Below are 111,428 nucleotides of genomic sequence, written 5' to 3'. Positions count from 1 at the left end.
CGTCCTGCAGACCCTGGGTGCGCAGCAGTTGCTCGGCCAGCCAGGCGGCACTGCCCACCAGGTCACCGCGCAGCAGCGCCTGGTAGCGGTTGAGCAGGTCGCCGGCCTGAACCTGCGCCAGGTCGGCAGTCGGGCGGGTTGCGTTCATCACGGTCATGGCCGTTGTCCTCTTGGCTGCCCCTTGCAGTCGATATGCAAGGGAATGGGCGCTGCGCTGCAAAGTTCCACAGCCCCGCCAAGCGGATGAAAAAGTCGTGCGGGCTTACCGTTCGTCTCATGCACGCAAAGATTTTAAAACTTTGCCCCGTGGCCTATCTCCACACCTATGTGAGGTCCACAAGGCTTCGCATCCCAATGACATGAGGATCAGCATCATGGACAAGAAAGAAAACTCGGGAAACTTTGCCAACGACAAGAACAAGGCGTCGGAAGCCGGCAAAAAAGGTGGGCAGGCCTCCGGAGGCGGCGCTGGCAGCCAGGGCAACAAGAAGCCTGACGCCACCAAGTCTGACACCCGCAAACCAAGTGGTGGTGGTCGTAGCTGACGCTCGAGCGACCGGCGCACCGAGGGTGCGTCGGTCTTGAGGACTCTTGATCTTGAGGACTCTTGATGAAGCAGTACGTCATCCACTTTCACTGCCCGATCGATCAGGGCACCACCGAGCGCTTTCGCGACCGTTGCCTGCAGGCGATCGACGAAGGGGCCAGCGCCCTGCTGCTCAACCTGTCGACCATCGGCGGCAGCACCCACCTGGGGTTCTCGATCTACAGCTTCCTCAAGTCGCTGCCGGTGCCGGTCAGCGCGGTGAATGCGGGCAACATCGAATCCATGGGCATCGTGATGTACCTGGCCGCCAGCGAACGCCTGGCCGTGCCCCACTCGCGGTTTCTGATCCACCCCATGACCTGGCACTTCAGCCAGAGCGCGGTGGACCACTCGCGCCTGCGTGAATACCTGTCGAGCCTGAACAACGACCTGGAGCGCTATGCGCGGATCTTCGAACTGGAGACCGCCCATGCCGAGCGCAAACTGGACATCATCCACTGCCTGTCGGCCGAGGAACGGGTGATCCCTGCCTACGATTCGCTGGCCTGCGGCATGGCCCACCGGCTGGAACAGGTAGTGTTCGACACCGATGCTCGCCACCTCACCGTCAGCGCCGAACACTGATGTCGAACAATCAGACTGAATTATTTGGTGGCTGGAAGGTACTTAGTTAGGCGGTATGAGTGAACACGCATCGGTCACCACGTTGAAAGGATTTTCAGGGAACCATGAACAACGCAAAACTCTTCGTCATCGACTATCAATTGCACGGCAAACAGAAGTCCTTCGTGATTCGTGCCGAGGCGATGGACAACGCCGAAGCCTGGCACTGGGCCAGCTGTGACGCCGGGGTGGGGCATATTCCGCGCTATGGGCGCGAGAAGGTAAAGAAGGTCAGCAAGCCACTGGCCGAGCGGTACGGAATCACCGAGGTGACGTGGCGCCAGAGCCACTGAGACGGCGCTGCGTCCAGCGCGGGCCAGGCCCGCGCTGAACGCAGCACAACCCGGTCAACCCGGAATCAGCAAGCCACGCTGCACCGCCGGCCGCGCCAGAAACGCCTCCAGCACGCGTCGAACCTCGACGAACTCTTCGATCCGCACCAGATCCCCCGCTTCGTAGAAACCGATCAGGTTGCGCACCCACGGCAGCGTGGCGATGTCCGCGATGCCGTACTCGCCCATGATCCAGTCGCGCCCGTGCAGGCGCCGGTCCAGCACGCCCAGCAGGCGCCGCGCCTCGTCCACGTAGCGCTGCAGCGGGCGCTTGTCTTCATAGGCCTTGCCGGCGAACTTGTTGAAGAAGCCCACCTGGCCGAACATCGGGCCGATGCCGCCCATCTGGAACATCAGCCACTGGATCGTCTCGTAGCGCGCAGCCGGGTCTTCAGGCAGCAGCTGGCCGGTCTTCTCGGCCAGGTACAGCAGGATCGCCCCCGACTCGAACAGCCCCAGCGGCTTGCCCCCCGGCCCGTGCGGGTCGAGGATCGCGGGGATCTTGTTGTTGGCACTGAGCGAGATGAACTCGGCGCTCAGTTGATCCTCGGTGGCAAAGTCCACCTTGTGCGCCTCGTAGGCCAGGCCCGTCTCTTCGAGCATGATCGACACCTTCACCCCGTTGGGCGTGGGCAGCGAATACAGTTGCAGGCGCTCGGGGTGGCGGGCAGGCCATTTGCGGGTGATGGGGTAGGCAGAAAGATCAGTCATCGGCAGCCTCTGGTTCGGCAGTGGCGCAGGCGCGCACCATCACCCAGTCACGGTGACGTTCCGGCCCGCAGACAAAAATGGCCTCGCCCACCAGGCGGAAGCCATTGCGTTGGTAAAAGCGGATCGCCCGGCTGTTGTGTTCGTTGACCGTCAGGCGGATCGCCCCACCCACCTGGGCCAGGGTGTCCTCAAGCAGGCGCTGGGCCGCGCCCTGGCCATGGTGCTCGGGCAGCACGTAGCAGCGGCTCAGTTCCGGCAGGCCGTCGGCCGCCTCGATACCCAGCGCCTGCGCCGCCTTGTCGATCAGGGTGTAGCCCACCACCACGCCGTCATGCTCCAGTACGCGCAATTGCTTGGCGCGGCTGATCAGGTGCAGGCAGAAGTGTTCGGGCTGAAGATGGCCTCGGATATAGGCGGCAAGCGCCTTGGCCGACGAATCGGCGGGGCTTGCCAGGGCGAAGGTCTGGCTGGCGATGTCGCTGAGGGCTTCAGCATCGGCCGGCCGGGCAGTACGGGTACTGAAAAGCATGCTGCAACATCCTGTCCAACGGGCGAACCTGCATGGTAGCCCGTTCCATCACCGGCGCGACAGCACCCTACGCACTCAACGTCGCCGAAACAGCGGCCTGGGCTCGATCACCGAACGCCCGTAGAGCACGCTCATGCCCTGCAGGCCCTTGAGCGCGTCGGCTGCCGACTTGTCCTCGCGCACGGCAAAACTGTCGAAACCGCACTGGCGCATGTGGCTCAGCTGGTCGCGCAGCACATCGCCGACAGCACGCAATTCGCCCTGCCAGCCCAGCCGCGTGCGCAGCAGGTAGGCCTGGCTGTAGCCACGGCCATCGCGAAACGAGGGGAAGTCGATGGCGATCAGCGGCAGCACGCCCAGCCACAGCTGCAGCGACTCGACATCGTCATCCGGCCCCAGCCACAGCCCGTGATAACCACTGGGCTGCGCCAGCCAGCGGTGCAGCGGCAAAATCAGCGCGCCCGTCGGCAGCGGCGCCTCCTGCTCGCGCAGCAACTGCCAGCTGTCGCCCTCCACAAGCTGCGCCTGCCCTTGGCGTATCGCGATCACATTGCGCATGTGGACACCTCCGGCTGCCTGGCATAGACGCGCTCCTTGAACGGCTCCAGCCCCACCCGCGCCACGGTGTCGACGAAGGGCTCGTCGAGTTCGCGGTAGGCGCAGTAGGTGGCCACGATCTGCTCGATCACGCGGGGGATCTCGGCGGCGCTGAACGACGGGCCGATCACCTTGCCCAGTGCGCTTGCCTTGCCCTGCGCCCCGCCCAGGGTCACCTGGTACCACTCGCTGCCGTTCTTGTCGACGCCCAGGATGCCGATGTTGCCGATGTGGTGGTGGCCACAGGCGTTGATGCAGCCCGAGATGTTCAGGCTCAGCTCGCCCAGGTCGTGCAGGTAGTCGAGGTCGTCGAAGCGGCTCTGGATGGCCTGGGCGATGGGGATCGACTTGGCGTTGGCCAGCGCGCAGAAGTCGCCGCCCGGGCAGGCGATGATATCGGTCAGCAGGCCGATGTTGGCGGTGCCCAGGCCCTGCTCGCAGGCCAGACGCCACAGCGGGTACAGGTCGGCCTTGCGGACATCGGGCAGGATCAGGTTCTGCTCGTGGGCGATGCGGATTTCACCGAAACCGAAGTGCTCCGACCAGTCGGCCACGTTATCCATCTGCTCGGCGGTGAGGTCGCCCGGGGGCGCCGCCGGGCCGGGCTTGGTCGACAGCACCACGCTGGCATAGCCGGCCACCTTGTGCGGCTGCACGTTGCGCGAGACCCAGCGGGCGAAGGAGCGGTCCATGGCCAGGTGGGTGCCGTAGTCCAGGTCGCCGTCGGGCTGCGCGGCGTAGCGTGGCGGCGCGAAGCCTTCGGCCACCCGCTGGAACTCGGCTTCGGTGAGCTGCGCCGGGCCGTCCTTGATGTGTTGCCATTCCTGTTCGACTTCACGGGCAAAGGCCTCGATGCCCAGTGCCTTGACCAGGATCTTGATGCGCGCCTTGTACTTGTTGTCGCGCCGGCCATGGCGGTTGTACACCCGCAGGATGGCCTCGACGTACGACAGCAGGTGCTCCCACGGCAGGCCCTCGCGGATCTGCAGGCCCAGGATCGGCGTGCGCCCCAGGCCGCCGCCGACCATCACCCGCAGGCGCATCTGCTGGCGCCCGTCGCGGTAAAGGTACAGGCCGATGTCGTGCATCATGATCGCTGCGCGGTCCTGGCGGGCCGAGCAGATGGCGATCTTGAACTTGCGCGGCAGGAACAGGAACTCGGGGTTGATGGTCGACCACTGGCGCAGGATCTCGGCCAGCGGGCGCGGGTCGATGATCTCGTCGGCGGCGACGCCGGCGAAGGCCTCGGTGGTGATGTTGCGCACGCAGTTGCCGGAGGTCTGGATCGCATGCATGTCGACCTCGGCCAGGCGCTGCAGGATATCCGGCACCTGGGCCAGTTCGACCCAGTTGAACTGGATGTTCTGGCGCGTGGTGAAGTGGCCGTAGCCGCGGTCGTAGTCGCGCGCGATGCTGGCCAGGGTGCGCATCTGGCGGGCGCCGAGGGTGCCGTAGGGGATGGCCACGCGCAGCATGTAGGCATGCTTTTGCAGGTACAGGCCATTTTGCAGGCGCAGTGGCAGGAATTCTTCTTCGCTCAGTTCACCGGCAGTGAAGCGCTGCACCTGGTCGCGGAACTGGGCTACGCGCTCGAACACCAGTGCACGATCGTATTCGTCGTAGTGATACATGGTCGGACCTCATCAGGGAGGCCGCTACTATGGCTTCGAGGTGTACTGGGTTACAGATTCAGGTTGGGGGGATTAATGCGGATCAGTTGACCCGGTGGCGCCTGTATCGCGGGTCAAGCCCGCTCCCACAGAACGTTCACAGCCCCTCAAGTCGGTGCACAACCTGTGGACCCGCGAAGGGCCCTTACAGGCCGACAGTATCGCTACGCTTGAGCTCGCCGATCTTCTCCAGCCGCGCCCGCACGATGTTGCGGCTGATGTTGAGCAGGCGCCCGGTCTGCAGCTGGTTGCCGTGGCAGTAGCGGTACGCGGTGCGAAACACCGTCTCTTCGATATGCTCGTACAAATCCTCGACGTTCTGCTCGAACAGCGCCGTCAGCGCCGCCTCCAGGCTCGGCGCCTCGGGCGTCTGCAGGCGCAGCGGCTGGGCGCTCTCCTCCTGGCGGATACCCACCGAACGCATGTCCACCAGGTGCAGGTCGGCCGGCTGCACCACCTGCTGGCGGCACACCAGCAAGGCATGGTGAATGGCATTCTCCAGCTCGCGGATGTTGCCTGGCCAGCTGTGCCCCAGCAGCTTGCGCTCGCTCTCCAGGCTCAGGCTGGCGCGGCTGTAGCCCAGGCGCTGGCAATGCTCCTCGAGAAAGAATTCGGCCAACGGCAGGATGTCGCCGGGGCGCTCGCGCAGCGGCGGCAGGCGGATGGTCGCCACGTGCAGGCGGTAGAACAGGTCTTCGCGAAAGTGCCCCGCCACCACCGCATCGGCCAGGTTGACGTTGGTGGCCGCCACCAGGCGCACGTTGATCGGGATCGGCGTGCGCGACCCCAGCCGCACCACTTCGCGTTCCTGCAGCACACGCAGCAGCTTGACCTGCATGTTCAACGGCAGGTCGCCGATCTCGTCGAGAAACAGCGTGCCGCCATTGGCCGCCTCGAACCAGCCCGCCTTGCTGTTGGTGGCCCCGGTGAATGCGCCCTTCTCATGGCCGAACAACTCGCTCTCCACCAGGGTTTCGGCAAAGGCGCCGCAGTTCACCGCCACGAACGGTTCGCGACCGCGCCGGCTCAACTGGTGAATATGCCGCGCCACCAGTTCCTTGCCGGTGCCGGTCTCGCCGATGATCAGGGTGTTGGCCTCGCTCGGCGCCAGGCGCTCGATACGGGCCAGCAGTTCCTGGGAGCGAGGGTCCTTGAACACCAGCACGGTGGCACGAACGGATTTGGTCAGTTCCCGGGCATGGGGATGGGTAATCAGCGACATGGTGCATTCCTGGCATTGATAGCGCCGGCCCATAGTGCACGAAACAAATTAGAACAAATAATTATTAATTCATCTTTGTATATTCCAATTTCACCTATCAGAAACCACCTGCTGAGGCGCTGCTGCCACAGCAGCAATCCGGCCCAGGGGGTTGCTTGCAAATCAGCAGCGCGGTGCTGGGCAGCGTCTGTATGAAACTAGGAAAACCCTTCTGATTCAGCAGGTTGCGTGAATATTTCAGCATCTGGCACGGCTTTCGCTCTGCACCCGGCATCGTTGTTTCGCCTAAGGAAGCCCCTGATGAAATTCCCGCACTCCGTGGCCTTCGGCCTGAGCCTGCTCGCCCTCTCCTGCGCCGCCATGGCCGCCGACACCTACGCCCCCACGCCCGACCCGCTGCAGGGCGACGGGCGCGTTTCGGCGTTCTACCACTGGGAACAGGCGATCCCGGCCACCCCCGGCAGGTTGCTGCGCAGCGAGCCGCTGGAGCAGACCCTCAGCCTGCCCGGCGCGGCCAGCCAGTTGCGCATTCTCTACAGCTCCACCGACGGCATCGACGGCAAGACCCCGATCGCGGTCTCCGGCGCGCTGTTCATTCCCCAGGGCAAGGCCCCGGCCGGCGGCTGGCCGGTGGTCACCTGGGGGCATGGCACCGTCGGCGTGGCCGACATCTGCGCGCCGTCCTGGTCGGGCCGCTCGTACCGCGACGTGCAGTACCTGGCGCGCTGGCTGAACGAGGGCTATGCCATCGTCGCCACCGACTACCAGGGCCTGGGCGTGCCCGGCGGCCACCCGCTGCTGAACAACCGCATGGCCGCCTACGGCATCCTCGACGCGGCCCGCGCCGTGGTCAGCGGGGTGCCGGGCCTGGCCAACAAGGTGCTGGTGGTGGGCCAGTCCCAGGGCGGCGCCGGGGCCTTCGCCTCTGCTGCCTATGCCCCCACCTACGCTCCAGACCTGGGCCTGAAGGGCAGCGTCGGTACCGGGGTGATCTACACCGTGGGCGCCAGCAACGTGGGTGAGCAGGACCCGAACAAGGTCGACGCGTCACTGGCCTACGGTTTCTACACCCTGCTGGCCGCGCAGCAATACGACCCGAGCATCGACCCGCGCGACTTCTACACCGACAAGGCCCTGCCACTGTTCGAACAGGCTCGCACCACCTGCCTGGCGTCGCTCACCGCCGATGTGATCGGCACCGGGCTGACCCCGGCCAACACGCGCAAGGCCAACGACGGCGCACAACTCAAGCCGTGGCTGGCGCAGGTCTCCTACCCGACGCTCAAGCTTGCGCAGCCGATCTTCATCGGCACCGGCGCCGAGGACAAGACCCCCGCTGCCGTCACCCAGGTCAGCCTGATGAAGGACGCCTGCGCTGCCGGCTCGGTGGTCGAGGGCCACCTGTACAAGGGCCTGGGCCACAGCGAGACGGTCAATGCCTCGCTCAAGGACTCGCTGCCCTTCGCGCGCAAGGTGTTCAGCGACCAGCCCGTCACCCCTATCTGCAACCCCAGCGTGCAATAAGCCAGGAGCCTGCCCATGAGCATCGAATTCTTTACCCGCCTGCCGCTGCACGGTGAAACCCAGTTCCTGCCCGGCGACCCGCGCAACCGCGGCGACTGGCATGCCGGCGGCGCCAGCACCGGCGCGGTGTCGGGGTTTGCGGTCGGTGACCACTTCACCTACATCGACTACCTGGGGCAGATTGCCCGGGCCGCCGAAATCAACGGCTTCGGCGGTGCGCTGATGGTCAATGCGCCGTCCGGCGAAGAGCCCTGGACGGTGTGCTCGCTGCTGGCCCGCGAAACCCGCACGCTGAAGTTCGTCACCGCGTTCCAGCCCTACCACTACACCCCGTGGGTGGCGGTGCAGCAGGCCGCCACCTACCAGCGCGCCAGCGGCAACCGGCTGGTGTGGAACATCATCAACGGCGGCTCGGACGCCCTCCAGCGCCAGGTCGGCGACCTGGCCGAGCACGACGAGCGCTACGCCCGCGCCACCGAGTTCATGGATGTGGTCAAGGGCTACTGGCACTCGGAGCACTTCCACTACGACGGGCGCTTCTACAAGGCCGAAGGCGGCGGCCTGCGCGGGCCGCAGAAAAAGGCCGAGCTGCCGCTGATCTGCACGGCCGGCTCGTCGATTGCCGCCCGCGAGTTCGCTGCAAAGCATGCCGACTTCTACCTGATGCGCGCCGAGCACCCCGACGAGATCGCCGCGCTGATCGCCGACATCCGCCAGCGTGCGCTCACGTTCGGCCGCAGCGACATCCGCTTCGGCCTGTCGATTGACGTGATCGCCCGCGAGACCGAGGCACTGGCGCTGGCCGAAGCCAAGCGCTTTTTCGACGAGGGCGTGGCCAGGGGGGCCGCCAAGGCCAAGGCGGCCCACGAAGGGCTGCGTACCGCGCGCAAGCTCAGCTACGAGGAGGACTACCGGCCCGAGCACGACGAGCGTGGCTTCGACGATTTCTTCATCTACCCCAACGTGTGGTCGGGTTTCAGCCACATCGGCATCCCGCCGGGCCTGGCGCTGGTGGGCAGCTACGCCAACGTGGTGGCGCGCATTCGCGAGTACAACGCGCTGGGCATCGACCTGTTCTTCCTGGCCGGCTACCCGCACCTGGAAGAAGCCTACCGCCTGGGCGAGCACGTCCTGCCGCACTTTCGCGGTGAACGGCAGGCGCTGAGCCGGCCCGTGCAGGCCACCGCGCAGTTGCGCGCGGCAGGAGCCTGAGCCATGAACCCCAACCACTACAGCCGGCGCCAGTTCATCGGCCAGGGCCTGGCCATGGGCGGCGGCCTGCTGCTGGGCACCAGCCTGCTCAGCGGCTGCGGCCCGGATGACGCCCCCGCCCCCGCCGCCGGGGTTGCCCAGCCGCGGCACGGCGGGCGCCTGCGCCTGGGCATCCTGGACGGCGGCCAGACCGGCAACCTCGACGCCCACAAGCCCATCGGCAGCGGCATCGTGCGCGGCTTTGCGCTGTACAGCAAACTGTGGGAATGGGACGAGCAGATGCAGCCGCGCCTGGCCCTGGCCGAGTTCGCCGAGGCCAGCAGCGACGCGCGCAGCTGGACCCTGCGCCTGCGCCAGGGCCTGGAATTCCACAACGCCAAGACCATCGATGCCGACGACCTGATCTTCTCGATCCGCCGCCTCACCGACCCGCAGTTGGCTTCGCCCTACGCCGCCTTGCTGCACTGGGTGGACCGCGACAACCTGGTCAAGCTCGACAACCGCACGGTGCGCCTGAGTTTCAAGGACGGCCGCAGCTTCCTGCCACTGCCGGAAACCTGGGTGAATTTCGGCGGCATCGTGCCGGTGGACTATCACCCGGTCACCAACCCGGTCGGCGCCGGGCCCTACCGGTTCAAGAGTTTCACCCCCGGCCAGCGCTCGGTGTTCAGCCGCTTCGAGAACTACTACAAGGCCGGCAGGCCGTATGCCGATGAACTGGAGATCATCGACTTCAAGGACCAGGTCTCGCGCCTGGCCGCGCTGCGTGCCGGGCAGATCGACATGGCCAACGGCATGCCCAGCGAGCAATTGCAGGTGCTCGAGCGCGACCCGCGGCTGAACCTGGTGACGTCGATCAGCGGCAACTGGCTGTCGTTCGAAATGAACACCAGCAAGCCGCCGTTCAACGACCCGCGGGTGCGCGAGGCACTGCGCCTGCTGGCCGACCGCGACGAGCTGGTGCGCCGCGCCCTCAACGGCCAGGGCCGCGTGGCCAACGACCTGTACGCCCCGTTCGACCCTACCTTTAACCACGCCCTGCCCCCGCGTGCCCATGACCCGCAGCGCGCCGCGCAACTGCTGCGCGAGGCTGGCCAGGAACACCTGCGGGTGGAACTGGTGACCACCGCCGGGCCGGCGCTGGCCTCGGCGCTGGTGCTGGCCGAGCAGGCCAGGCGCATCGGCGTGACCCTCGATGTGCGCCAGGTCGACAGCGCCACCTTCAACGGCCCGCAGCAGGACCAGTGGCTGCTGAGCACCGGCGGTACCATCGGCGCGCCGTTCCTGGCCAGCGCCATGCACACCGACGCGCCGTTCGCGGTGGCCAACAAGACCCACTTCGACGACCCGCAGTTCACCCAGCTGTTTCTGCAGGCCATGGCCCAGCCGGACCTGGCCAGGCGCACCGAACTGGTCCACCAGGCGCAGCAGGTCCAGTACGACAAGGGCGGCCTGCTGATCTGGGGCTATGCCAACCTGCTCGATGCGTTTTCACGCAAGGTCGGCGGCGCGGCGCCGGAGCAGACGTTGTTCAGCACCTGGCGTTTTGAAAACCTGTGGTTGAACAACGCCGCCTGAGCGCTCTGAAAAGTACAAGCGCACCCCTGTAAAAGGCATTTTTCCGTTACACCGCTGCCGCCATCATGGCGGCAGCGGCGCTTGCCGCGCCTAACAACAAAAACGGAAAAATGCCATGTCAGCGCACGCCCGCCTGCCGTTGGCGGTACTCGCCCGGCGTCACCTGCGCATAGCGCAGGAAAAACCGGCTGAAGTACGCCGGGTCCTTGAAGCCCAGGCTGTAACAGATCTCGTTGGCCGAACTGCCGGTGAACAGCAGCAGGCGCTTGGCTTCCTGCATCAGGCGCTCCAGGATCAGGCGCTTGGACGGCAGGTCGGCGATACGCCGGCACACGTCATTGAGCCGCGCCTCGGTCACCCCCACCCCCAGCGCATAGCGCGACAGCGGCCAGTGCTCCAGGTAATGCGCCTCGATCAGCTCGTTGAAGCGGTGGAACACCTGCAGGTCCTCATGCCGGGTCTGGCGCGCCGGCAGCGAGCGCGCGCACAGGCGCAGCAGGCTGAGCATGATCAGCCGGGTCAGGCTGTCCAGCGCCGGGCCACGGCCCACCTGCGCGGCATTGATCTCGCGGTGCAGCTCGTCGAACAGCAGCACCAGGCGCCGCGCCTCGTCGGCAAACCGTCCCTCCAGCCCGCTCAGCGCCACGCACGCCGGCGCCACCTGCGGCCCAGGCGCCAGCGCAGGGTCGGCTTCGAGCAGTTGCCATACCAGTTGCTGGCGCACGGTCAGCACGTGGCCATCGGCGTCGGGCTCGGTGACGAACGAGTGCGGGATGGTCGGCGGGGTAAGGAAGAACATCGGCCCCGACTCCACGTACTGCTGGTCGTCCAGGTACACCCGCACCGTGCCGCTCTTGACGTAATGCACCTGAAAGTAGCGGTCGTGGCGGTGCACCGGCATGTTGCGGCCGAAAAAGCCGGCCAGGTTGCCGAGCTTGTCGTAATGCACCTCGGCATCGCTGTACCGCTGGTCGTAGACCTGCCCGATGTTGATGTTGGGAATCGGCGTGCGTTCGTTCATGACAGGGTTTCCTGCTGTGTTCTTGTTCTGCCGGCAGCTTAACGCCTGACACGCGCCGCTTGCCTTTCGTTAACATCTTAATTATAACGTTAACACATTAACGATTTGTCCCGCAGGGTGCTTGCCGCCCTGCCCTTGCCAGGAGAAGAGCATGAGCCGTGCCCTGCACGACGTTGCCACCGGCACCCTGTTCGGCGTTGCGCTGAACTACCAGGGGTTGCTGAACCAGCGTCTCGCCGAATTCGAACAGGCGCCGTACCAGAAGCCCCCGGTCAAGCCGGTGCTGTTCATCAAGACCCCCAACACGCGCAACCGCCATGGCGCCCCGGTGGTGTACCCGCAAGGTGTCGAACGCCTGCAGCCGGGCCCGGCGCTGGGCGTGGTGATCGGCAAGCGCGCCAGCCGCGTGAGCGTCGAACAGGCCCTGGAGCACGTGGCCGGCTACACCATCGTCAACGAGTTCAGCCTGCCCGAAGACAGCTACTACCGCCCGGCGGTCAAGGCCAAGTGCCGCGATGGTTTCTGCGTACTCGGCCCTGAGCTGGTGCCGACCGCGCAGGTGGCCGACCCGCATCAGCTGGCCATCGAGCTGTTCGTCAATGGCGAACTGCGCCAGCACAACAGCACCGCCAACCTGGTGCGCAACATCCCGCAGCTGATCGCCGAGATCAGCGAGTTCATGACCCTGCACGCAGGCGACGTGCTGATTACCGGCACCCCCGAAGGTCGCGTGGACGTGCTGCCAGGCGATCAGGTCGAGGTCCGGATCAGCGGCCTGGGCCGCCTGGCCAACCCGATCGTGGCCGAACAGGAGCAACGCTGATGAAACACGCCCGTATCCGTTACCAGGGCCAGGACCACGCCGTGACCGTGGAAGATGGCAACAACGTGCGCCTGGCCGATGGCCGCCTGCTCGCCGAGCACGAGGTGCAGTGGTTGCCGCCGGCCACCGGCAGCATGTTCGCGCTGGGCCTGAACTACGCCGACCACGCCGCCGAACTGGCCTTTGCCGCACCCACCGAGCCGCTGGCCTTCGTCAAGTCGCCCGGTACCTACACCGGCCACAACCAGGTCACCTGGCGCCCGGACAACGTCAAGTACATGCACTACGAGTGCGAGCTGGTGGCGGTGATCGGCAAGCCGGCGCGCAACGTCAGGCGCGAGGACGCGCTGCAGTACCTGGCCGGCTACACGGTGTGCAACGACTACGCGATCCGCGACTACCTGGAGAACTACTACCGCCCCAACCTGCGGGTGAAGAACCGCGACGCCACCACCCCGGTGGGCCCGTGGATGGTCGATGTGGCCGATGTGCCGGATGCGTCCAACCTCACCCTGCGCACCTGGATCAACGGTGAGCTCAAGCAGCAGGGCAGCACCCGCGACATGATCTTCGACATCCCCTACCTGATCGAATACCTGTCCAGCTTCATGACCCTGCAACCGGGCGACATGATCGCCACCGGCACCCCTGAAGGCCTGGCCGACGTGGTGCCGGGTGATGAAGTGGTGGTGGAAGTGGAAGGTGTCGGCCGCCTGGTCAACCGCATTGTCAGCGAAGCCGAGTTCTTCGCCCTGAACCCGCAAGAGGCATGAACCCGATGATCAAGCACTGGATCAATGGCCGTGAGGTCGAAAGCAAGGACGTCTTCGTCAACTACAACCCGGCCACCGGCGAGGCCATCGGCGAAGTCGCCAGCGGCGGTGCCGAAGAAGTCGCCCATGCAGTTGCAGCAGCCCGGGAGGCGTTCCCCAAATGGGCCGGCACCCCGGCCAGGGAGCGTGCGCGGCTGATGCGCAGGCTGGGCGAGCTGATCGAGCAGAACGTGCCCCGGCTGGCCGAGCTGGAAACCCTGGATACCGGCCTGCCGATTCACCAGACCAAGAACGTGCTGATCCCGCGGGCCTCGCACAACTTCGACTTCTTCGCCGAAGTGTGCACGCGCATGGACGGCCACACCTACCCGGTCGACGACCAGATGCTCAACTACACCCTGTACCAGCCGGTCGGCGTGTGTGCGCTGGTGTCGCCGTGGAACGTGCCGTTCATGACCGCCACCTGGAAGACCGCGCCCTGCCTGGCCCTGGGCAACACGGCGGTGCTGAAGATGAGCGAACTGTCGCCGCTGACCGCCAACGAACTGGGCCGCCTGGCGGTCGAGGCCGGCATCCCCAACGGCGTGCTCAACGTGATCCAGGGCTACGGCGCCACCGCAGGCGATGCCCTGGTGCGTCACCCGGACGTACGCGCCATCTCGTTCACCGGCGGCACCGCCACCGGCAAGAAGATCATGCAGACTGCGGGCCTGAAGAAGTACTCGATGGAACTGGGCGGCAAGTCGCCGGTGCTGATCTTCGAGGACGCCGACCTCGAGCGCGCGCTGGACGCGGCGCTGTTCACCATCTTCTCGCTCAACGGCGAGCGCTGCACCGCCGGCAGCCGCATCTTCATTCAAGAGAGCGTGTACCCGCAGTTCGTGGCCGAGTTCGCGGCCCGGGCCAGGCGCCTGATCGTGGGCGACCCGCAAGACCCCAAGACCCAGGTCGGCTCGATGATCACCCAGGCCCACTACGACAAGGTGACCGGCTATATCCGCATCGGCATCGAGGAAGGCGCCACCCTGCTGGCCGGTGGCCTGGAGCGCCCGGCCAACCTGCCGGCGCACCTGGCGCGCGGGCAGTTCATCCAGCCCACGGTGTTTGCCGACGTGAGCAACAGCATGCGCATCGCCCAGGAGGAGATCTTCGGCCCGGTGGTGTGCCTGATCCCGTTCAAGGACGAGGCCGAGGCACTGAAGCTGGCCAACGACACCGAGTACGGGCTGGCCTCGTACATCTGGACCCAGGACATCGGCAAGGCGCATCGCCTGGCCCATGGCATCGAGGCCGGCATGGTGTTCATCAACAGCCAGAACGTGCGTGACCTGCGCCAGCCGTTCGGCGGGGTGAAGGGTTCCGGTACCGGCCGCGAAGGTGGCCAGTACAGCTTCGAGGTGTTTGCCGAGATCAAGAACGTGTGCGTGTCGATGGGCAGCCACGCCATTCCGCGCTGGGGCCTCTGAGGGCTTCGCCGGCAAGGCCGGCTCCTACAGACGGCACAACCCCTGTAGGAGCCGGCCTTGCCGGCGAAAGCACCCGCCCTGACCCACCACAAGAACAACAGATCCAGGAGTACCCCACCATGGGCGAAGTCGTCCTCGCAGCCAAAGTCTGCCACGTCCCCTCGATGTACCTGTCCGAACTGCCCGGCAAGCACCACGGTTGCCGCGAGGCCGCCATCGCCGGCCACAAGGAGATCGGCCGCCGCGCACGCGAACTGGGCGCCGACACCGCCGTGGTGTTCGATGTGCACTGGCTGGTCAACAGCGGCTACCACATCAACTGCGGCGAGCACTTCAAGGGCACCTACACCAGCAACGAACTGCCGCACTTCATCAAGAACATGGACTTCGAGTACCCCGGCCTGCCGGCACTGGGCGAGTTGATCGCACAGGAGGCCAATGCCGCCGACGTGCGCACCCTGGCCCACAACATCCCGAGCCTGGAGCTGGAATACGGCACCCTGGTACCGATGCGCTACATGCACATGGACGTGCCCGCCGCCGACAGACTCAAGGTGGTGTCCATCGCCGCCTGGTGCGCCTGGCACCGCCTGGAAGACAGCTTCACGTTCGGCGCCGCCGTGCGCCGGGCCATCGAGAAGAGCGACCGCAAGGTGCTGGTGCTGGCCTCCGGCTCGCTCTCGCACCGCTTCTCGGACGACCGCAACGCCGAGGCCAACATCCACAACTGGACCCGCGAATTCGACAAGCAGATGGACCTGCGCGTGGTGGAACTGTGGAAGCAGGGCCGCTTCAGGGAGTTCTGCGCGATGCTGCCCGACTACGCCAGCCACTGCTACGGCGAAGGTGGCATGCACGACACCGCGATGCTGCTGGGCCTGCTTGGCGGCGCCGACTACGACAGGCCGGTGGAGGTGCTGACCGAGCCGTTCGGCAGCTCCGGCACCGGCCAGATCAACGCCATCTTCCCCGTCTGACCGCGCCAAGGAGCCCAGGATGCCCCACTTCATCGCCGAGTACACCGACAACCTCCAAGCCCAGGCCGACCTGCCCGGCCTGTTCGAAAAGGTTCACCACTGCCTGGGCGCCACGGGCGTGTTCCCGCTGGGCGGCATCCGCAGCCGGGCGGTGCGCCTGGACACCTGGCGCATGGCCGACGGGCAGCACGACTACGCCTTCGTGCACATGACCCTCAAGGTCGGCCACGGGCGCGACCTGGCCACCCGCGAACAGGTGGCCAAGGCCCTGTTCGCGGTGATCACCGAGCACTTTGCCGACCTGCAGAGCCAGCGCCTGCTGGCCCTGTCGTTCGAAATGATCGAGCTGCACCCGCAACTGAACTTCAAGCAGAACAACGTGCACGCGTTTCTGAACCAGCAGCAGCCGGGCTGAACCCGGCCCTGCGCTCCCCCATCGGCCCTCTGACCAAAAAGAACAAGATCATGAGCACAGCCAATACCGCCGCATCGGCCAGCCTTGCCCAGCACGACTCCACCCACGGCACCGTCACCTGGCGGCTGATGCCGCTGCTGCTGGTCTGCTACCTGTTTGCCCACCTGGACCGCATCAACATCGGCTTCGCCAAGATGCAGATGAGCAGCGACCTGCACTTCAGCGACACGGTGTACGGCTTCGGTGCCGGCCTGTTCTTCATCGCCTACGCGCTGTTCGGCGTACCCAGCAACATGGCCCTGGACCGGGTCGGCCCGCGGCGCTGGATCGCCACCCTGATGATCGTGTGGGGCGCGCTGTCCACCGGCATGCTGTGGGTCGAGTCGGCCTCGGGCTTCTACGTGCTGCGCTTTCTGCTGGGCGTGGCCGAGGCCGGGTTCTTCCCCGGCATCCTGGTGTACCTCAACCGCTGGTACCCGGCCCGGCGCCGTGGCCAGATCACCGCGCTGTTCGCGATTGCCGTGCCGATGGCCGGGGTGATCGGCGGGCCGCTGTCGGGCGGCATCCTGGAACTGTTTCACGACGCCGCCGGCCTGCGCGGCTGGCAGTGGATGTTCCTGATCGAAGGGGCCCCGGTGATGCTGCTGGGCCTGGTGGTGCTCAAACGCCTGCCCGACAGCTTCGAGCACGTCAGCTGGCTGGACGCCGGCCAGAAGCAGCACCTGCGCGAGCAGTTGGCCAGCGAAGAGCAACGCAAGTCGATCACCTCGTTCGGCGGCATCCTGCGCAACCGTCAGGTATGGCTGCTGGTGGCGGTGTACTTCGCGGTGATGCTGGCGGTCAACACCCTGGCCTTCTGGATGCCGACCCTGATCCACGGCGCCGGTATCGGCAGCGACGGCCGCGTGGGCCTGCTCAGCGCCATCCCCTACCTGGCCGGCTGCCTGTTCATGATCGCCTGCGGGCGCTCGTCCGACCGCCAGCGCGAGCGGCGCTGGCACCTGTGCGTGCCGCTGCTGATGTCGGCACTCGGCATCGCCGTGGCCGGGGTGGCCCCGGGCAACCCGCTGATGGTGCTGGGCGGCCTGATCGTCGCCGGCATGGGCGCCAGCGCCGCCCTGCCGATGTTCTGGCAGCTGCCGCCTGCGTTTCTGTCCAACACCACGCAGGCGGCCGGTATCGCGCTGATCAGCTCGTTCGGCAGCATCGCCTCGTTCCTTGCGCCCTACCTGATCGGCTGGATGCGCGACACCACCCACAGCGCCAGCCTTGCGCTATACGTGCTGGCCCTGTTCATCGCCCTGGGTGGCCTGCTGGTGCTGCGCACCCGGGCTGCCATCGTCAACCCCCAGTAAGAGATGCCGAACATGCTCGACCCTAGCCAGATCCTTCAAGCCGCCGCCCAGCTCGACCGCGCCGAGCGCAGCCGCGAGCAGGTGCGCCAGTTTTCCCTCGACCACCCGGCCATCGGCATCGAGGACGCCTACGCCATCCAGCGCGCCTGGGTGGCGCAGAAGATCAAGGACGGGCGCAAGCTGGTCGGGCACAAGATCGGCCTGACCTCGCGCGCCATGCAGGTGTCGTCCAACATCACCGAGCCGGACTTCGGCGCGCTGCTCGACGACATGTTTTTCGACGAAGGCAGCGACATCCCCTTCGAACGCTTCATCGTGCCGCGGGTGGAGGTGGAGCTGGCGTTCATCCTCGGCAAACCCCTCAAGGGGCCCAATGTGACCCTGTTCGATGTACTGGATGCCACCGAATGGGTGATCCCGGCGCTGGAGATCATCGATGCGCGCATCCAACAGGTGGACCCGCACAGTGGCGCCACGCGCAAGGTGTTCGACACCATCTCCGACAACGCCGCCAATGCCGGGGTGGTGATGGGTGGGCGCGCGGTGCGCCCGGGCGACATCGACCTGCGCAAGGTGCCGGCGGTGCTGTACCGCAACGGCGTGATCGAGGAATCCGGGGTGTCGGCGGCGGTGCTCAACCACCCGGCCAAGGGCGTGGCGTGGCTGGCCAACAAGCTGGCGCCGTATGACGTGGCGCTGGAGGCCGGCCAGGTGATCCTGGGCGGTTCGTTCACCCGGCCGGTGGCCGCCAACCCCGGCGATACCTTCCATGTCGACTACGACATGCTCGGTTCCATCGCCTGCCGTTTTGTCTGACCTTCGGAGACTGCCATGCACCTGCCTGTGAACCGTTTCAAACAACGCCTGGCCAGTGGCAAGCCGCAGATCGGCCTGTGGCTGGGGCTGGCCAGCGCATATTGCGCGGAGCTGGCGGCCAATGCCGGCTTCGACTGGCTGCTGATCGATGGCGAGCATGCGCCCAACGACCTGCGCGGCATGCTCGCGCAGCTGCAGGCGGTGGCGCCCTACCCTGGCGAGGCGATCATCCGCCCGGTGATCGGCGACACCGCGCTGATCAAGCAGGTGCTGGACATCGGCGTGCAGACGCTGCTGGTGCCGATGGTGGAAAGCGCGGCCCAGGCCGGCGAGCTGGTGCGCGCCATGCGCTACCCGCCGCTGGGCGTGCGCGGGGTGGGCAGTGCACTGGCGCGGGCGTCGCGCTGGAACAGCATCCCCGGCTACCTGGACCAGGCCGATGCGCAGATGTGCCTGCTGGTGCAGATCGAGAGCGCCGAGGGGCTGGCGCAGCTGGACCGGATTGCGGCCGTGGAGGGGGTGGACGGGGTGTTCATCGGCCCGGCCGACCTGAGTGCGTCGATGGGGCACCGGGGCAATCCGGGGCACCCTGACGTGCAGGCGGCAATCGAAGACGCGATCGTGCGGATTCAGCGTGCGGGCAAGGCGGCCGGGATTCTCAGCGCCGATGAAGCGCTGGCGCGCCGCTACATCGAACTGGGCGCGGCGTTTGTGGCGGTGGGGGTGGATACCACGGTGCTGATGCGCGGGTTGCAGGGGTTGGTGGGCAAGTTCAAGGGTGAGGCGGCACCTGTCGACCAGGCTGGCGGGGTGTATTGATCTGACGGGCCTCTTCGCCGGCAAGGCCGGCTCCTACACAGGCTGCGGTGTCTGCAGGAGCCGGCCTTGCCGGCGAATGAGTTAGCGCCGTACTTGCTTCAGTTCTTCCAGCAACCCCAGCAACTGCTGCAGCTTCTGTTCACCGAACTGGTCCTGCAGCTGCTGGTAGTTGGCCTCCATGCTCTGGCTCATGGAGTCGAAACACGCCACGCCCTTGTCCGCCAGCTTGACCAGCACCCGCCGCTGGTCCTGCTCGGCCTTGCGCCGGCACACCAGCCCCGCCGCCTCCATGCGCACCAGCACACCGGTCATGCTCGGCTTGAGGATGCACGCCTGTTCGGCCAGCCGGTAGATCTCCAGCTCGCCCTGCTGGCTGAGGATACGAATGACCCGCCACTGCTGCTCGGTCAGGCCATGCTGGTTGAGCGAGGGGCGGAAGAAGCTCATTGCCGCCTCGCGGGCTTGCAACAAGGTCAGGGTCAGCGAAACACGAGGTTTGGACATGGAAGGCTACGGTCATCAGGTTATTTGTTAACACTTTAACAAAGAAGCCGGCGGCCACCTACCCGCCTGCGCAGCGCTGGCACCCGCGGTCAAGGCATGCGGCACGCAGGGTCAAGACACGCCACCCCGCCAAGCCCCCTAATAGGCCTCGAAAGCTCCTCCACTTTTCAGGCTGCGCCATGATCACGATCGAAACGCCGACCTACTACACGGCAACCAAGAAATACAACCTGAGCTTCCCGACCCTGGAACACGATGAAGACGCGGACGTGGTCATCATCGGCGGCGGGTTTTCCGGCATCAACACGGCGCTGGAGCTGGCCGAAAAGGGCATCACCAACATCGTCGTGCTCGAGGCCCGCTACCTGGGCTTTGGCGGCACCGGGCGCAACGGCGGGCAGATCATGGCCGGCATCGGCCACGATCTTGAAAAGATCAAATCAGCCGTGGGCGAAGATGGCCTGCGCCAGATCTTCGAGATCAGCGACCTGGGCGCCGACATCATCAAGCAGCGCATCGCCCGGTACGCCATCGATGCCGACTTCCGCCACGGCTATGGCTACATGGGCTTCAATGCCCGCCAGGAGAAAACCCTGCGCGCCTGGGAGAAAGACTTCAAGTCGGTGAATTCCCAGCACGAGATCCGCTTTCTGGGCGGCAGCGAGGTCAGCCAGATCATCGGCTCCAACGCCTACGGCAGCGCCCTGCTGCACATGGGCGGCGGGCATGTACACTCGCTCAACCTGCTGCTGGGCGAGGCCAAGGCCGTGGCCGGGCATGGCGTGCGCATCTTCGAGAACAGCCCGGCGCTGCAGGTGCAGTACGGCGAGCGCATCACCGTGCGCACCGGCCGCGGCTCGGTACGCGCCAGCAAGCTGCTGTGGGCCTGCGACAGCTTTCTCAACAGGCTTGAACCCGAACTGCACCGCTCCACCATAAACACCTACGCCTTCCAGATGATGACCGAGCCGCTGCCCGAGGAGCTGATCCGGCGCATCAGCCCGATTCGCGGCGCCTACAGCGACATTCGCCCGGTGATCGACTACTACCGCGTGACCAACGAGAACCGTCTGCTGTTCGGCGCCGCGACGCCGCTGGTGGAGCATATCCCCCGCGACCTCAAGGCCTGGAACCGGGCTTTGATGTTGAAGATCTTCCCGTACCTGAAGGACGTGAAGATCGACCTGGCCTGGGGTGGCCCGATGGCCTGCAGCCCCAACCTGTTCCCGCAGGTCGGCACCCTGCCCGGGCGCAGCAATGCGTTCTACGTGCAGGGCTACTCCGGGTTCGGCGTGACGCCCAGCCACATCATCTGCAAGGTGCTGGCCGAAGGCATGAGCGAAGGCTCGGCCCGCTATGACCTGGTCAGTTCGATCCCGCGCCCGACGATTGTCGGCAAGGACCATATCCGCCCGCTGCTGCTCACGGCCGGCAAATCCTGGCACCAGCTGTCGGGGTACTGGAATGGCCGGCGCTGACACCCCCTTTTTTTCCACTGTTCAAGGAACACTGCCATGACCCTGACTGCACTCAAGCACAACATCCAGCTCGGCGAACTCGACGCCTGGGGCACCGTTGCCGACCTGGGCTCGGAGATTCTCGAAGGCGAGGTGCGTGCCTTCGGCAAGATGACCTTCGGCGCGCCGACCGACGCGCTCAGCAGCGCCTACTTCGGTACCACCCAGGGCAGGTTCCGCATGGTCTACCCGTTCAACGAGCAGGCCACTGTGATGACGGGCGAAGTGCGCCTGACCGATGAAAGCACCGGGCAGAGCACGCTGTACAAGGTGGGCGACAGCTGGTTCGTGACCAAGGGCACACCGGTGCTGTGGGAGGTGCTGAGCGAGAGCTTCGTGAAGCATTACCTGGCGGTGGCCTGACGGGCCTCATCGCGGGTCAAGCCCGCTCCCACAGGTTGTTGTGATCCTGTGGGAGCGGGCTTGACCCGCGATGAGGGCACCACGATTTATCCGGCTGCGTTCAAAGCATCCCCGAACACCACCCACATCGCCCGCAACCGCCGCGCGTACGCCTGCGGCCCGGCATAGATCAGCTCTACATTCAGGCTGTCCACCACCCCCAGGTACGCGTCCACATACACCCCCCGCCGCGCCACCGGCACCTGCGGCAGGCACGTGCCCAGCGCCTGCTCGAACACCTCGCCCAGCCGCGCCAGGTACCCCTCGAAGCCTGCCGAGATGATCGGCCGCAGCGCCGCCGGCGGAAAGAACGCGGTACGCAGCAGAAACCGCAGGTGCGCCGACTGCTGATAGCGCTCACCCAGGCAGTGGGCATAGCCGGCCCCCGGCAACGCGTCGTCGCACTGCGCAAAGCACTGCTCCACATACAGCCGCTCGGCCTCCACCGCACGCTCGAACACTGCCTCGAACAGGTCGTCCTTGCTGCTGAAGTGCGCATACAGCGACGGCTTGCGCATGCCGGCCGCCGCCGCGATGTCGTTGAGCGAGGCGGCATCGTAGCCATGCTCGGCAAACTGCTCGACCGCGATCGCGCAGACCTTCTGCGCCGAAGGCGTGAGGGTTCTCATGCAGGGTTCTCCCGTATCAATGCCCGGCCAGGCTGCTCGCCTCGACCGGCGCGTGCCGGGTGCAGGCGCGCACCAGCAGCGCCACGACAACACCCGAAATCACCAGCAACGACGCCCAGTGCGCCGCGCCCAAAGGCGCCATGATGCCCGACAACGGCGTGGCGAACGACGAAATGATCAACTGGAAGGCGCCCAGCAAGGCCGCCGTGGAGCCCAGCGCGCGGCTTTGCGAAGACATCACCAGCGACATCAGCGTGGCCTCGAGAATGCCCAGGCCGAACATCGCCAGCGCCATGCCGGCAACGATGCCGGCCAGCCCCGCCGCGCTCAGGGCCCCTGCCAGCACCACCAGGGAACCGATCAGCAGGCACCCCGCACCGGCCTTGGCCAGGCGCAGCAGGCCCTTGCGCGCCACCAGCCGACCCGCCGCGATGGCGCCGAGCAGAATTGCCACCCCGGTGGCGCCGAACAGCGTGCCGAAGGCTTGCACCGACAGGCCGAAGTGGGTCTGGTAGACGAACGCCGCACCGCCGATGTAGGCAAACAGAAAGAAGAACACCGCCGCCAGCGCCAGCGCCGGGCGCAGGAACTGGCCATCGCTTCCGATGCGCAGGTAGGTGCGCAGGATGTCCCGCGGCTGCCAGGGCTGGCGCTTGTCGGCGGCCAGGGTTTCCTTGAGCACCCAGGCCGAGTTCAACAGCACCAGCACGCCGAGCCCGGCCAGGGTGAGCATGATCGCGCGCCAGCCAAGGTGCGCCCCCACAAAACCGCCCACCGCCGGTGCGAGCACCGGCGCCAGGCCCTCGACGGTCATCAGCAGGGCGAAGATCTGCGCGGCGCGCGCCCCTTCGGCCACATCGCGGACCATGCTCATGATCACCACCAGGGTCAGCGCACTGCCCAGACCCTGGACAAAGCGCGCCGCCAGCAGGGTTTCGAGGCTGGGCGCCTGGGCCGCGGCCAGCGAACTGAGCACGAACACCAGCAGCCCGGCCAGCAGCGGCCGGCGCCGGCCCAGGGTGTCGACCAGCGGGCCGAACAGCAATTGACCGGCGCCCATGGCCAGCAGAAACACCGTCAGCGTCAGTTGCACCCCGGCATAGGTCGCGCCGTACTCGGCGGCGATGCTCGGCATGCTGGCCAGGTACATGTCGATGGCCGACGGCCCCAGGGCGCCGATTAGCGCCAGGGACACGGCAAATTTCACGTGAGGGGACTGCGGGGTGTGCATAGCTCGAATCCACAAAAAGGTCACAGGTCTGGCTGCCGAATGCCTAACCTACCGACCGGTAGGTAGCCAGAGCGTGCGAGCCTATACACTGTGCCCCGGAGGGTCAAGCCAGTGGTTTATCAGGCCGGTCCGGCCAGGCTATGGGAGCGGTAGTCCTTGGGCGAGCGTTCGAACTGTTTCTTGAACGAGCGGCTGAAGTGCGCCGAATCGGTGAAGCCCCATTTGTAGGCGATGGTGGTGATCGACTCGGTCTTGAGGATCGGGTTGGCCAGGTCGTCGGCGCTGCGTTGCAGGCGCGTGCGCTGGATGTAGCGACACACGCTGTCGCCCTGCTCTTCGAACAGGCGGTAGAGGTGGCGCACCGAAATGTTCAGGCGGTTGGCCAGGTTCACCGGCGACAGGCCAGGCTGGCCCAGGGACTCGTCGATCACCTTCTGCACATAGCTGCGCAGGTTGGCGCCGTGCAGCGCCGCGCCCGGCTGCACCTGGTCATCGCCGCCCTCCAGGGCCGACCCCAGCAGCGACAGAAATGCACTGTGCAGGGCCTGGCCCTCGGCCAGTTCGCCCTCCCCCGGTGCGCTTTCCTTGCACAGCTGATCCATCAGCACATGCAGCATGCGCCCGCAGGCCTTGGTCTGGGAGATCTTGCCGAAGGTACGCGCATCGCCCCCCAGCTGCCGGCACACCGCCTCGCGCGAGAGCGACAGCGAGGCGTGTTCGATCAGGCCGAACGGCATGATTTCACAGGCCCCGACCGCGTCCATCAGCAGCATCTCGCCCGGTGCCAGCTGCACACTCACGCCGTTCTGGGTGACCTGGGAGAAACCGGTGCGCTGGCTGACCAGAAAGCAGTGCTGGTCGTTGTCGCGGTCGGGCTTGATGCCGTCGCGGCGGATCAGCCCGGCGTTGGTGCGCAGGTTGGCCAAGGCCAGGCCACCGCGTGACCAGGTGGAAATCTCGCCGATGAACAGCGAGCGATTGAACGCAAGTTCGGTCTCGAAATGCCCGCAAATGTGCTGCATGTCGGCATTCCAGCGGTCCAGCGCAGTGCCGGCGAGCTGATGAGTACTCATGGGTACCTCCACGATGGCATCTTGTTTTTGTTGGGCAATAGTTAACATGTTAGCTATATGCACGCAACACGTTCGTCGTCGCCAGGGTGGAAGCAGTTTTGGTGCCAGCCTGCGGGTTCAGAGGCCTTCGACAAGCCGCGCCAGACCTTTCAATGCGGCCAGCAGCAGGTCACGCTGCGCGGGGTTCAGGCTGATGTAGCGACGAAACGCCGGCATGCGGTTGACCACCTCGCTGCCGCCCATGTGCTCCAGGGTCAGGGTCCAGCAGCCGCCTGCCAGGTCCAGGTGCAGGCGCTTGAAATCCAGCGGCATCAGCGCCTGTTGCAGGGCCGGGTCGTGGGCCAGGGCCTGTTCCAGCCGCGCCTGCCAGGACTGCTCGCCACGCAGCCGGCGCCAGCGCAGGCCGCTGCGCCGCAGTGCACCGGTATGCTGCAACGCCAGCCGCGCCGTGCCCTGTTGCGGGCAGGGCACCTGCAGGCGGAACTCGCACAGCACCAGGTGCATCAGCAACTGCGACTCGGTACGCTCGCGCACCTCGAACACCAGGCTGCCATCGGCCAGGGCGTAGCGTGCACTGCCCGGCCCCAGCACCTCGCAACCGGCCAGGCCGAGGTTGCGCTGCAGGTGCGCCAGCGTCACCCCGGGGCGGTAGCCCGAGGGCGCGCGGTCAAACAGCCTTTGCCACAGTGTGGGCAGGGTATGCGCCATGCTCGACTCCCGGTTGGTGGGCAAATTCGCGCGCCAGCACCTCTTCGACCGAGGCCGGCTTGAACGGGTTGACCTTCTGCACCACCAGGGTCCAGAACAGCGCGTACACCGCCGTGGCGCCGAGCATCCAGGCGAATGGCACGTACACCTGGGCCGGGTTCATGCCCGGCGGGGTGATGAACCACATGCCCAGGCCGATGCCGACGCTCGACAGCAATTGCGGCAGCGGGAACAGCGGCGAGCGGTAGGCCCGTGGCAGGTCGGGCCGGCGAATGCGCAGGATCACCACCGACAGCGTCACCAGCAGGTAGGCGGTGCTCCAGGCACACACCGCCGCCAGTACCAGGTGCAGGATGGTGTCGGTGTTGCCGCCCAGCCACCAGGCGTGCAGGCACGGGATCAGCATCGCCACCAGAATGCACACGATGGGGGTCTTGAAGCGTGGGTGCAGGTAGGTAAACACCCGGGGCAACGCGCCATCCACCGCCATGCCATAGAGGATGCGCGGCACCCCGGCCATCAGGGTGTTGATGGTGGCGGCGCCGGCGAACAGAAAGCCGATGCCCAGCCACAACGGGCCGATATCGCCCATCACCTGTTGGGCAAAATGCGGAATGGCCATGGGCGTGTCCAGCAGGTGCGTGCCGCTGGCGGCGTCGAGCAGCACGTTGTCGACCTGGCGCTTCATCGCCGCGCCATAGATGAACATGCACGAGGCCACGCCCAACAGCCCCAGCGCCATGGCCCTGGGCAGGGTGCGCGCCGACTGGCGCAGGTCGGGTGCCAGCGGGGTTACGAACTCGCAGCCGACGAACATGAACATCGCCATGCCCACCAGCGACAGCACGGTGATCAGGTCGGTGCCCACCAGCGACGCGCCGAACCAGCCGTCCAGTTGCACCGCCGGGGCGGCGATCAGGCCGAGCACGCCGAACACCATCAGCGTGGTCCACATGCCGAAGGTGAGGATGATCTCGGCCTTGCTGAACACACTGATGCCGAACGCATTGAGGATGCCGAACACCACCACGAAGCCCACCCCCAGCAGCCACGAGCCACCGGCGGATTCGGCCAGGGTGTTGAGGTGTTCGAAGTTCACCAGCGCCATCACCCCGGCCAGGATGGTTTCGGCGGTGCCGGCGAACACGTGCACGATCAGGTAGGCCGACAGCGTGCCGGTGATGGCGAAGAAGCGCCCCATGCCGCAGTTGATGTAGTCGTACACCGAGCCGGTGGTGGGCAGGATGGCGGCGGCTTCGGCGAAGGTGGTCGACTGGGCGAGCATCATCAGCATGGCGATCAGCATGGCCACGGCGAACGCACCGCCGCCGATGCCGAAACCGGTGGTGGCGGTGAGGATCACCGGGCTGGCCATGATCAGGCCGATGGTGCTGGCCAGCGCGGTGGGGAACCCGACCGTGCCACGGTTCAGGTGCACGCTGAGGGTGTGGTTGAGCGACATGATGAGCGACCTCGAATGCCGTTGTTGTGGTTATGCGCCACTGTGCGCTGGCGGTTGACTGGCGTCTTGCCCGTGGCTGCCTGGGGTTTTGTTGCAGGCTGCCAGCGCACTTCTGGCCGTAGCCGGTTTGCCTGGCGGACCGTGCACTCAGGTTTTACGACCGCTTCGCGCTCGATCGTCGGCCAAGCCAACTCCCACGCCCTGCGGGCAGAAGCCAACCTCACAGCCCCAAACAACCTGCTTCTGGCCGCAAGGCCGTGGGAGCGGGCTTGCCCCGCGATCTGGCGCAAAGCGGCAGCAAAACCTGCGCGCACGGTTTGCCTGACACACCCTGCACTCAGGTTTTACGACCGCTTCGCGCTCGATCGTCGGCCAAGCCAACTCCCACGCCCTGCGGGCAGAAGCCGACCTCAGAGCCCCAAACAACCTGCTTCTGGCCGCAAGGCCGTGGGAGCGGGCTTGCCCCGCGATCTGGCGCGTAGCGGCAGCAAAACCAGCGCGCACGGTTTGCCTGACACACCCTGCGGGCAGAAGCCGACCTCACAGCCCCAAACACCTGCTTCTGGCCGCAAGGCCGTGGGAGCGGGCTTGCCCCGCGATCTGGCGCAAAGCGGCAGCAAAACCTGCGCACCCGGTTTGCATGACACACCCTGCGGGCAGAAGCCGACCTCACAGCCCCAAGCAACCTGCTTCTGGCAAGCACCCCGGCACCTACCCGCCTGGCGCACACAATCAATCCATGTGGCAGCCAGATCAAAGACAGCCCCCACCGTCCCCGCCCTAAATGGCCACCACTCACGCCAACCCGGGGACCCCACCACCATGAACCTGCACCCTCACCTGCTTGCCGCCCTCAGCCTGGCTGCGCTGCTGGCCCAGCCATCAGCCCAGGCCATCGAGCTCTACGCCGATGACGAGTCCCACCTGAATGCCGACATCCTGGCGGTGTACGGCCTGTTCAACAGCCGCAAGAACTACGACGCCACGCCCGGCGGCTCGACCTGGCGCGAGGGCTTCATCAAGTATGGAATCAGCGGCGACCAGCGCCTGGCCGGCAACGGCAGTGCCTACGGCGCACTCAGCTGGGTCAGTTCCGCCACCTGGGGCGATGGCGACGCAGCCGGCAACACCGACGGCACCGAGCGCACCACCAAGCTGGAGGACGCCTACCTCGGCTGGCGCTCCGGCGAGCTGTTCCCGTTGCTGGGCAAGGATGGCGTGGATGCCTCGTTCGGCCGTCAGGTGGTCAAGCTGGGCCGCGGCTTTCTGATCAACGACGATGGCCCCAACCTCGGCAAGGGCCCCGCCGACGGCGCGCTGGACCGTGGCGGCGCCTATTACCTGGCGGCGCGCCACGCGTTCGACCGCACCGCCGTGCTGCGCCTGGGCGGCGAGCGTGGCGTGCACGCCAGCGCGCTGTGGCTCAAGTCCGACAACCGCGCCCAGGCCGAGACCGAACTGGCCGCCGGCACCCTGGACTACACCACCGCGGCCGGCACCCTGGGGCTGACCTGGATTCACGGCCTGGGCGTGACCGAGCAATGGGCCAGCGAATTCCAGCGCCAACGCAACGGCATGGACACCTACAGCCTGCGCGGCGAAGGCAACGCCGGTATCGACAACACCAGCTTCGCCTTCGAATACGCCTGGCAGGACAAGCAGGCCGGCCCGGAAAAGGCCTGGTACGCCGAGGCCGGCTACACCTTCGCCGAGCTGCCCTGGGCACCCAGCCTGACCTACCGCTACACCCGCTATTCCGAAGGCTGGGATGCCTTGTTCACCGGGCTGAGCACCGGCTACGGCACCTGGTTCCAGGGTGAGGTGGCGGCCAACTACGCGGGGCCGTTCAACAGCAATACCGGGGTGCATCACCTGGGCCTGGTGGCCAAGCCACTGGAGAACCTGACCCTGGGCGCGCTGTATTTCGACTTCGATACCCTGCACACACGCAACGCGCTGAACCTCGGTGCCCGCGAGCTGGACCTGTACGTGGAATGGGCAGTCAGCCCGCACCTGATCGTCAGCCCGCTGGTGGGGCTGTACCAGCCTAAAAAGGACGAGAACACGGGGGGCAATCAGGTGGGCGGCAATGGCACCAACCTGTACAGCCAGGTGACGCTGGCGATGCCGTTCTGAGTTGGCTGGGGCGACGGCCAGGGACATGTCCAAGGCCATCGCCCCCGGGGTTACACGGTCGCGTGGGCCTGTTGCTTGAGGCGTTCGGTGTCGACGCGCACGAACACCGAGTCGGCCGTCACGGTGAGCACGTCGCCGGCCCAGACTTCGCAGATGACCCGGCTCTTGCGCCCCACCTCACCCTCGACCCACGCCTTGAGCACCAGCTCCACGCCCATCGGGGTGGGCTTGAGGTAGGTCAGCGAAAGCTTGCCGGTGACGCAGTCAATGCGCGGCAGGCTGCCCGGCTCGCGGCCTTCGGCGCGGTAGTGCCAGGCCATGGCGGTCCAGTTCGAATGGCAGTCCACCAGCATCGCCAGCAACCCGCCGTACACCAGCCCCGGCCAACCGGTGAAGGTGGCATCGGGTTCGTGCCGGCACAGCACGTGGCTGCCGTCCTCGGCCCAGTGGCTTTTCAGGTGCAGGCCGCTGGGGTGCGAGGTACCGCAGCCGTAGCACACGCCCTCTGGCGCGGCGAGGTCTTGCAGGGGTAAGGCTTGGGCGTTCATAGGCTTCCTGATTGTTTTTATGGAAAGTCAGACCGTCGATGGTAACGCTGCCAGGCCCGCGCGCGAAAGCGCCAGGGGCCGCCGCAGAGGCTCAGGCCTCCACCGGCAGCCCTGCCGCCTGCCAGTCCGGCAGGCCGCTGTCGAGCCGGCGCACCTTGAAGCCGTGCTCGCGCAAGGCCGCGGTGGCGGTACTCGACAGCACGCACCAGGGGCCACGGCAGTAGGCAACGATCTCCTGGTCCTGCGGCAGTTCGGCCAGGCGCTGCTGCAGCTCGTCCAGTGGCATGCTGATCGCCCCCGGCAAGTGCCCCAGGGCGTATTCCTCGTGGGAGCGCACGTCCAGCAGGGTGATGCTCTGCTCGTGCAGGCGCTGCACCAGTTCGTCGCGCGACATCGCCTCCAGGCGCTCCTGCGCACTCATGCTGTCGGCCAGCAGCTCGCGCACCGCCAGGCGGTTGTGCTCGGCGAACTGCCCCAGTGCCGCCAGCACCTCCAGGATTGGCCCACCACCCAGGCGGTACAGCACGCGCTTGCCGTCGCGGCGGGTCTGTACCACGCCCGCGCGACGCAGGTGCTGCAGGTGCTGGGAGGTGTTGGCCACGGACAACCCGCACAGTTCGGCCAGGCGCTCGACCGCACGCTCGCCCTGGGCGATGTGTTCGAGCAGGTGCAGCCGATGCGCATGGCCCAGGGTGCGGGCCAGCTCGGCGATATCGATGAAGTGTTGCTGAGGAAGGTCGGTCATTGACAGGAAGCTATCATTCGCCAATCATTCAATCAATTCATTGAATGTTTTATTCAGGAGCAACGTCATGTCCTCTCTGCTTCGCTTCATCGCCAGTGCCAGCCTGATCGGGCTGCTGGGCACGGCGCTGGCCGACCTGTGGGCCGAAACACAGAAGCGGCTGCTGAAGGTGCCCACGCCCAGCTGGCCGATGGTCGGGCGCTGGGTGGCGCACCTGCGCCATGGTCAGTTCATTCATGACAGCATCGCCAAGGCGCCGCCCGTACCGGGCGAAGCCCTGCTGGGCTGGGCGACGCACTATGTGATCGGGGTGCTGTACGCCGGGCTGCTGCTGGCGATCTTCGGCATCGGCTGGGCCCACAGCCCTACCCTGCTGCCGGCGCTGGCGATCGGTATCGGCACACTGGTGGCGCCGTTCTTCATTCTGCAGCCGGGCATGGGCGCAGGCGTACTGGCCCGTCGCACCCCCAACCCCAAGGTGGCACGCCTGCGTAGCCTGGCAGCGCACACGGCGTTCGGGGTCAGCCTGTTCGTCGCGGCGCTGCTGCTCAATGGCCTGGGCCTGATGCCCCGGGGCTGAGCTCAGGCCTCACGCTGGCACCAGGCGTCGATCAATACGTCCAGCAATGCCTGCGCATCCGTGGTGTTGGCGTCGACCAGGGCAATGGCCCAGCCACAGCCGGCCAGCTCGAAGTGTTCGCGCCAGTTGGGCCACGCCACAAGCCCTGCCAGGTCGAAGGAAAACATGCCGCCCCGCTCGCCATGGCCGCCGTGAATCGACTCGCCCAGGCCGAATGGCTGCGGGTCGAAGGGCTTGAGGCTCACGTAGTACACGTGGTGGGTGTCGTGCTCCGGGGTGGGCGCGCGGTTGCACTGGGAGAAGTCCACCGACTGCCAGCCCAGCTCGCGCTCGTTCATCGGCTGTGCCTGCGCGAGCAGGTAGTCGAGCCCCAGCGTACGCCCACCCGGCCAACCGAGCTGGGTGGCACTGAAGGTTCGCTGGCGCGCCTTGCGTGGGTTGGCAAGCTCGCTCCAGCCCAGCTCGCGGGTCAGCACCAGGCCCTTGAGCAAGCGGTGCTCGCCATTGTTCAGCTCCAGCACGAACTGGCCGTAATCGGTGGGTATCACCCGCACCAGGTGCGTCGGTGCCCCGTGGTCCTGCCCCATGTCGTCTTCCCCTGATGTTACAAAGAATTTCGGCAACCCCGCAGGGTCTACCCAGTAGATCCCCACACAAGAGTCTGCCATGAAATTCGAACGCTTCGCCCAGGGCCTGGCCAAACAGGCCGGTCGCTCGCGCACCTTCCTCATCGCACTGGTACTGATCGTGGTCTGGGCCGTCACCGGGCCTTGGTTCGACTACAACGACACCTGGCAGCTGATCATCAACACCTCGACCACCATCGTCACCTTCCTGATGGTGTTCGTCATCCAGAACACCCAGAACCGCGACAACGACGTGCTGCACATCAAGCTCGACGAACTGCTGCGCTCGACCAAGGCGGCGCACAACGCGCTGATGAACCTCGACCAGCTGGACAACAGCCAGCTCAAGCAATTGCTCAAGGAGTACCGGGAGATCGGCGAAGACCGCGCCACCGACCTGCCCGCCGATGAAACCGGGGGCAGGCGCGGCGACGCGCAGTGAGGCGGGCTACTGGTTGGCGCCGGTGAGGGTGTTGTAGCTGGTGATCAGGTTGCGGTAGTCGGGGATGTGGTTGGAGAACAGCGCGCCCAACCCCTCGACATCGTTGCGCCAGTCGCGGTGCAGTTCGCAGGCTGCGCCGAACCAGGTCATCAGTTGCGCACCGGCCGACGACATGCGGTCCCAGGCCGCGTCGCGGGTGATCGGGTTGAAGGTGCCGGAGGCGTCGGTGATCACGAACACCTCGAAGCCTTCGGCAATCGCCGACAGCGCCGGGAACGCCACGCACACCTCGGTAACCACACCGGCGATGATCAGCTGCTTCTTGCCGGTGGCCTTGACCGCCTTGACGAAGTCCTCGTTGTCCCAGGCGTTGATCTGGCCGGGGCGCGCGATGTACGGCGCGTCAGGGAACTGCGCCTTGAGCTCGGGCACCAGCGGGCCGTTGGGGCCGCTTTCAAAGCTGGTGGTGAGGATGGTGGGCAACTTGAAGTACTCGGCCAGGTCGGCCAGCGCCAGCACGTTGTTCTTGAATTTGTCCGGCTCGATGTCACGCACCAGCGAGAGCAGCCCGGCCTGATGGTCGACCAGCAGCACGGCGGCGTTGTTCTTGTCCAGACGGGTGTAGGGAACACTCATGGTCATACTCCTTGCAGGGGTGGTCCGGCGCCGTGGCGCCGGAGTTGGGACAAACGTGAGTTGCATACAGACCCTAGTCGGCGCGTGTGACAGTGCCGCCGCCATTGGTCATCTGGCCGAAGCGCCCGGCGCGAAAATCGGCGAACGCCGCCTCGATCTCGGCATCGCTGTTCATCACGAACGGGCCGTAGCCGACGATGGGTTCATCCAGCGGCTCGCCGCTGAGCCACAGCACCGCCGCCTCGCTGTCGGCCTGCAGCAGCACTTCGTCGCCGGCACGCTCCAGCAGCACCAGTTGTGCCGGGCCCACCGAACGCTCGCCATTGACCGTGACCTGGCCGCGCAGCACCACCAGGGCGCTGCTGTGACCGGCCTGGGCAGGCAACCGCACGGGCTTGCCGGGCTTGAGCTGCATGTCCCACACCTGCATCGGCGTGAAGGTGCGCGCCGGGCCGCAATGGCCGTGGTAGTCACCGGCAATCACCCGCAGGCTGCCGGCACCGCCGGGCAGCACCACGCTGGGGATGTCGGCGGCCAGCAGGGTCTGGTAGCCGGCAGGGGCAGACTTGTGCCGGGCCGGCAGGTTGACCCACAACTGCACCATCTCCAGGGTGCCGCCACTGCGGGCGAACGACGGCGCATGGAACTCTTCATGCAGGATGCCGCCCGCGGCCGTCATCCACTGCACATCGCCCGGGCCGATCAGGCCGCCGGCACCGGTGGAGTCGCGGTGCTCCAGCTCGCCCTGGTAGACGATGGTCACCGTTTCGAAACCGCGGTGCGGGTGCTGGCCGACGCCGCGACGAGCGCTGGTGGGGGTGAAGGCATGGGGCCCGGCGTAGTCGAGCAGCAGGAACGGGCTGATGTGCTGGGCCAGGTTGTCGTAGGTGAACAGGCTGCGTACCGGGAAGCCGTCACCCACCCAATGCGGGTGCGGGCTGCTGTAGACGCCTTGGATCTTTTTCATGAGCTACCTCCTCTCGTGCATGAAGCCAACGATAAGGGCGCAACGCTGAAGGCGGTAGATAGCGTAAAGTGCCCTCAGCGTTCCATTTGGAGAACAGTGGTGGAAGACCTCAACGACCTGTACTACTTCGCCCAGGTGGTCGAGCACGGTGGCTTTGCCGCCGCCGGCCGTGCCCTGGACATGCCCAAGTCCAAACTCAGCCGGCGGGTGGCCGGGCTCGAGGAGCGCCTCGGGGTGCGCCTGATCCAGCGTTCCACCCGGCATTTTTCGGTAACCGACATCGGGCAGGCCTACCACCGCCATTGCGTGGCCATGCTGGTGGAGGCCGAGGGTGCGGCCGAGCTGATCGAGCGCCACCGTGCCGAGCCCCAGGGCATCGTGCGCCTGAGCTGCCCCACGGCGCTGTTGGATTTCTGGGTGGGGCCGATGCTGTCGCGCTTCATGGTGCAGTGCCCGCTGGTGCAGCTGCATATCGAGAGCACCAACCGCCATGTGGACCTGATCCAGGAAGGCATCGACATTGCGCTGCGGGTGCGGGTGCCGCCGCTGGAGAGCAGCGACCTGGTGATGAAGGTGCTGGCCAACAGCACGCAGTTGCTGGTGGCCGCGCCCGGCTTGCTGGCGTCGTTGCCCAGGCCCATCGTGCCCGCCGACCTGGCCGCCTTGCCGAGCCTGCACTGGGGCAACCCGCAGCGCGATTATCAATGGCAGCTCAATGGCCCGGACGGCGCCACGGCCAGCTTGCGGCACACGCCGCGGCTGGTGACCGACGACCTGGTGGTATTGCGCCAGGCGGCGCTGGCGGGCGTGGGGGTGGTGCACCTGCCACTGGTGGTGATCCGCGACGAACTGGCCCGTGGCGAGCTGGTGCAGCCCACCCCGCACTGGGCGCCGCAATGCGGGCTGGTGCACGCGGTGTTTGCCTCACGGCGCGGGCTGCTGCCTTCGGTGCGGCACCTGCTGGATTTTCTGGCCCAGGAGTTTGCCCAGAGCGGGATCGATTGATGTGCCAGGGTTTGCTGGCGCTATGCGCCAGATCGCGGGTCAAGCCCGCTCCCACGGGGATTGCGGCACTCTCTGAATAGGCGCTGTACCTGTGGGAGCGGGCTTGCCCCGCGATCGAATGCACAGCATTCGCTGAACCTGCACCCACCGATCATCAGGCATACTGCCCCCCCACCCTCAACCCCAACGCACCGCCATGCAACCGATTGTCCCCCTGGCAGAAAACTACCCCCACGGCGAGCGCATCGCCCCGCACTGCCACAACCGCGCCCAGCTGATCCATGCCCTGAGCGGGGTGATCACGGTCAACTCCAGCCAGGGCTGCTGGGTGGTTCCGCCAGGGCGCGGCGTATGGGTGCCCGCCGCCGTCGAGCACGACCTGAAGATGGCCGGCCAGGTCCGCATGCGCACCCTGTTCGTCGCCTCCGACGCGCGCCCCGACCTGCCGCTGACCTGCCGCGTGGTGGACATCCCGCCGTTGCTGCGTCAACTGATCATCAGCGCCATGCTCATCCCCGCCGACTACCCGCCCGGCGGGCGTGACGAGCGGGTGATGCAGTTGATTCTGGACGAGATCCGCGTGCTGCCGATTCTGGCCCTGCACGTGCCGCTGCCGGTCGACCCGCAACTGGCCGCGCTGTGCCAGGCCCTGCGCGACGACCCGGCCAGCCCCTGGAGCCTGCAGCGCGCCGCCGCCCACAGCGGCCTCAACGCACGCACCCTGACCCGCGCCTTCCAGCGCGAAACCGGCCTGAGCTTCATCCAGTGGCTGCGCCGCCTGCGCCTGCTGGCCAGCCTCGACGCGCTGGCCGCCGGGCACTCGATCCTGAACGTGGCGCTGGACCTGGGCTACGACAGCCCCAGCGCCTTCAGCGCCATGTTCCGCCGCACCCTGGGGGTCTCGCCCAGTGCCTACTTCGGCAAGACCCCGGCCTACGGCCAGCCCGACGCCGACTAGTCAGCGTGCATGCTGGCGCAGCAGCAGCGACGCCAGCGCACACACCGCCAACGCCACGCACGACACATAGAACGCATCCGAATACGCCATCAGGTAGGCCTGCTGATGCACCGTCTGGTCCAGCTGCGCCAGCACCTGCAGGTGCGCCGGGGCCTGTGCATCGAGCACCCCGCCGGGCAGACGCTGCTGCACGGGTGCATCGAACAGCGTCAGGCTCTCATTGATGCGCTGCCCGTGAAACCGTTCGCGCAACGACACCAACTGCGTCAGCAGCGCCGTGCCCACCGCACCGCCCAGGTTGCGCAGCATCGAGATCAGCGCCGAGGCCGAGCCGGCCTGGGCCTTGTCCAGCCCTTTCACCGCCAGCACCGACAGCGCCACCATGATCAGCGGCTGGCCCAGCCCGCGCACCACCGTGGAGGGGATGATCACGTTCTTTGCCGCGTCCGCCGACAGGTGCGCCCCCAGCCAGCAGCCCAGCGCCATGATCGCGAAGCCGCTGGCCACCAGCACCTTGGCGTTGAGCCAGCGCATCAGGCGCGGCAGCAGCGGCGCCAGCAGCAACTGCACCATGCCGTAGGCGATCAGGCTGATGCCGATTTCGCGGGCGTTGTAGCCCTGCACCTGGGACAGGTAGTTGGGCACCAGAAACACCAGCCCGAAGGTCGCCGCCCCGAACACCGCCATGGCCAGGCTGGCCACGCCGAAGTTGTAGCTGGCCAGCAGGCGCAGGTTGATGAAGGGCCGCGCGCCCCACAGCTGGCGCTGCACGAACAGCGCCAGCGCCACCACGGCAATCACGCTGAAGGTGACGATGAACGCCGAATCGAACCAGTCCTCGCGCCCGCCCTCCTCCAGCACGATCTGCAGCGCGCCCAGCCCCAGCGCCATGGCCGCGATGCCCAGCCAGTCGGCGCCGCGCAACTGGGCGCGGTCGCCGGCCTGCGCCGGGATCGACCACGCCACCGCCGCCAGCAGCGCCACCCCGGGCAGCAGTTGCAGCAGGAAGATCCAGCGCCATGAATAGGCGTCGGTCAGCCAGCCGCCGATCGACGGCCCGGCGGCCTGGGCCACGCTGTTGGAGAGGCTGAACAAGGCCATGCCCAGGGCGATCTTGCTCGGCGGCAGCTCGGTGATGATCAATTGCATCGACAGCGGGATCAGCACCGCCCCCGAAGCGCCCTGGATCACGCGGATGGCGATCATCGCCTGCAGGTTCGGCGCCAGCGCGCAACTGACCGAGCTGATCAGGAACACCAGCGAGCCCACCAGCATCACCCGGCGCAGGGAGAACACCTGCACCAGCCAGGCGGTGAGCGGAATCATGGTGATTTCCGCCACCAGGTAGGCGGTGGAGATCCACGAGCCTTCCTCGAACGTCGCCCCCAGCGCGCCTTCGATTTCCGGCAGCGCGGCACTGGTGACGTGCACGTTCATGCCCGCCATGAAGCAGCCGAACAAGCCTCCGATCACCGCCACCCACGCGCGCAGCGATACCTTGTCTTCAGTGCTCATCGCGCACCTGCGCCGTGCGCGTATCGATGGTGGCGATCACCGACATGCCCGGCAGCAGCCGCGGCGTGCCGGGTTCCACCGGGTCGAGGTGAATACGCACGGCAAAGCGCTGCACGATCTTGGTGAAGTTGCCGGTGGCGTTGTCGGGCGGCAACAGCGCGAACACCGCCCCCGAGCCGGGCGAGACGCTGTCGACCGTGCCCTGCCAGTGCCGGCCGAAGGTGTCCACCTCCAGGGTCGCGCGCTGCCCCGGGCGCATGTGTTCGAGCTGGGTTTCCTTGAAGTTGGCCACCACGTAGGCCTGCTCCACCGGTACCACTGCCAGCAGTGGCAGGCCGGGGCTGACGTACTGCTGCACACGCACCTTGCGCTGCCCCACCACGCCGTCGAAGGGCGCCCGTACCTGGGTGTCGGCCAGGGCGTTCTCGGCCAGGGCCAGGGCCGCCTCGGCCTGTTCCAGCTCGGCCTCGCGGCGCACCAGTTCGGCCCGGGCCTCGCGCTGCTGGCTGGCCAGCACCTGGTGCCGGGCCCGCTGCATGGCCCAGCCGGCGTCCGCGCCCTTGAGCGTGGCCTGCGCCTGGGTGCGTGTGGTGCTGGCGCGTTCGGCACGCTGGGCACTCACCGCGTTCATGCCGATCAACTGGCGGTAACGCTGCCAGTCGAGTTCGGCGCGCCGCGCCTCGGCACCGCCCGCCTCGCGCTCGGCGGCGGCACGGGCAATCGCCTGCCCTTGCCCCTCCAGCTGCGCCGCCAGGGTCACCAGCACGGCCTGCTGCGCCTGCACCGAAGCGGTACTGGCGGCCAGCGCCGCACGGGCCTGGCGCACCTGCTGGCGATAGTCGCGGTCGTCCAGCTGCACCAGCAGGTCGCCGGCCTTGACCACGGCATTGTCGGCCACGCTGACCTGGGCCACATAGCCGCCCACCCGCGCACTGATCGGCGCCCAATCGGCGCGCACGTAGGCATCGTCGGTCTGTTCGTTGAAGCGCCCGCTGTGCCACACATACAAGGCAACCCCTAGTACCGCCAGCGTGCCGGCTGCGCCCAGGGCGCGGCGCAGCGTCATCACGCGCACGCGCTCGGTGGCTTGGGTAACCGGTGGTTCGGGGCTGACCGCCTGGTTCATGTTCGTGCTCCCTGTTGTTGTTCAAGGATGCACTCTAAGGGGGTCAGCGGTTGGCGTTCGCTAGCGTACAGGCCAGTATTCGTCGCGAAATGGACAACCTGCCATCAGCCCAGCAGGTAGGTTTGCACCTCGTTCGCACAGGCCTGCGGATCTTCCTGCATGAAGCAGTGCCCGCCGGGCACCTCGCGCAGCTCGACCCTTGGGTTCAGACGCGCCCAGCGCGCCAGCGACACGGGTACGAAGGGATAGGTGGTGATGCCATGCAGCACCCGTGCGGGTGTCTGCACCTGGGCCAGGGCAGCCCACAGCCCGCGAGGGAACGAACTGAACACGTCCACTTCGCGCGCAGGCCGGCACTTGAGCACTACCCCTTCGCCGCAGTCGCCGATGGCGTGGTCCACATAGGCCTGCAGCGCCTCGTCGTGCCAGCCCTTGAAAATGCCGCGCCCGTGCAGCGCGGCGTAGGCCGCCTCGCGGTCGGGCCAGTGGCTGCGCCGGGTGGCGGCCTTGCGTGCCAGGCCGTGGCGACGGTGCATGCCGAACAGCGTGGCCACGCTCATCACCCCCAGCATCGAGCGGCTGAACACCACAGGGTCAAGCAATACCGCCCGCTGAAACAGGCCCGGTTGCAGCGCCAGCATCAAGCCGGTCAGCACCCCGCCGAAACTGTGGCCCATGGCAAAGCACGCCACCTGCCCGTATTCGCCGCGGCCTGCCTGGAAGGCCTCGATCGCCAGCGCGGCGCTGCGGTTCCAGCCCACGAAGGCGCCGCCATGATCGCTGTCGCCATGGCCCTGCACATCGCACAGCCACAGGTCGAAATGCTCGGCCAGGCGCTCCAGCAGCGGCTGGTAGGCCAGGCAGCAGAACCCGGTGCCGTGGATGAAATGCAGCAGCGGCTTGCCGCTGGCAGGTGAGCGCCAGCCGCGCAGGGTGAAGTGTTCGGCGCAGTCATGCGACCAGGGGATCAGTTCCATCGGGACTCGCTGTGGGGGTTACACAAAACCGGATTCTACAAACAGCAGTGGATACAGCGATAGCACCAGCAGCGCGGCCATCAGCCAATTGAACAGCTTGAGCCAGCGTGGGTCCTGCAGCACGGTGCGCAGCGCGCTGCCGAACATCACCCACACGCACACGCTGGGCAGGTTGACCACGGCGAACACCGCGGCGATCACGATCACGTTGGTCAGGTAGCCCTGGCTGGGTGCATAGGTGGTGATGGCGCCCACGGCCATGACCCAGGCCTTGGGGTTGACCCACTGGAAGGCTGCCGCGCCCCAGAAACCCAGGGGCTTGCGCGTGCCGGGCTCGGCGCTGGTCAGCGGGCCGGAATTGGCGATCTTCCAGGCCAGGTACAGCAGGTAGCTGGCGCCCACGTAGCGCAGCACGCCGTAGGCCAGCGGATAGGCCTTGAACACCTCGCCCAGGCCAAGGCCCACCGCCAGTACCAGCACCATGAAGCCGATACTGATGCCCAGCGCGTGGGGAATGGTGCGACGCACACCGAAGTTCACGCCGGAGGCCAGCAACATGGTGTTGTTGGGGCCGGGGGTGATCGAGGAGACGAAGGCGAACAGCACGAAGGCCATCAGCAGGTTGAGCGAGGTGAGCATGGCGGGTGTCCGGCGGTGTGTTGTTGTGAAGTGACACTAACCAAGTCGGTGCGCAGCGCTGCGATACAGTTGGGGGCAATTGTGGCACTACACTTGGCGAGCCCTCACCACCCTCCAGGCTTCCCGTGCCCTCGAGGGGCAATTGCCTTAGGATAACCCTCCTCGATTTCCGGAACAGAAGCCCCGCCATGCCCGTACATATCCGCCCCGCGCGCGTCGAAGACGCCAGCCAGATCCTCACCTTCATCACCGAGCTTGCCGAGTACGAGCGTGCCCGCCACGAGGTGATCGCCACGGTCGCCGATATCGAGCGCACGCTGTTCGGCGAAGGCAGCAGCACCCAGGCGCTGATCTGCGAGCGTGACGGCCAGGCCATCGGCTTTGCGGTGTACTTCTTCAGTTATTCGACCTGGCTCGGCACCCAGGGCATCTACCTCGAAGACCTGTACGTCACGCCCCAGGCCCGCGGCACGGGTGCGGGCAAGGCGTTGCTGCGTCACCTGGCGCAGGAAGCCTGTGCCAAGGGCTGCGGGCGCCTGGAGTGGAGCGTGCTGGACTGGAACGAACCGGCCATCCAGTTCTACAAGTCCATCGGCGCGCAGCCGCAGGACGAGTGGGTGCGTTATCGCATGGAAGGTGAAACGCTGCGCAGCTTCGCCCAGGGTTGAGACCACGCCATGTTCTTTCGATTGGCCGCCGACGGGCTGGTGCTGTTTCATCTGACGTTCATCGTGTTCGTGATGCTGGGCGGGTTGCTGGTGCTCAGGTGGCCGCGGCTGTGCTGGCTGCACCTGCCGGCTGTGACCTGGGGCGTGCTGGTGGAGGTGCTGCACCTGCCCTGCCCGCTGACCGAATGGGAAAACCGCCTGCGTGCAGCGGCGGGTGACACCGGCTACCCCGACAGCTTTGTGGAGCATTACCTGATACCGCTGATCTACCCGGCCAAGCTGACGGCAGGCATCCAGCTGTGGCTGGGGGCGTTGGTGTTCGTGGTGAATGCGGGGGTCTATGCGTGGTTGTGCTACTCGCGCAGGCGCCGTGCCTTGCGGTGAGTGTTCAGGCCGCTTCGCCGGCAAGGCCGGCTCCTACGGGAGCCGGCCTTGCCGGCGAAGTGGTCACCACAGCACCTGAATCAGGCGCTCACCTCCTCCCGCGCCGCGTAGCGCTGCGCCAGCACCGCACACACCATCAGCTGGATCTGGTGGAACAGCATCAGCGGCAAAATCATCGCGCCAATCGCCCCCCCGGCAAACAGCACCTGGGCCATCGGCACACCGGTGGCCATGCTTTTCTTGGAGCCGGCAAACAGGATGGTGATGCGGTCTTCCACGTTGAACCCCAGCCGCTTGCCCAGCAACTGCGTGCACCACAGCACCACCGCCAGCAACACGCAGCACACCAGCGCCAGCCCCAGCAGCCGCACCAGCGGCACCGACTGCCACAACCCGCTGATCACCGCGTCGCTGAACGCGGTATACACCACCAGCAGGATCGAGCCCTGGTCGACGGTCTTCAGCCAGCGTGCATTGCGAGCCACCCAGGCGCCGATCCAGCGCCGCGCCAGTTGCCCGGCCACGAACGGCACCAGCAGTTGCAGCACGATCTTCAACACCGCATCGAGGTTGGACCCGGTATCGCCCTGCACGCCCATCAGCACCATCACCAGCAACGGCGTCAGCACGATGCCCAGCAGGCTGGAGGCCGCCGCGCTGCAGATCGCCGCCGGGATGTTGCCCCGCGCCAGCGAGGTGAAGGCAATCGCCGACTGCACGGTGGCCGGCAACGCGCACAGGTACAGCACGCCCAGGTACAGCTCGTCGCCCACCAGCGGCAGGAACAGCGGCTTGAACAGCATGCCCAGCAGCGGAAACATTACGAAGGTGCAGCCAAAAACCAGCAGGTGCAGGCGCCAGTGCCCAGCCCCGGCCGCCACCGCCTCGCGCGACAGCTTGGCGCCGTGCAGAAAGAACAGCAGCCCGATGGCCAGGTTGGTCAGCCAGCCAAACACCACCGCGCCCTGGCCCTCGCAGGGCAGCAAGGTGGCCAGTGCAATCACGCCGAGCAGGGCCAGGGTGAAATTGTCGAACAGCAACCGCAGGTGTTTCATGTCACGTCCTGTCTTGTTATTGGGATGGCGCAGACGGTAAGGTTTCTTTTCTTTTCCGACTAACGACAGAACCCCAAGAGTGTCGCCCAAAGGACAACCCCACGCCCCGCGCATCCCGCCCCTGAGCGAGCTCAAGGTACTGCCGCGCCCGCTGTACGGGCAGGCGCAGTCGCTGGCCAACATCGCCCTGGGCTTTCGTCACAAGCATGCCTGGGGGCAACTGTCGTACGCGGCCCAGGGCGTGCTGCATGTGCACACCGGCGCCGGACGCTACGTGGTGCCGCCGCAGCGTGCGGTGTGGATCCCGGCGCATACCCCCCATCAGGTCAGCTGCGCCGACGACACCTGCATCCGCAGCCTGTACATCGAGCACAGCGTGTGGCCGGGCACCCAGTGCCGGGTGATCGGCGTGAATGCCTTGCTGCGCGAGCTGATCCGCACCTTCAGCGGCCTGCCGGTGGCCTACGACACCGAGGGCGCAGACGGGCGCCTGGTCGCCGTGCTGCTCGACCAGCTGGCCAGCGCCCCGCAGGAAGACCTGATTCTGCCGCTGCCCCAGGACACCCGCCTGCGTGCACTGTGCCGGCGCCTGCAGGCACACCCCGAGGACAGCACCGGGCTGGCAGCCTGGAGCCTGAAGTACGGCGTTTCGGAAAAGACCCTGAGCCGGTTGTTTCTGCGTGACACCGGCATGACCTTTCGTACCTGGCGCCAGCGCATGCGCCTGCTCAGTGCGCTGCCAGCACTCAGCCGCGGCGAGCGCGTCACCGACGTGGCCCTGGCCTGCGGCTACGAATCGCTGTCGGCCTTTATCGCCGCCTTTGGCAAACAGTTCGGCCTGTCACCGGGCGAATTCCTCCAGACCCACCGGAAACCCATTACGTGAACCTGTTCAAACCGCATCACCTGCTGAGCGCCCTGCTGCTGGCCAGCCCTGCCGCCTGGGCCGCCACCGTGCCTGACAACCTCGACAACCTGGTGGAGGCCGCCAGCCAGGCCGTGATGCAGGAGCACGCGATACCCGGCATGGCCGTGGCCCTGACAGTCAATGGCCAACACCACTACTACGACTTCGGTGTGGCCTCGCGCGACAGCGGCCAGGCCGTCGACCGCGACACCCTGTTCGAACTGGGCTCGATCAGCAAGACCTTCAACGTCACCCTGGCGGCCTATGCACAGGCCACCGGCAAGCTGAAGCTGACCGACAGCCCGGCCAGCTACCTGCCCGAACTGCGCGGCCGTGCCCTGGAAAACACCAGCCTGCTGAACCTGGCGACCCACACCGCCGGCGGCTTCCCGCTGCAGTTGCCAGACAGCGTGCACGACAACGGGCAACTGATGCGCTACTTCAAGCACTGGACCCCGAGCTACCCGGCAGGCACCCGGCGTACCTATGCCAACCCGAGCATCGGCCTGCTCGGGGTGATCAGCGCCCGCCAACTGGACATGAGCTACCGGTCCGCCCTGCAGGACCTGCTGTTTCCGGCGCTGGGCCTGAACAACACCCATCTGCAGGTACCTGCCAACTGGCAGCGGATGTACGCCCAGGGCTATACCCGCGACAACGTGCCCGCCCGGCTGAGCCCTGCGGTGCTGGCCGACGAAGCCTACGGGGTGAAGTCCAGCAGTGACGACATGCTGCGCTTTGTCGAGGCGAACATGGGCCTGGAGAAACTCGATACGCCCCTCAAGCAGGCTATTGCCGCCACCCATACCGGCTACTACCAGGTGGGCCCCATGACCCAGGACCTGATCTGGGAGCAGTACCCCTACCCGGTCGCATTGCAGACCCTGCTCGACGGCAATGCCAGCCGCATGGCCCTTGAAACCCTCGACGTCACGCCGCTGCAACCCCCGCTGGCCCCGCAGCAGGCGGTGTGGATCAACAAGACCGGCTCCACCAATGGCTTTGGCAGCTACGTGGCGTTCGTGCCCTCGCAGCGGATCGGCATCGTGATCCTGGCCAACAAGAACTACCCCAACGAAGCGCGGGTGAAGCTGGCCTACCAGATCCTCGGCGCCTTGAACGAAGGTAGCCACTGACCGTGAGCAAACCGGTACGCGACACCCTCAAGCTGCTGTTGCTGCTGGCCGGGCTGTGGGGCTTCGCGCGCCTGCCGCCGAGCCTCGGCGCGAACCTGATACTGGTCGGCGGGCTGGCGGCCGGCGGCATCTATGCGCTGCTGAACCTGTCGCGCCTCTTCGCCTTTCTCAGCTACTGGCCAGGGTCGTTGCTGTACAGCGTGGTCGTGGTGTACCTGTGCAAGCTGTCTGCGCAACGGATGCTCAATGCGCGCTTTGGCATCGAGGTGGACTACCTGGACAACGCGGCGGTGGTGTATGGGGCGCTCTATTCCATCCCGTTCTCGCTGATGCTGCTGGGGGTCTACCTGCTGTTGCCCCAGTGGCTGCGCAGGGCGGCTGGCAGACTACGCCCCGGCGCCGCCCCGGCCCCGGCGCAGAAAGTGCCGACGTTCGAACCCTTCTTTGCCGCGGCCTTGGTCTGTTGTGCGGGGTTTGCCCTGCAGCAGCTTGACGAGGGCCTGGAGTACGCCCTGATCGTCGATGCCATGCCCGCCTCCAACTGCGGCCCGGTCGACGCGGGCACTGCATGGCTGCGCAAGAACCACAGCCAGTGCTACAGGCTGCAGGGCAACCCGTTCACCGGCACCTTCAGCCTGCAGCAGGTCGACAGCCCGGCGCCCTGATGCTGCGTGCAGTGAACCTCTGCCGCACCCCGCCCCTCGAATGCTCAGGGGCCAGCGTTGGCCCGACCCCATGCGACGGTGCCTTCGATGAGTTTTACCCTGTGGATCGCCGTGTTCGGCGCCGTGTTGCTGATCCTGGCCCTGACCTCGTCGTACCTGCGCTGGATGCCGGTGACCACCTCGGCGGTGTGCCTGCTGCTGGGCATCGGCATCGGCCCGCTGGGGCTGGGCCTGTTGCACCTGGACCTGGACCACGCCGCCGGCTGGCTCAAGCACCTGACCGAAGTCGCGTTGCTGTTCTCGCTGTTCATCAGTGGCCTGAAGCTGCGCCTGCCGCTGCGCAGCCGTGTCTGGCGGGTGGCATTCGGCCTGGCCGGCCCGGTGATGCTGCTGAGCATCGGTGGCTTCAGCGTGGTGCTGCACTACCTGGGTGACATGGCGTGGGCGCCGGCCCTGCTGATCGGCGCCATCCTTGCGCCCACCGACCCGGTGCTGGCAGCGCTGGTGCAGGTCAACGATGCGCAGGACCACGACCCGCTGCGCTTCGGCCTGTCGGGCGAGGCCGGGCTCAACGACGGCGTGGCCTTTCCCTTCGTGCTGCTGGGCTTGCTGCTGGTGCAGGGCCAGGCCGTCGACGGCTCGGCGCTGTTCACCTGGTTGTGGCGCGACCTGCTGTGGGCGATGCCGGTGGGGTTGCTGGTGGGCTACTGGATGGGCAAGTTGCTGGGGCGCCTGACCCTGACCCTGCGCATCAGCCATGCCGACAGCACGCTCACCCCCAACGACTACCTGGCATTGGCGCTGATTGCACTGGCGTATGTGGTGGCCGACACCCTGCACGCCTATGGGTTTCTGGCGGTGTTTGCCGCCGGGCTGGGGCTGCGCCAGGCCGAGGTGAGCTTCACCGGCGGTTCGCAGACCCCGTCCGAGCACCTGGCGCAACCGGTGGCTGGGCACCTGGAAGCCGCGCCGGAGAATGCGGTGCATGGCGACCTGGACAACCTCGAAGACACCCAGGTGGCGGCCGGGGTGATGATGGGCGACATGCTTGCTTTCGGCAGCCTGGTGGAGCGGGTGATGGAAGTGTTTCTGGTGACCGTGCTCGGCGTGGCGCTGGCCAGCCACTGGGACTGGCGCGCACTGGGCTTTGGCCTGGCGTTGTTCTGCGTGGTGCGCCCGTTGAGCGTGTTGCTGATGCCTTGGGGCAGCCTGCTCGACCTGCGCCAGCGGCTGATGGTCGGCTGGTTCGGCATTCGTGGCATCGGCAGCCTGTTCTACCTGTTCTACGCCCTGAGCCACGGCCTTGGCGGCACGCTTTCGGCGCAGTGCCTGAACATCACGCTGTCGGTGGTGGCGTTGAGCATCGTGGTGCATGGCCTGAGCACGCAACCGATGCTGAACTACTACGGGCGGCGCGGCTGACCGCCCCTGCTGGCGAAATACCCTTCGCACAGGCCATGGTGCGTTGCAATCAATGTGGGAGCCGGCCTTGCCGGCGAAGCGCCGCGCGGGCGGCGCTCGATTTCATGGGCGCTGCAACTGTGTTGGCTGGCGCATCGGCCCTCACTGCGATCCCACGCCGGAGCTTTCTTTGGAGCGTTGCAACCGGGTGGTTTGAAATCGCACCAAAACCAAACAGTGCACACTTGAGTTCACCGGCGCCCTCAAGACCGAGCGCCGCTCGCGCGGCGCTTCGCCGGCAAGGCCGGCTCACACATTTTTAAAACCACCCTGGCCCGCAGAATCGCCATGGCACAACCCGATGTACCCACCTGCCCCAACCTGGCCTACCCTTCACCCATGCTCATCGTCGAAAACCTGCACAAGACCTTCACCACCGCCCAAGGCACCCTGCCGGTGCTGCGCGGTGTCGATCTGCACCTGCCCGCCGCCACCAGCCTGGCGCTGATGGGCGAGTCCGGCAGCGGCAAGAGCACGCTGCTGCACCTGATAGCCGGCCTCGAACGCCCCGACAGCGGGCGCATTCTGTTCGACGGCCAACCGCTACACACCCGCACCGAAGCCGGGCTCGCCCACTGGCGCCGACAAGGCATCGGCCTGGTGTTCCAGCAATACAACCTGATCAGCAGCCTGGACGTGGCCGCCAACCTGGCCTTTCAGGCGCGCCTGGCCGGCCGTCATGACCCGGCCTGGGTCACCCACCTTGCCGAGCGCCTGGGCCTGGCGCCGCTGCTGCAACGCTACCCCGAGCAACTCTCCGGCGGGCAGCAGCAACGCCTGGCAATCGGCCGCGCACTGGCCTCGCGCCCCGCGCTGGTGCTGGCCGACGAACCCACCGGCAGCCTCGACGAAGCCAGCAGCGAAAACGTGCTCGACCTGCTGCTGGAGCTGGTCGGGGCAAGCAACAGCAGCCTGCTGATGGTCACCCACAGCGCCCACCTGGCCACCCGCCTGCACCAGCGCCTGACCCTGCACCTGGGCCGGGTACGCGCATGATCGGCCTGTGCCTGCAGGCGCTGCTCAGCCACTGGCGGCGCCACCCCCTGCAATGCGCCAGCATCCTCACCGGGCTGTGGCTGGCCACCACCCTGTGGGCCGGGGTCCAGGCGCTCAACCAGCAGGCCCGCGCCGACTACGCGCGGGCCAACGCGCTGCTGACCGGCGCAGCGCAGGCGCAGGTGAGCCCGCGCCACGGCGAACGCTTCGACCAGCACGCCTACATTCAACTGCGCCGGGCCGGCTGGCCGGTGTCGCCGGTGCTCGAAGGCCGCCTGCGCTTTGCCGGCGCCGAACCGGTCAGCGTGAAGCTGCTGGGCATCGAGCCGCTGAGCCTGCCACCCGGCAGCGCCATCGCCGGCCAGGCCGCCCAACGCATCGACCCCGCAGCCTTCATCGGCCCCCCGGGCCAGGCATGGATCGCACCCGACACCCTGCAGCGCCTTGGCCTGGCGCCCGGTGCCGAACCGCTGAGCGGCGACGGCCAGCGTCTGCCGCCGTTGCAGGTACAGGCGCAGCTGGCCCCGGGGGTAATGGTGGTCGACATCGGCCAGGCCCAATGCCTGCTGCAGGCACCGCAACAGCTCTCGCGATTGCTGATACCCGCCGGCTACACCCCGCCCGCGCTGCCCGAGGGCCTGAACGAGCTACTGGTGGTGCAGGCCGCCAGCGACACCGACGACCTGCAACGGCTGACCGAAAGCTTTCACCTCAACCTCACTGCGCTGGGCCTGCTGGCCTTCCTGGTGGGGCTGTTCATCGTGCATGCGGCCATCGGCCTGGCCCTGGAGCAGCGCCGCAGCCTGTTGCGCACCCTACGTGCCTGCGGCGTGAGTGTGCGTGCGCTGGTGACTGCCCTGGCCATCGAACTGGGGCTGTTCGCGCTGCTGGCCGGGCTGGCCGGGGTGGCCTGCGGTTACCTGCTGGCCAGCCTGCTGCTGGGTGACGTGGCCGCCAGCCTGCGCGGCCTGTATGGCGCCCAGGTGGCCGGGCACCTGAGCCTGCCGCTGCACTGGTGGCTGAGCGGGCTGGCCATCAGCCTGCTCGGGGCAGCACTGGCCGGTGCCGGCAGCCTGCTGCGCGCCGCGCGCCTGCCGCTGCTGGCGCTGGCACAGCCCCAGGCCTGGCGCCAGGCGCAGGTGCGCTGGCTGCGACGCCAGGCACTGCTGGCGCTACTGCTGCTGGCCGTGGCCCTGGGGTGCTGGCGCTGGGGCGCGAGCCTGCCGGCGGCCTTCACCCTGCTGGCCGCCTTGCTGCTGGGCGCCGCGCTGATGCTGCCACTGCTGCTCGATGGCGCCCTGGCGCTGTTGCAGCGGCTGTGCCACCGGCCGCTGGCGCAGTGGTTCGTGGCCGACAGCCGCCAGCAACTGCCGGCCCTGGCACTGGCGCTGATGGCGTTGCTGCTGGCGCTGGCCGCCAGCGTCGGGGTGGGCAGCATGACGTCCGGGTTCCGCCAGACCTTTCTGGTCTGGCTCGATCAACGGCTGTCGGCCGAGCTCTACGTGACCCCGCATGACACCGCCCAGGGCCTGGCCATCGCGGCCTGGCTACCCACCCAGCCAGGGGTGCGCGCCGTGCTCGCGCAGTGGCGCACCGAAGTGCGCGTAGGCGGCGCCCCGGTGCAGGTGCAGGGGGTGATCGACCACCCGGCCTACGCGCAGCACTGGCCGCTGCTCGAACAGCGCAGCGAGGCGTGGCGCCAGTTGGCCAGCGGCGCCGGGGCGATGCTCAGCGAACAGTTGGCACGGCGCCTGGCGCTGGACCTGGGCGATCGCCTGAGCTTGCCCGGCGCTGCGCCCCTTGACGTGGTGGCCGTATACGCCGACTACGGCAACCCGCGCGGGCAGGTGCTGGTGAACGCCGACTGGCTGCGGCGCACCTGGCCCGAGGCCACGCTCAACACCCTCAACCTGCGCGTGGCGAGCGAGCAGGTGGCGACGCTCAAGGCCGCGCTGCAGCAACGCTATGCGCTGGACGGCACCCGGCTCGTGGACCAGCGCACCCTCAGGCGCTGGTCGGTGGAGGTGTTCGAGCGCACCTTCGCCGCCACCGCCGCACTCAACAGCCTGACCCTGGGCGTGGCCGGCGTGGCCCTGTTGATCAGCCTTTTGACCCTGGGCCAGAGCCGGCTCGGCCAGTTGGCGCCGCTATGGGCACTGGGCGTCAGGCGCCAGCACCTGGCCTGGCTGTCGCTGGGGCAGACGCTGCTGCTGGCCAGCCTGACCGTGCTGCTGGCAATTCCCCTGGGCCTGCTGCTGGCCTGGTGCCTGGTGGCGGTGGTCAACGTGCAGGCGTTCGGCTGGCGCCTGCCGTTGCAGGTGTTCCCTGGCCAGCTGCTGCAACTGGCACTGCTGGGCCTGTTCACCGCCCTGCTCGCCGCCGCCGGCCCCCTGTGGCAACTGGCCCGCCGCCAGCCCGCCGAACTGCTGAGGCACTATGCCGATGGAACCTAGACAGTGGGGCGTCCTGCTGCTGTGCCTGCTGCTGGGCGCCTGCGACCCCTCGCCACCGCCACCCGCCGGTTTTGCCGGCCTGGGCCAGGACGCTGCAGCCTTTGCCCCGGTGGTGCGCGGCCAACCGTTGCAGTTCCCGCGTGACCACGGCGCCCATGCGGGGTATCGCATCGAATGGTGGTACGTGACCGCCAACCTGCGCGATGCACAGGGCCGCGACTGGGGTGCGCAATGGACCCTGTTCCGTTCGGCGCTGCGCCCCGGCGCCGAACAGCCGGGCTGGGCCAGCCCCGCCGTATGGCTGGGGCACGCGGCGTTGAGCGGGCCGTTTGGCCATCAGTTCAGTGAAACGCTGGCGCGTGGCGGTGTCGGCCAGGCGGACGTGCAGGCGCAACCGTTCAAGGCCTGGATCGACGACTGGTCGCTGCAGGCGGTGGGCGGCCAAGGCATCGAGCAGTTGCAGATGCGCGCAGGCGGCAACGGCTTCAGCTACGACCTGCAACTGAGCAGCCAGCAGCCCCTGGTGCTGCAGGGCGATCAGGGCTACAGCGAGAAGTCCGGCCAGGGCCAGGCGTCGTATTACTACAGCCAGCCGTTCTATGCCGTGCGCGGTGAAGTACAGCACGAGGGCCGGCGCGTCGAGGTGACCGGCAACGCCTGGCTCGACCGCGAATGGAGCAGCCAGCCGCTGGCCCCCGACCAGCACGGTTGGGACTGGTTTTCGCTGCACCTGGACAACGGCACGCGGCTGATGCTGTTCCAGGTCCGTCAGGCCGATGCACAACCGTACCGGGCAGGCACCTGGATTGCCGCCGACGGCAGCAGCACCGCGCTCAACGGTGCGCAGATCGTACTTGAGCCGCTGGCCCGCACCCAACTGGTCGACGGCCCGCAGGTGCCCACGCGCTGGCGGGTGCAGGTGCCCGACCGGCAGCTGGACATCGAGGTCGACGCCCTGGTGCCGCAGGCCTGGATGGGCACCCGCTTTCCCTACTGGGAAGGCCCGGTGAAGGTACAGGGCAGCACGGCCGGGCGTGGCTACCTGGAAATGACCGGCTATTCGCGCTGAGCGCCACCGACGCAGCGGCTATTCTTGCCTGAACGCCCACCTGCCTGGAGTTGCACCATGCCTGGCCTGTCTACTTCCGCCCCCCGTGGCTGGACGCAGTGGTGCAAACCGCTGGCGTTCCTGCTGGTGGCCGCCATCGGCCTGTACTACGTGAAATGGTCGCCCTACTACGCCAAGTCGTTTGTTGCCGCCGACAGCCACAGCATCGGCGCCTCGATCCTGGACGATCACCAGTACGCACCGCTGACGGCAGCGCTGGCGTATGCCCAGGTGTACTTCCTGGCCATCTGGAAGGCGGCGCTGCTGGCGGTGATCCTCGGCTCGCTGGTTCAGGTGCTGATACCGCGCGACTGGCTGCTGCGCCTGTTCGGCAAGGCCGGGCTGGGCTCGACCCTGCGTGGCGGCCTGTTCGCCCTGCCGGGCATGATGTGCAGTTGCTGCGCGGCACCGGTGGCTGCCGGGCTGCGTCGGCAGAATGTGTCGGTAGGCGCGGCGCTGGCGTTCTGGATCGCCAACCCGGTGCTCAACCCGGCCACGCTGGTGTTCATGGGCTTCGTGCTGGGCTGGGAGTTCAGTGCCCTGCGCCTGGTGGCAGGTGTGGTGCTGGTGGTGGGGGTGTCGCTGTTCGCCCAGCGCATCTCGCGCCCGGACGTACTGCCCGAACCCGCAGTGGACGCGGCCAATGTGGCCAGTACCCCGGTGCCCGGCAGCCTGCTGGCACGCTGGATGAAAACCCTGTGGCAGCTGTTCTGGATCACCATCCCGATCTATGTGCTGGCCGTGCTGGTACTGGGCGCGGCGCGGGTATGGCTGTTTCCGCATGTCGAGGGCGGCATGGGTTCAGGGCTGGTGTGGCTGGTACCGCTGGCGGTGGTCGGCACGCTGTTCGTGATCCCGACGGCGGCGGAAATCCCGATCGTGCAGACGCTGATGGCCCTGGGGCTGGGCACCGCGCCGGCGGTGGCATTGCTGATGACCTTGCCCAGCGTGAGCCTGCCGTCACTGCTGATGCTGCGCACCTCCTTCGATACGCGGGTGCTGGTGTGGGTTGCGCTGCTGACGATGCTGGTGGGGGTGCTCAGCGGGCTGGTTGCGCTGCTGGTGCTCTAGGGCCGGCGTGCACCGCCCCCACAGCACCGGCACAGGTGCCTACAGCCGCCTTTCGCGCAGGTAGGCCAGCACCGCGGCCCGATCGCCGGCGAACTCGATGCGCGCCGCCTTGGCATCGCGCTGGTAGGCGTACATCGGGTCGTAGTACTCGCTCAGCAGGCCCTCGATCCACGCACGGTGCAGCTCCACCGCGCCGCTCGCACGCTGCACCTGCAACGCCGCGTCCATCGCCGCCGCCAGGCGCTGGTAACGCTCGCCACCCAGGCGCCGGACAATGCCCGACAGGCTCTCGCGCAGCCGCCCGGCAAAGTGTTCGAAGCCCTGCTCCGGCCCGTGGGCCAGCACGAACTCGGCGCACAGGTCGATCACATAGTCCTGCAGGATTCGTTGCACGCGGCATTCCAGGCTGTCTTCGAGCCACACCAGCGGCGCCTGCTGCATGCGCCGGTACAGGCCCAGCGGCACCGCGCGGCTGCCGATCATGCGCCCCTCGTCCTCGAGCACGAACTGCTCGATGCCGGCGTTGCGCTTTTTCAGCAGGTCCACCGCCAGGGTATTTTCAAAACCGATCTGCGCCGGCTGCGCAGTGGCATGCCGGCCGAAGCTGGAGCCACGGTGGTTGGCGTGCCACTCCAGGTCCAGCGCATTGTCCAGCTGCGCCAGCGCCTCGGTCTTGCCGGTGCCGGTCATGCCGCCCAGCAGCACGAAATCGCACTGCGCCACGGCCTGGTCGCCAACCTCCAGCAGAAACGTGCGCAAGGCCTTGTAGCCCCCGCCTACGCGCCGGTAGCGGATACCGGCCTCATCGCGCAGCCACTGCTGGGTGATCTGCGAACGCAGGCCACCGCGAAAGCAGTACAGCAGGCCATCGGGGTTGGCCCGGGCGAACTGCGCCCAGGCCTGGATACGGGCCTGGCGCAGCGCCCCGGACACCAGCTGGTGCCCGAGCACCATTGCCGCCTGCTGGCCATGCTGCTTGTAGCAGGTGCCCACCTGCTGGCGCTCGTCGTCGTTCATCAACGGCAGATTGCTGGCGTGGGTGAACGCGCCCTTGTCGAACTCGACCGGTGCGCGCACATCCATCAGGGGCACATCGTCGAGAAAGATCGAACGGTAGTCGGTGCAGTCGTCGTGCATCAACACACCTCGACCGCATGGGTGCCGCGCGCCACCAGCGTGCCGATCGGCGTCAGCGCCAGGCCCTGTGCCTGCGTCAGCTCGAGAAACGCCGCCTGCCCTTCGGGTGCCACCGCCACCAGCAGCCCGCCACTGGTCTGCGGGTCGCACAACAGCAGCTTGTGCGCCTCGCTCAACGGGCCGATGCGCTCGCCATAGCTGTCGAAGTTGCGCAGCGTGCCACCGGGTACGCAACCCTGCTCGATGTAGTGCTCGACACTGGCCAGGCGCGGTACCTGCGCCGCTTCCAGGCGCGCGGTCACACCGCTGCCATCGGCCATTTCCACCAGGTGGCCGAGCAAGCCGAAGCCGGTGACGTCGGTCATGGCCTTGACCCCCTCCAGGCGCGCGATCTGGCTGCCGATACGGTTGAGGGTGCACATCTGGTCACGCGCCAGGCCCACGTCTTCGGCGCGCAGCAGGCCCTTCTTCTCCGCCGTGGTGAGCACGCCGATGCCCAGCGGCTTGGTCAGGTACAGCTGGCAGCCGACGGTGGCGGTGTCGTTGCGCTTGATGTGGCGCTTGTCGACGATGCCGGTGACCGCCAGGCCGAAGATCGGCTCGGGGGCGTCGATCGAATGCCCGCCGGCCAGGGGAATGCCGGCCGCATCGCACACCGCGCGCCCGCCGCGGATCACCTCGCGGGCGATCTCCGGGGCCAGCACGTTGACCGGCCAGCCCAGGATGGCGATGGCCATCAGCGGGTCGCCGCCCATGGCGTAGATGTCGCTGATGGCGTTGGTGGCCGCAATGCGGCCGAAATCGAAGGGGTCGTCGACGATGGGCATGAAGAAGTCGGTGGTCGAGACCACGCCGCGCTCGTCATCGATGGCATACACCGCCGCGTCGTCGCGCGAGGCGTTGCCCACCCACAGGCGCGGGTCGAGGTTCTGCGCGCCGCTGCCGGCGAGGATCACCTCGAGCACCTTGGGTGAAATCTTGCAGCCACAGCCGGCGCCGTGGCTGTACTGGGTAAGGCGTACTGGTTCGTTCATCGGTTGTCCCCCGGGTTCAAGCCCCTGAGTCTAAGGCAGGGGACCCGGGGGCGCTACGTGATGGTGGCTACTGCTAGACCTTGAACTGGGTCACCAGCAGGTTGAGGTCGACCGCAAGGCCTGCCAGCGCCTGGCTGGCGGCATTGCTCTGGCGTGCACCGGCCGCGGTCTGGATCGACAGGTCACGGATGTTGACCAGGTTGCGGTCCACCTCGCGGGCCACCTGGGCCTGCTCCTCACTGGCGCTGGCGATCACCAGGTTGCGCTCGTTGATGCCGGTGATGGCCTGGGTGATCTCGTCCAGGGCGTGACCGCACAGCTGCGCCACTTCCAGGGTGGCGTGGGCGCGCTGGTTGCTGTTGCGCATTGCCGTGACCGCCGTGCCGGTGCCCTGCTCGATGGTCCCGATCATGGTCTCGATCTCCTGGGTGGACTGCTGGGTGCGGTGCGCCAGCGCCCGAACCTCGTCGGCCACCACGGCGAAACCCCGCCCGGCATCCCCGGCCCGGGCCGCCTCGATGGCGGCGTTGAGGGCCAGCAGGTTGGTCTGTTCGGCAATCGCGCGGATCACTTCCAGCACCTGGCCGATGTTGCGTACATCGCCCGCCAGGTGCTCGACCTGCTCGCAGGTGTGGGTCACGTCGTCGGTGAGCTGGCCGATGGAGTCGACGGTGCGCTGCACCTGCTCGCGGCCGTGGTGGGCGGTCTCGTCGGTCTGGCGCGAAGCCTCGGAGGTGCTCACGGCGTTGCGGGCCACCTCCTCCACGGCCGCCGTCATCTCGTTCACCGCCGTGGCCGCCTGCTCCACTTCGTCGTTCTGCTGCTGCAGCGCGCGATTGGAGTCGTCGGTGGCAGCCTGCAGCTCTTCGGCGGCCGAGGCCAGCTGGCTGGAGGAACTGGCGATTTTCTGCAGCGTGCCGCGCAGGCTGCCCTGCATGTCGCGCAGCGCCAGCAGCAGACGCGCAGGCTCATCCTTGCCGCTGATGCTGATCTCGTCGCACAGGTCGCCACCGGCGATGGTCTGGGCAATGCCCACGGCTTCGCCCAGCGGGCGCACGATGCTGCGCGTGAGCAGCACTGCCAGCGCCACGGTCAAAGCCAGCACCACGGCCAGAATCGCCAGCACCAGGCTGATGGCGCCATGGAATACCTCGGTGCTGCGTTGGGCCGCCTGCTCCCCGCCCTTGTCGTTGAGCGCAATGATTTCGAGCAGGTCGGTGAGCATGCCGTCTGCATTGGTCAGGTACGGGCCGGCGTCCACCAGCGCGATGGCGTCGTCCTTGCGCCCCTGCTGCAGTAATTGGACGACCTTGTGCTGATCGGCAAGGTAGCGCGTCTTGGCCTGCTGGTAGCGGGCGAACGCGGCCTGTTCCTGCGCCAGGGTGATCAGCCCGGCATAGGTCGCCTCCTGGGTGTCCAGCTGCGCTTCGAGCTGGTGCAGACGCGTGATCAGGTCCTGCAGGTCGTCGCCGTCGCGCAGTACCAGCAGGCGCAGGGTCAGGGTGCGGATCTGGGTGCTGGTCAGCGCTACGCCGTTGGCCGCGACAATCGAGGGCAGCCAGTTCTGGTCGACCTGGTTGGACTGTTCGTTCATTCGACGCATTTCCAGCAGCGACAGGCCGCCAAGGGCCATCGCCAGCAGGGCAATCAGCGCGAAGCTGAGGCCGGCACGCAGGGAAATGTTGAGGGAGCGCAGAAGCATGGGGTGTTCCTTGTGGCTGCAAAAGTACAACCCGCGCCGGGACAGGCGGCGCGGTCAGGTTCTGCAGGCAAGGCGGTGAAGCGGGAGGGCAGTGTTCTTTATGAGTGCTTGCTCCACTGCCGGCGGGATCACTCGGCGGCAGTGGTGCCATGATATCACATTGACATTAATTGTAACGTTGTCGGTGGTCAGGACTTGAAGCGGCCCACCAGTGCGTTCAATTCGGCCGACAGCGTGGACAGCCGTCCGGAGTCCTCCTGCGCCGAGCTGGCCAGGCTTTCGACCAGGCGCGCTTCGTCGTAGATCTGCTGGATATGCCGGTTGATCTCTTCGGCCACGCTGTGCTGCTCCTCGGCGGCGGCCGAGATCTGCAGGTTCTGGTCGCGGATCTCGTTGACCGACAGCTGGATGCCCTCGAAGCTGTCGCGCGCGCTTTCGATGGAGGTGACACTGGCCCGGGACAGGTCCTGGCAGCTTTGCATCTTCTGCGATACCTCCTGGGTCTTGCTGGCGAGGGTACCGAGCAACTGGTCGATTTCGCCGGTGGAGTCGGCGGTGCGCTTGGCCAGCGCGCGCACCTCGTCCGCCACCACGGCAAAGCCGCGGCCCTGGTCACCGGCGCGGGCGGCCTCGATGGCGGCATTGAGCGCCAGCAGGTTGGTCTGCTCGGCGATGGCGCGAATGGTGCCCAGGATCTGGTTGATGCTGCGGCTGCCCTCCTCCAGCTCGACCATGGCCTGGGACGACTCGCTCAGGCGGTTGCCCAGGCGGTTGACGTTCTCGGTGGTCAGCTCGATCTGCTGCTTGCCTTCGGCCACCCGGCGATGCCCGCTTTCGGCGGAATCGGCGGCGTTGCTGCACGAGCGGGCCACCTCGTTGGCGGTGGCGACCATTTCGTTGAATGCGGTGGAAACCAGCTCCACCGCTTCACGCTGGCGCCCGGCCGCCTGGTTCATGTTGGTGGCCACCTCGCTGTTGACCTGCGAGGCGTCGTGCAGGTTGGTGGAGGCTGCGCCGATGCGCTGGATCAATTGGCGGATGGCCGCCAGAAACCGGTTGAACCAGCCGGCCAGCTCGGCCGTTTCGTCCTTGCCCTGCACAACCAGGTCGCGGCGCAGGTCGCCCTCGCCCTCGGCGATCGACTGCAGGCCCGTGCTGACCTGGCCGATGGGCTTGACGATCACCCGGGCGAACGCGGCGCCGATCAGCGCGAAGAAGATCGCCAGCACCACCACGATGATCCCGGCCAGGTAGGTCATGCGCGTGGCGGCGCCCATCACTTCGCGCTGCTCGATCAGGCCCACGAAGCGCCAGCCAAGGCCTGGGGAGGTCCATACGTTGGCCATGTAGCGAACCCCGTCGATCTCGACGTCGGCAGCCCCCTGTTCGGTGGCCGCGAGCCTGGCGTAGGGCTCGCCCAGGTCCTTGAGCGGCTTGAAGCTGTGCCCGTCGTCGCGCGGGTCGACCAGCACCACACCGTCCTCGATCAGCATCACGTAGCCGCTTTGACCCAGCTTGATGCTCTTGACCAGTTCGGTGAGGTTCTTCAGCGAGACGCTGACCACGAATACGCCGCGGGGCTTGCCGGCGCCGTCGAGCATGGCCCGGGCGGTGCCCACCAGGGCCACGTCGTCCTTGTCGTAGTAGTAGGCCGGGGTGCGCACGGTCTTGCCGGGGCTGGCCATTGCGGCCTTGTACCAGGGGCGCTGGCGCGGGTCGTAGTTGGCCAGTTGCGGGTCATCCGGCCACTTGGCGTAGGTGCCGTCTTCCAGGCCGATGGACAGGATGGCCGCCGCCGGGTGGGTGGCGCCAAAGCGTGCAAAGGCATCGATCACCCCCTGGGCCGGCGCTGGCAGGGGCTGGCTGGCGGCGTCGGCAGCGCGGTAGTCCTTGAGCGTCTGCACAGCGCTGTATACAGGATCGGCAGACATCTGATCGACGTTCTGCTGCATCCCGTCGAAGAACTGGCGCATGTTGCCGTCGATCTGGCGTATTTCCCGGGTGCTGCCATCGATGAACTGTTCAACCGCCTGGGTGCGGATATTCATCACGCTGACCACCGCGACCACCGTCACCGGGATGAAAGCCACCAGTACAAACGCAAGGACCAGCTTGTTTTTTATATTCATCGCGCGCTTCACCCTCCCCGGGCATGAGGCGCCAGTCACCCGTGCAGCGTGAGTTCTGGCAATTTGCTATCACCGCTGTTTCGGCTGGGGAGGTGAAAATCTTTAATACAGTTTCGTGTACAAAAAAATGCAGGATTGTTTCTAGTTGGTCGGCCGCATGGGGCGCGACGCCGGCATGCCAGGCGTGGCGCCCTGCAGCACCAGGCGGGTGATGGTGGCGGCCGCCAGCGCGTAGTCGTCGCCCTGGGGCGCATGCACGCCCGTGAGCTGGGCCATGCGCCAGCCGAAATTGGTGTAGGTGCGGGTGGCCGACCAGATGAACAGCATCAGGTGTTGCGGGTCGACCGGGGCGATCAGGCCGCGTTTGATCCAGCTGTTCAGGCAGTGCACGTTGAGCTGCGCCTCGGCGCGCAGCAGGTCGCGGCACACCCCGGGCAGTTGCTTGGCCCCGTGCAGCAGCTCGCTGCTGAACACATTGGAGGTGTACGGGTGGTCACGCACGATGCGGATGCGCGCCTGGATGTAGGCCGGCAGCGCCACCTGCGGGTCATCGCTGGCGCGCAGCACGGCGGAGGCCGCGAGCAAGGGCTCCAGAAAGGCCATCAGCACCCGGGTGTAGAGGTTTTCCTTGGTCTGGAAGTAGTAGTACAGGTTGGCCTTGGGCACGCCGGCGCGGGCCGCGATGTCGCGGGTCTGGGCGGCGTTGTAGCCCTTGCTGGCGAATTCCTCGCTGGCGGCCTCGAGAATCAGCTGCTGGTTGCGTTGACGAATGCTGGACATGGCGATGGCACTTCGGGGAAAGACCCTCGCAATATACAAAAATACATAGCGATGAGGCTATGCATGCCAGGTTGCGGGCGCGCCTTCGCCGGCAAGGCCGGCGGCTGGAGTGGGTGGGGCGCCTCAGGCCTCGGCCAGCAGGTAGGTGCGCAGGTCCCTGGAGACCTCTTCGGCCAGCAGCCCGACGATCACCTCGACACCGGCCTGGCGCAACAGGCGAACCCCGGCCCCGGCATTGCGCGGGTCCGGGTCGAGCATGCCGACGAACACCCGCTCCACCCCCTTGTCGATCAACGCCAGGGCACACGACGGGGTGCGCCCCTGGAACGAACAGGGCTCCAGGGTCACATACGCTGTCACACCCCGGCCCCCTTCCGGCAATTTCGCCAACGCCATCGCCTCGGCATGGGGCTGCCCCGGCGGTTGGGTGTGGCCCTGGCTGATCACCTGGTGATCGCGGACCATCACGCAGCCCACAGGCGGGTTGGGCCGGCACGCCGGCAAGGCACGGCGCCCCTCGATCAGGGCCAGTTGCATGAAATCGCTGTTGGAAGGGAGTATCGGCATAAGGTCCTTGCCCAGTGGGTTCCAGAATGAGCGAAGGCGACAGGGTACTCCTGCTGCACGGCGAGGGCACGATTTCTCCCGCATCGTGCGCTCATGCCGGTTGCCCGTTGTCGCTGCCGGCGGGCTTCGCTATAGTCACGCCCTGGCGTTCTCCGCGCCTGCCGTCCGCGCAAAGGGCCACGCCCCGGTACAGAACAGCCTCATTCGTCGATACGACTCCCGGCCTGCAAGCGGACAAGGCCCGACCCAGGAGATCGTATGCTCGCCGCCCTGCCCCCGCACATCTGCCATGACGGCAGAATCAACCTCGAACACCAGCGCAAACGCGCCAAGACCCTGCTCAGGCACCTGCTGGCCGGCACTGCGCCGGCGCACTTCAAGCCCCTGCCCCACACCCGCGCCCCACGCCTGGCCGATGCGCAGTGGCTGATCGCGCAGGAGCTGGGCTTTGCCAGCTGGCCAAGGCTCAAGGCGCATGTCGACGCCATCGACTTTGCCGCACGCAACCCCGGCTTCGAAGCCGACGACGAAGCCCGCAGCGTGCATTGGCGGTGCGGCAACGACATCGCCCATACCCTGCGCCTGGCCGGTTTCAAGGGGGCCTTCCATACCTTCATCGACCCGCTGTGCATGGGCCCGGTACCGGCACTGCCGGCGCAACCGTTGCTCGCCCTGCGCAACGACTACATCAGCCGCGTGTTCGGCATGCCAGAAGCCGACGTGGCGCGGCGCAGTGCCGAGGAGTACGCCGCCCTGGCGCAGCTCGACGGGTGCCCGCACGCCGTGCTGTGGTGCGAGGCGGATGCCTATGACCAGCTGTTCCTGATCCGCGTGCTGGCGGGCATCGAGCAGTTGCCCGAGTGCCTGGAACTGATCGAGATCAGCCAGGTGCCGGGGGTGCAGCGTTTCATCGGCATCGGCCAGCTCGCGCCAGACCTGCTGGCCTGGCTGTGGCCCCAGCGTCGGCGCCTGGACGAGGCAGCGCTGGCGCTGGCCCGGCGTGCCTGGGCGGCGTACTGCGCGCCCTCGCCACTGGCCTGGGCGCAGCTGGCCCATGCGCCAAGCCCGGCACTGCCCTTGCTGGCGCCGGCATTGCTGCGCCAGTTGCAGGAACTGCCGGGGCTGGCCGACGGCCTGTCGCTGACCGAGCGCCTGGCCCTGGGCATCGTCGCCGAGGCCGGCAGCCTGGCGTTCGGCCGGGTGTTCGCAGAGCTCATGGGCAGGCGCGAGCCACTGCCGTACCTGGGCGACCAGATGTTCCATGCGCTGATGCGCCCGCTGATCGATGCGCCCACGCCGTTGCTGATCGAAGCGGACGTTCACCTGCCCTGGCCGCAACGCAGCCTGACCCTCACGGCCCTGGGCCAGCAGGTACTGGCAGGCAACGCCTACTGGCTGGACCACGCGGCCCCCGAACGCTGGGTAGGCGGTGTACGCCTGCAGGCCGGGCTGGCGCACTGGGCACTGGATGCCCATGGCCAGCCGGTGTGGCGCCATCAACCGTCCTGATGCCTGCCGAACGACCGCCGACCTAGCCAAAGGTCGGCACCCCAAAACGTAACAATATGTACAAAGCACGCGGTTGATTGTTTATGCTGGCCTGCTCATGCCATGGCGCATAGCCACATCGACCTGTTAATCGACCATGAAAATCTTTCTCGTTCTACTGTTTGTCTTCTCCATCGCCTACGTGCACCTGCGCGGGCGCGTGCGGCACAAGTTCACCCGCCAGCTGGGCGATCACTCCAGCTTCCTGGCCCCGATCAACGTGTTTCTCTACCTGTTCTCCCGGCTGCCGGCCAAGCCTTACCTGCCGGTGGAGGCCTTCCCCGAGCTCAAGCCGCTGCAGGACAACTGGCAGCAAATTCGTGCCGAAGCCCAGCAACTGCTGCACGTGGGCGAAATCAAGAGTTCCCAGAGCCATGACGACGTCGGCTTCAACTCGTTCTTCAAGAGCGGCTGGAAGCGCTTCTACCTGAAGTGGTACGGCGAAAGCCACCCGTCGGCCATGAAGCTGTGCCCACGCACCACCGAACTGCTGCAGGGCATCGGCACGGTCAAGGCGGCGATGTTCGCCACCCTGCCGCCGGGCTCCAAACTTGTGCGCCATCGTGACCCGTATGCCGGCTCCTACCGCTACCACCTGGGGCTGGACACGCCCAACGACGAGGCCTGCTATATCTGCGTCGACGGCGAGAACTACCACTGGCGCGACGGCGAGGCGGTGATGTTCGACGAAACCTACATCCACTACGCGGCCAACCACACCGAGCACAACCGCATCATCCTGTTCTGTGATGTGGAGCGACCGCTGAAGTACCGCTGGGCGACGGCGTTCAACCGCTGGTTCAGCCGCAAGGTGATGGCCGCCGCTGCGGCGCCGAACGATGCGGGCGACAAGACCGGCGGGATCAACCGGCTGTTCACGCGCATCTACAAGATCCGCGAGCGCGGCAAGGCGCTGAAGAAGCGCAACCGGCTGCGCTACTACCTGGAGAAGTGGGCGGTGGTGGCGCTGTTGCTGCTGGTGTTCATCTATATCTGAGGTGGCCCTTTCGCCGGTAAGGCCGGCTCCTGCAGACGGCGCGTGAGCCTGTAGGGGCCGGCCTTGCGGCAAAACGGCCCCTACCAAAGTACGCCCCCACCCCGACCATCGACCAACGGCGCCCCAGTGCCGAAAAAACTAGCTTCACTGTTCATTTTGTCGCAACACAAAAAGGTGAAGACGATGAGCATGATGGACTGGGATGGCTACCGCAAACAGCTGATGGCCGGTATCGGCGACCTCAAGCAACTCTCGCCCGGCACGGTCGACGGCTACATGACCGCCAGCGGCGCCGGGGCCAAGACCAACCACCTGGACGCAAAGACCCGCGAGCTGATCTCCCTGGCCGTGGCGGTGACCACCCGCTGCGACGGCTGCATTGCCGTGCACTCGGCGCAGGCGGTCAAGCAAGGCGCCACCCGTGAGGAAATCGCCGAGGCCCTGGGCGTGGCCGTGGCGATGAACGCCGGCGCCGCCCTGGTGTACTCGGCGCGCGCACTGGATGCGGTGGGCAAGGCCGGGGAGTAACCCGGCCCGGGGCCTGCGCTCAGGGCTGCACAGGCCGCTCCATCAGCACCACCTCGATCGGGTCGCCGCCCACCCCGTGGGAGAAGAAGTCGCGCCCCTTGGCGACAAACCCGTGACGCTGATAGAAGCCCTCGGCATTGAGCGTGGACTCGACCTTGATCACCTCCACGCCCGGCGCCCGGGCCTTGGCCAGGCCCGCCTCCAGCAGGCGGCTGCCCAGTTGCTGGCCGGCCGCCTGCTGCAGCACGAACAGGCGCGTGACTTCGCCAGGTTCAGCGTCGACAAAACCGACCACCGTCTCACCCTGACATGCCACCACCATCGAGCCCTTGGCAATGGAACGCTCGTAATCCTCATGGGTTCGCTGGCCCATCCAGCCGCGCAACTGCTCATCCGAATAGCGCCCACCCGCCAATTGCGTGATCGACTGGTGCGTCACCGCAAACACCGCTGCCCCATCGCCGGCCCGGGCCGCGCGCAAGGTGATCGACTCCATGGGTTCCCTTCCCCTGTGAATGCATGAGCCGCCACTCTAGCCGGCCTGCACGGTGGCCTCAACCACCCGGGTTGGTGAACTGGATGTACAGGCAGAAGCTACCCAGCAGCAGCCAGAAGCCGATGAACAGCCAGGGCGTGCGCATGGAGAACAGCAGCGACTTGCAAAAGCCCTTGTGGCTCGATTCCAGCTCGTTGAACAGCGGCGATTCGTCGTAGGCCAGGCCCATGGCCGGCTTGCTGTGCAGCAGGTTGCTCTGCTTGAAGTGCCAGTGATCGATGATCAGGTAGGCGGCACGTATGCCCGGCCAGGCGTTGAGCGAGCTGACGATGCCAAGCAGCGCCATCAGGCACGGCACCACCAGGGTGAACAGCTTGCCCCATTCGGGGTTGAGGTTGGCCATCGACGAGGCAAAGGCGATCACCAGGAACGACTGCGCCGTGAGGTAGGCGTTGGTCCGGTTGGACAGCAGGCTGGTTTCGTACTGGATCTCGCGCCGGTAGAAGTCCAGGCGCTCCTTGGGCGAGCCGAACAGCAACGGGTCGTCTTCGTCGCTCGATTGCACGGGCAAGGGTTGGGTGATGATTTTCGACATGTCTGGGTATCCGCAACCAGTGGTCGAATTTGGAGCCCACCCCGGCGCCAGCGTTCAGTTGATTGCGCCGGTCGGGGCGCAATCCCTTAGAATGGCGCCCCACCCGCCCCCTTCGCCCGCCAAGGATTCCCATGCTGCAGATCCGCCCGATGACCGCCGCCGATTTCGACCGCTTCTGGCCCACCTTCCAGGCCGTGATCGCAGCGCGGGAGACCTACGCCTACGACCCGAACCTGAGCCTGGAGCAGGCCCGGCACCTGTGGCTTGAGGTGCCGCTGCACACGCTGGTGGTCGAGGACGAGGGCCAGTTGCTGGGCGCGTACTACCTCAAGGCCAATGCCGCAGGCCCCGGCAGCCATGTGAGCAACTGCGGCTACATGGTCGCCGAGGCCGCCCGCGGGCGCGGCGTGGCGCGGCTGATGTGCGAGCACTCCCAGCGCCTGGCACGCAACGAGGGCTTCCTGGCCATGCAGTTCAACTCGGTGGTGGCCAGCAACGAGGTGGCCGTGGCGCTGTGGCACGCGCTGGGCTTCGAGACCGTCGGGCGCCTGCCCAGGGCCTACCAGCATGCCCGCCTGGGCCTGGTCGACTGCCTGGTGATGTACAAGTGGCTGGGTGAAATGACTGCGCCCGAACAGCCAAGGCTGATCGGGCGCAAGAACATCGAGGCGGTGGTGTCGCGCAAGCGCGGGCGCTAGCCCTTAGAACGCAAGGCCGACCTTGATGCCGAACTCGTCACGCTTGAGCTTGATGTTGTCGGCCACTTCCGAGTCTTCGTCCAGCTTGTACTCGGTGCGGGTGTAGTACAGGCCGGCCATCACCGGCATCGAGCCCTTCTGGTTCATCAGCAGGCTGACTTCGGCATAGGGGTTGGTACGGTCCTTGAGGTCGACGGTGTCGTTGCCCACGTCTTCGACATGCAGCTTGGCCTTGCTGTCCAGCGAACGGCGTGCACCGGCTTCCAGGCGCAGGGTCATGTCGTCGAACTGGTGGTTGTAGCCCAGCGCGGCCTTGGCGAAGGGGGTGCGACCGGTCAGCTTCATGTCGTAGCCGTTGGATTCCAGCTCGTAGCGCGACCAGTTGTAGCCGCCGCCCACGATCAGGTCGACCGAGTTGCGCGCATCGATCGCGGCGCGCCAGCCCAGGTCCACGTCGGCCTGCCCTTCCTTGAGCTTGGTGTCGTTGTGGTCGCCGTACTTGAGGTCGACACCGGCCTGGTAGATGAAGCCGGATTCAGCGGTGAGCTTGTTGCCGAAGTTGAAGAACAGGCCGCCTTCACCCATGCGGTCGGTATCGGACTCGCTGCCGCCTTCGAGCTTGAACTTGTTGTAGGCGCCGAGAACACCAAAGGTTGCAATCGGGTCGGTGGGGGCTGCGGCCAGCGCACTCAGGGGGGCGGCCAGTACCGCCAGGGCCGAGGTCTTGAGCAGCAGGTTGCCGAATCGCTTGGACATCACTTTCAGTCTCCATTTATGTGAAAGGCACTCGGGGTCGAATGCGACCTTTCGAACCCCGGGCGTTTCAAAAAGTTCAGACGAAGGCTCTGGGGTGCGGGTTGTGTCACAGAAACCGTGTCGGGCGTTCACAAAACCCTGTGGGAGCTGGCATTGCCAGCGAAGGCAACGCCGCAGATATACAGCCGATTGAATGTTTGCAGCACCGCGCAGTCCGATTCTTCAAGCCCCAGCCATCAGGAGTACCGCATGACTGCACGCAAACTGTTCACCACCCTTGCCCTGCTCGGCAGTGTCGCGCTGGTCCAGCTCCCGGCCCAGGCCGCCGAGCCCAGCGTGGTCGCGCCCGAGTCCCCGACCCGCGAGCTGAAGGTGCACGACAAGGCCCCCGACCTCTACAAGCGCGACGACATGGCCCTGCGCGGCTGGAAGGAAAAGGGCCTGAGCCAGCCCGACGAAGACAGCCAGTGGGTCAAGATCCAGGACAACTACGTGCTGATCGAAATCACCAACGGCACCATCAAGAAGATCGTGCCCGCCAAGGGCTAGCCCAGCACCGGCAGGCTGTAGCGCTCGGCGAAGTACTGGCGCAGGAACTCGACCGCCACGCGTACTTTCGCCGAGCTGGCCAGGGGCGAGGTGTATACCGCCCAGATGTCCGCCGCCTGGTGATAGTCCTCCAGCACCGGCACCAGCCGGCCATCGGCCAGGCTGTCGTGCACATCCCAGTACGAACGCAGCAGTATCCCCCGCCCGTCCAGGCACCATTGGTGCGCCACCTCGCCGTGGTTGGTCGACAGCCCGCCGGTCACCCGCACGCTCTGCTCGCCCTGCGGCCCCTGTAGTTGCCAGACGCCGAACGGGTGGTCACGCTCCTTGATCACCAAACAGTCATGGCTGCTCAGCTCGGCCAGCTGGCGCGGCGTGCCGCGCCGTTGCAGGTAGCCCGGTGCGGCGCACAGCACGCGCCGGTTGGGGGCCAGCGGCTTGGCGATCAGGTGCGGGGCAATCACGTTGCCCACGCGGATATCCAGGTCTACCCCCTCCTCGATCAGGTCCACCAGGCGGTCGTGCACGTCCAGGCGGATATCCAGCTGCGGGTAGCGCTCGGCCAGCTCCGACAGCGCCGGCGCCACGAAGCGCCGGCCCAGGCCCAGGCTGCTGGCGATACGCAACTGGCCCACCGGCACGCGGTGCTGGGTGCTGATGTCGTCGCCCATGCGCTGCACCGTCTCGAAGATCTGCAAGGCCCACTGGTAGACCCGCTCGCCCTCCTCGCTCAGCGACACCCGCCGCGTGGTGCGGTGCAGCAGGCGCACGCCCATCTGCTGCTCGAGCAGGCGCACACGCTTGCTGATGAACGCGGCCGACATGCCCAGTTGCTCGGCCACCGCGGCAAAGCTGGCGCGCTTGGCCACCTGGACAAAAATGTTGAGGTCTTCGAGGTTGGGCAGACTATTCACGATATGTGCACAAAGAATTCATGTTGGGCGAGATTATCTCTGACCCGATGGCTTATAGCATGCGCTCACCTGTTCCCAAACAACAACGAGTGAGCCGCCATGACCAAGACCTTCAAGATTGCCGCCATTCCCGGCGACGGTATCGGAAACGAAGTGCTGCCCGAGGGCATCCGCGTGGTCGAAGCCGCCGCGCGCAAGCACGGCCTGGACATCCAGTTCGAATTCTTCGAGTGGGCCAGCTGCGACTATTACCTGGCCCACGGCAAGATGATGCCCGATGACTGGTTCGAGCAGCTCAAGGGCTTCGATGCGCTGTACTTCGGTGCGGTAGGCTGGCCCGACAAGGTGCCGGACCACATCTCGCTGTGGGGCTCGCTGCTCAAGTTCCGCCGCGACTTCGACCAGTACGTGAACATCCGTCCGGTGCGCCTGTTCCCCGGCGTACCCTGCCCGCTGGCCGGTCGCGAGCCGGGCGACATCGACTTCGTGGTGATCCGCGAGAATACCGAGGGCGAGTACTCCTCGCTGGGCGGTCGCATGTTCGAAGGCACCGAAAACGAGTTCGTGCTGCAGGAGTCGGTGTTCACCCGCCGCGGCGTCGACCGCATTCTCAAGTATGCCTTCGACGTGGCGCAGACCCGTGAGCGCAAGCACGTGACCTCGGCCACCAAGTCCAACGGCATGGCCGTGAGCATGCCGTACTGGGACGAGCGCACCGCCGCGATGGCCGCCAACTACCCCGAGATCAGCTGGGACAAGCAGCACATCGACATCCTCTGCGCACGCTTCGTGCTGCAGCCGGACCGCTTCGACGTGGTGGTGGCTTCCAACCTGTTCGGCGACATCCTCTCCGACCTGGGCCCGGCCTGCGCCGGCACCATCGGCATCGCACCGTCGGCCAACCTCAACCCCGAGCGCAGGTTCCCGTCGCTGTTCGAACCGGTCCACGGCTCGGCGCCGGATATCTTCGGCCAGAACATCGCCAACCCGATCGCGATGATCTGGTCCGGGGCGCTGATGCTGGAGTTCCTCGGCAATGACGGCGCCGACCCGCGCTACCGCGCCGCCCACGACGACATCCTTGGCGCCATCGAGCGCGTGATCGCCGCCGGCGACACCACCCGCGACATGGGCGGGCAGAAGTCCACCCAACAGGTCGGCCAGGCCATCACCGCGCTGATCGAAGAGTGAAACAACGGGCCGGTTGTCTGAATTGCCAGACAATCCGGCCCGTCACCTCTTGCGAGCCCACAAGATTCTAGGCAGAATCTGTTAACCAAAAGATAGTAGTTAACTTATAGTTAACAGAAGGAGGACGCTTTACCGCATTACCCCCCGGATTGCCTGCCGGGTACAGATAAGAACGCCAACGTCCAGGAGACGATGATGTCGCACAAGAATAAAAAACAGATAGATGTGTTCCTGATTACCGTGAGCCTGATTGCCGTGCTGCTCACCGTGATCGGCCTCGCCGTGTTTCCCTCCCAGGCCGAACAGGCCGCCAACCAGTTGTTCGAGATTGCCACCCGTACCTTCGGCACCAGTGTCCAGGTGCTGGTATTCGGCAGTTCGCTGGCCGTGCTGTATCTGGCGTTCAGCAAGTACGGCAACATCCGCTTCGGCAGCGGCAAGCCCGAGTACTCCACCCCCACCTGGGTGTTCATGTTCATCTGTGCCGGCATGGGGTCCTCGACCCTGTACTGGGGCGTGATGGAATGGGCCTACTACTACCAGACCCCTGGTCTGAACATTGCCGCGCAATCGAGCCAGGCGCTGGAATACAGCGTCAGCTACTCGTTCTTCCACTGGGGCATCAGCGCCTGGTCGATCTATGCCCTGGCCTCGCTGGCCATGGCCTATCACTTCCACGTGCGCAAGAAGAGCGGCCTGAACCTGGCCTCGATCGTCGAGGCGGTGACCGGCTTCAAGGCCACCGGCCCGATCGGTCGCACCGTGGACCTGATCTTCCTGCTGACCATGATGGGCGCGCTGACCGTGTCGCTGGCGCTCACCGCCTCGACCCTGACCCGCGGCCTGCATGACCTGGCCGGCACCCCCGACACCTTCACCGTGCAACTGATGGTGATCGGTGCAGTGGCCATCCTGTTCTCGCTCAGTTCCTACATCGGCATCGATGGCGGCCTGCAGCGCCTGAGCAAGATGGTGTGCATCGGCGCGCTGGTGTTCGCCGGCGTGGTGCTGCTGGTGGGCCCGACCCAGTTCACCATCAACAACACCGCCAACTCCATCGGCCTGATGGTGCAGAACTATGTGCGCATGAGCCTGTTCACCGACCCGGCCGGCGACGGCGCGTTCACCCGCAACTGGACGGTGTTCTACTGGCTGTGGTGGGTGTCCTATGCCCCGGGCGTGGCCATGTTCGTGACCCGTGTGTCCCGTGGGCGCCAGCTCAAGGAAGTGGTGTTCGCCCTGCTCGCCGGTGGCAGCGTGGGCTGCTGGTTCTTCTTTGGCGCGCTGGAAAGCTACAGCATGCACCAGTTCATCAACGGCGCCATCGACGTACCGAAGATCCTCAGCGAGCAAGGCGGCGAATCGGCGGTCAGTGCCCTGCTGACAGCACTGCCGATGGGCAAGGTGTTCCTGGGCGTGTACCTGTTCATCATGGCGGTGTTCTGCGCCTCGCACATGGACGCTGCCGCCTATGCCGTGGCGGCCACCAGTACCCGCAACCTGCGCGAAGGCGACGACCCCACCCCCACCCACCGTCTGTTCTGGTGCGTGGTGCTAACCCTGGTACCGCTGGCCATGCTGTTCGCCAAGGCGTCGCTGTCGACCATGAAGACCGCCGTGGTGCTGACCGCGATCCCGTTCATGGTGATCCTGCTGATCAAGATCTACGGCTTCTTCAAGTGGATGCTGCAGGACTACGGCCAGGTGCCGGCCCACCGCATCGAGGAAGAGGCCGCGCGCCTGGCCGGCGAGCAGCCCGAACAGCCTGAACCCGTTGAACAACCCGCAGCGGCCCCGGTAACCGCGACGGCCCGCTGAGTCGCTGACCCCGACCCACCTGCACGGATGCAGGCCTGACGGTCCTTTTTTTTGCCTGTTCTGTTAACCAATAGATACACGTAAACCAATAAGTAAAAGCCAATTGAACAACGGTGCGCCGGCCTGGCTGGACGCCCCCGTGAGGAGATAGCAATGAACGACTTCAAACGCCTGCCCGCCGATTTCTGCGCCAGCGCAGACGAGGCCTTCACCATTCCGGCCAAGTTCTACACCCAGCCTGCGGTGTTCGAGCACGAGAAAGAGAACATCTTCGCGCGCAGCTGGATCTGCGTGGGTCATCGCAGCGAAGTGGCCGAGAACAACGCCTACATCACCCGCGAGATCATCGGCGAGAGCATCATCGTGGTGCGTGGTCGCGACAGCGTGCTGCGCGCCTTCTACAACGTGTGCCCGCACCGTGGCCACCAGTTGCTCAGCGGCAGCGGCAAGGCCAAGAACGTGATCACCTGCCCGTACCACGCCTGGACCTTCAAGCTCGACGGCGAACTGGCCCACGCACGCAACTGCGAGAACGTGGTCAACTTCGACAAGCAGAACTCCACCCTGGTGCAGCTGCGCGTGGAAGAGTACGCAGGCTTCATCTTCATCAACATGGACATGGACGCCGGCAGCGTCGAAGACCAGCTGCCCGGCCTGCAGGCACGCATGCGCCAGGCCTGCGCGGTGATCGACGACCTGCACCTGGCAGCACGTTTCGTCAGCGATACCCCGGCCAACTGGAAGTCCATCGTCGACAACTACCTGGAGTGCTACCACTGCGCCCCGGCGCACCCGGGCTTCTCCGACTCGGTGGACGTCGGCCAGTACAGCCACACCACCTACGGCAACTGGACCCTGCAATATGGCCTGGCCAAGCCGTCGGAGCAGTCGTTCAAGTTCGACGAAAGCGTCAAGGACCCCTCCTTCGCCGGCTTCTGGGCATGGCCGTGCACCATGTTCAACGTGCCGCCAGGCGCGAACTTCATGACCGTGATCTACGAGTTCCCGGTCGACGCCGAAACCACCCTGCAGCACTACGACGTGTACTTCCTGAACAAGGACATCACCGAAGAGCAGCAGAAACTCATCGACTGGTACCGCGAGGTGTTCCGCCCCGAGGACCTGCGCCTGGTCGAGAGCGTGCAGAAGGGCCTCAAGTCCCGCGGCTACCGTGGCCAGGGCCGGATCATGGCCGACCGTGAGCGCAGCGGCATGAGCGAGCACGGCATCGCCCACTTCCACAACCTGATCGCCGTCGCCCACCTCAACGACTGACAACGCCCGCCCCCGGTACGCCGGGGGCGGCATGGAGTGCCTTGCGTGAAACTCAACGATCCCACACTGCTGCGCCAACAGGCGTACATCAACGGCCACTGGTGCGATGCCGACGACGGTCGTCAGGTCGAGGTCTGCGACCCGGCCAACGGCGAGCGCCTGGGCAGCGTGCCGCTGATGGGCGGCGCCGAGACGGTACGCGCCATCGAAGCCGCCGAGGCCGCGCTGCAAGGCTGGCGCGAGCGCACCGCCAAGGACCGCGCGCAGGTGCTGCGCCGCTGGTTCGAACTGCTGCTTCAACACGAAGACGACCTGGCCCGGCTGATGACCTTCGAGCAGGGCAAGCCGCTGCACGAGGCACTGGGCGAGATCCGCTACGCGGCCTCGTTCATCGAATGGTTTGCCGAGGAAGGCAAGCGCGTCTACGGCGATGTCATCCCCAGCCCTTCCAACGACAAGCGCCTGCTGGTGATCAAGCAGGGCATCGGCGTGTGCACCGCCATCACCCCGTGGAACTTCCCGGCGGCGATGATCACGCGCAAGGTGGCCCCGGCCCTGGCCGCCGGCTGCACCATCGTGGTCAAGCCGGCCAACGAAACCCCCTTCTGCGCCCTGGCGCTGGTGGAGCTGGCCGAACGTGCAGGCATCCCGGCCGGGGTGTTCAGCGTGGTCACCGGTGATGCGGTGGCCATTGGCGCCCAGTTCACCGGGCACCCGGCCGTGCGCAAGCTGAGCTTTACCGGCTCCACCCCGATCGGCCGGCTGCTGATGGGCCAGTGTGCCCAGAGCATCAAGAAGGTGTCGCTGGAACTGGGCGGCAACGCGCCGTTCATCGTGTTCGACGATGCCGACATCGACGCCGCCGTCGAAGGCGCGCTGGCAGCCAAGTACCGCAACGCCGGCCAGACCTGCGTATGCGTCAACCGTTTCTACGTGCATGACAGCGTGTATGCGCAGTTCACCGAACGCTTCGTGGAGCGCGTGCGCGCCCTGGGCGTGGGCCACGGCACCAGCGCCGCGAGCCAGGTCGGCCCGCTGATCAGCGACAAGGCCGTGGCCAAGGTGCGCAGCCTGATCGACGACGCCGTGGCCAAGGGCGCCGACCTGCTGCTGGGCGGCGAAGCCCATGCGCTGGGTGGCAACTTCTTCGCACCCACGGTGCTGGCCAACATTGCACCGGGCACCCAGCTGCTGCAGGACGAGATCTTCGGCCCGGTGGCGGCCATCGTGCGCTTTCGCAGCGACGAAGAGGTGATTGCCCAGGCCAACGACACCCTGTACGGCCTGGCGGCGTACTTCTACAGCCGCGACATCGCCCGGGTGTTCAAGGTGGCCGAGGCTCTGGAGTACGGCATGGTCGGTATCAATACCGGGCTGATCTCCAATGAAGTGGCGCCGTTTGGCGGCGTCAAGCAGTCGGGCCTGGGCCGCGAAGGCTCGCGCTACGGCATCGAAGACTATCTGCAAATCAAGTACCTGTGCCTGGCCGTGTGAGCCAGTGGCAGTCGAGGTGAATCATGGCCAACAAATACGAGATGTTCAGTGTGCAGGTAACCGCCGTCGAGCAGGCGACGCCGCTGATCAAGCGCTTCACCCTGGCCCGTGAGGACGGCGCGCCGATGCCGGCATTTACCGGTGGCAGCCACGTGATCGTGCAGATGCAGGGCGCCGACGGGCGCCAGTTCAGCAACGCCTACTCGCTGATGAGCGACCCGCGCGACACCCGCAGCTACCAGATCGGCGTGCGCCTTGAAGAGCAGTCCAAGGGTGGCTCGGCGTTCATGCACCAGCAGGTCGAGGTGGGCAGCGTGCTGACCATCTCCAGCCCCAACAACCTGTTCGCGCTGGACCCGAGCGCGGGCCGGCACGTACTGATCGCCGGCGGCATCGGCATCACGCCGTTTCTGGCGCAGTTGCATGAACTGGAGGCCGGCAGCACCGCCTACGAGCTGCACTATGCCTTTCGCAGCCCCGAGCATGGCGCGTTCCAGGCCGAACTGAGCAGCGGGCCGCATGCGGCCAACACGCAGTTCTACATCGACAGCCTGGAGCGCAAGCTGGACCTGGCCACGCTGTTTGCGGGCCTGGATGACGCGGCGCATGTGTATGTGTGCGGGCCCAAGCCGCTGATCGATGCGGTGATCGCCACCGCAGCATCGCTGGGCATTGCCGAGCAGCGCGTGCACTGGGAGCAGTTTGCCGCGGCGCCGGTGACCGGTGCGGCGTTTACCGTGGTGCTGGCGCGCTCGGGGCAGGAGTTGCAGGTGGAGGAAGGCATGACCATCTTGCAGGCCATCGAGAAATCCAAGGCGGCCAAGGTGGAATGCCTGTGCCGCGAGGGTGTGTGCGGCACCTGCGAGACCATGATTCTGGAGGGTGAGGCCGAGCATTTCGACCAGTACCTGAGCGATGAAGAGAAGGCTTCGCAACAGAGCATGATGCTGTGCGTGTCGCGGGCGCGCACGGCCCGACTGGTGCTGGACCTTTGAATCGATTCGCCGGCAACGCCGGCTCCTACAGCAGATCGCCCAACCTGTAGGAGCCGGCGTTGCCGGCGAAGTCTTTCAAGCCGGGCGCAGCACCAGCACCGCCAGTGGCGGCAGGTTCACCGCCAGCGACAGCGGCTGCCCATGGCTGGGCAAGGCCTCGCTGCTCACCGCCCCGAGGTTGCCGTAGTTGGACCCGGCATACACCTGGGCATCGCTGTTGAGCACCTCCACCCACTGTTCGCCAAACGGCACCCCGATGCGATAACCCTCCCTCGGCACCGGCGTGAAGTTGGCCACCACCAGCAACGGCTCGCCCTCGGCGCTCCAGCGCAGCCACGCATACACGCTGTTGCGCGCATCGTCGCCGATCAGCCACTGGAACCCTTGCGGCACGCAGTCCTGCTGATGCAGCGCCTTCTCGTCGCGGTACAGCCGGTTCAGGTCGGCCACCAGCGACTGCACACCCTTGTGCTCGGGGTACTGCAACAGGTACCAGTCCAGTTCCGCGTCATGGTTCCACTCGCGCCACTGGCCGAATTCGCAGCCCATGAACAGCAGCTTCTTGCCCGGATGGCACCACATGAAGGCCAGGTACGCGCGCAGGTTGGCGAACTTCTGCCAGCGGTCGCCCGGCATCTTGTCGATCAGCGAGTGCTTGCCGTGCACCACCTCGTCATGGGAAATCGGCAGGATGAAATGCTCGGAATACGCGTAGATCAGGCCGAAGCTCATCTCGTTGTGATGATGCGCACGGTGGATCGGGTCGTTCTGGATGTAATGCAGGGTGTCGTGCATCCAGCCCATGTTCCACTTGTAGTTGAAACCCAGGCCGCCCTGCTGGGTCGGCTGGCTGACACCCGGCCAGGCAGTGGATTCCTCGGCGATCACCAGCGCCCCCGGCGCCTCCTGGGCCACCACGTCGTTGAGGTGGCGCAGAAAATCGATGGCCTCCAGGTTCTCGCGCCCGCCGTGGCGGTTGGGCACCCATTCGCCGGCCTTGCGCGAATAGTCGCGGTACAGCATCGAGGCCACCGCATCCACCCGCAGCCCGTCGATGTGAAAATGCTTGAGCCAATGCAATGCCGAAGCCAGCATGAAGCCGTGCACCTCGTTGCGCCCCAGGTTGTAGATCAGCGTGTCCCAGTCCTGGTGGAAGCCCTCCAGCGGGTTGGCGTACTCATACAATGCGGTGCCGTCGAACTGCGCCAGCCCATGTTCGTCGGTGGGAAAATGCGCCGGCACCCAGTCGAGGATCACGCCGATGTGGGCCTGGTGGCAGGCGTCGATGAACGCGGCGAAATCCTCGGCCGTGCCATAGCGCGCGGTGGGCGCGAACATCGACAACGGCTGGTAGCCCCACGAGCCGCCAAACGGATGCTCCATGATCGGCATCAGCTCGATATGGGTGAAGCCCAGCTCCTGGATGTAGGGCACCAGCCGCTCGGCCAGTTCGCGCCAGTTGTAGTAGCGGGCCACTTCACCGCTTTCATCCAGCTCGCATTGCCAGGAACCGGCGTGCAGTTCGTAGATCGACAGCGGCGCGTTGGTGGCCTGGTGCGCTGCACGCACGCGCATCCAGCCCTGGTCCTGCCACACATGGCCCAGCGCGGCGGCCACCTTCGAGGCGGTGCTGGGCGGCAGCTCGGTGGCCAGTGCCAGCGGGTCGGCCTTGAGCGGCAGGATGCCGTCGGGCCCGAGCAGTTCGTACTTGTACGTCTCGCCGGCCTGCAGGCGCGGGATGAACAGCTCCCACACACCGCTGGGCACGCGCTTGCGCATCGGGTGGCGGCGCCCGTCCCAGTTGTTGAAGTGACCGACCACCGACACCCGCCGCGCATTCGGCGCCCACACCGCAAAGCGCACCCCGTCGATGCCGTCCACCTGTGCGGGCTGCGCGCCGAACACCTTGGCCAGGTCGCGATGATTGCCTTCGGCGAACAGGTACAGGTCCATCTCGCCCAGCAGCAACTGGGTAAAGCTGTAGGGGTCTTCGGTGACCTGCTCGCCCCCTGCCCAGTTGATGTGCAGGTCGTACGCCTGCGGTTGCTGCAACCGCCCGCTGAACAGCCCGGGCACACTGCCCTGCTCCAACTCCAGCAGCACCTGCCCGCTGTCGCGGGCCACCGCCCGGGCACTCAGGGCATCGGGCAGGTAGGCGCGTATCCACTGCCCGCCCGCGCCATCCGGGTGCGGCCCGAGCACCGCGAACGGGTCGCCGTGCCTGGCATTGACCAGGTCATCGATATCCCTTGTGCCCAACCCAGCCTGTTCCCGCTTGTGCGCGCTCATTCATTCTCCCCACGTACTGACAAGCCCATGGAGGCCATGCAAGGGCACGGCCAACCAGCTCGGGCGATTCTCGGCTTCATACATAATTTCGTAGGCAGCCTTTTCCAGGCTGAACAGGTCCAGCGCCGCGCGTGCCCCGCCGGGCTGTTCCCAGGCGTGCGGCAGGTCGGCGGTGGCCAGATCGTAGGCCTGAACAAAGGCATGCCGGGCCTGGTGCAGGTAGCGCCGCGCCACGCGCTGACGGGCCTGGCGGGCCGGCGGCGAGACGTCCACCCCCGACGCGCTGCGCAACACCATCGCAGCAGCATAGTCGAACGAACGCAGCACGCCGCTGACGTCCTTGTACAGGCTGTGCTTGCCGCGTCGCTCCTCCAGCGGGCGCGCCGGCTCGCCTTCGAAGTCGATCAGATAGGCATCGCCCTGCACCACCAGCACCTGGCCCAGGTGCAGGTCGCCGTGTACCCGTATCAGCACGCCACCGACCGCCTGCATGGCCAGTTCGCTGACCTGTTCGAGCAGGCCCTTGCGCTGCTTGCCCAGGTCGTCGACCAGCGCCTGGCTGTCGGCATCCAGCTCATCGCGGTGCTGCTCCAGCAGGTCGAACGCCTGGTTGAGCTGGGCGCTGACCTGCTTGCCCCAGGCCTTGCCATCGCGCGCGCTACTCACCCGCGGCTTGAACGCCGGGTCCTGGGTGGGCGCGGCCAGCACCTTGTGCATCTGGCCCAGGCGCTGGCCCAGCTGCGCGGCAAAGGCCTGCAGCTCCTGCAAGGCATCGGCATGGGCCTGCGGGGCCTGGATGCCGGGTTCCATTTCGTCGCGAATCGCGCGTTCCAGGGTGTTCTGGGTCCAGTCCCAGGCGTCGCCCTGGTTGCTCAGGTAGCCCTGGGCGATCATCAGCAGGTGCGGCTGCCCGGTGGCGTCCACCCGGCTCAACCAGCCCAGCAGCGGTGATATGTTCGGGTAGCCGGCGGCAGTGAGGTAGGCGCTCATCTCGAGCTCGGGGTGGATGCCGCCATTGACCCGGCGGATCAGCTTGAGCACCAGGCTGCCCCCTACCACCACCGAGCTGTTGGACTGCTCGGCCGACAGGTAGCGCACCGCCGGCTCGTCGCCCAGCTCCAGGGCGGCCAGCTGCTCGGTGGCCTGGAACTGCAACTCGCCGTCGCTGCAGCTCAGGCGCGTGCCATCGGCAAAGCCGGCCAGCACCGCGCGAATGAAGCTTTCGAGCACGAAACCATCGGTGATCAGGCCCACCTGGCGCCCCCGGCGTACCCGTGACAGGGCCAGTTGCTGGGGCAATGCGCTGGTCAGCTGGTCTTCGCCGATCAGGCCGAACGGCAACTGATAGCGGCTGGTCTGCCCGCCGCTGTCGACCTCGATTTCACTGAGCAGCACGGGGCTGGTGGCCGCACCGAAGCGCACGCCATAGGCGATGCGCACCTTTTCCAGCGCGGCGCCCTTGCCCGCGAACCAGCGGCGCTTGGGCAGGTACTGCGGCAGGATGGCGTCTTGCAGGGTGTCGCGCGACGGCGATTCGAGCAGCTCTTCCATGCGTTTCTTGAGCACCACGGTGGTGAACTCCGGTAGCGGCTGCGCGGGCTGCACATGCCAGCTGGGCATCTGGTCCCTGGGCGCGAGCAGGAACCAGTAGAAGCCATAGGGCGGCAAGGTCAGCAGAAACGGCAGTTGGCCGATCGGCGGGAACGCGCTGCCGCCGAGCATCTCCACCGGCACCTGGTCGACATAGGCCGAGAGGTCCAGCTCTGCCGCCTGGGCGGCGCGGGACACGTTGGCCACGCACAGAATGGTTTCGCCCTTGCCGTCGCTGCCGGTGAACTCGCGGACATACGCCAGGATGCGGCGGTTGCTGGGCGAGAGCATGGTCAGGCTGCCGCGGCCAAAGGCCTTTTGCTGCTTGCGCACCGCCAGCAGGCGACGGTTGAAGTTGAGCAGCGAATGCGGGTCGCTGGCCTGGGCCTCGACGTTCACCGACTGGTAGCCGTACAGCGGGTCCATGATCGGCGGCAGCACCAGGCGTGCCGGGTCGGCGCGGGAGAAGCCGCCGTTGCGGTCGATGGACCATTGCATCGGCGTGCGCACGCCGTCGCGGTCGCCCAGGTAGATGTTGTCGCCCATGCCGATCTCGTCACCGTAATACAGGGTCGGGGTGCCCGGCATCGACAGCAGCAGGCTGGTCAGCAGCTCGACCCGGCGCCGGTCGCGTTGCAGCAACGGTGCCAGGCGCCGGCGGATGCCCAGGTTGATGCGCGCGCGACGATCCTGGGCGTAGTAGTTCCACAGGTAGTCGCGCTCGCGGTCGGTGACCATCTCCAGGGTCAGCTCGTCGTGGTTGCGCAGGAAGATCGCCCATTGGCAGTTGGCCGGGATCTCCGGGGTCTGGCGCAGGATGTCGGTGACCGGAAAGCGGTCTTCCTGGGCCAGCGCCATGTACATGCGCGGCATCAGCGGAAAGTGAAAGGCCATGTGGCACTCGTCGCCCTGCCCTTCGCCGAAGTACAGCTGGGTGTCCTCGGGCCACTGGTTGGCCTCGGCCAGCAGCATGCGGTCGGGGTAGTTGGCGTCGATTTCGGCGCGGATCTTCTTCAGCACCTGGTGGGTTTCGGGCAGGTTCTCGTTGTTGGTGCCATCGCGCTCGATCAGGTACGGGATGGCATCCAGGCGCAGGCCATCCACGCCCAGGTCGAGCCAGTAGCGCATCACCCCGATCACCGCCTTGAGCACCTGCGGGTTGTCGAAGTTGAGGTCGGGCTGGTGCGAATAGAAGCGGTGCCAGAAGTACTGGCCGGCAACCGGGTCCCAGGTCCAGTTGGAGTGCTCGGTGTCGAGGAAGATGATGCGCGTGCCGTCGTACCTGGTATCGGTGTCGGACCACACATAAAAGTCCCGCGCCCTGGAGCCGGGCTTGGCGCGCCGGGCCTTCTGGAACCACGGGTGCTGGTCGGAGGTGTGGTTGATGACAAGCTCGGTGATCACCCGCAGGTTGCGCTTGTGCGCCTCGGCGATGAAGCGTCGCACGTCGGCCAGGGTGCCGTAGTCGCTGTGCACGGCCTTGTAGGCGGCGATGTCGTAGCCGTCGTCGCGCCGTGGCGAGGGGTAGAACGGCAGCAGCCACAGGGTGTTGACCCCAAGCTCGGCGATGTAGTCGAGCTTGGCGATCAGGCCGGGAAAATCACCGATGCCGTCGCCGTTGGAGTCGAAGAACGACTTGACGTGCACCTGGTAGATGATCGCGTCCTTGTACCACAGCGGGTCGTTGATGAACGTGGCTGGGCGGGCTTTCTTCGCCATGTACGACTCCTTCTGGTTGGCGGGGGGCTAGCGGGCCGGGGTGATGCGCCAGATGCCGAACGGCTGGTGCCAGGGTTCGATGCGCATCCACTGGGTCTTGCCGTACCAGCTCCAGCGATGGCCGCTCATCAGGTCTTCGCCGAAGGTTTCGGCGTCGTCCTCCAGGCCCAGCTCCCACAGCGGCAACTCGAAGTGCGCCTCCTGGGCGTTGTGCGGGTCGAGGCTGACGGCCACCAGGATCAGGCTGCCGCTGGCCGGATCGCCCTTGGCGAAGTACAGGATGTTGTCGTTCCAGGCGTTGTAGAAGCGGATGCCCAGGTGGGTCTGCAGGGCCGGGTGCTGGCGGCGGATGCGGTTGAGCTGGGCGATCTCGGCAATGATGTTGCCGGGCTGGGTGTAGTCGCGCGGGCGGATCTCGTACTTCTCCGAGTCCAGGTATTCCTCCTTGCCCGGTATCGCCGCCGCCTCGCACAGCTCGAACCCCGAATACATGCCCCACAGGCCCGAGCCCATGGTGGCCAGCGCTGCGCGAATCAGAAAGCCCGGGCGGCCGGAGTCGTGCAGGAAGAACGGGTTGATGTCCGGCGTGTTGACGAAGAAGTTGGGGCGGTAGCAGTACGACCACGGCGGCTGGTTGAGTTCGCTGAAGTACTGTTGCAGCTCGGCCTTGGTGTTGCGCCAGGTGAAGTAGGTATAGCTCTGCGAATAGCCGACCTTGCCCAGGCGCGCCATCATCGCCGGCTTGGTGAAGGCCTCGGCGAGGAAGATCACCTGGGGGTGCTGGCTGCGCACGTTGGCGATCAGCCACTCCCAGAACGGCAGCGGCTTGGTGTGCGGGTTGTCCACGCGAAACTGGGTCACGCCCTCCTGCACCCAGCCCAGCACCACGTCGCGCAGGGCCAGCCACAGGGCGGGCACCGCGTCGGCGGCATAGAAGTCGACGTTGACGATGTCCTGGTATTTTTTCGGCGGGTTCTCGGCATAGCGGATGGTGCCGTCGGGGCGCCAACTGAACCAGCCCGGGTGCTCGGTGAGCCAGGGGTGGTCCTGGGAGCACTGGATGGCGAAGTCCAGGGCGATTTCCAGACCATGCTCGGCGGCGGCGGCCACCAGCCGGCGGAAGTCTTCGCGGCTGCCCAGCTGCGGGTGGATGGCCTCGTGCCCGCCGTCGGCGCTGCCGATGGCGTAGGGGCTGCCGGGGTCGTCGGGGCCGGCCTGCAAGGCATTGTTGCGGCCCTTGCGGTGCTGGGTGCCGATGGGGTGGATGGGCGGGAAGTACAGCACGTCAAAGCCCATGTCGCGGATCATCGGCAGGCGCTGATGCACGTCGTTGAAGGTGCCGTGGCGGGCCGGGTCGTCGGTGACCGAACGCGGGAACAGCTCGTACCAGCTGGCAAAGCGTGCGCGCTCGCGCTCCACCTCAATAGGGAACTCGGCGCTGCGGCTGAGGTAGGCACGGTGGTCGGCGCGGCCCATCAGGGCGCGGGTGTCGTCGTGCAGCAGCAGCTCGACACCGGCCTGGGCAGGCAGGCTGGCCAGTTGCAGGGCCACCGCCTCCAGTTGCGCACGCAGCGGCTCGCTGCTGCGCTCGGCGCTCTGCATCAGGTGGCGGCGGCCCTCCTCCAGCTCCAGGCCTACGTCGACGCCGGCGGCGAATTTCTTCTCCAGCTCGTAGCAGTAGCTGGCGTACTGGTCGATCCAGGCCTCGATCATGAACAGGTGGCGGCCCACCTCGCTGACCGTGAAGCGCCCCTCCCAGCTGTCGTTGCCCAGCAGCGTCATGGGCACTTCGTGCCAGTTGGGGTGCTGCAGGCGGCGCCAGCTCAGGCGCACGGCCAGCACGTCGTGGCCGTCGGCGAAGACCTTGCTGGTAACGGTGACCTGTTCGCCCACGGTGCCCTTGACCGCGTGCTGGCCGGCGTCGAGCACAGGTTCGGTGTTCTCGATCACTATGCGCGGCAGCAGCAGCGCCCTGGCCAGGGTCAGGGTGTGCTCGCTGGTTTCATCGGTGCTGAAAGGCTCATCGCGGGTCATCGAACATCGCTCCGTTACGCTGTGACGGTAAGGTTCAGAGCAATGGCAGGCGTGGGGGTTCAATAAAAAATGAGCGATGCGGCGCGGCCACGGTCGAAGAATGGGTCAGCCTTTGAACAGCCCTTTATGTGAGGTTCGGCCCATGAATATTCCTATTCCTGCTGAAACGCCTGATCCGAATATCGATGACCCCAATCTGCCACCACCGGCGCCCGAGAAGGAGCCTGAGCCGCCCAAGGAGCAGGAGCCCGTGGGCGACCCGCCCAGTGAAGAGCCGCCGGTGAAGGTGCAAGCGTAGACCGGGATCCGGCAGTTGCACTGCGGTGTGCCCATCGCGGGTCAAGCCCGCTCCCACAGGAGTGCGGTGGTTTACAGAAATGCGCGATACCTGTGGGAGCGGGCTTGACCCGCGATGGCTGAAACGCCGAGCTCAACGGTTGCACAACTCCTCGATGCTGATCTCGCGCATGCGAAACTTCTGGATCTTGCCGGTCACCGTCATCGGAAACTCCTCGACGAAACGAAAATGTCGCGGCGTCTTGAAGTGCGCGATGCGGCTCTTGCACCAGGCCTGCAGCTCCCCATCGGTGGCGCTGTGCCCAGGGTGCAGCTTGATCCACGCCACGATCTCCTCGCCGTAACGCTCATCCGGAATGCCGATCACCTGCACGTCCGCCACCGACGGGTGGGTAAAGAAGAACTCCTCCAGCTCGCGCGGGTAGATGTTCTCGCCACCGCGAATGATCATGTCCTTGTTGCGCCCGGCAATGCACACGTAGCCCTGCTCGTCCATGCTCGCCAGGTCGCCGGTGTGCATCCAGCCCGCCGGGTCGATCGCCTCGCTGGTGGCCGCCGGGTTGCCCCAGTAGCCCAGCATCACGCTGTAGCCGCGGGTGCACAGTTCGCCGATGGTGCCACGCGGCACAATGCAGCCGTGTTCGTCGACGATCTTGCTCTCCAACTGCGGCTGGGTGCGCCCCACCGTGGTCACGCGCAGCTCCAGCTCGTCGTCCGGGCCGGTCTGCAGCGACACCGGGCTGGTCTCGGTCATGCCGTAGGCGATCTGCACCTCGCCCATGTGCAACTGGTCGATCACCCGACGCATCACTTCGATCGGGCAGGTGGCGCCGGCCATGATGCCGGTGCGCAGGCTACTCAGGTCGTAGTCGCCGCGCCGCGGCTGGTCGAGCAGCGCGATGAACATGGTCGGCACCCCGTACAGCACGGTGGCGCGCTCGCGGGCCACGCCTTCGAGGGTCAGCAGCGGGTCGAAGGCGTCGTTGGGGTAGATCATGGTGGTACCGTGGGTGATGCAGCCCAGGTTGCCCATGACCATGCCGAAGCAGTGGTACAGCGGCACCGGGATCACCATGCGGTCATGCTCGGTCAGGCCCAGGCTCTCGCCGACCATGTAGCCGTTGTTGAGGATGTTGTAGTGACTCAGGGTCGCGCCCTTGGGGAAGCCCGTGGTGCCGGAGGTGTACTGGATGTTCACCGGCTGGTCGAACTGCAGGCTCTGCTGGCGCTGCTGGTACTCGGCCGGGGCGACCTGCTCGGCCATGCCGGCCAGCGCCGCCCACGGCAGGAAGCCGCCCGGCGGCGCGTCGTCGAGGCTGATCAGCCCGCGCAGGTCGGGCAGGCGCTCGCCATTGAGCTGGCCTGGCGCCTGGTGCGCCAGCTCCGGCAGCAGTTCGCCGAGCATGGCATGGTAGTCGGAGGTCTTGAAGGTGCCGGCGCAGATCAGCCACTGGCAGGCAGACTGGCGCAGCACGTATTCCAGTTCGCTGGTGCGGTAGGCCGGGTTGATGTTGACCAGGATCACGCCGATTTTGGCGGTGGCGAACTGGGCGATGCACCACTGCGCGCAGTTGGGCGCCCAGATACCCAGGCGGTCGCCGGTCTTCAGGCCCAGCGCCATCAGGGCGCGGGCATGCAGGTCGATGCTGTCGGCCAGTTCGCGCCAGCTGTAGCGCAGTTGCTGGTGGCGCACCACCAGTGCCTCGCGCTCGGCAAAGCGCGCCACGGTGTTGTCCAGGGCCTGGCCGATGGTCATGGCCAGCAGCGGTTTGTCCTGGCGACCCTGGGTGTAGCTCGGTTGATTCATGACGACCCCGTATTGTGATTGTTGTGGGTGCTGATTCACGCGAGACCTAATGTGGCGCAAATTAACGTTAACGTAAAGGTCATGGGGAGATTGACAGTGTTCGGTGCGGGGTTTACGTTAACGTAAAGGTGACAGATCGCAGCGCCTTGATCGCGGGTCAACCACCACGCCACTCAAAGAACAATCGACAAGAAAGGTGCCAGCATGCGTTATCCGACCCTGAACTTCGCCCTGGGCGAAACCATCGACATGCTCCGCGACCAGGTGCAGGCGTTCGTCGCAGCCGAGCTGGCCCCGCGTGCGGCGCAGATCGACCAGGACAACCTGTTCCCCGCCGACATGTGGCGCAAGTTCGGCGACATGGGCCTGCTGGGCATCACCGTCAGCGAAGAATACGGCGGCGCGGGCCTGGGCTACCTGGCCCACGTGGTGGCCATGGAAGAAATCAGCCGCGGCTCGGCCTCGGTCGCGCTCTCCTACGGCGCCCACTCCAACCTCTGCGTCAACCAGATCAACCGCAACGGCACCGCCGAACAGAAAGCCAAATACCTGCCCAAGCTGATCAGCGGCGAGCACATCGGCGCCCTGGCCATGAGCGAGCCCAACGCCGGCTCCGACGTGGTGTCGATGAAACTGCGTGCCGAACAGCGCGGCGACCGCTTCGTGCTCAACGGCAGCAAGACCTGGATCACCAACGGCCCCGACGCCAACACCTACGTGATCTACGCCAAGACCGACCTGGAAAAGGGCCCCCACGGCATCACCGCGTTCATCGTCGAGCGCGACTGGGCCGGCTTCAGCCGCAGCAACAAGTTCGACAAGCTGGGCATGCGCGGCTCCAATACCTGCGAGCTGTTCTTCGACAACGTCGAGGTACCCCAGGAGAGCATCCTCGGCCAGCTCAACGGTGGCGTGAAGGTGCTGATGAGCGGCCTGGACTACGAGCGTGTGGTGCTCTCCGGCGGCCCTACCGGGATCATGCAGGCGTGCATGGACCTGGTGGTGCCCTACATCCACGACCGCAAGCAGTTCGGCCAGAGCATCGGCGAGTTCCAGCTGATCCAGGGCAAGATCGCCGACATGTACACCCAGCTCAATGCCAGCCGCGCCTACCTGTATGCCGTGGCCCAGGCCTGTGATCGCGCCGAGACCACCCGCAAGGACGCCGCCGGGGTGATCCTCTATACCGCCGAGCGCGCCACCCAGATGGCCCTCGAGGCAATCCAGATTCTGGGCGGCAACGGCTACATCAACGAGTTCCCCGCAGGCCGCCTGCTGCGCGACGCCAAGCTGTACGAGATCGGCGCCGGCACCAGCGAGATCCGGCGCATGCTGATCGGTCGCGAGCTGTTCAACGAGACGCGCTGAGGCGCTCAGCGGCAACGCCGCCATAACGCAGACCCACTCTTGCAGCTTGGAGCTTGCCGCTTGAAGCTGCGCCAGGAGCCACGATGATTCTGAAGTCTCAGTTGAACCCCCGCGCGCCCGAATTCGCGCTCAACAGCGCGGCCATGCTCGAGCAGGTGCAAGGCCTGCGTGACCTGCTCGCCAGCGTGCACCAGGGCGGCGGGCCCAAGGCCCAGGAGCGCCACACCTCACGCGGCAAGTTGCTGCCGCGCGACCGCATCGACCGCCTGCTCGACCCAGGTTCGCCGTTTCTGGAGATCGGCCAGCTGGCCGCCCACGAGGTGTACAGCGAAGACGTGCCTGCCGCCGGCGTGATCGCCGGCATCGGCCGCATCGAGGGCGTGGAGTGCATGATCGTGGCCAACGACGCCACGGTCAAAGGCGGCTCGTACTACCCGCTGACCGTCAAGAAGCACCTGCGCGCCCAGACCATCGCCCAGCAGAACCGCCTGCCCTGCGTGTACCTGGTGGACTCCGGCGGCGCCAACCTGCCGCGCCAGGACGAGGTGTTCCCCGACCGCGAGCACTTCGGCCGCATCTTCTTCAACCAGGCCACCATGAGCGCCCAGGGCATACCGCAGATCGCCGTGGTGATGGGCTCGTGCACCGCCGGCGGTGCCTACGTGCCGGCCATGGCCGACGAGGCGATCATGGTGCGCCAGCAGGCCACCATCTTCCTGGCCGGCCCGCCGCTGGTCAAAGCCGCCACCGGCGAGGTGGTCAGCGCCGAAGACCTGGGCGGTGCCGACGTGCACTGCAAGGTCAGCGGCGTGGCCGACCACTATGCCGACAACGACGAACACGCCCTGGCCATCGCCCGGCGCTGCGTGGCCAACCTCAACTGGCGCAAGCTGGGCCAGCTTCAGGTGCGCACCCCGATCGCCCCGCTGTACGCAGCCGACGAGCTGTACGGCGTGGTGCCGGCCGATGCCAAGCAGCCGTTCGATGTGCGCGAGGTGATCGCGCGCCTGGTGGACGGCTCGCTGTTCGACGAGTTCAAGGCGCTGTTCGGTACCACGCTGGTGTGCGGCTTTGCCCACCTGCACGGCTACCCGGTGGCGATTCTGGCCAACAACGGCATCCTGTTCGCCGAGGCCGCGCAGAAAGGCGCGCACTTCATCGAGCTGGCCTGCCAGCGCGGCATCCCGCTGCTGTTCCTGCAGAACATCACCGGCTTCATGGTGGGCCAGAAGTACGAGGCCGGCGGCATCGCCAAGCATGGCGCCAAGCTGGTGACCGCAGTGGCCTGTGCCCAGGTGCCCAAGTTCACTGTGATCATCGGCGGCAGCTTCGGTGCCGGCAACTATGGCATGTGCGGGCGTGCCTACGACCCGCGCTTTCTGTGGATGTGGCCCAACGCGCGCATCGGCGTGATGGGCGCCGAACAGGCCGCAGGCGTGCTGGCCCAGGTCAAGCGCGAACAGAGCGAGCGCAGCGGCCAGGTTTTCAGCCCGCAGGACGAGGCGCAGCTCAAGCAGCCGATCCTGGACCAGTACGAACACCAGGGCCACCCCTACTATTCCAGCGCAAGGCTGTGGGACGACGGCGTCATCGACCCCGCGCAAACCCGCGAGATTCTCGGCCTGGCCCTCTCGGCAGCCCTCAATGCCCCGATCGAACCGAGCCGTTTCGGCATTTTCCGGATGTGACCGATGAGCGACTTCTCTACCCTTGAACTGATTCGCGACCCGCGCGGCTTCGCCACCCTGTGGCTGAGCCGCGAGGCCAAGAACAACGCCTTCAACGCGCAGATGATCCGCGAACTGATCATTGCCATCGACCAGATCGGCAACGACGCCAGCCTGCGCTTCATGGTGCTGCGCGGGCGCGGCCGGCACTTCAGTGCCGGCGCCGACCTTGCCTGGATGCAGCAGTCGGCGCAGCTGGACTACAACACCAACCTGGACGACGCCCGCGAGCTGGCCGAGCTGATGTACAACCTGGCGCGGCTCAAGGTGCCGACCCTGGCGGTGGTCCAGGGCGCAGCCTTCGGCGGTGCCGTGGGGCTGATCAGTTGCTGCGACATGGCCATCGGTGCCGACGACGCGCAGCTGTGCCTGTCGGAAGTGCGCATCGGCCTGGCGCCGGCGGTGATCAGCCCGTTCGTGGTGCAGGCCATGGGCGAGCGCGCCACCCGCCGCTATGCCCTGACCGCCGAACGCTTCAGCGGCGAGCGGGCCCGCGAACTGGGCCTGCTGGCCGAAACCTGCCCGGCCGCGCACCTGGATGCCGAGGTCGAGCGCTGGGTCGACAACCTGCTGCTCAACAGCCCGCAGGCCATGTGCGCCAGTAAGGAGCTGCTGCGCGAAGTGGGCAATGGTGAGCTCACCCCTGCCCTGCGCCGCTACTGTGAAGGCGCCATTGCGCGTATCCGCGTGAGCGCCGAAGGCCAGGAGGGCCTGCGCGCCTTCCTCGAAAAACGCACGCCAGCCTGGCAAACCCCCGCTTCGGACAAGGAGCCACGCCCATGAGCCGCCCTCTGCTGACCACCCTGCTGGTCGCCAACCGTGGCGAGATCGCCTGCCGCGTGATGCGCACCGCCAAGGCCATGGGCCTGACCACCGTGGCCGTGCACAGCGCCATCGACCGCGATGCGCGGCACAGCCGCGAAGCGGATATCCGGGTTGACCTAGGTGGCGCCAAGGCGGCCGAGAGCTACCTGGACATCCCCAGGCTGATTGCCGCGGCCAAGGCCAGCGGCGCCCAGGCGATACACCCGGGCTACGGCTTTCTGTCGGAGAACGCAGGCTTTGCCCGGGCCATCGAAGAAGCCGGGCTGATCTTCCTCGGCCCGCCGGCCAGTGCCATCGACGCAATGGGCAGCAAGTCGGCGGCCAAGGCGCTGATGGAAGTGGCCGGGGTACCGCTGGTGCCTGGCTACCACGGCGAAGCCCAGGACCTGGAGACCTTCCGCGCGGCCGCCCAGCGCATCGGCTACCCCGTACTGCTCAAGGCCACCGCCGGTGGCGGTGGCAAGGGCATGAAGGTGGTCGAGCAGGAAAGCCAGCTGGGTGAAGCCCTGGCCTCGGCCCAGCGTGAAGCGCTGTCGTCGTTCGGCGATGCACGCATGCTGGTCGAAAAGTACGTGCTCAAGCCGCGTCACGTCGAGATCCAGGTGTTCGCCGACCAGCATGGCAACTGCCTGTACCTGAACGAGCGCGACTGCTCGATCCAGCGTCGTCACCAGAAGGTGGTCGAGGAAGCCCCGGCCCCCGGCCTGAGCCCGGCGCAGCGCCAGGCCATGGGCGAGGCGGCGGTACGTGCGGCCCAGGCCATCGGCTATGTGGGCGCAGGCACGGTCGAGTTCCTGCTCGATGCCCGTGGCGAATTCTTCTTCATGGAAATGAACACCCGCCTGCAGGTGGAGCACCCGGTGACCGAGGCGATCACCGGCCTGGACCTGGTGGCCTGGCAGATCCGCGTGGCGTGCGGCGAGGCGCTGCCGCTGACGCAGGATCAGGTGCCGCTGCACGGGCATGCCATCGAGGTACGCCTGTACGCCGAGGACCCGGCCAACGACTTTCTGCCGGCCACCGGGCACCTGGCGCTGTACCGCGAGTCGGCGCCGGGCGAAGGGCGCCGGGTCGACAGCGGCGTGTGCGAAGGTGACAGCATCTCGCCGTTCTACGACCCGATGCTGGGCAAGCTGATTGCCTGGGGCGAGAACCGGGAGCAGGCACGCCTGCGCCTGCTGGCGATGCTCGACAGCTTCGCCATTGGCGGCCTGAAGACCAACATCGCCTTCCTGCGCCGCATCCTGGCCCACCGCGCCTTCGCCGAGGCCGAACTGGATACCGGGTTCATCCCGCGCTATCAGGATCAACTGCTGCCCGCGCCCGTCGCGTTGCCGACAGCGTTCTGGCAGGCTGCCGGGCAGGCCTTCCAGCAATCGCGCCCCGCCTGCGTGCGCGCTGATGACCGGCACTCGCCGTGGGCAGCCGCCACCGGTTTCAGGCCGGGCGTACCGGCGCAGACCGCCCTGCACCTGCGCTGCAATGGCGAAGATCGGGCACTGAACCTGAACCCCGGGTCGTTGTCCGCGCGCATGGACGGCGAGCACCTGGTGATCGAGCACGAAGGCGTGCGGCGCAGGCACCTGGCCGTGCGCCGTGGGCAAACGCTGTATCTGGAGTGGGATGGCGAGCTGCACGGGGTAAGCGCTTTCGACCCGATTGCCGAGGCGGACGCCGGCCATGCGCACCAGGGCGGCATGAGTGCGCCCATGAACGGCAGCATCGTGCGGGTACTGGTGGAGGTCGGTCAGGCGGTCGAGGCCGGCACGCAACTGGTGGTGCTGGAGGCCATGAAGATGGAGCACAGCATCCGCGCACCCCAGGCCGGGACGGTCAAGGCGCTGTATTGCCAGGAAGGCGAGATGGTCAGCGAAGGGGCCGCGCTGGTGGAGCTGGAGGTTCAGGAAGGCTGACGGCGCTGCACCTGCACAGGGTTTTGTGGGCGCCACGAAACCCTGTGTGGGCCGGCTTGCCAGCGACGCTTTTCAGCCCAGCCGGATAGACGCCTGCACCACTACACCGAGCACCTCGGTGCCCTCCTCCCACGTCAGTTTGGGCCAGGTGGGATTGAGCGGCTGCAAGTACCGCTGACCACCCTCCTCGACCAGCTGGCGAAACACCGCGACAGGATTGCCGGGCAGGCGCGCGATCACCAGCGCGCCGATCTCGGCAATTCGACCGCTGTCCACCAGCACCATCATGCCCGCCGGCACGCTCAGGCCCATGGGCGAATTCATCGCGTCACCTTCCACCGTCAGCCAGTAGCACGGGCCATCGGCCAGGTGGTCGCTGAGCACGGTCGGCGCGCCTTCGACAGGCTCGGCCAGGTGCTCCCAATCCGACAGCGGGTAGCGGAACGCCCCCAGCGCAGGTGTGGCATAGACCCCGGACGGCTCCGCGACGGCGTCGTCGCAGACCACGCCCATGCGCCCCATGCCCAGTATCCGCAGGATCTCGTCGATGGTGGCCAGCGGTGGGTTGTTCCTTCCCCGAATCCAATGGCCAACGCCACCTTGGGTCACCCCGAGGCGTTCGGCCAGTTTCTCCTGCGTGAGGCCCAGCTCGCGCATTCTGGCTTTCGCCAGTTCATTCCATTTTTTCATCGCTGGCACGATACGGACTGACAGCAGCGACTCAATACATACTCTGTAGTATTTAAGCGATGGAATACAATACAACATGTACTTAGGATTGAAGGGTAATCTTTTCCTACTCACTACAAGGAAGGCAGCCCCATGACCCCACCCCCTTTCAACGACCTGGACAGCGAAGCGGCACGCCGCGCACTGGACTATTACCTCAACCCTACCCCATCTACGGTCAGCCACACGGACGACCAGCTGTTCATCGCCCGCCAGGACCTCTCGGCCGAAGCGGCCACCGAACACGCCTCGAGCATGCTGCGCTGCGCCGCAGCCAGCGCCTACGAGTCGGCCGACAACCTCAAAGGCAACTCACGGGACATGGCCTTCTCGGTGATGCACATGATCAACATGGCCAGGGCGCTGCTGGACCGCAGCCTCGCGGAACAGGCCAGGCGGCAGGAGCTTCAATCAAGGGAGGGATGATGGGCAACGGGAACGGCGGTGGGGCAGGCCGTGGTTCAACGACCAGGCACAGCGATGCGGAATTTTTTGCTGGATAACAGAAAATTCATTTGACTTGAAAATGAGAACGATTATTATTGCAAACAACTGGTCGCGAGACTGGTTGGATAACTGAAAGCCCTTAGGTCGGACTCTCAGATTATCTCCTCATCAGGCTAATCACGGTTTTTGACCCGGCTTTTTGCCGGGTCTTTTTTTTGGCTCTTCAGGCTAATGAAGGCGGGTGGTGCTTGAATGGCAGCGATGATAGCAAATGTATGTCTCGATATGTAACCCCGAGGCAAGCCTTTGCCGATTCAGCACTTGAGAATCAATCTCATGTAGATTAAGCTGTCGCAGCGTCAGGGAAGACGCCCCCTTCTCTTCAGTCGTTTCTTTCTGCAAGGAGCTCGTACATGACCCGTCTGTTGCTGCCCCTTGAGCACCATCACGATAGCGCCGACCTCGGCGAAGATGCCCTGCTCGTGCGCCTGAAAAAGCTGCCACGTCGGGTACAGCAGGTGTTCCTGCTCAATCGCCTCGATCAACTGTCGTTCGCCGCCATCGCCCAGCGCCTGGACATCGGCGCACCGACCGTGGAACGGCATATGGGCCAGGTACTGCAGGCCGCCCTGCCGGTGCGCAGCGCCTCCAGCACTGCGGCGGCGCAATGGTATGTGCGCCTGCAGAGCCCGGACATCACCGCCAGCGAGCGCATCGACTTTCGTCGCTGGCTGGATGCCGCCCCCGAACACCTGCATGCGTTCCATGCCACCGAACTGCGCTGGCGCAACCTGCTGGCACCGGCCCGGCAACTGGGCGATGGGCACTGGTATCGCCAGGCCTGGGCCGGTGTTTCGCTGGGAGGCTGCTCGGTGGCGCTCGGCCTGGGGTTGGCAGCGGCGCTGGCGATCGGTTTCTGGTCGTGATCCAGGGGTGTAGAGTGGTTGGCACAACAACTCTACCGGAGCCTGGCCATGACCGTGACGCTGTCCCCCGTTAGCATCGATTGCGCATTCGATGCCGGCAACATCCTGCTCGTCGATGCCGGCAAGCCGTCCCGGATTCACCTGAACATCCGCCCCGACACCCACAGCGGGCATTTCCAGTGGTTTCACTTCAAGGCCAGCGGGCTGACGCCCGGGCATACCCACGCCTTCAGCCTGGACAACGCCAGCCAGTCGTCCTATAGCGCCGCATGGGAGGGCTACCAGGCGGTAGCGTCCTACGACCAGCAGAACTGGTTTCGCGTGCCGACCCGCTACGACGGCAAGGCCCTGCACTTCAGCCTTGAGCCCCGCGAAACACAGGCCTGGTTCGCCTACTTCGAGCCCTACCCGCGCGCGCGGCACAATCAGCTGATCGAGCGCGCCAGCGCCTTGCCGGGCGTCGAACTGCTGGCCACCGGGCGCAGCGTCGAAGGGCGCGATATCCCGTTGCTGCGGGCGGGCGACGGGGGCGCGGGCAAGCGCAAGCTGTGGATCATCGCCCAGCAGCACCCCGGCGAGCACATGGCCGAGTGGTTCATGGAGGGCGTGATCGACCGCATACAGGGCAACGATGCCACCGTGCAGGCCCTGCTGGCGGTCGCCGACCTGTACCTGATCCCCAACATGAACCCGGACGGTGCCGCTGCCGGGCACCTGCGCACCAATGCCAGGGGCAAGGACCTCAACCGCGCCTGGCAGGATGCGAACATCCAACACACCCCTGAGGTGCTGTTCGCCCAGCAGCAGATGAAGCTGTATGGCGTGGACCTGTTCCTGGATGCCCATGGCGATGAGGAAATACCCCATGTGTTCACGGCCGGATGCGAAGGCAACCCGGGCTACACGGATCGGATCGCGGCACTGGAGGAGCGTTTTCGCAGCACCCTGTGCAGCGTGACCCGGGACTTCCAGACCACCCACGGCTACCCGCGCAGCAAGCCTGGGCAGGCCAACATGACCCTGGCATGCAATGCGGTGGGCCAGGCGCATGACTGCCTGTCGCTGACCCTGGAGATGCCGTTCAAGGATCACGACGACGCGCCCGATGCGGTGACCGGCTGGTCGGGTGAACGCTCCAAGGCGCTGGGCAGCGCGGTGATCGACACCTTGGCGAAGCTGGTCGCAGAGCTGCGCTAGGGCTGACGCACCGCCGCCCCGCAGCGCTCCCCATCGCGGTTCAAGCCCGCCCCCACAAGGCTTGCAGTGCCCTGTGGGAGCGGCCTGACCCGCGATGAGGCAGGTCAGGCCGGCGGCGGCCCCGCCACCCGCACGCAATCATCCGGCCCCAGCACCCGCCCATCCGCCGCTCGCAGCTGCAGTGGGCCCACCGGCGCCCCGCTCTGGCGGTCCACCAGCACCGAATGCGCCTCGCCAGGCTGGTAGAAAAACGCCTCGCCCCACTGGCGCAGCCCCACGATCAAGGGAAACAACCCGCGCCCCTTCTCGGTCAGCACGTACTCCTGGTACGCGCTGCCATCCGACGCCGGCACCAGCTCCAGAATCCGGTGCTCCACCAACTGGCGCAAGCGCGAGGCCAAAATGTTCTTGGCCATGCCCAGGTTGCGCTGGAACTCGCCAAAGCGGCGCAAGCCATCAAACGCATCACGCACGATCAACAGCGACCACCAGTCACCGATCGCGTCCAGTGACCGGGCCACCGGGCATTCGGCATCTTGCAGGCGGGTACGTTGAACCATGATCGCTCTCGGCAGGCTGAAAAAAGTAGTTGCAATATAAAACCGGTCCTCTCAGCATACAACCAGTTTCATTATGCAACCACATAGGATATCGCCATGCCCGCCTCCCCTGCGCCCCGGCTTTCGCCGTGGCTCGCCCTGCTGTTCTCCGTCGCCTGCGCACTGGCGGTGGCCAACGTGTATTACGCCCAGCCACTGCTGGACGCGATGGCCCGCGACTTCGCCATCGACCCGGCGCTGGTGGGGCTGGTGGTGACCCTGACCCAGGTGGGCTACGGCCTGGGCCTGATACTGCTGGTGCCTCTGGGCGACCTGTTCGAGCGGCGCCGGCTGATCGTGCTGCAGTCGCTGCTGTCGGTGCTGGCCCTGCTGATGATCGCGCTGGCCACCAGCAGCGCCTGGCTGTTTGTCGGCATGGCCCTGACCGGCCTGTTGGCGGTGGTGGCGCAACTGCTGGTGGCGCATGCCGCCAGCGTATCGGCCGACACCGAACGCGGGCATGTGGTGGGCATGGTCACCAGCGGTATCGTGATCGGCATCCTGCTGGCCCGCACCCTGTCCGGGGCGATGGCCGATCTGGCCGGCTGGCGCTCGATCTACGCCCTGTCGGCAGCGCTGACCCTGCTGATGACCCTGCTGCTGTGGCGCGTGCTGCCCGCACACACGGCTGCGCGCCCCAACACTGGCTACGGCGCGCTGCTGGTGTCGTTGTGGCAACTGGTGCGCGAGCAGCCGGTGCTGCGCCAGCGCGCCCTGCTGGCAATGCTCAGCTTCGCCTCGGCCATGGTGCTGTGGACCCCGCTGGTACTGCCCCTGAGCGCCCCGCCGCTGTCGTTGTCGGCAACCGAGGTGGGCCTGTTCGGCCTGGCCGGCGCAGCCGGGGCGCTGGCCGCCGCGCGTGCCGGCGGGCTGGCCGACCGTGGCCTGGGGCAACGGGTCAGCGGCCTCTCGCTGCTGCTGATGATCGGTTCATGGGGCGCCATCGCCCTCACCCAGCAATCGCTGTGGGCACTGCTGCTGGGGGTGGTGGTGTTCGACCTGGGCCTGCAGGCGCTGCACGTGGCCAGCCAGAGCCTGATCTACCGCCTGCCGGCCGATACCCACAGCCGGCTCACCGCCGCCTACATGCTGTTCTACTCCATCGGCAGTGCACTGGGCTCGCTGGCCTCGACGCTGGCCTACGCCTGGGGCGGCTGGCTGCTGGTATGCGCGCTGGGCGCGGGGTTGAATGTGCTGGCACTGGGGTACTGGTGGCGCACCGTGCGCCAGCCGGCTCAGAACTGCACGTCGAGTATCACGCTGTCCAGGTAGTCGCCGGCCGGCGGCGTGGCCTGGTCGGTGTAGACCCTGGCGTTGTAGTTGAACACCTGGCTGCCGGCCGCGCTGCCACTGCCATTGCCGTTGCCCGGGTTGATGTCGGCGTCGCTGCTGGCGCGCCGCGCACTGCTCAGGCTGCCCCAGCGCACGCCCCCGCCACTCTTGAAGATGTCATAGGCCAGGTAGTTGCCGGCGCTGGATTTCATGCGCCGACGCCCGCCTGCCACGTTCTGCCCGTCATCCAGCCCCACCGTGTAGGCACTGCCCTTGGTACAGGCCAGGTTGACGTTCTGGCTCACCGTGGCGAACCCGCTGACCACCGGCGCGCTGCCGAACACGATGTTGGGCGAGCTGATCTGGCAGTCGTTGGTGACGGTCAGGTTGATGGTCAGGGTGGTAGTGGCGTTGAGCACCTGCCGCCCCAGGCAGGCGCTGCCCAGACCCAGCCCCCAGCAATAGTCGATGCTCCAGGCCACGGTGAACGTCTCCTGGTACAGGCCGGCCGCCACGTTGCTGGTCATTTGCGTGCGCAGGTAGATGGGCACGGTCTTGGGCGAGGTGCCGCCAAGCAGGCCCAGGGCATCGATGATGCCGTTGCGCGCAAAATCGTAGGGCTGGCCCCGGGTGATCGGGTAGCTGGTGCTGTTGTTGGCGTACAGCGTGTAGAGGATGACGTCGCCGGTGGGGCCCACCAGCCCGGTGGTGCCGTTGTTGGCGGTGAAGGTGGCCTTGAAGGAGTCATCCGAACGCAGCAGGGTCAGCAGCGAACCGGTGCAGCTCAAGCCGGCACTGGGCGCCGTGGTGGTCTGCACCGTGGTGCGTATCAGGGTGGAGTTGACCAGGCCGAAAGTGGCCGGCGTGGTTGCCAGCACCTGGCACAGCGCCTGGGCGCGCATGCCGGCCAGCAGTGCCAGCAGCGCAAGCAGCCCCGTCAGCCAGCGCTTCACTGACACACCAGCGGGCCGATCAGCGGCACCTGGTCGGCCTGCGCCTTGAGCTCGAACTGCACCCGGCAACTGCCGCCTCCGGCCAGTTGCACCACCAGGCTGTTGTGTTCGCTCAGGTCCTCCAGGTACACCAGGCCATCCCAGCCCACCACCGCCAGCGCGCCGCTCTGCTCGTGGCGTACCTGGCTGCCCACGGCCAGTTCGTTGTTGCCGGCATCCACCAGCACCACGCTGGCGGCCAGTACCCGGCGCAACGGAAATTCCAGCAGGTAGCCGGCGCCGCGCCTTACCGCCACACGCTGCTCCACATTTGGCGAGCGCACATCGGGGGGCAGTTCCAGCGGGTCGATCTCGTACTTGCCGCGGTAGTAGCCGCTGCCGTAGGGCACCAGCAGGTGCCCCTGGCTGTCGGTGTGCCCCACCACCTGGTTCTCGTAGCGCACCGGCACATCGGCAAAGCCTTCGGTGCTGACCAGCACGAAGGCGTCGTCGATGCGATTGGCCGCGAACACCCCGGCGTCCATCAGCACCACCGAGCCGCTGGCGTCGGCCCAGCGGGTCATGTTGTCGCTGCTGCCGTACACCCCGGCCTGCAACTGCACCGATTGCAGGCGCCAGGTTAGGTCGGCCTGACGGTAGGTTTCACGGTCGCCGCCGGCATAGCCCAGGTTGAACCCCACGCCGCCCTGGGCGGGTACGGCGCGGCTGTAGTTGACCCGCTGCAGGTTCTCGCCCTGCTGGTTGCGCTCCAGGCTCAGGGCCAGCGTGCCGTGCAGGTCGAAGGGCACCACCACCTGCGCCTGCACCGCCCACTGGCTGTCGTCCAGGTCGCGGTTGGCCGACAGGTACAGGCTGCTGTTGCCCCACAGCGGCTTGCTCCAGCTGAGGTTGAGCAGGCGCGTGCGTGAGTTGTCGGCGGCGCGCACGTCGAAGTAGCCCGCCCCCAGGCTGCCATAGCGTTGCAGGTTGAGGCTCAGGGTGACCTGCTCGCTGCGCTGGCTGAGGCGGATGTACGGGCTGTCGACCAGCGACAGGTCGGCGTAGTCGCCATGACGCTCCAGGCGCTGGTAGTTGAAGCCCAGCCAGCGGTTGTTGTACTGGTAGCCCAGGCTCAACTGCTGGCCACTGCGACCTTCGAAGCGGCTCTGGCTCAGCGCCGTGTTGAGCACGCCGAAGTTGCCCACCCGCAGGTTGCCGCCCAGCCCGCCCAGGCCCAGGGACCCGGCCGCCTCGGCATGGCTTTCCAGCGTGAAGTAGTCGGTCAGGCCATAGCGCAGGCTGCCCGCCGCAACGCCTGGGCCGTAGGCAAAGTCGCGCACGGCATAGTCGCGGCGCAGGGCGCCGGCCGCCACCGAGAAGTCCGCCAGCCCCTGTTGCAGCAGGCTGCTGGTGACGTAGAACGGCAACGTGGTCGAGACCTGCCGGCCAAGGGCGTCGGTGGTCACCACCACCGCCTCGCCGGCACCGTTGATGAACGGCACGTTGGTCAGGGTGTAGGGGCCTGGCTGCAGGTCGGCACTGGCGCTCTTGTAGCCATTGATGAACAGGTCCACCGACGAGGGCACCGCGGCTTCACCGGCGAAGGCCGGCAAGGGGTAGGTCACCAGGTCCGGGCGCACGGCAAAGTCCCGCGACAGCTGCACCCCGCCCACCCGCACCGAGCTGGTCCAGGGCAAGGCGCCGGTCAGCACGTCGCCGGCCTCGAAGGTCAGCAGGCGCGCTTCGTCGGTGTAGCGCCAGGTGGTGTCGTACCGCCGAAAACCTTCCTGGGCGCCTTCGTAGCCTGCCCCGCCGAGGCGCTGGCGCCACTGCCCGGTGGTGGAGAAGGTGCCCCAGCTGTCGAACACCCGCAGTTCGTTCCAGGCCGCCAGGTAGGTGCCCCCCTCATCGGTGTCGTTGAAGTAGGCGTCGTAGTTGAGCAAGGCGCCGAAACTGCTCAAGGCCTCGCCGGCCGGCCCCAGCGAGCGCTCGCCGATGCGCTGGTTGGGCAGCCACGCCGCCGGCACCTGCACCAGCAGCCGCTGGTTCTGGCTGTCGTACTCGCTGTGCAAGCCATCGATGGCGTCCAGCGCCAGTTCCGGGCCGGGCTGCCCGGGCAGTTGCACGCCCGCTGCCTGCAGGTCGGCGGTGGCCATGTACAGGCGCCCGGCCCGCTGGTGCACCAGCACCACGCTAGCGCTGCTCATCTGGTTGACCACCAGTTCCAGGTACAACGGCGCATCGGCGACAGCCTCCATACTCGCAGGGGGTGGCGGCAGTTCGCCTGCGACCGCGCTGCCCGCCAGCAGCACCGCCAGCGTCACGCTGCGGGTGCAGGCCAGAGAAGTACTCACGCACGCCGTCCCACCATGTCCGGGTCCTCCCTGGCCCCTGCTCCATCTTTCATGCGCCCTTGAGGCGCCGGGCTCAGTGACCCTGGTTGATGGTCTGGGGCGGCTCGGCCCCGTTGACGCGCCCTTTGAGCACACTGGCCGCCGAGGCTGCTGCAGGTGCCGGCCAGCGCATGCTCGCGCCGGGCAGTACATAACCCAGCAAGCCGTCGACCAGCGGCTTGCTCTGGGCGCCCTGCTGCATCACCACATCGGTGAGGCGCGCATGCACCGGCCCCACGTTGCGGATCTCGACGAAGGGCTTGCCTTGCTGCAATACCTGTCGCCAGCTCAGCAACGGCGTGCCCACGCCCGCTGCATCACGCTTGCCCTCGGCGTCCGGCTTGCTCCACAGCCCCTGGCCGTAGACGAACAATGGCACCGAGTAGCGCATCTGGAAGCGGATCTGCGCCTGGGAAGTCTGCGCATCGCTGGCCGGCAGGGCGGGTGGGATTTCGTCGATGATGATGCGGTAGGCCTGTTCCTGGCCGGCCGGCGACTGGCCGGTGCGGGTCAGGCGAATCAGCTGTTTCTCGCCCGGCTTGATGGTCGCCACCGGCGGGCTGCCGATGATCTCGCGCTGGGGCTGGAACTGGTCGTCATACCCGTCCTGGCGCCAGGCGAACACCCTGACCTGCAGGTTCGCCGGGGTGGTGCCACGGTTTTCCAACCACAACGCCCCGGCCTTCTGGTCGGCCTCCAGCACCGGGTCGATCGGCCAGATCAACACCGATGTGGCCGCCTGGGCGCCCCCTGCGCCGAGCAAGGCGCCCACCAGCAGCCACTTGCCCATCCCTTGCCATCCACGTGCGTACAGCGCCATGCACCCTCTCCTTTGGCTTGTTCCGATACAACCCCGGGAGCGCACTCACCAGGACAACACCACTTGCACCACGTCGGTGTAGGTGCCCGCCGGCAACACGCCGGGTAACTGGGCTTGCGCATACACCGGCAGCTTGATCGCCGTCGGATCGCTGTAACTGACCGCCACGAGCTGACCGATGCCCAGCACCTGGGACAAGGCCGCGTCGCGGTACAACTGATAGGCCACCAGCGAGGTACCGCTGGTGCGCTTGAGGTTGCGTACCCCGTTGTTGTTCAGGCCACCGTCGACGCTCATCTTCAGGGCCACCCCGGGCGTGCATTGCAGGGTCACCGTGGTGCCTGCCAGCTGGGTGTTCACGCTGGCGGCGCCGAGCGCCGGACGGGTGCCGAAGTCCAGGGTGCCGTAGTTGCTGGCGCCGCCCACCACCAGGCAACCTGCCGCAATCGTTGCGCTGACCTGAAGCGTGCTGGTGAGCGCGGCATCCAGCGGCATGGGCACTGCCCAGGCCAGCACCGCAAGGCCACCGAGCAGCCGGCGCATGACCTAGAAGCTCAGCTCGACCGCCACCGTGTCGGTGTACACCCCTGGCGGCAGCGACGGCTTGCCCACGGCGCGGCCGTACAGGTTGACGGTCTGCGCCATCCCGGTGCTGGTGGCGAGGGTGATGGTGCCGTTGATTGCCAGCAGATTGGTGTGCCCGGCATCGGTATAGAAGTCATAGGGCACGTAGTTGGTGCCCATGGCCAGCGCGCGGCTGCCACCGGTGGTGGCCGCGTCATGCGCGCCTGCGCCCACCTTCACCACCGGCGTGGCACCGGGCGAACACAGCACGCTGATGGCGCCGCCACCACCGGTGCCGATCACCTGGGCGCTGGCCTCGGTGAACAGGGCAATCTGCGAGCCGAAATCCAGGTTACCGAAGTTGACCCCGGTGGTGGCGGTCGAACCGTTCACCTGACAGGCCGCGGTCAGGGTCAGGGTGGCGTTGATATTGCCCGTGACCGTGGCCGCCTGGGCCTGGCTGGCAAGGGCCAGGCCAAGCCCGGCGAAGAGTATGCGTGAGACGTAGGGATGCATGAGTCACTCCTTGTTGTTACCAGTCCAGGGTCACCATCAGGGTGTCACGGTAGATGCCGGCCGGCAGCGCCCTGGGGTGTGCCACCACGGCGCCGTAGATCGGTATGGGGATTTGCGCAGCGCTGCTGATCGAGAAGTTGCGCTGTTGGCCGATGCCGTAGCGCACTGCACCGCTTGGATCGGCCGCCAGCTGGTAGGGGATGAGCTCGCTGCCGTTGCGCAGGCGGCGCACGCCGTTGGCATCGTTGCTGCCGCCATTGATGCTCACCGTGAAGGCCCGCACCGAGGGGTTGCAACTGACCTGGAGGGTGCCGCTGCCGCCGGTCTGGTCGAGGTTGGCGCTCAGCGGGCGGGCCCAGCTTGGCCCCTGGGTGCCGAAGTCCAGCAGGCCCAGGCCGCCACCTGCCGGGCTGTCGTCCGGCACATTGCTGATCTGGCAGGCTGCGCTGATCACCAGGCGTGCCTGGATATGCCCGCTGAGGGCGGCATTGGCCATCGGACACAACAGCAAGGGCCCGAGGCTGATCAACAGAATCTGCGATGTCTTCATGCTGCCAGTTCCTTTAGCACGCACAGGGTCACCAGGTGACGGTCACCTTGAGCAAGTCCGAGTAATGGCCGACACGGGGCACCTGGGCCAGGGTGTCGATGCGGGCGTACAGCGGCAGTTCCACCGACCCCGAGTCGGGTACGCGTGCGTGCTGGGCAATGTTCACCGCCAGCGGAGTGCGCCAGGCCGGGTCCTGGTAGAGGCGGTACGGGATGGGACGGGCCTGTGGCGTGTCGCTGGCCAGGTAGCGCACCTCGCCGACGCCGCCATGCTGGCCGCCATCGACCTTTACCTGGTACAGCGTGTCGGGGTTGCATTCCAGACGTGGGGGGCGTTGTTGCAGCAAGGCGCCGGTCAGCGGGCCTTGCGGATCGTCCAGGCGCGCGGTACGGCCGAAGTCGAGCAGGCCCTGGGCCTGGGCGCCGGCATCGCGGGTCTGGTGCACCAGCTGACAACCACGCTGTACATCCACGCGAACTTCCACCAGAAAATCTGCGGCGGCGGCAGCGTCTGCGACAACCAGCCCGAGCAGCGCAGCCAGAGAGCGTCCCTTCACCGTTACCCTCCTTGCAATGCAGGATCCATCTGTTCCAGAGGGTAGCAGCCGAAGAAAAACCTGCCAGCAAGCTCGGAAATGTATAGGCCGCGTACAAGAACCTTCCTACATGACCTGCCAGGCACGACATGACTGGCAGCCCAACCCCCTATTCGGTACATTAGCGCCGCCCACTCAGCCGGCCCCTGTGCCCGGCACCCCCAAGGAGCCTGAGATTGACCGCCTTACCGCCGTCCTGGATCCGTTCGCCGCTACGCGCCCTGCGCCAGCGCCTGGCTGCCCGTGCACACCCGCCGGCCAAGCGCCTGGCGGCTGTTGAAGTCGATGAATTCTTCCGACGAAAGGCCGATGAGCAGGGCTATACCTTGAGCCACGGCCAGCAGCGGGTGATCGCCTGCATGGCCGAGCAGGCCGCGCACCTGGCTGACGGCACGGCGCGCAGCCTGTACCTGTACGGGGCGGTGGGACGGGGCAAGAGCTGGCTGCTGGACGGCTTCTTCCAGTCACTGGAGCATCCGCACAAGCGCCGCCTGCACTTTCACGATTTCTTCGCCCAGTTGCACGAGGGCATGTTCCGCCATCGCCAGCAGGACGATGCGCTGGGCGCGACCCTGGACGAGCTGCTGCAAGGCTGCCAGGTGCTGTGCTTCGACGAGTTCCACGTGCACGACATCGGCGACGCGATGCTCATCACCGGCCTGTTCAAGGCGCTGTTCGAGCGCCGCGTGTTCGTGCTGCTGACCTCCAACTACCCGCCTGCCGGGCTGCTGCCCAACCCGCTCTACCACCAGCGCTTCGAACCGGTGATCCGCCTGATCGAGGCGCACATGCAGGTGCTTGAAGTGGGCGGCGAGCAGGACTACCGCAGCCACCCGGCCTCCGGCAGCCAGCAGCGCTTCACCCAGGGTCACTACCTCTGGCCCGGCAGCCCGGCGCAGCGCCATGCCGCCGGCCTGGATCAGGCCGGCGCGCCGGTAAGGCTGCAGGTGGGCAAGCGCTCGCTGCACGCCCTGTTCAGCCAGGAGCGCGCGGTAGGCTTCAGCTTCGAGGCGATCTGCGAGCAACCCACGGCGGTGATGGACTACCTGGAGCTGGCGCGCCGCTACGACCACTGGGTGATCGAGCACCTGCCGGACCTGGCGCAGTGCTCGATGGCGGCGCAGCAGCGCTTCATCAACCTGGTGGACGTGCTGTATGACCAGGACAAGCATCTGGTGCTGGTCGGCCAGGCCTCGCTGTGCGAAAGCCTGGGCGGCAGCGCCATCGACCTGGCCCGCACCCGCAGCCGGCTGGGCCAGCTCAATGTGCTGGGCCCGGTAGCCTGCCCGGGTTGACCCTCAGCTGGCCCGCGCCAGGCTGGCCAGCACCCCTTCTATCTCGGCCAGCACGGCCGGGTCGTCCAGGGTCGAGGGCGGGGTGTAGGGCTGGTGGTCGGCGATCTTGCGCAGCACCGCCCGCAAAATCTTGCCCGAGCGGGTCTTGGGCAGGCGCTTGACCACCCGCACCTGGTTGAAGCAGGCCAGCGCGCCGATCTGCTCGCGCACGCTGGCCACCAGTTCGGCCTGCAACTGCTGCTCGCTCAGGCTGACCCCGTCCTTGAGCACCACCAGGCCCAACGGCACCTGGCCCTTGATTTCGTCGCGCACCCCCACCACCGCGCACTCGGCAATCGCCGGGTGGCGCGCCACCAGGTCTTCCATCTCGCCGGTGGACAGCCGGTGCCCGGACACGTTGATCACGTCATCGGTGCGCCCCATGATGTAGACGAAACCGTCCTCGTCGAGGTAGCCGCCATCGCCGGTGTGGTAGTAGCCGGGGTGGCTGTGCAGGTAGGCCTGCAGGTAGCGCGCATGGTCGCCCCACAGCGTCTGGCTGCAGCCGGGTGGCAGCGGCAGTGCGATCACGATGGCACCCTGCTCGTTGGGGCCCAGAAGGTGCCCGTCGTCGTCCAGCACGCGCACGTGGTAACCCGGCACGGCGCGGTTGCTCGAACCCGGACGCACCCCGCAACCTTCCAGCCCGACGCAGGGCGCGGTCACCGGCCAGCCGGTTTCGGTCTGCCACCAGTGGTCGTGCACGGCCTTGCCGCTGGCCGCCTCCAGCCATTGATGGGTGCTGGAGTCGAGTTTTTCCCCGGCCAGGAAGATCTGGCGCAGCGAGCTCAGGTCATGGCGCTTGAACAGCTCGCCCTGCGGGTCTTCCTTGCGGATTGCGCGCATGGCCGTGGGTGCGCAGAACAGCCCGTTGACCCGGTACTGCTCCACCACGCGCCAGTAGGCGGCAGCGTCCGGGGTGCGGATCGGCTTGCCCTCGTAGAACACCGTGGTGCAGCCGTTCATCAGCGGCCCGTATACGATCAGCGAGTGCCCCACCACCCAGCCCACGTCGGAGATGCCCCACCACACATCCCCCGGCTGCATGCCGTAGATATGGCGCAGGGCAAAGCGCAGCGCCACGGCGTTGCCGCCGTTCTCACGCACGATGCCCTTGGGTTTGCCGGTGGTGCCGGAGGTGTACATGATGTACAGCGGGTCGCCTGCGGCCAAGGTCACCGGTGGCACCGGGCTGGCCGCAGCCACTGCCGCCTGCCAGTCCAGATCGCGGCCTTCGCGCAGCTCGGCGCGGGCCTGCGGGCGCTGCAGCACCAGCACCTGGCGCGGCTGGTGGGTGGCCAGTTGCAGGGCCTTGTCCACCAGCGGCTTGTATTCGATGACGCGGTCGAACTCCAGCCCGCAGGAGGCGGTGAGCAGCAGCGCAGGCCGCGCATCGTCGATGCGCAGGGCCAGCTCGTTGGCGGCAAAGCCACCGAACACCACCGAATGCACCGCGCCGATGCGGGCGCAGGCCAGCATTGCCATGGCCGCCTGCGGCACCATCGGCATGTAGATGATCACCCCATCGCCCTGCTTCACCCCCAGCTCGCGCAACAGGCCGGCCAGGCGCGCCACCTCGTCGCGCAGTTGCACGAAGGTGTAGGTCTGTCGGGTATCGGTGACGGGCGAGTCGTAGATCAGTGCGGTCTGTTCGCCACGGCCCTGCTCGATCTGGTGGTCGAGGGCCAGGTAGCAGCTGTTGAGTTGCCCGTCGGCAAACCACTGGTGGGTGCCGTCGGGGTTGGCCACAAGGGTCTGCGCAGGCTTGCGGTACCAGGCCAGGTGGTCAGCCTGTTCGGCCCAGAACGCAGCGGGGTCGGCAATGGAGCGGTCGTAGCTGTGCTGGTAAGTCATCGATCGGTAACCCTGAACTTTGTTGTTATTAAAAGGGCGAATATCGAGTATGGACGCCAATTGCGCGCCTGCCATGGTACTTAAGTCGGGTATCATCGCCGCCGTCTTCATTGCCCTTGCAGCCCCTTCATGCACACCCTCGACGACCTCAGGCGCGGCCGCCTGGCAGGTGCCACCCGCCTCGACCTGAGCTGCGGGCTCACGCAGTTCCCGGATGAGATCTTCGAACTGGCCGACAGCCTCGAAGTGCTCAACCTGAGCGGCAATGCGTTGAGCAGCCTGCCCCATGACCTGGGCCGGCTGCACCGGCTCAAGGTGCTGTTCTGCTCCCACAACCGGTTCACCGAGGTGCCGGCCAGCGTAGGCCAGTGCCTGCGCCTGGAAATGGTCGGGTTGCGCAACAACCGCATCACGCACCTGCCGGCCGCCGCATTGGGCCCCAACCTGCGGGCACTGGTGCTGACCGAGAATTGCCTTGAACAGTTGCCCGACGCACTGGGCGACTGCCAGCAGCTGCAAAAGCTGATGCTGGCGGGCAACCGCCTGCGCGCCCTGCCGGCCAGCCTTGCGCGGTGCCAGCGGCTCGAACTGCTGCGGGTGTCGGCCAACCGGTTGAGCGAACTGCCCCAGTGGCTGCTGACGATGCCCCGCCTGGCGTGGCTGGCGTATGCCGGCAACCCCTTGCCCCAGGGCCTTGCGGCGCCGCAGGCGCCGGGCCGGTGCGACGCCATCGACTGGCACGCCCTAGAGCTGGGCGAGGTGCTGGGCCAGGGCGCCTCCGGGGTGATTCACCGCGTGCAGGTGGCGGGCCGAAAGGCGGCGCTCAAGCTGTACAAGGGCCAGATGACCAGCGATGGCTCGCCGCTCAACGAAATGCAGGCGTGCGTGGCAGCTGGCGCCCACCCGAACCTGATCCCGCTGCTGGGGCAGGTAGCCAACCACCCGCACCAGGTGCCGGGGTTGCTGATGGCGCTGGTGGGCACCCACCTGTCTGCCCTGGCCGGGCCGCCCAGCCTGCAAACCTGCACCCGAGACGTCTACCCGCCTGACCTGTGCCTTGGCCTGCAAGCCGCAACCCGGCTGGCGACGGCCATCGCGTCGGTCGCGGCGCACCTGCACCAGCGCGGCATCACCCACGGCGACCTGTACGCGCACAACATCCTGTGCGATGCACAGGGCAGCGCGGTGCTCGGGGACTTTGGCGCGGCATCATTCTTTGCGCAGGATGGCAGTGTTGCAGCAGACGCATTGCAGCGTATCGAGGTGCGGGCGTTCGGGGTGTTGCTGGGGGAACTGCTGGCGTGTTGCGGGGAGGCGTCAGAGGAACTGGCGGACCTGCAGGCGAGCTGTGTTCAGCCGCAGGTGCTGGCAAGGCCGGATTTTGCGCAGGTTGAACGGGTGCTTCGCCGGCAAGGCCGGCTCCTGCAAGAGGCGTAGGAGCAGGCCTTGCCGGCGAAGTGGGTTATCAGCCCGCCAGGCCGACGTACACGTTCTGCACGTCGTCGTTGTCGTCGATGGCTTCCAGGAATGCCTCGACTTCAGCCATGTGCTCGTCGCTGAGCCCGCTGACCGGGTTCTTGGGGGTGTAGCCGATCTTGGCCGAGATCACCTTGAAGCCCTGTTGCGGCAAGGCCTTCTGTACCGCGTCCAGGTCGGTGGTGTCGGTGATGAACAGGGTCGAGCCCTCTTCTTCACCTTCCGCGAAGTCCTGTGCACCGGCTTCGATGGCGGCCATTTCCGGGTCGGCATCAGGGGTTTCAGGGCTGGCTTCGATCAGGCCGACGTGGTTGAAGTCCCAGGCCACCGAACCCGAAGCGCCCAGCTGGCCCTTGCGGAACAGCACGCGAATCTGCGCCACGGTGCGGTTGACGTTGTCGGTCAGGCATTCGACGATCAGCGGCACCTGATGCGGGGCGAAGCCTTCGTAGGTAACGTGGTGGTACTGCACCGCGTCGCCATCCAGGCCCGCGCCCTTGCGGATGGCGCGTTCCAGGGTCTCTTTGGTCATCGAGGCCTTCTTGGCCTGTTCCACGGCCAGGCGCAGGCGCGGGTTCATGTCCGGGTCGGCACCGGCCTTGGCCGCGATCTGGATCTCCTTGGACAGCTTGCCCATGATCTTGCCCTTGGCGTTGGCTGCTACTTCTCTATGCTTGGCTTTCCACTGTGCGCCCATCTCGACTCTCTTGTTTCAGCTGCCGGTTCAGGTAGCGACCAGCAAGGTGGCGTGCAGTTTATACAGGCTGCGCCGGGCAATCGACAAAAAAACGCTGGGCTGTTGCCGGGCCTGGTGAACCCTTCGCCGGCAAGGCCGGCTCCTACTGGCGTTGCAGGAGCCGGCCTTGCCGGCGAAGAGGCCAGCATCCATAGCCTAGAAATCACTTTAAGTTGTGATTTTTATTTCATATATATCAATCAGATAAGTCAACAACCTCATGTAGTTAAGCAGCTTCACGCTGCGCCACTGCCTGCGCCGCCGCCAGCATCGCCCTGAGCAGCACGGCGCACCCGGCCGCCAGGTCCTTGGGGTCGGCATTCTCGATTTCGTTATGGCTGATGCCGCCCTCGCACGGCACGAAGATCATCCCGGCCGGGCCCAGTTCGGCCAGGAAGATCGCGTCGTGCCCGGCCCCGCTGACGATGTCCATGTGCGACATGCCCAGCCCCTGCGCCGCGCTGCGCACCGCCTCCACGCAGCCCTTGTCGAAGTACAGCGGCGGGAAGTCCGCGGTGGGCGTCAGCGTGTAGGTCAGCCCGTGCTGCTGCGCGGTCGCGGCGATCACCTCCTGCACCTGGGCGATCATCGAGTCCAGCCGCGCCGGCTCCAGGTGGCGAAAATCCAGGGTCATGCGCACCTCGCCGGGGATCACGTTGCGCGAGCCCGGGTACGCCTGCAGGCAGCCCACCGTGCCGCACGCATGGGGCTGATGCTCCAGAGCCACGCGGTTGACCGCCGCCACCACCGCACTGGCGCCTACCAGGGCGTCCTTGCGCAGGTGCATCGGGGTCGGCCCGGCGTGGGCCTCGACACCGCGCAGGGTGAGGTCGAACCATTTCTGCCCCAGCGCGCCGAGCACCACGCCGATGGTCTTGCGCTGGTCCTCCAGGATCGGCCCCTGCTCGATATGCGCCTCGAAATAGGCGCCCACCGGGTGCCCACTGACCGCGCGGGTGCCGGCGTAGCCGATCGCATTCAGCGCCTCGCCCACGCTCACGCCCTGGGCATCGCGCTTGGCCAGCGTCTCCTGAAGGGTGAACTTCTCGGCGAACACGCCCGAGCCCATCATGCACGGCGCGAACCGCGAGCCCTCCTCGTTGGTCCACACCACAACCTCAAGTGGCGCCTCAGTTTCTATCTGCAAGTCATTGAGTGTACGAAGAACTTCCAGCCCGGCCAGCACCCCGAAGCAGCCATCGAACTTGCCGCCGGTGGGCTGGGTGTCGATGTGGCTGCCGGTCATTACCGGCGGCAGTTGCGGGTTGCGCCCGGGCCGGCGGGCAAAGATGTTGCCCACCCCGTCCACGCTGACGGTGCAGCCGGCAGCCTCGGTCCATTGCACGAACAGGTCGCGGGCCTGGCGGTCCAGGTCGGTCAGGGCCAGGCGGCATACGCCGCCTTTGGCGGTGGCACCCAGTTGCGCCAGCTCCATCAGCGACTGCCACAGGCGCTGGCCATCGATGTGGGCCTGGGTACTTTGCAGAACGTCCTTAGCGGTTTGCATGAGCATCTCCTGCTTGGCCGGCCTCTGCGGGCCGTGGGGTTACACGGTGGGTTTGAGGCTGGTGGCACGCGCGCCCTTCAGGCTGCCCAGGGCGTAGTAGATCACCCCGCCCAGCGCCGAGCCGGTGAACCAGCCGAAGTCGTAGAACCAGCTGAACGCCGGGCTGTGCAGCGACAACAGGGTCAGCACCACCGGCACGCCGAAGGCGATGAAGCCGGTCGCGTTCCAGGCCGGGTACACGTCGTCGCGGTACAGCCCGGCAAGGTCGAGGGTCTGCTTGCGCAGCAGGAAGTAGTCCACCACCATGATCCCGGCAATCGGCCCCAGCAGGCTGGAATAGCCCAGCAGCCAGTTGGAATACACCGACTCCAGGCTCACGTCCGAGACGATCAGGCCGAGTTTCTTGAGCAGCTCATGGGCCATCAGCAGCAGGCCCACCAGCCCGGTCAGCAGCACGGCGGTGGTACGCCCGATCCACTTGGGCGCCAGGTTCTGGAAGTCGTTGGTGGGCGAAACGATGTTGGCCGCGGTGTTGGTCGACAGTGTGGCGATGATGATCAGCGCCATGGCCAGCGCCACCCACAGCGGGCTCTGGATATGCCCGATCAGGCTCACCGGGTCGGACACCGTCTCGCCCACCAGCGAGGCCGAGGCAGCGGTCAGCACCACCCCCAGCGCGGCAAACAGGAACATGGTCAGCGGCAGGCCGAAGATCTGCCCCAGGATCTGGTCCTTCTGGCTTCGGGCGTAGCGGCTGAAGTCCGGGATGTTCAGCGACAGCGTGGCCCAGAAACCCACCATGGCGGTCAGCCCGGCGAAGAAGTAGCCGGTCACGCTGGCGCCTTCGGGGCGCTTGGGCGGCTGCGCCAGCAGTTCGCTGAACGACACGTTGGGCAGCGCCCACACCAGCAGCCCGGCACCCACCAGCACCAGCAGCGGTGCCGACAGGGTTTCGAGCCACTTGATCGACTCGGCGCCGCGCAGCACCACCCACAGGTTGAGGCACCAGAACAGCATGAAGCCGATGACCTCGCCGGTGCCGCCCAGCGCCTTCCATTCCGGCCAGAACGAGCCCAGGAAGAGGTGGATGGCCAGCCCGCCGAACATCGTCTGGATACCGAACCAGCCGCACGCCACCAGCGCGCGGATCAGGCACGGCACGTTGGAGCCGATGATGCCGAACGAGGAGCGCAGCAGCACCGGGAACGGGATGCCGTACTTGGTGCCGGGGAAGGCATTGAGCGTCAGCGGGATGAGCACGATGGTGTTGGCCAGCAGGATCGCCAGCAGCGCCTCGCCCACCGTCAGGCCGAAGTACGCCGTGAGCACCCCGCCCAGGGTGTAGGTGGGCACGCAGATCGACATGCCGACCCACAGTGCGGTGATGTGCCATTTGTTCCAGGTGCGCTGCCCCACCTTGGTCGGGGCGATGTCATGGTTGTAGCGAGGGCTGTCGAGGACGTCGGTGCCGGCGTCGAGCTCGAACAAGCCGTCACGCTCGCTCACTTGCGATCGGGTCTGGTGCATTGGCCGCTCCACTTTTCTGGTTATGTGCACCTCGCGATGAGGCGCCGGAGTCTTGCGCGTGCAGGTAAGGCAATCACGGTCAGGTGATCTGAGAAATCTTGACCATTTACGCATCCTGTCAAGCAAGACAGGACTCGCCAGAAACCTCTCCTAACCCGTAAAAAGAAGTTTTATTCTTATTTTTCAATAAGTTGAAAACAGAATAAGCATATAAAAAATAATCTTGCCCAATCCCGGATCGCCAACTAGATTCAATTCTTGACGGCGATGACAGGATTACTCCGGCGCCGATCACGACAAAAATCTAGAGCCGGTAGCAACCGGTCAAGCCTGCGAGGAGCTTCGTGATGACGCTTTTGATTCGTGGCGCCACCCTGATTACCCATGACGAGAGTTACCCGGCCGACGTGTACTGCGCAGACGGCCTGATCCAGGCCATCGGCCACAACCTCGACGTCCCCGCCGGCTGTACCGTGCTCGATGGCAGCGGGCAGTACCTGATGCCCGGCGGCATCGACCCCCACACCCACATGCAGCTGCCCTTCATGGGCACGGTGGCCAGCGAGGACTTCTACACCGGCACCGCCGCCGGCCTGGCCGGCGGCACCACCTCGATCATCGACTTCGTGATCCCCAACCCGCAGCAATCGCTGCTCGAAGCCTTTCACCAGTGGCGCGGCTGGGCCGAGAAATCGGCGGCCGACTACGGCTTTCACGTGGCCATCACCTGGTGGAGCGAGCAGGTGCGCGAGGAAATGGCCGAGCTGGTCAACCACCACGGGGTGAACAGCTTCAAGCACTTCATGGCCTACAAGAACGCGATCATGGCCGCCGACGACACCCTGGTCGGCAGTTTCGAGCGCTGCCTGGAGCTGGGCGCGGTGCCCACGGTGCATGCCGAGAACGGCGAGCTGGTGTACCACCTGCAGCGCAAGCTGCTGGCCCAGGGCATCACCGGCCCCGAAGCGCACCCGCTGTCGCGCCCTTCGCAGGTGGAAGGCGAAGCGGCCAGCCGTGCCATCCGCATTGCCGAAACCCTCGGCACCCCGCTGTACCTGGTGCACGTGTCCACCCGCGAGGCGCTGGACGAGATCACCTATGCCCGCGCCAAGGGCCAGCCGGTGTACGGCGAAGTGCTGGCCGGGCACCTGTTGCTGGACGACAGCGTGTACCAGCACCCCGACTGGCAGACGGCGGCCGGCTATGTGATGAGCCCGCCGTTTCGCCCGCGCGGGCACCAGGAGGCCCTGTGGCACGGGCTGCAATCGGGCAACCTGCATACCACCGCCACCGACCATTGCTGCTTCTGCGCCGAGCAGAAGGCCGCGGGGCGTGACGATTTCAGCCGTATCCCCAACGGCACGGCGGGCATCGAGGACCGCATGGCGGTGCTGTGGGACGAAGGCGTGAACACCGGCCGGCTGTCGATGCAGGACTTCGTCGCCCTCACCTCCACCAACACCGCCAAGATCTTCAACCTGTACCCACGCAAGGGTGCGCTGCGGGTCGGCGCCGATGCCGACCTGGTGCTGTGGGACCCGCACGGCACGCGCACCATCTCGGCCAAGACCCACCACCAGAATGTCGACTTCAACATCTTCGAAGGCAAGACAGTGCGCGGGGTGCCCAGCCATACCATCAGCCAGGGCAAGCTGGTGTGGGCCGACGGCGACCTGCGCGCCGAGCGCGGCGCCGGGCGCTATGTCGAACGGCCGGCATACCCGGCGGTGTTCGACCTGCTGAGCAAGCGTGCGCAGCAGTGCAGGCCCGGCGCGGTCAAGCGCTGAGCCTTTAAAGCATCGCGGGTCAAGCCCGCTCCCACAGGTATCGTGCGATCCCGGTGGGAGCGGGCTTGACCCGCGATGGGCGCGCCAGCGCCCCGGTTTCTATAAAAAAACAAAGAGGCCACTACCGTGATCAACGCCTTGAACCATCTCCCGCACCCGCAAGACGACAACGCCACCCTCGCCACGCATTTCAGCGACCTGGCTCCGCCCCTCACCCCGCGCCAGGCCGCCGTGGAAAGCGCGCGCTGCCTGTACTGCTACGACGCCCCCTGCGTCGACGCCTGCCCCAGCGACATCGACATCCCCTCCTTCATCCGCAACATCCAGCAGGACAACGTGCAGGGTGCGGCCATCAAGATTCTCTCGGCCAACATCCTCGGTGGCAGCTGCGCCCGGGTGTGCCCCACCGAGATCCTCTGCCAGCAGGCCTGCGTGCGCAACAACGCCCAGGAATGCGCCCCGGTGCTGATCGGCCTGCTGCAACGCTACGCGGTCGATCATGCCGAGTTCGCCGAGCACCCGTTCCAGCGTGCGCCCAGCACCGGCAAGCGCATCGCCGTGGTCGGCGCCGGCCCCGCAGGCCTGGCCTGCGCCCACCGGCTGGCCTGGCACGGGCATGAGGTGGTGATTTTCGAAGCACGGGAAAAGGCCGGCGGCCTCAACGAATACGGCATCGCCAAGTACAAGCTGGTGGACGACTTCGCCCAGCGCGAGCTGGACTTCGTGCTGCAGGTGGGCGGTATCGAGATCCGCCACGGCCAGGTGCTGGGCGACAACCTTAGCCTGGGCGAGCTGCAACAGCAGTTCGACGCGGTGTTCCTCGGCCTGGGCCTGGCCGCCAGCCGCCAGTTGGGCCTGCCCGACGAAGGCGCCCCGGGCCTGCTCAGCGCCACCGAGTACATCCGCGAACTGCGCCAGGCCGACGACCTGAGCACCCTGCCCCTGGCCGAACGCTGCATCGTGCTCGGCGCCGGCAACACCGCCATCGACATGGCAGTACAGATGGCCCGCCTGGGCGCCCATGACGTCAACCTGGTGTACCGCCGTGGCCTGCAGGACATGGGCGCCACCCAGCATGAACAGGATATCGCCAAGGCCAACCAGGTGCGGCTGCTGACCTGGGCCCAGCCCGAGCAGGTGCTGCTCGACGACCAGGGCCGGGTGCGCGGCATGCGCTTTGCCCGCACGCACCTGGTGGACGGACGCCTGCAAACCACCGGGCAAACCTTCGAACTGGCGGCGGATGCGATCTTCAAGGCCATCGGCCAGGCCTTCGACGGCCAGGCCCTGAGCGACCCGCAGGCCCTGCAACTGGAGCGTGATGGCGAGCGTATCCGCGTGGACGACAACCTGCGCACCAGCCTGCCGGGCGTGTACGCCGGCGGCGACTGCACGCACCTGGGCCAGGACCTCACCGTACAGGCCGTGCAGCACGGCAAGCGGGCCGCCGAGGCCATCCATGCCCAACTGACCCTCAACGTGGAGGCCGCATAAATGGCAGACCTGTCGATCGAA

Annotated in this window: 105 protein-coding genes and 2 pseudogenes (2 of these 107 running past the window's edge); 55 read left to right on the top strand and 52 right to left on the bottom strand. The window is 66.6% G+C overall.

Annotation, left to right across the window (positions count from 1 at the left end; translation table 11 throughout):
* Positions 1-157, bottom strand: partial view of an iron-containing redox enzyme family protein gene (locus FW760_RS02770; protein WP_196932180.1) — the 5' portion only. It extends 1,184 nt beyond the left edge of the window; 157 of the gene's 1,341 nt are visible here — the first part of the coding sequence; its start codon is at positions 155-157; the stop codon falls past the left edge of the window.
* A 214-nt stretch (positions 158-371) separates the two neighbouring features.
* Between FW760_RS02770 and FW760_RS02765 the strand changes: the two genes are divergently transcribed.
* The 3 genes from FW760_RS02765 (at position 372) to FW760_RS02755 (ending at position 1,503) form a co-directional block, all read left to right on the top strand.
* Positions 372-545 carry a KGG domain-containing protein gene (locus FW760_RS02765; protein WP_370409158.1) on the top strand — a complete coding sequence of 58 codons (174 nt, stop codon included), beginning with the start codon at positions 372-374 and terminating at the stop codon, positions 543-545.
* Between the two features lie 65 nt (positions 546-610).
* Positions 611-1,171, top strand: a complete 561-nt coding sequence (locus FW760_RS02760; RefSeq protein WP_043860043.1) for an ATP-dependent Clp protease proteolytic subunit — start codon at positions 611-613, stop codon at positions 1,169-1,171.
* 104 nt (positions 1,172-1,275) lie between these two features.
* A complete protein-coding gene (locus FW760_RS02755; protein ID WP_043860044.1) occupies positions 1,276-1,503 on the top strand; it encodes a DUF6555 family protein in 228 nt (75 codons plus the stop codon).
* A gap of 54 nt (positions 1,504-1,557) precedes the next feature.
* On the opposite strand, the gene FW760_RS02750 is transcribed toward FW760_RS02755, so the two are convergent.
* The 5 genes from FW760_RS02750 to FW760_RS02730 form a co-directional block, all read right to left on the bottom strand.
* Complete coding sequence (locus tag FW760_RS02750) at positions 1,558-2,253, bottom strand: glutathione S-transferase N-terminal domain-containing protein (protein ID WP_043860045.1); 696 nt, start codon at positions 2,251-2,253, stop codon at positions 1,558-1,560.
* Positions 2,246-2,782 (bottom strand): GNAT family N-acetyltransferase, encoded by a 537-nt coding sequence (locus FW760_RS02745; protein ID WP_327781071.1) that lies wholly within the window; start codon positions 2,780-2,782, stop codon positions 2,246-2,248. Before FW760_RS02745 ends, FW760_RS02750 begins: the two co-directional genes overlap by 8 nt.
* A gap of 75 nt (positions 2,783-2,857) precedes the next feature.
* Complete coding sequence (locus tag FW760_RS02740; RefSeq protein WP_043860047.1) at positions 2,858-3,340, bottom strand: DUF934 domain-containing protein; 483 nt, start codon at positions 3,338-3,340, stop codon at positions 2,858-2,860.
* Positions 3,328-5,010 (bottom strand): nitrite/sulfite reductase, encoded by a 1,683-nt coding sequence (locus tag FW760_RS02735; protein WP_100632707.1) that lies wholly within the window; start codon positions 5,008-5,010, stop codon positions 3,328-3,330. The genes FW760_RS02740 and FW760_RS02735 overlap by 13 nt, the downstream gene beginning before the upstream one ends.
* Positions 5,011-5,194: 184 nt before the next feature.
* Positions 5,195-6,271, bottom strand: a complete 1,077-nt coding sequence (locus FW760_RS02730) for a sigma-54 interaction domain-containing protein (protein WP_043860049.1) — start codon at positions 6,269-6,271, stop codon at positions 5,195-5,197.
* A 300-nt stretch (positions 6,272-6,571) separates the two neighbouring features.
* Here FW760_RS02730 and FW760_RS02725 point away from each other — a divergent pair, with 300 nt between their 5' ends.
* The 3 genes from FW760_RS02725 to FW760_RS02715 are packed head-to-tail and all read left to right on the top strand — an operon-like array spanning position 6,572 to position 10,585.
* Positions 6,572-7,795 (top strand): lipase family protein, encoded by a 1,224-nt coding sequence (locus FW760_RS02725; protein WP_054914432.1) that lies wholly within the window; start codon positions 6,572-6,574, stop codon positions 7,793-7,795.
* A gap of 15 nt (positions 7,796-7,810) precedes the next feature.
* Positions 7,811-9,007 carry an LLM class flavin-dependent oxidoreductase gene (locus FW760_RS02720; protein WP_058540253.1) on the top strand — a complete coding sequence of 399 codons (1,197 nt, stop codon included), beginning with the start codon at positions 7,811-7,813 and terminating at the stop codon, positions 9,005-9,007.
* A 3-nt stretch (positions 9,008-9,010) separates the two neighbouring features.
* Positions 9,011-10,585 (top strand): ABC transporter substrate-binding protein, encoded by a 1,575-nt coding sequence (locus tag FW760_RS02715; protein WP_446443563.1) that lies wholly within the window; start codon positions 9,011-9,013, stop codon positions 10,583-10,585.
* A 118-nt stretch (positions 10,586-10,703) separates the two neighbouring features.
* Here the strand turns inward: FW760_RS02715 and hpaA are convergent, their stop codons facing one another.
* Entirely contained in the window at positions 10,704-11,606 is a 903-nt protein-coding gene (gene hpaA, locus FW760_RS02710) for a 4-hydroxyphenylacetate catabolism regulatory protein HpaA (RefSeq protein WP_043860076.1), read from the bottom strand.
* A gap of 151 nt (positions 11,607-11,757) precedes the next feature.
* Here hpaA and FW760_RS02705 point away from each other — a divergent pair, with 151 nt between their 5' ends.
* From FW760_RS02705 to hpaI, 8 genes are all read left to right on the top strand, one after another.
* Complete coding sequence (locus tag FW760_RS02705) at positions 11,758-12,429, top strand: fumarylacetoacetate hydrolase family protein (protein WP_043860075.1); 672 nt, start codon at positions 11,758-11,760, stop codon at positions 12,427-12,429.
* Positions 12,429-13,202, top strand: coding sequence for a fumarylacetoacetate hydrolase family protein (locus FW760_RS02700; protein ID WP_054914429.1), 774 nt, complete (start codon positions 12,429-12,431; stop codon positions 13,200-13,202). The genes FW760_RS02705 and FW760_RS02700 overlap by 1 nt, the downstream gene beginning before the upstream one ends.
* Before the next feature lie 5 nt (positions 13,203-13,207).
* Positions 13,208-14,668 (top strand): 5-carboxymethyl-2-hydroxymuconate semialdehyde dehydrogenase, encoded by a 1,461-nt coding sequence (gene hpaE / locus FW760_RS02695; RefSeq protein WP_446443673.1) that lies wholly within the window; start codon positions 13,208-13,210, stop codon positions 14,666-14,668.
* 119 nt (positions 14,669-14,787) lie between these two features.
* Positions 14,788-15,645, top strand: a complete 858-nt coding sequence (gene hpaD / locus FW760_RS02690; protein WP_043860073.1) for a 3,4-dihydroxyphenylacetate 2,3-dioxygenase — start codon at positions 14,788-14,790, stop codon at positions 15,643-15,645.
* Positions 15,646-15,664: 19 nt separating this feature from the next.
* A complete protein-coding gene (locus FW760_RS02685) occupies positions 15,665-16,060 on the top strand; it encodes a 5-carboxymethyl-2-hydroxymuconate Delta-isomerase (RefSeq protein WP_043860072.1) in 396 nt (131 codons plus the stop codon).
* Between the two features lie 50 nt (positions 16,061-16,110).
* Entirely contained in the window at positions 16,111-17,415 is a 1,305-nt protein-coding gene (locus FW760_RS02680) for an MFS transporter (RefSeq protein ID WP_446443562.1), read from the top strand.
* A gap of 12 nt (positions 17,416-17,427) precedes the next feature.
* The gene (gene hpaH, locus FW760_RS02675) at positions 17,428-18,231 is read left to right on the top strand and encodes a 2-oxo-hept-4-ene-1,7-dioate hydratase (protein ID WP_043860070.1); all 804 of its coding nucleotides are present in this window, start codon (positions 17,428-17,430) and stop codon (positions 18,229-18,231) included.
* A 15-nt stretch (positions 18,232-18,246) separates the two neighbouring features.
* Positions 18,247-19,050, top strand: a complete 804-nt coding sequence (gene hpaI / locus FW760_RS02670; RefSeq protein WP_446443561.1) for a 4-hydroxy-2-oxoheptanedioate aldolase — start codon at positions 18,247-18,249, stop codon at positions 19,048-19,050.
* Positions 19,051-19,131: 81 nt separating this feature from the next.
* Here hpaI and hpaR read toward each other — a convergent pair whose 3' ends face one another.
* On the bottom strand, positions 19,132-19,554 hold the full coding sequence (gene hpaR, locus FW760_RS02665; protein ID WP_043860068.1) for a homoprotocatechuate degradation operon regulator HpaR: 423 nt from the start codon (positions 19,552-19,554) through the stop codon (positions 19,132-19,134).
* A gap of 179 nt (positions 19,555-19,733) precedes the next feature.
* Between hpaR and FW760_RS02660 the strand changes: the two genes are divergently transcribed.
* Together FW760_RS02660 and FW760_RS02655 are read left to right on the top strand one after the other, a co-directional pair.
* Positions 19,734-21,032 carry an NAD(P)/FAD-dependent oxidoreductase gene (locus FW760_RS02660; RefSeq protein WP_116053863.1) on the top strand — a complete coding sequence of 433 codons (1,299 nt, stop codon included), beginning with the start codon at positions 19,734-19,736 and terminating at the stop codon, positions 21,030-21,032.
* Between the two features lie 36 nt (positions 21,033-21,068).
* Positions 21,069-21,434, top strand: coding sequence for a cupin domain-containing protein (locus FW760_RS02655; protein ID WP_058540258.1), 366 nt, complete (start codon positions 21,069-21,071; stop codon positions 21,432-21,434).
* An 86-nt stretch (positions 21,435-21,520) separates the two neighbouring features.
* On the opposite strand, the gene FW760_RS02650 is transcribed toward FW760_RS02655, so the two are convergent.
* From FW760_RS02650 to FW760_RS02630, 5 genes are all read right to left on the bottom strand, one after another.
* Positions 21,521-22,102, bottom strand: a complete 582-nt coding sequence (locus tag FW760_RS02650) for a TetR/AcrR family transcriptional regulator (protein ID WP_088515091.1) — start codon at positions 22,100-22,102, stop codon at positions 21,521-21,523.
* 16 nt (positions 22,103-22,118) lie between these two features.
* On the bottom strand, positions 22,119-23,333 hold the full coding sequence (locus tag FW760_RS02645) for a multidrug effflux MFS transporter (RefSeq protein WP_088515092.1): 1,215 nt from the start codon (positions 23,331-23,333) through the stop codon (positions 22,119-22,121).
* A 119-nt stretch (positions 23,334-23,452) separates the two neighbouring features.
* Complete coding sequence (gene feaR, locus FW760_RS02640) at positions 23,453-24,406, bottom strand: transcriptional regulator FeaR (RefSeq protein WP_058540261.1); 954 nt, start codon at positions 24,404-24,406, stop codon at positions 23,453-23,455.
* A 117-nt stretch (positions 24,407-24,523) separates the two neighbouring features.
* Positions 24,524-25,114: a DUF3156 family protein gene (locus FW760_RS02635; RefSeq protein ID WP_116053860.1), complete on the bottom strand. Its 591-nt coding sequence runs from the start codon at positions 25,112-25,114 to the stop codon at positions 24,524-24,526.
* The gene (locus FW760_RS02630; RefSeq protein ID WP_088515095.1) at positions 25,074-26,576 is read right to left on the bottom strand and encodes an APC family permease; all 1,503 of its coding nucleotides are present in this window, start codon (positions 26,574-26,576) and stop codon (positions 25,074-25,076) included. The genes FW760_RS02635 and FW760_RS02630 overlap by 41 nt, the downstream gene beginning before the upstream one ends.
* Positions 26,577-27,398: 822 nt before the next feature.
* On the opposite strand from FW760_RS02630, the gene FW760_RS02625 reads away from it, so the two are divergent.
* Entirely contained in the window at positions 27,399-28,712 is a 1,314-nt protein-coding gene (locus FW760_RS02625) for a hypothetical protein (RefSeq protein ID WP_123753083.1), read from the top strand.
* A gap of 50 nt (positions 28,713-28,762) precedes the next feature.
* Here the strand turns inward: FW760_RS02625 and FW760_RS02620 are convergent, their stop codons facing one another.
* Complete coding sequence (locus FW760_RS02620) at positions 28,763-29,260, bottom strand: PaaI family thioesterase (protein WP_043860059.1); 498 nt, start codon at positions 29,258-29,260, stop codon at positions 28,763-28,765.
* A 91-nt stretch (positions 29,261-29,351) separates the two neighbouring features.
* Positions 29,352-30,005 (bottom strand): ArsR/SmtB family transcription factor, encoded by a 654-nt coding sequence (locus FW760_RS02615; RefSeq protein ID WP_043860058.1) that lies wholly within the window; start codon positions 30,003-30,005, stop codon positions 29,352-29,354.
* A gap of 67 nt (positions 30,006-30,072) precedes the next feature.
* Between FW760_RS02615 and FW760_RS02610 the strand changes: the two genes are divergently transcribed.
* Complete coding sequence (locus FW760_RS02610; protein WP_446443560.1) at positions 30,073-30,585, top strand: DUF2938 domain-containing protein; 513 nt, start codon at positions 30,073-30,075, stop codon at positions 30,583-30,585.
* A gap of 2 nt (positions 30,586-30,587) precedes the next feature.
* Here FW760_RS02610 and FW760_RS02605 read toward each other — a convergent pair whose 3' ends face one another.
* Positions 30,588-31,172, bottom strand: a complete 585-nt coding sequence (locus FW760_RS02605) for a hypothetical protein (protein WP_102063821.1) — start codon at positions 31,170-31,172, stop codon at positions 30,588-30,590.
* A gap of 79 nt (positions 31,173-31,251) precedes the next feature.
* On the opposite strand from FW760_RS02605, the gene FW760_RS02600 reads away from it, so the two are divergent.
* On the top strand, positions 31,252-31,653 hold the full coding sequence (locus FW760_RS02600) for a low affinity iron permease family protein (protein ID WP_043860056.1): 402 nt from the start codon (positions 31,252-31,254) through the stop codon (positions 31,651-31,653).
* Positions 31,654-31,659: 6 nt separating this feature from the next.
* On the opposite strand, the gene ycaC is transcribed toward FW760_RS02600, so the two are convergent.
* Together ycaC and FW760_RS02590 are read right to left on the bottom strand one after the other, a co-directional pair.
* Positions 31,660-32,289, bottom strand: a complete 630-nt coding sequence (ycaC, locus tag FW760_RS02595) for an isochorismate family cysteine hydrolase YcaC (RefSeq protein WP_043860055.1) — start codon at positions 32,287-32,289, stop codon at positions 31,660-31,662.
* A gap of 73 nt (positions 32,290-32,362) precedes the next feature.
* Positions 32,363-33,256 (bottom strand): pirin family protein, encoded by an 894-nt coding sequence (locus FW760_RS02590; protein ID WP_058540266.1) that lies wholly within the window; start codon positions 33,254-33,256, stop codon positions 32,363-32,365.
* A 96-nt stretch (positions 33,257-33,352) separates the two neighbouring features.
* Between FW760_RS02590 and FW760_RS02585 the strand changes: the two genes are divergently transcribed.
* Both FW760_RS02585 and FW760_RS02580 read left to right on the top strand, forming a co-directional pair.
* Positions 33,353-34,261: a LysR family transcriptional regulator gene (locus tag FW760_RS02585; RefSeq protein ID WP_173925050.1), complete on the top strand. Its 909-nt coding sequence runs from the start codon at positions 33,353-33,355 to the stop codon at positions 34,259-34,261.
* Between the two features lie 196 nt (positions 34,262-34,457).
* Positions 34,458-35,219 (top strand): AraC family transcriptional regulator, encoded by a 762-nt coding sequence (locus FW760_RS02580; protein WP_043860226.1) that lies wholly within the window; start codon positions 34,458-34,460, stop codon positions 35,217-35,219.
* Here the strand turns inward: FW760_RS02580 and FW760_RS02575 are convergent, their stop codons facing one another.
* From FW760_RS02575 to FW760_RS02560, 4 genes are all read right to left on the bottom strand, one after another.
* Entirely contained in the window at positions 35,220-36,734 is a 1,515-nt protein-coding gene (locus tag FW760_RS02575; protein WP_043860227.1) for an MDR family MFS transporter, read from the bottom strand.
* Positions 36,724-37,860 carry an HlyD family secretion protein gene (locus FW760_RS02570; protein WP_058540268.1) on the bottom strand — a complete coding sequence of 379 codons (1,137 nt, stop codon included), beginning with the start codon at positions 37,858-37,860 and terminating at the stop codon, positions 36,724-36,726. The genes FW760_RS02575 and FW760_RS02570 overlap by 11 nt, the downstream gene beginning before the upstream one ends.
* Positions 37,861-37,964: 104 nt before the next feature.
* Positions 37,965-38,837 carry an alpha/beta fold hydrolase gene (locus FW760_RS02565; RefSeq protein WP_058540269.1) on the bottom strand — a complete coding sequence of 291 codons (873 nt, stop codon included), beginning with the start codon at positions 38,835-38,837 and terminating at the stop codon, positions 37,965-37,967.
* Between the two features lie 18 nt (positions 38,838-38,855).
* The gene (locus tag FW760_RS02560; protein WP_088515103.1) at positions 38,856-39,476 is read right to left on the bottom strand and encodes a LysE family translocator; all 621 of its coding nucleotides are present in this window, start codon (positions 39,474-39,476) and stop codon (positions 38,856-38,858) included.
* A 188-nt stretch (positions 39,477-39,664) separates the two neighbouring features.
* Between FW760_RS02560 and FW760_RS02555 the strand changes: the two genes are divergently transcribed.
* Together FW760_RS02555 and FW760_RS02550 are read left to right on the top strand one after the other, a co-directional pair.
* A complete protein-coding gene (locus FW760_RS02555; protein ID WP_043860231.1) occupies positions 39,665-40,144 on the top strand; it encodes a GNAT family N-acetyltransferase in 480 nt (159 codons plus the stop codon).
* Between the two features lie 9 nt (positions 40,145-40,153).
* A complete protein-coding gene (locus FW760_RS02550; protein WP_043860232.1) occupies positions 40,154-40,528 on the top strand; it encodes a DUF2784 domain-containing protein in 375 nt (124 codons plus the stop codon).
* Positions 40,529-40,608: 80 nt separating this feature from the next.
* Here FW760_RS02550 and FW760_RS02545 read toward each other — a convergent pair whose 3' ends face one another.
* Positions 40,609-41,583, bottom strand: coding sequence for a bile acid:sodium symporter family protein (locus FW760_RS02545; RefSeq protein ID WP_043860233.1), 975 nt, complete (start codon positions 41,581-41,583; stop codon positions 40,609-40,611).
* 79 nt (positions 41,584-41,662) lie between these two features.
* Here FW760_RS02545 and FW760_RS02540 point away from each other — a divergent pair, with 79 nt between their 5' ends.
* The 8 genes from FW760_RS02540 to FW760_RS02505 all read left to right on the top strand — a co-directional run bounded on the left by FW760_RS02540 (position 41,663) and on the right by FW760_RS02505 (position 51,380).
* The gene (locus FW760_RS02540) at positions 41,663-42,469 is read left to right on the top strand and encodes an AraC family transcriptional regulator (protein ID WP_054914413.1); all 807 of its coding nucleotides are present in this window, start codon (positions 41,663-41,665) and stop codon (positions 42,467-42,469) included.
* Entirely contained in the window at positions 42,466-43,626 is a 1,161-nt protein-coding gene (gene ampC / locus FW760_RS02535; RefSeq protein ID WP_256589675.1) for a class C beta-lactamase, read from the top strand. The genes FW760_RS02540 and ampC overlap by 4 nt, the downstream gene beginning before the upstream one ends.
* A gap of 2 nt (positions 43,627-43,628) precedes the next feature.
* Positions 43,629-44,291: a hypothetical protein gene (locus FW760_RS02530; RefSeq protein WP_043860235.1), complete on the top strand. Its 663-nt coding sequence runs from the start codon at positions 43,629-43,631 to the stop codon at positions 44,289-44,291.
* 87 nt (positions 44,292-44,378) lie between these two features.
* The gene (locus tag FW760_RS02525) at positions 44,379-45,713 is read left to right on the top strand and encodes a cation:proton antiporter (protein WP_043860236.1); all 1,335 of its coding nucleotides are present in this window, start codon (positions 44,379-44,381) and stop codon (positions 45,711-45,713) included.
* Positions 45,714-46,091: 378 nt separating this feature from the next.
* Complete coding sequence (locus tag FW760_RS02520) at positions 46,092-46,748, top strand: ABC transporter ATP-binding protein (RefSeq protein ID WP_043860253.1); 657 nt, start codon at positions 46,092-46,094, stop codon at positions 46,746-46,748.
* Positions 46,745-49,201 carry an FtsX-like permease family protein gene (locus tag FW760_RS02515; protein WP_446443559.1) on the top strand — a complete coding sequence of 819 codons (2,457 nt, stop codon included), beginning with the start codon at positions 46,745-46,747 and terminating at the stop codon, positions 49,199-49,201. Before FW760_RS02520 ends, FW760_RS02515 begins: the two co-directional genes overlap by 4 nt.
* Positions 49,191-50,270, top strand: a complete 1,080-nt coding sequence (locus FW760_RS02510) for a lipocalin-like domain-containing protein (RefSeq protein ID WP_054914410.1) — start codon at positions 49,191-49,193, stop codon at positions 50,268-50,270. The genes FW760_RS02515 and FW760_RS02510 overlap by 11 nt, the downstream gene beginning before the upstream one ends.
* A gap of 57 nt (positions 50,271-50,327) precedes the next feature.
* A complete protein-coding gene (locus tag FW760_RS02505; protein WP_446443558.1) occupies positions 50,328-51,380 on the top strand; it encodes a permease in 1,053 nt (350 codons plus the stop codon).
* Between the two features lie 39 nt (positions 51,381-51,419).
* On the opposite strand, the gene mnmH is transcribed toward FW760_RS02505, so the two are convergent.
* The 8 genes and pseudogenes from mnmH to FW760_RS02465 all read right to left on the bottom strand — a co-directional run bounded on the left by mnmH (position 51,420) and on the right by FW760_RS02465 (position 58,729).
* Entirely contained in the window at positions 51,420-52,517 is a 1,098-nt protein-coding gene (gene mnmH / locus FW760_RS02500) for a tRNA 2-selenouridine(34) synthase MnmH (protein ID WP_446443557.1), read from the bottom strand.
* A complete protein-coding gene (gene selD / locus FW760_RS02495) occupies positions 52,517-53,551 on the bottom strand; it encodes a selenide, water dikinase SelD (RefSeq protein ID WP_043860242.1) in 1,035 nt (344 codons plus the stop codon). Before selD ends, mnmH begins: the two co-directional genes overlap by 1 nt.
* Positions 53,552-53,624: 73 nt before the next feature.
* Positions 53,625-54,488 carry a methyl-accepting chemotaxis protein gene (locus FW760_RS02490; RefSeq protein ID WP_370409268.1) on the bottom strand — a complete coding sequence of 288 codons (864 nt, stop codon included), beginning with the start codon at positions 54,486-54,488 and terminating at the stop codon, positions 53,625-53,627.
* Positions 54,483-55,253, bottom strand: a pseudogene (locus tag FW760_RS02485) (MCP four helix bundle domain-containing protein); the annotation flags it as partial. The pseudogene FW760_RS02485 and the gene FW760_RS02490, both read right to left, overlap by 6 nt.
* Positions 55,254-55,441: 188 nt before the next feature.
* A complete protein-coding gene (locus tag FW760_RS02480; RefSeq protein ID WP_370409269.1) occupies positions 55,442-56,209 on the bottom strand; it encodes a methyl-accepting chemotaxis protein in 768 nt (255 codons plus the stop codon).
* Between the two features lie 87 nt (positions 56,210-56,296).
* Positions 56,297-57,301: pseudogene (locus FW760_RS02475) on the bottom strand (cache domain-containing protein); the annotation flags it as partial.
* Positions 57,302-57,523: 222 nt separating this feature from the next.
* Positions 57,524-58,162, bottom strand: coding sequence for a TetR family transcriptional regulator C-terminal domain-containing protein (locus FW760_RS02470; protein WP_446443556.1), 639 nt, complete (start codon positions 58,160-58,162; stop codon positions 57,524-57,526).
* A 123-nt stretch (positions 58,163-58,285) separates the two neighbouring features.
* A complete protein-coding gene (locus tag FW760_RS02465; protein WP_043860246.1) occupies positions 58,286-58,729 on the bottom strand; it encodes a bifunctional diaminohydroxyphosphoribosylaminopyrimidine deaminase/5-amino-6-(5-phosphoribosylamino)uracil reductase RibD in 444 nt (147 codons plus the stop codon).
* Positions 58,730-58,987: 258 nt separating this feature from the next.
* Between FW760_RS02465 and FW760_RS02460 the strand changes: the two genes are divergently transcribed.
* The 3 genes from FW760_RS02460 (at position 58,988) to FW760_RS02450 (ending at position 61,802) form a co-directional block, all read left to right on the top strand.
* Positions 58,988-60,238, top strand: a complete 1,251-nt coding sequence (locus tag FW760_RS02460) for a DUF1835 domain-containing protein (RefSeq protein ID WP_446443555.1) — start codon at positions 58,988-58,990, stop codon at positions 60,236-60,238.
* 136 nt (positions 60,239-60,374) lie between these two features.
* Positions 60,375-61,274, top strand: coding sequence for a lipid A hydroxylase LpxO (lpxO, locus tag FW760_RS02455; RefSeq protein WP_446443554.1), 900 nt, complete (start codon positions 60,375-60,377; stop codon positions 61,272-61,274).
* 183 nt (positions 61,275-61,457) lie between these two features.
* Positions 61,458-61,802 (top strand): carboxymuconolactone decarboxylase family protein, encoded by a 345-nt coding sequence (locus FW760_RS02450; RefSeq protein WP_078481264.1) that lies wholly within the window; start codon positions 61,458-61,460, stop codon positions 61,800-61,802.
* A 19-nt stretch (positions 61,803-61,821) separates the two neighbouring features.
* On the opposite strand, the gene FW760_RS02445 is transcribed toward FW760_RS02450, so the two are convergent.
* Entirely contained in the window at positions 61,822-62,298 is a 477-nt protein-coding gene (locus FW760_RS02445) for a GNAT family N-acetyltransferase (RefSeq protein ID WP_286899658.1), read from the bottom strand.
* A gap of 58 nt (positions 62,299-62,356) precedes the next feature.
* Complete coding sequence (locus FW760_RS02440; RefSeq protein WP_043860251.1) at positions 62,357-62,893, bottom strand: hypothetical protein; 537 nt, start codon at positions 62,891-62,893, stop codon at positions 62,357-62,359.
* Positions 62,894-63,024: 131 nt separating this feature from the next.
* Between FW760_RS02440 and FW760_RS02435 the strand changes: the two genes are divergently transcribed.
* Positions 63,025-63,591: a GNAT family N-acetyltransferase gene (locus FW760_RS02435; RefSeq protein WP_043863946.1), complete on the top strand. Its 567-nt coding sequence runs from the start codon at positions 63,025-63,027 to the stop codon at positions 63,589-63,591.
* Between the two features lie 3 nt (positions 63,592-63,594).
* On the opposite strand, the gene FW760_RS02430 is transcribed toward FW760_RS02435, so the two are convergent.
* Entirely contained in the window at positions 63,595-64,347 is a 753-nt protein-coding gene (locus tag FW760_RS02430) for an outer membrane beta-barrel protein (RefSeq protein WP_043863947.1), read from the bottom strand.
* 249 nt (positions 64,348-64,596) lie between these two features.
* On the opposite strand from FW760_RS02430, the gene FW760_RS02425 reads away from it, so the two are divergent.
* Positions 64,597-64,896 (top strand): RcnB family protein, encoded by a 300-nt coding sequence (locus FW760_RS02425; protein WP_043863948.1) that lies wholly within the window; start codon positions 64,597-64,599, stop codon positions 64,894-64,896.
* On the opposite strand, the gene FW760_RS02420 is transcribed toward FW760_RS02425, so the two are convergent.
* On the bottom strand, positions 64,893-65,810 hold the full coding sequence (locus tag FW760_RS02420; RefSeq protein WP_196933072.1) for a LysR substrate-binding domain-containing protein: 918 nt from the start codon (positions 65,808-65,810) through the stop codon (positions 64,893-64,895). The two genes, FW760_RS02425 and FW760_RS02420, sit on opposite strands and share 4 nt — an antisense overlap.
* Positions 65,811-65,909: 99 nt before the next feature.
* Between FW760_RS02420 and FW760_RS02415 the strand changes: the two genes are divergently transcribed.
* The 5 genes from FW760_RS02415 (at position 65,910) to FW760_RS02395 (ending at position 72,583) form a co-directional block, all read left to right on the top strand.
* Entirely contained in the window at positions 65,910-67,001 is a 1,092-nt protein-coding gene (locus tag FW760_RS02415; protein ID WP_446443553.1) for a tartrate dehydrogenase, read from the top strand.
* A gap of 195 nt (positions 67,002-67,196) precedes the next feature.
* Positions 67,197-68,819, top strand: coding sequence for a BCCT family transporter (locus tag FW760_RS02410; protein WP_104572522.1), 1,623 nt, complete (start codon positions 67,197-67,199; stop codon positions 68,817-68,819).
* Between the two features lie 153 nt (positions 68,820-68,972).
* The gene (locus FW760_RS02405) at positions 68,973-70,094 is read left to right on the top strand and encodes an aromatic ring-hydroxylating oxygenase subunit alpha (RefSeq protein ID WP_043863952.1); all 1,122 of its coding nucleotides are present in this window, start codon (positions 68,973-68,975) and stop codon (positions 70,092-70,094) included.
* A 45-nt stretch (positions 70,095-70,139) separates the two neighbouring features.
* The gene (locus tag FW760_RS02400; protein WP_043863953.1) at positions 70,140-71,588 is read left to right on the top strand and encodes an NAD-dependent succinate-semialdehyde dehydrogenase; all 1,449 of its coding nucleotides are present in this window, start codon (positions 70,140-70,142) and stop codon (positions 71,586-71,588) included.
* 23 nt (positions 71,589-71,611) lie between these two features.
* The gene (locus tag FW760_RS02395; RefSeq protein WP_043863954.1) at positions 71,612-72,583 is read left to right on the top strand and encodes a PDR/VanB family oxidoreductase; all 972 of its coding nucleotides are present in this window, start codon (positions 71,612-71,614) and stop codon (positions 72,581-72,583) included.
* Positions 72,584-72,658: 75 nt separating this feature from the next.
* Here the strand turns inward: FW760_RS02395 and glgB are convergent, their stop codons facing one another.
* The 3 genes from glgB to FW760_RS02380 are packed head-to-tail and all read right to left on the bottom strand — an operon-like array spanning position 72,659 to position 80,215.
* A complete protein-coding gene (glgB, locus tag FW760_RS02390; protein WP_104572524.1) occupies positions 72,659-74,872 on the bottom strand; it encodes a 1,4-alpha-glucan branching protein GlgB in 2,214 nt (737 codons plus the stop codon).
* Complete coding sequence (gene treS, locus FW760_RS02385; RefSeq protein WP_446443552.1) at positions 74,873-78,181, bottom strand: maltose alpha-D-glucosyltransferase; 3,309 nt, start codon at positions 78,179-78,181, stop codon at positions 74,873-74,875.
* Positions 78,182-78,208: 27 nt separating this feature from the next.
* Positions 78,209-80,215: an alpha-1,4-glucan--maltose-1-phosphate maltosyltransferase gene (locus tag FW760_RS02380; protein WP_415377490.1), complete on the bottom strand. Its 2,007-nt coding sequence runs from the start codon at positions 80,213-80,215 to the stop codon at positions 78,209-78,211.
* Between the two features lie 142 nt (positions 80,216-80,357).
* On the opposite strand from FW760_RS02380, the gene FW760_RS02375 reads away from it, so the two are divergent.
* Entirely contained in the window at positions 80,358-80,513 is a 156-nt protein-coding gene (locus tag FW760_RS02375; RefSeq protein WP_178083066.1) for a hypothetical protein, read from the top strand.
* Positions 80,514-80,645: 132 nt separating this feature from the next.
* On the opposite strand, the gene FW760_RS02370 is transcribed toward FW760_RS02375, so the two are convergent.
* Positions 80,646-82,319 carry an AMP-binding protein gene (locus tag FW760_RS02370; protein ID WP_043863958.1) on the bottom strand — a complete coding sequence of 558 codons (1,674 nt, stop codon included), beginning with the start codon at positions 82,317-82,319 and terminating at the stop codon, positions 80,646-80,648.
* A gap of 204 nt (positions 82,320-82,523) precedes the next feature.
* Here FW760_RS02370 and FW760_RS02365 point away from each other — a divergent pair, with 204 nt between their 5' ends.
* From FW760_RS02365 to FW760_RS02350, 4 genes are all read left to right on the top strand, one after another.
* Entirely contained in the window at positions 82,524-83,687 is a 1,164-nt protein-coding gene (locus tag FW760_RS02365; RefSeq protein ID WP_446443551.1) for an isovaleryl-CoA dehydrogenase, read from the top strand.
* Between the two features lie 83 nt (positions 83,688-83,770).
* Complete coding sequence (locus FW760_RS02360; RefSeq protein WP_350488577.1) at positions 83,771-85,375, top strand: carboxyl transferase domain-containing protein; 1,605 nt, start codon at positions 83,771-83,773, stop codon at positions 85,373-85,375.
* A gap of 3 nt (positions 85,376-85,378) precedes the next feature.
* Positions 85,379-86,197 (top strand): gamma-carboxygeranoyl-CoA hydratase, encoded by an 819-nt coding sequence (locus FW760_RS02355; RefSeq protein ID WP_254999835.1) that lies wholly within the window; start codon positions 85,379-85,381, stop codon positions 86,195-86,197.
* Positions 86,194-88,152, top strand: a complete 1,959-nt coding sequence (locus FW760_RS02350) for an acetyl/propionyl/methylcrotonyl-CoA carboxylase subunit alpha (RefSeq protein ID WP_446443550.1) — start codon at positions 86,194-86,196, stop codon at positions 88,150-88,152. The genes FW760_RS02355 and FW760_RS02350 overlap by 4 nt, the downstream gene beginning before the upstream one ends.
* A 72-nt stretch (positions 88,153-88,224) precedes the next feature.
* On the opposite strand, the gene FW760_RS02345 is transcribed toward FW760_RS02350, so the two are convergent.
* Positions 88,225-88,842 (bottom strand): LexA family protein, encoded by a 618-nt coding sequence (locus FW760_RS02345; RefSeq protein WP_063611980.1) that lies wholly within the window; start codon positions 88,840-88,842, stop codon positions 88,225-88,227.
* Between the two features lie 132 nt (positions 88,843-88,974).
* Here FW760_RS02345 and FW760_RS02340 point away from each other — a divergent pair, with 132 nt between their 5' ends.
* From FW760_RS02340 to FW760_RS02330, 3 genes are all read left to right on the top strand, one after another.
* The gene (locus tag FW760_RS02340; RefSeq protein ID WP_054914395.1) at positions 88,975-89,307 is read left to right on the top strand and encodes a DUF6124 family protein; all 333 of its coding nucleotides are present in this window, start codon (positions 88,975-88,977) and stop codon (positions 89,305-89,307) included.
* A gap of 434 nt (positions 89,308-89,741) precedes the next feature.
* On the top strand, positions 89,742-90,254 hold the full coding sequence (locus FW760_RS02335; protein WP_043863965.1) for a DUF4880 domain-containing protein: 513 nt from the start codon (positions 89,742-89,744) through the stop codon (positions 90,252-90,254).
* Positions 90,255-90,302: 48 nt separating this feature from the next.
* Positions 90,303-91,451 carry a M14 family metallopeptidase gene (locus tag FW760_RS02330; RefSeq protein WP_446443549.1) on the top strand — a complete coding sequence of 383 codons (1,149 nt, stop codon included), beginning with the start codon at positions 90,303-90,305 and terminating at the stop codon, positions 91,449-91,451.
* Positions 91,452-91,555: 104 nt separating this feature from the next.
* Here the strand turns inward: FW760_RS02330 and FW760_RS02325 are convergent, their stop codons facing one another.
* Entirely contained in the window at positions 91,556-92,011 is a 456-nt protein-coding gene (locus tag FW760_RS02325; RefSeq protein ID WP_043863967.1) for a winged helix-turn-helix transcriptional regulator, read from the bottom strand.
* A gap of 96 nt (positions 92,012-92,107) precedes the next feature.
* Between FW760_RS02325 and FW760_RS02320 the strand changes: the two genes are divergently transcribed.
* Positions 92,108-93,322 (top strand): MFS transporter, encoded by a 1,215-nt coding sequence (locus FW760_RS02320; RefSeq protein WP_043863968.1) that lies wholly within the window; start codon positions 92,108-92,110, stop codon positions 93,320-93,322.
* On the opposite strand, the gene FW760_RS02315 is transcribed toward FW760_RS02320, so the two are convergent.
* From FW760_RS02315 to FW760_RS02285, 7 genes are all read right to left on the bottom strand, one after another.
* On the bottom strand, positions 93,286-94,275 hold the full coding sequence (locus tag FW760_RS02315; RefSeq protein ID WP_446443548.1) for a Csu type fimbrial protein: 990 nt from the start codon (positions 94,273-94,275) through the stop codon (positions 93,286-93,288). The two genes, FW760_RS02320 and FW760_RS02315, sit on opposite strands and share 37 nt — an antisense overlap.
* Entirely contained in the window at positions 94,272-96,512 is a 2,241-nt protein-coding gene (locus tag FW760_RS02310; RefSeq protein ID WP_116055334.1) for a fimbria/pilus outer membrane usher protein, read from the bottom strand. Before FW760_RS02310 ends, FW760_RS02315 begins: the two co-directional genes overlap by 4 nt.
* Positions 96,513-96,681: 169 nt before the next feature.
* The gene (locus FW760_RS02305; RefSeq protein ID WP_434093270.1) at positions 96,682-97,467 is read right to left on the bottom strand and encodes a fimbrial biogenesis chaperone; all 786 of its coding nucleotides are present in this window, start codon (positions 97,465-97,467) and stop codon (positions 96,682-96,684) included.
* A 45-nt stretch (positions 97,468-97,512) separates the two neighbouring features.
* On the bottom strand, positions 97,513-98,010 hold the full coding sequence (locus FW760_RS02300; RefSeq protein ID WP_043863969.1) for a Csu type fimbrial protein: 498 nt from the start codon (positions 98,008-98,010) through the stop codon (positions 97,513-97,515).
* A gap of 3 nt (positions 98,011-98,013) precedes the next feature.
* On the bottom strand, positions 98,014-98,547 hold the full coding sequence (locus FW760_RS02295; protein WP_446443547.1) for a Csu type fimbrial protein: 534 nt from the start codon (positions 98,545-98,547) through the stop codon (positions 98,014-98,016).
* A 16-nt stretch (positions 98,548-98,563) separates the two neighbouring features.
* Positions 98,564-99,097 (bottom strand): Csu type fimbrial protein, encoded by a 534-nt coding sequence (locus FW760_RS02290; protein ID WP_043863971.1) that lies wholly within the window; start codon positions 99,095-99,097, stop codon positions 98,564-98,566.
* 28 nt (positions 99,098-99,125) lie between these two features.
* Positions 99,126-99,653 (bottom strand): Csu type fimbrial protein, encoded by a 528-nt coding sequence (locus FW760_RS02285; RefSeq protein WP_078481712.1) that lies wholly within the window; start codon positions 99,651-99,653, stop codon positions 99,126-99,128.
* A gap of 215 nt (positions 99,654-99,868) precedes the next feature.
* Here FW760_RS02285 and zapE point away from each other — a divergent pair, with 215 nt between their 5' ends.
* Positions 99,869-100,987, top strand: a complete 1,119-nt coding sequence (gene zapE, locus FW760_RS02280) for a cell division protein ZapE (RefSeq protein WP_167400187.1) — start codon at positions 99,869-99,871, stop codon at positions 100,985-100,987.
* Between the two features lie 3 nt (positions 100,988-100,990).
* On the opposite strand, the gene FW760_RS02275 is transcribed toward zapE, so the two are convergent.
* Positions 100,991-102,880, bottom strand: coding sequence for a propionyl-CoA synthetase (locus FW760_RS02275; protein WP_446443546.1), 1,890 nt, complete (start codon positions 102,878-102,880; stop codon positions 100,991-100,993).
* Between the two features lie 129 nt (positions 102,881-103,009).
* Between FW760_RS02275 and FW760_RS02270 the strand changes: the two genes are divergently transcribed.
* On the top strand, positions 103,010-104,317 hold the full coding sequence (locus FW760_RS02270; protein WP_446443545.1) for a leucine-rich repeat-containing protein kinase family protein: 1,308 nt from the start codon (positions 103,010-103,012) through the stop codon (positions 104,315-104,317).
* Between the two features lie 28 nt (positions 104,318-104,345).
* Here FW760_RS02270 and FW760_RS02265 read toward each other — a convergent pair whose 3' ends face one another.
* From FW760_RS02265 to FW760_RS02255, 3 genes are all read right to left on the bottom strand, one after another.
* The gene (locus FW760_RS02265; protein WP_043863975.1) at positions 104,346-105,053 is read right to left on the bottom strand and encodes a YebC/PmpR family DNA-binding transcriptional regulator; all 708 of its coding nucleotides are present in this window, start codon (positions 105,051-105,053) and stop codon (positions 104,346-104,348) included.
* A gap of 265 nt (positions 105,054-105,318) precedes the next feature.
* Positions 105,319-106,599, bottom strand: a complete 1,281-nt coding sequence (locus FW760_RS02260) for a Zn-dependent hydrolase (RefSeq protein WP_043863976.1) — start codon at positions 106,597-106,599, stop codon at positions 105,319-105,321.
* Between the two features lie 39 nt (positions 106,600-106,638).
* The gene (locus FW760_RS02255) at positions 106,639-108,126 is read right to left on the bottom strand and encodes an NCS1 family nucleobase:cation symporter-1 (RefSeq protein ID WP_043863977.1); all 1,488 of its coding nucleotides are present in this window, start codon (positions 108,124-108,126) and stop codon (positions 106,639-106,641) included.
* A 347-nt stretch (positions 108,127-108,473) separates the two neighbouring features.
* Here FW760_RS02255 and hydA point away from each other — a divergent pair, with 347 nt between their 5' ends.
* From hydA to preA, 3 genes are all read left to right on the top strand, one after another.
* Positions 108,474-109,913, top strand: coding sequence for a dihydropyrimidinase (gene hydA, locus FW760_RS02250; RefSeq protein WP_054914390.1), 1,440 nt, complete (start codon positions 108,474-108,476; stop codon positions 109,911-109,913).
* A gap of 126 nt (positions 109,914-110,039) precedes the next feature.
* Positions 110,040-111,407 (top strand): NAD(P)-dependent oxidoreductase, encoded by a 1,368-nt coding sequence (locus FW760_RS02245; protein ID WP_043863979.1) that lies wholly within the window; start codon positions 110,040-110,042, stop codon positions 111,405-111,407.
* Positions 111,408-111,428, top strand: partial view of an NAD-dependent dihydropyrimidine dehydrogenase subunit PreA gene (preA, locus tag FW760_RS02240; protein ID WP_043863980.1) — the beginning only. 1,254 nt of this gene lie beyond the right edge of the window; 21 of the gene's 1,275 nt are visible here — the first part of the coding sequence; its start codon is at positions 111,408-111,410; the stop codon falls past the right edge of the window.

The organism is Pseudomonas sp. 1176_21 (assembly GCF_052850635.1).
This window is presented reverse-complemented; position numbering and strand designations above follow the sequence as displayed.

What these genes read in the sequence shown, in the direction of transcription:
- FW760_RS02565 (WP_058540269.1), bottom strand. Translation starts at nt 38,837, where the DNA reads ATGGAACTGATCCCCTGGTCGCATGACTGCGCCGAACACTTCACCCTG.
- FW760_RS02305 (WP_434093270.1), bottom strand. Translation starts at nt 97,467, where the DNA reads ATGGCGCTGTACGCACGTGGATGGCAAGGGATGGGCAAGTGGCTGCTG.
- hpaR (WP_043860068.1), bottom strand. Translation starts at nt 19,554, where the DNA reads ATGTCCAAACCTCGTGTTTCGCTGACCCTGACCTTGTTGCAAGCCCGC.
- FW760_RS02360 (WP_350488577.1), top strand. Translation starts at nt 83,771, where the DNA reads ATGATTCTGAAGTCTCAGTTGAACCCCCGCGCGCCCGAATTCGCGCTC.
- FW760_RS02590 (WP_058540266.1), bottom strand. Translation starts at nt 33,256, where the DNA reads ATGAAAAAGATCCAAGGCGTCTACAGCAGCCCGCACCCGCATTGGGTG.
- FW760_RS02660 (WP_116053863.1), top strand. Translation starts at nt 19,734, where the DNA reads ATGATCACGATCGAAACGCCGACCTACTACACGGCAACCAAGAAATAC.
- FW760_RS02275 (WP_446443546.1), bottom strand. Translation starts at nt 102,880, where the DNA reads ATGACTTACCAGCACAGCTACGACCGCTCCATTGCCGACCCCGCTGCG.
- FW760_RS02370 (WP_043863958.1), bottom strand. Translation starts at nt 82,319, where the DNA reads ATGAATCAACCGAGCTACACCCAGGGTCGCCAGGACAAACCGCTGCTG.
- FW760_RS02630 (WP_088515095.1), bottom strand. Translation starts at nt 26,576, where the DNA reads ATGTCGCTCAACCACACCCTCAGCGTGCACCTGAACCGTGGCACGGTC.
- FW760_RS02745 (WP_327781071.1), bottom strand. Translation starts at nt 2,782, where the DNA reads ATGCTTTTCAGTACCCGTACTGCCCGGCCGGCCGATGCTGAAGCCCTC.
- hpaA (WP_043860076.1), bottom strand. Translation starts at nt 11,606, where the DNA reads ATGAACGAACGCACGCCGATTCCCAACATCAACATCGGGCAGGTCTAC.
- FW760_RS02435 (WP_043863946.1), top strand. Translation starts at nt 63,025, where the DNA reads ATGCTGCAGATCCGCCCGATGACCGCCGCCGATTTCGACCGCTTCTGG.
- FW760_RS02490 (WP_370409268.1), bottom strand. Translation starts at nt 54,488, where the DNA reads ATGCAGGGCAGCCTGCGCGGCACGCTGCAGAAAATCGCCAGTTCCTCC.
- FW760_RS02310 (WP_116055334.1), bottom strand. Translation starts at nt 96,512, where the DNA reads ATGGAGGCTGTCGCCGATGCGCCGTTGTACCTGGAACTGGTGGTCAAC.
- lpxO (WP_446443554.1), top strand. Translation starts at nt 60,375, where the DNA reads ATGAAAATCTTTCTCGTTCTACTGTTTGTCTTCTCCATCGCCTACGTG.
- FW760_RS02615 (WP_043860058.1), bottom strand. Translation starts at nt 30,005, where the DNA reads ATGACCGACCTTCCTCAGCAACACTTCATCGATATCGCCGAGCTGGCC.
- glgB (WP_104572524.1), bottom strand. Translation starts at nt 74,872, where the DNA reads ATGAGCGCGCACAAGCGGGAACAGGCTGGGTTGGGCACAAGGGATATC.
- FW760_RS02705 (WP_043860075.1), top strand. Translation starts at nt 11,758, where the DNA reads ATGAGCCGTGCCCTGCACGACGTTGCCACCGGCACCCTGTTCGGCGTT.
- FW760_RS02545 (WP_043860233.1), bottom strand. Translation starts at nt 41,583, where the DNA reads ATGAAACACCTGCGGTTGCTGTTCGACAATTTCACCCTGGCCCTGCTC.
- FW760_RS02715 (WP_446443563.1), top strand. Translation starts at nt 9,011, where the DNA reads ATGAACCCCAACCACTACAGCCGGCGCCAGTTCATCGGCCAGGGCCTG.
- FW760_RS02730 (WP_043860049.1), bottom strand. Translation starts at nt 6,271, where the DNA reads ATGTCGCTGATTACCCATCCCCATGCCCGGGAACTGACCAAATCCGTT.
- FW760_RS02610 (WP_446443560.1), top strand. Translation starts at nt 30,073, where the DNA reads ATGTCCTCTCTGCTTCGCTTCATCGCCAGTGCCAGCCTGATCGGGCTG.
- FW760_RS02405 (WP_043863952.1), top strand. Translation starts at nt 68,973, where the DNA reads ATGAACGACTTCAAACGCCTGCCCGCCGATTTCTGCGCCAGCGCAGAC.
- FW760_RS02735 (WP_100632707.1), bottom strand. Translation starts at nt 5,010, where the DNA reads ATGTATCACTACGACGAATACGATCGTGCACTGGTGTTCGAGCGCGTA.
- FW760_RS02260 (WP_043863976.1), bottom strand. Translation starts at nt 106,599, where the DNA reads ATGCAAACCGCTAAGGACGTTCTGCAAAGTACCCAGGCCCACATCGAT.
- FW760_RS02510 (WP_054914410.1), top strand. Translation starts at nt 49,191, where the DNA reads ATGGAACCTAGACAGTGGGGCGTCCTGCTGCTGTGCCTGCTGCTGGGC.
- FW760_RS02505 (WP_446443558.1), top strand. Translation starts at nt 50,328, where the DNA reads ATGCCTGGCCTGTCTACTTCCGCCCCCCGTGGCTGGACGCAGTGGTGC.
- FW760_RS02300 (WP_043863969.1), bottom strand. Translation starts at nt 98,010, where the DNA reads ATGCGCCGGCTGCTCGGTGGCCTTGCGGTGCTGGCCTGGGCAGTGCCC.
- FW760_RS02325 (WP_043863967.1), bottom strand. Translation starts at nt 92,011, where the DNA reads ATGGTTCAACGTACCCGCCTGCAAGATGCCGAATGCCCGGTGGCCCGG.
- FW760_RS02470 (WP_446443556.1), bottom strand. Translation starts at nt 58,162, where the DNA reads ATGTCCAGCATTCGTCAACGCAACCAGCAGCTGATTCTCGAGGCCGCC.
- FW760_RS02290 (WP_043863971.1), bottom strand. Translation starts at nt 99,097, where the DNA reads ATGAAGACATCGCAGATTCTGTTGATCAGCCTCGGGCCCTTGCTGTTG.
- FW760_RS02515 (WP_446443559.1), top strand. Translation starts at nt 46,745, where the DNA reads ATGATCGGCCTGTGCCTGCAGGCGCTGCTCAGCCACTGGCGGCGCCAC.
- FW760_RS02450 (WP_078481264.1), top strand. Translation starts at nt 61,458, where the DNA reads ATGAGCATGATGGACTGGGATGGCTACCGCAAACAGCTGATGGCCGGT.
- FW760_RS02365 (WP_446443551.1), top strand. Translation starts at nt 82,524, where the DNA reads ATGCGTTATCCGACCCTGAACTTCGCCCTGGGCGAAACCATCGACATG.
- FW760_RS02270 (WP_446443545.1), top strand. Translation starts at nt 103,010, where the DNA reads ATGCACACCCTCGACGACCTCAGGCGCGGCCGCCTGGCAGGTGCCACC.
- FW760_RS02560 (WP_088515103.1), bottom strand. Translation starts at nt 39,476, where the DNA reads ATGCTCACCTCGCTCAACCTGCTGATGGCCTTCGTGCTGTTCGCCTTC.
- FW760_RS02650 (WP_088515091.1), bottom strand. Translation starts at nt 22,102, where the DNA reads ATGAGAACCCTCACGCCTTCGGCGCAGAAGGTCTGCGCGATCGCGGTC.
- FW760_RS02575 (WP_043860227.1), bottom strand. Translation starts at nt 36,734, where the DNA reads ATGAGCACTGAAGACAAGGTATCGCTGCGCGCGTGGGTGGCGGTGATC.
- FW760_RS02330 (WP_446443549.1), top strand. Translation starts at nt 90,303, where the DNA reads ATGACCGTGACGCTGTCCCCCGTTAGCATCGATTGCGCATTCGATGCC.
- selD (WP_043860242.1), bottom strand. Translation starts at nt 53,551, where the DNA reads ATGAACGAACCAGTACGCCTTACCCAGTACAGCCACGGCGCCGGCTGT.
- FW760_RS02700 (WP_054914429.1), top strand. Translation starts at nt 12,429, where the DNA reads ATGAAACACGCCCGTATCCGTTACCAGGGCCAGGACCACGCCGTGACC.
- FW760_RS02750 (WP_043860045.1), bottom strand. Translation starts at nt 2,253, where the DNA reads ATGACTGATCTTTCTGCCTACCCCATCACCCGCAAATGGCCTGCCCGC.
- FW760_RS02415 (WP_446443553.1), top strand. Translation starts at nt 65,910, where the DNA reads ATGACCAAGACCTTCAAGATTGCCGCCATTCCCGGCGACGGTATCGGA.
- FW760_RS02480 (WP_370409269.1), bottom strand. Translation starts at nt 56,209, where the DNA reads ATGAACCAGGCGGCCGGGCGCCAGCGTGAAGCGGTGGAGCTGGTTTCC.
- FW760_RS02555 (WP_043860231.1), top strand. Translation starts at nt 39,665, where the DNA reads ATGCCCGTACATATCCGCCCCGCGCGCGTCGAAGACGCCAGCCAGATC.
- FW760_RS02380 (WP_415377490.1), bottom strand. Translation starts at nt 80,215, where the DNA reads ATGACCCGCGATGAGCCTTTCAGCACCGATGAAACCAGCGAGCACACC.
- FW760_RS02635 (WP_116053860.1), bottom strand. Translation starts at nt 25,114, where the DNA reads ATGGCGCATACCCTGCCCACACTGTGGCAAAGGCTGTTTGACCGCGCG.
- hydA (WP_054914390.1), top strand. Translation starts at nt 108,474, where the DNA reads ATGACGCTTTTGATTCGTGGCGCCACCCTGATTACCCATGACGAGAGT.
- FW760_RS02680 (WP_446443562.1), top strand. Translation starts at nt 16,111, where the DNA reads ATGAGCACAGCCAATACCGCCGCATCGGCCAGCCTTGCCCAGCACGAC.
- FW760_RS02740 (WP_043860047.1), bottom strand. Translation starts at nt 3,340, where the DNA reads ATGCGCAATGTGATCGCGATACGCCAAGGGCAGGCGCAGCTTGTGGAG.
- FW760_RS02685 (WP_043860072.1), top strand. Translation starts at nt 15,665, where the DNA reads ATGCCCCACTTCATCGCCGAGTACACCGACAACCTCCAAGCCCAGGCC.
- ycaC (WP_043860055.1), bottom strand. Translation starts at nt 32,289, where the DNA reads ATGAGTGTTCCCTACACCCGTCTGGACAAGAACAACGCCGCCGTGCTG.
- FW760_RS02620 (WP_043860059.1), bottom strand. Translation starts at nt 29,260, where the DNA reads ATGAACGCCCAAGCCTTACCCCTGCAAGACCTCGCCGCGCCAGAGGGC.
- hpaH (WP_043860070.1), top strand. Translation starts at nt 17,428, where the DNA reads ATGCTCGACCCTAGCCAGATCCTTCAAGCCGCCGCCCAGCTCGACCGC.
- FW760_RS02720 (WP_058540253.1), top strand. Translation starts at nt 7,811, where the DNA reads ATGAGCATCGAATTCTTTACCCGCCTGCCGCTGCACGGTGAAACCCAG.
- FW760_RS02375 (WP_178083066.1), top strand. Translation starts at nt 80,358, where the DNA reads ATGAATATTCCTATTCCTGCTGAAACGCCTGATCCGAATATCGATGAC.
- FW760_RS02395 (WP_043863954.1), top strand. Translation starts at nt 71,612, where the DNA reads ATGGCCAACAAATACGAGATGTTCAGTGTGCAGGTAACCGCCGTCGAG.
- FW760_RS02410 (WP_104572522.1), top strand. Translation starts at nt 67,197, where the DNA reads ATGTCGCACAAGAATAAAAAACAGATAGATGTGTTCCTGATTACCGTG.
- FW760_RS02525 (WP_043860236.1), top strand. Translation starts at nt 44,379, where the DNA reads ATGAGTTTTACCCTGTGGATCGCCGTGTTCGGCGCCGTGTTGCTGATC.
- hpaI (WP_446443561.1), top strand. Translation starts at nt 18,247, where the DNA reads ATGCACCTGCCTGTGAACCGTTTCAAACAACGCCTGGCCAGTGGCAAG.
- FW760_RS02320 (WP_043863968.1), top strand. Translation starts at nt 92,108, where the DNA reads ATGCCCGCCTCCCCTGCGCCCCGGCTTTCGCCGTGGCTCGCCCTGCTG.
- mnmH (WP_446443557.1), bottom strand. Translation starts at nt 52,517, where the DNA reads ATGCACGACGACTGCACCGACTACCGTTCGATCTTTCTCGACGATGTG.
- FW760_RS02445 (WP_286899658.1), bottom strand. Translation starts at nt 62,298, where the DNA reads ATGGAGTCGATCACCTTGCGCGCGGCCCGGGCCGGCGATGGGGCAGCG.
- FW760_RS02570 (WP_058540268.1), bottom strand. Translation starts at nt 37,860, where the DNA reads ATGAACCAGGCGGTCAGCCCCGAACCACCGGTTACCCAAGCCACCGAG.
- hpaD (WP_043860073.1), top strand. Translation starts at nt 14,788, where the DNA reads ATGGGCGAAGTCGTCCTCGCAGCCAAAGTCTGCCACGTCCCCTCGATG.
- feaR (WP_058540261.1), bottom strand. Translation starts at nt 24,406, where the DNA reads ATGAGTACTCATCAGCTCGCCGGCACTGCGCTGGACCGCTGGAATGCC.
- FW760_RS02580 (WP_043860226.1), top strand. Translation starts at nt 34,458, where the DNA reads ATGCAACCGATTGTCCCCCTGGCAGAAAACTACCCCCACGGCGAGCGC.
- FW760_RS02350 (WP_446443550.1), top strand. Translation starts at nt 86,194, where the DNA reads ATGAGCCGCCCTCTGCTGACCACCCTGCTGGTCGCCAACCGTGGCGAG.
- FW760_RS02295 (WP_446443547.1), bottom strand. Translation starts at nt 98,547, where the DNA reads ATGCATCCCTACGTCTCACGCATACTCTTCGCCGGGCTTGGCCTGGCC.
- FW760_RS02355 (WP_254999835.1), top strand. Translation starts at nt 85,379, where the DNA reads ATGAGCGACTTCTCTACCCTTGAACTGATTCGCGACCCGCGCGGCTTC.
- FW760_RS02655 (WP_058540258.1), top strand. Translation starts at nt 21,069, where the DNA reads ATGACCCTGACTGCACTCAAGCACAACATCCAGCTCGGCGAACTCGAC.
- FW760_RS02255 (WP_043863977.1), bottom strand. Translation starts at nt 108,126, where the DNA reads ATGCACCAGACCCGATCGCAAGTGAGCGAGCGTGACGGCTTGTTCGAG.
- FW760_RS02460 (WP_446443555.1), top strand. Translation starts at nt 58,988, where the DNA reads ATGCTCGCCGCCCTGCCCCCGCACATCTGCCATGACGGCAGAATCAAC.
- FW760_RS02465 (WP_043860246.1), bottom strand. Translation starts at nt 58,729, where the DNA reads ATGCCGATACTCCCTTCCAACAGCGATTTCATGCAACTGGCCCTGATC.
- hpaE (WP_446443673.1), top strand. Translation starts at nt 13,208, where the DNA reads ATGATCAAGCACTGGATCAATGGCCGTGAGGTCGAAAGCAAGGACGTC.
- FW760_RS02625 (WP_123753083.1), top strand. Translation starts at nt 27,399, where the DNA reads ATGAACCTGCACCCTCACCTGCTTGCCGCCCTCAGCCTGGCTGCGCTG.
- FW760_RS02340 (WP_054914395.1), top strand. Translation starts at nt 88,975, where the DNA reads ATGACCCCACCCCCTTTCAACGACCTGGACAGCGAAGCGGCACGCCGC.
- FW760_RS02345 (WP_063611980.1), bottom strand. Translation starts at nt 88,842, where the DNA reads ATGAAAAAATGGAATGAACTGGCGAAAGCCAGAATGCGCGAGCTGGGC.
- FW760_RS02440 (WP_043860251.1), bottom strand. Translation starts at nt 62,893, where the DNA reads ATGTCGAAAATCATCACCCAACCCTTGCCCGTGCAATCGAGCGACGAA.
- FW760_RS02605 (WP_102063821.1), bottom strand. Translation starts at nt 31,172, where the DNA reads ATGGGGCAGGACCACGGGGCACCGACGCACCTGGTGCGGGTGATACCC.
- FW760_RS02645 (WP_088515092.1), bottom strand. Translation starts at nt 23,333, where the DNA reads ATGCACACCCCGCAGTCCCCTCACGTGAAATTTGCCGTGTCCCTGGCG.
- FW760_RS02760 (WP_043860043.1), top strand. Translation starts at nt 611, where the DNA reads ATGAAGCAGTACGTCATCCACTTTCACTGCCCGATCGATCAGGGCACC.
- FW760_RS02550 (WP_043860232.1), top strand. Translation starts at nt 40,154, where the DNA reads ATGTTCTTTCGATTGGCCGCCGACGGGCTGGTGCTGTTTCATCTGACG.
- FW760_RS02335 (WP_043863965.1), top strand. Translation starts at nt 89,742, where the DNA reads ATGACCCGTCTGTTGCTGCCCCTTGAGCACCATCACGATAGCGCCGAC.
- FW760_RS02600 (WP_043860056.1), top strand. Translation starts at nt 31,252, where the DNA reads ATGAAATTCGAACGCTTCGCCCAGGGCCTGGCCAAACAGGCCGGTCGC.
- treS (WP_446443552.1), bottom strand. Translation starts at nt 78,181, where the DNA reads ATGGCGAAGAAAGCCCGCCCAGCCACGTTCATCAACGACCCGCTGTGG.
- FW760_RS02725 (WP_054914432.1), top strand. Translation starts at nt 6,572, where the DNA reads ATGAAATTCCCGCACTCCGTGGCCTTCGGCCTGAGCCTGCTCGCCCTC.
- FW760_RS02425 (WP_043863948.1), top strand. Translation starts at nt 64,597, where the DNA reads ATGACTGCACGCAAACTGTTCACCACCCTTGCCCTGCTCGGCAGTGTC.
- FW760_RS02520 (WP_043860253.1), top strand. Translation starts at nt 46,092, where the DNA reads ATGCTCATCGTCGAAAACCTGCACAAGACCTTCACCACCGCCCAAGGC.
- FW760_RS02265 (WP_043863975.1), bottom strand. Translation starts at nt 105,053, where the DNA reads ATGGGCGCACAGTGGAAAGCCAAGCATAGAGAAGTAGCAGCCAACGCC.
- FW760_RS02430 (WP_043863947.1), bottom strand. Translation starts at nt 64,347, where the DNA reads ATGTCCAAGCGATTCGGCAACCTGCTGCTCAAGACCTCGGCCCTGGCG.
- FW760_RS02755 (WP_043860044.1), top strand. Translation starts at nt 1,276, where the DNA reads ATGAACAACGCAAAACTCTTCGTCATCGACTATCAATTGCACGGCAAA.